Raw genomic sequence first — 115,343 nt, 5'->3', positions numbered from 1 at the left:
AAAAAGAAAATTTAAAAGCAGAATTAGCTGATATTATTAACTTTGTTGAAAATTTAAATGAAATTGATGTTTCAGGAATTGATGCTACATTTAGTACTATTGAAGGTGGAACACCTTTAAGAGAAGATGAATCAAAACAAGATTTAGAATTATCAAATCATATACTAAAACACGCTCCAAAAAGTGAAGATGGATATTTTGTAGTACCTAAAATTATTGAGTAAGGAATAGTATGATTAAAGTTTATGGAATAAAAACTTGTAATTCTGTAAGAAAAGCATTAAAGTTTTTCAAAGATAATGAAATAGAAGTTGATTTTTTTGATTTTAAAAAAGAAACTCCATCATCTCAAACTGTAGATTCTTGGGTAGAAAAAACTGATCTTAATGTGCTTTTTAATTCAAGAGGAACTAAATATAGAACTCTAAAATTAAAAGAATTAAACTTAGATGATGAAGGTAAAATCCAATGGTTAAAAAAAGAGCCAATGCTTTTTAAAAGACCTGTAATAGAATATGATGGAAAAGTTATCTTAGCTTTTGATGAAGAAGTTTATAAAGAAACTTTTTTATAAGATATTTATAATTATTTCGAAATATTAAAGTAAAAAAAAGGGGAAGTTTTAAAACTTCCCCTTTTTTTATATCTAACTTTTTAAAGAAAAAAGATATTTATATAATAATATCTTTTCTAGCTTCTTTTAAAGTATCTGCAATCATAAATGATAATTCAAGTGCTTGATCAGCATTTAATCTTGGATCACATTGTGTATGATATCTTGATGCTAATCCTTCAGTTGTAACTGCTGAACTTGCACTTCCTGTACATTCAGTTACATCTTGTCCAGTCATTTCTAAGTGAATTCCACCTGCGTATGTACCTTCAGCTCTATGGATTTGGAAAAATTGTTTTACTTCTGATAAAATTGCTTCAAAATCTCTAGTTTTGTAACCATTACCAGCTTTGATTGTATTTCCATGCATCGGATCTGATGACCATAATACATTTTTACCCTCTTTTTTAACTCTTTTTAAAAGTCTTGGGAAATGCTCGCCTATTTTATTTGCACCCATTCGTACAATTAAATTAAGACGTCCAGCTTCATTATTTGGATTTAATTTATCAATTAATTGAATAAGTTCATCTTCTTTCATAGAAGGTCCAACTTTACAAGCAATTGGATTTTGAATACCTCTAAAATACTCAATATGTGCATCTTTTAAATCTCTTGTTCTATCACCTATCCATAACATATGTGCAGCACAGTTGAACCAATCACCAGTAATTGAATCTCTTCTTGTAAGTGCTTGTTCATAGTTTAATAAAAGTGCTTCATGAGAAGTAAATAGTGTAGTTTGTGCAAGTGTTGGTGTTGATTTACTTGTAATACCACATGCTTTCATAAAGTTTAATGATTCAGTAATTTTATTTGAAACCTCATCATATTTTTCACCAAGTGCATTATCTTTTACAAAATGTGTATTCCATAAATGAACTTGATTTAAATCAGCCATTCCACCACGTGCAAATGCTCTAAGTAAATTCATAGTAGCAGCACTTTGGTTATATGCTTTTAATAATTTCTTAGGTTTTGGATTTCTAGATTTTTCATTAAATTCAATATCATTAATAATATCTCCTCTATATGAAGGAAGAGAAATACCATTTATTTCTTCAAAATCTGAAGATCTTGGCTTTGCAAATTGCCCAGCAACTCGTCCAACTTTAACAACAGGACAACCACCTGAGAATGTTAAAATAACTGACATTTGCATCATAACTTTAAATAAATTTTTAATATTCTGTGCATCAAATGCAGCAAATGACTCAGCACAATCTCCACCTTGAAGTAAAAACGCTTTTCCATTTACAACATCAGCTAATTGACTTTTTAAACTAAGTGCTTCTCCTGCAAAAATTAAAGGAGGATAAGAACCTAACTCTTTTTCAACTTTTTTTAACTTTTCTAAGTCAGGATAAGTAGGTTGTTGCTTGATTGGAAAATCTCTCCAACTGTCTGGTTTCCAATTATTCATTTTAATTGCCTTTATTATTTTAAATTCATATATTTTATCTAATATTATCTTAATGAAATTAGATATCTTTGTTACTATTTAGTAACTTTTAAATTAGTTAATTAATTTTGCTAATAAATCTTTAAATGATACTTTAAATGCATCTAAGCCTTGAGTTAAAAGATCATCATATATTTTATTCATATTTACATTTTTTAAAGCTATTGTTTTAAAATATTCATCACATTTTTTTTCACACATAATTTCACTTTCTTCTTGTACACCATCTTTTAACCAATCTTCAATAGTAGCTAATGGTGCAGTATTAACAGAGTTTGGAAATATTAAATTATCAATATAATAACTTGGAGCTAACTCTTTACCTTTAACACCAGTACTTGCAAATAATGTTCTTATATTTTTATTCCCAAATTTATTTACTTCATGATAACATTTTGTAGCATTTATAATCCCTAATTTAGAAGTTTCTAAACCTTTATTAATAAAATCCCCATCACACATTCTATCAAATCTAGAAACAAAAACCGAAACTACAGCTTTTATATCTTTATTTGAATCTTTAATTCCTTCATCAAGTGCTTGAGCACATTTAACAGCTTGAATAGGTGAAAAAATCAATGTTGCATTTACATGTATACCTTTTGAAGTTAATTCTCTCATAGCAATATATCCAGCTTCAGTTGCTGGGACCTTAATCATTACATTTTCAGCATTAATTGAAGAATATAATCTTAAACCTTCTTCAATAGTGCCTTGTGCATCGTCACATAATGAAGGATCAACTTCAATTGAAATAAATCCATCATCATTATTGGCTTTATGTAAATCTGATAATAATTGAGCTGCTCTTTTTATATCAGTAAGTGCTAACTCTTCATAAATTGTCTTTTCATTATTTGCTTGTAACATATCAAGTTGTTGTTTATATGCAACAGAATTTGTAATTGATGATTCAAAAATTGCAGGATTTGATGTAGCACCTTGAATTATTTCATCTTTAATTATTTCTTGAAATCTATTTTCTAAAAAATCTCTTTCTATAAAATCACACCATAATGAATAATTAATATCTTCTTTTAAACTCATCTATTTTCCCTTAAATTTTTTCTAATATTTTTGTTAAATCTTTTTCATCTATAATAATATTTGCTTCTTTTTTTAATACATCTCTTGCACAAAAAGCAATTCTTGTATCAGCATGAACAAACATAGATAAATCATTAGCACCATCACCACAAACTAAAGTATCAGCCTTACTGATACCCAAAATTGCTTGTAATCTTTGAATCATATCGCCTTTTGAATGAGAAAACATCATTTCTCCACCTACAAGTCCAGTTAAAATACCATCCTTTTCATGTAGTACATTGGAGAAATCTGCATCTAATCCTAAAATATCTTTAGCTGGACTTGTTCCTATTCTAAATCCACCTGAAAAACACACTACTTTATAGCCTTTTTCTTTTAATGCAGGAATTAACTCTTTTGCACCTGGCATTAATGGTAAATTTTTACAAATATCTACAGCTTTTTGATATTCTAAACCTTTTAATAAAGCTACTCTAGTAGTCAAAGATTCAAAAAAATCAAGTCGTCCAGACATTGCTTCTTCAGTAATATGTGCAACTTCTTCTCCTATTCCTAACTCATTTGCAAGAAAGTCAATAGTCTCTCCATCCATAAGTGTTGAATCAAAATCAAAAACAGCTAATTTCATTAATTTTCCCTAATTTTAGTCTTTTAAGGATATAATATTATCTAAATTAAACTAAATATACTAAAAGGATTGTTTTTCACTATGTTTGAAACACTATTACAAAAACTTCAAGAAGATGACTATTTAACATTAGAAACAACACCTCAGCATGAACCAACAATGCATAATATTATTGAAAGAATTAAAAAATTTAAGTTACAAAATAAAGTTGATGGTTTTTCATGTACAGATAATCCACTTGCAAAACTAAGATACAATGCACTTTTCGCATCTTTAAAATTACAACAAGAGTTTAAAAAACCAGTAATTGCAACAATGACAATGAGAGATAGAAATAAAATCGCTTTACAATCTGATTTATTAGGTGCAAGTGATTTTAACGTACGTGCTATTTTAGCCTTAACAGGTGATCCTGCAAAAATGAGTGATCAACCAAATACAAAAGGTGTTTTTGAAGCAAACTCAATTATGCTTTTGAAAATCATAAAATCATTTAATTATGGAATGGATTATTCAGGTCATCCTTTTAAAATTGAACCAAAACAAATATTTCCTTTTTCAGTTGTAAACTCTTATGCCAAAAGCTTTACTTCACTAGAAAAAAAGATGCATAATAAAATACAAAATGGTTCTTTAGGAATTATTTCACAACCAGTATTTGATATTAAAAATGCAGAAAAATTACTAGAATCATTTGATAGAGCAAAAGAAGATGTTGAAGGTGATAAGAAAAAAGCTCAATTAATATTCGGGTTATTTCCTATTACGAAACTTAGAACTGCCCTATTCCTTTCAGCACAAGTTCCAGGTATTCATGTACCTCAAATGTGGATAGATAAACTAGAATCAGCTCATAAAATCTCTGAAGAAGAAGAGTATAAAGTAGGAATGCAATTAAGCCAAGATATATATAAGGAAATTAGAAAATTTCATCCAAAAGTACATTTAATGACTGCAAATAGATTTGATGTTGCAAATGAGATTATTTCTTGAGTATAGCAAGTATTGATATAGGTCTTAAAAGAATTGGTGTTGCTATTTGTGTTAGTTCAGATATAGTAACTCCAAAAGATGCAATTTTAAGAAAAAATAGAAACCAAGCTGCACGTGATGTAAATATCTTTTTAAAAGAGTGGGATATCAAAAAACTAATAGTAGGATTTCCTAGTTCTAGTGATGATATGCAAAAAAGAATAAAACACTTTGTAAATTTACTTGAGTTAGAAATTCCATATGAATTTCAAGAAGAAAATATGAGTTCAATTGAAGCAGAAGATATGATGAAAGGTCAAATCAAATATAAAAGAGATGGTAGAGTTGACTCAATAGCTGCTAAAATTATACTTGAAAGATATCTAGCTAAAAAACACTAATCTTAAATTTATTCTCACTATGTGAGAGTAAAAGAAATTACTCCATAAAATAAATATTTTCTTAATATAAAATTAACTAAACTTTTTAAAACTAATACTAAGGAAATACTATGTCAAAAAAGATTTTAATATTAGCTGGAGATTTTGTTGAAGATTATGAACTAATGGTTCCTTTTCAATGTTTAAAAATGTTAGGTTATGAAGTTGATGTTGTTTGTCCAAATAAAAAAGCAGATGAACAAATTAAAACTGCAATTCATGACTTTGAAGGTGATCAAACATATACTGAAAAACCTGGCCATAACTTCACATTAAATGCAAACTTTGATGATGTAATTGAAAGTAATTATGATGGTTTATTAATTCCTGGTGGAAGATCTTCTGAATATATTAGATTAGATAAAAGAGTAATTGAAATTGTTCAAGAATTTAATACTAAGAATAAACCAATTGCTTCTGTTTGTCACGGTATTTTAGTACTTGCAGCTGCTGGTATTATTAAAGATAGAACTTGTTCTTGTTATCCAGCTTGTGCTCCTGATGTTACTTTAAATGGTGGAACATGGGCTGATATTGGCTTTGAAGATGCAATTGTAGATAAAAATCTTGTAACTGCTGCTGCTTGGCCTGCTCACCCAGTTTGGTTAGCTAAATTTCATGATATGCTAAAATAACTACTTTAAGAATATACGAAATAATACTTATTTCGTATATTTTGTTATACTAAACAAAAAGAATCTAATATGCCAACTCAAATAAAATCTTTATCAAAAGGCTTGAAAATTTACAAGTATATTGTAGATTATGGTAAACCAATACAAGCAAGAACTTTATGTGAAAAACTTCAAATTGATAAAAGTACAATGTCAAGATTACTTAGAACATTAGAGGATGAAGGCTTTATAAGTTACTTAGAAAACTCACGTGAGATAATAGCCAATGATATTGCAATTAAAACAAATCAAGCAACAAGAATAGAGCTATTAATTCAAAAAACAAAAATATTATTAGAAGAAATAAGTCAAAAGACTGATGAAACAGCTTATCTTGGAATATTTGATGAGTATAAATTATTATATTTAAATCAAATAGATACAACAAATAGAAAACTTACTACAAGAAGTAAAATTGGAGTTCAAACACAATTATATACAAATGCCTTAGGAAAATCTATTTTAGCTTTTGGAAATTATAATTTAGAACAATTAAAATTAAATCAATATACAAATAATACAATTACAGATATTAAGAACTTAGACACTCAACTTAATTTAGTAAGAGATAAAGGATTTTCTATTGATAACAAAGAGTATCAAGATGGAATGTGTTGTGTTGGTGTTCCTTTATTTAATACAGATAATATCTTAATAGGAGCTGTCGGGATTTCAGGTTCTTCTACAAGATTAGATTCAAAGAAACTAGACTCTATTGGAAAAAAGATATCTAATTTAGTTGAAACTTATAAAATAATATATTAATTAAAAATATTTTGAACTACAGCTATGGCAAAACCCGAATCATGTGTTATAGATAAATGTGATTCTTTAATATTAAACTTTTTTCTTATCTTTTTTTTATACTTTATTTTTGGTGCACCTTTATTAGTTTTTGATATCTTGATATCATGAAAGCCACAAACTCCACCAATACCTGTACCTATTGCTTTACTAGCAGCCTCTTTGGCAGCCCAGAAACCAGCTGCTGTTTCTACTCTTTTTATTAATTCAATTTCATTTGAATTTAAAAACTTTTCATACGCTTTAATACCAAATTTTTCGTGCATTCTTTTTATTCTATTAATCGAAACTACATCTATTCCTATCATTTTAAACCTATCTTTTGTATAATCATTTTATGAAACTATTTCTCAATAAACTATTATACTTAATTATCATGCTTTTTATTATTAGCTTGATATCTTTTTTAGCAATAAATCTTGCACCTAATTCTTTTTTTGCAAGTGGTGCTTTAAATCCTAATATTACTGAAGAATCTATTGCTCAGTTAAAGGCTATTTATGGTTTGGATAAGCCCTTATATATGCAATTTTACTCTTGGTTTATAGCTATTTTACAATTTGATTTTGGCATTTCTTTTGCAAGTGGTTCCATGGTAAAAGATGAGATATTAACTAGAATGCCTATTACTTTGATTATTAATATAATATCTATGCTTTTTATTTTTGTATTATCATTATATTTAGGAATAAAAGCTGCTTTAAATAAAAACAGTTTTTTTGATAAGTTTGTTGGTCAGTTATCGCTTATTAGTTTTTCTATGCCTTCATTTTATCTAGCACTTTTAGGAGTTTTAGTATTTTCAATTACTTATGAGGTTTTACCAATTGCTGGACTTCATTCGATTCCTGATGATGGTAGTTTGAACTATTATTTAGATTATGCTTGGCATTTGATTTTGCCTATTACTATTATTGTATTTGGTGGAATTGGTAGTTTAACTTTATATATTCGTTCACTTACAATAGAAATACTTAAATCTGATTATATATTTTTTGCACGTTCTCGTGGATTAAGTAATAAACAAATTCTAAGATATTATATTTTACCAAATTTATACCCACCTGTTATTACTTTACTTGGGCTTTCTCTTCCTGGTATTATTGGAGGATCTGTGATATTAGAAACAATTTTTTCTATCGATGGAATGGGCTTATTATTTTTCCAAAGTGCATTAAGTCACGATTATCCTGTAATTATGGGAATATTAATCATTGGAGCATTTTTAACATTAATTGGAAATATGATTGCTGATTTGGTTTTACTTAACTTAAATCCAAATTATGATGGAAAGTGATATAATTCTTTTTTTTAAATAAGGAAATATATTGAAAATATTAAAAACTGTTGAAGAACTTCAAAACATAAGAAAAACTATATCATCAAATGTAGGTTTTGTACCAACAATGGGTGCTTTACACAATGGTCATATATCATTGATTAAAAAAGCAAGAGAAGAAAATGATATTGTAATTGTATCTATATTCTTAAATCCTACACAGTTTCTTCCAGGTGAAGATCTTGATAATTATCCAAGACGTGATGAAGCTGATAAAAGAATTTGTGAATTATGTAAGGTTGACTATTTATTTATGCCTGAGATTTCTACTATGTATGAAAAAGAAGAAGTCTTAATTAAAGCACCAAATAAAAGTTATATTTTAGAAGGGAAAACAAGACCTGGGCATTTTGATGGTGTCTTACAAGTTGTTTTAAAACTATTTGGTATTGTACAACCAACAAATGCATATTTTGGGAAAAAAGATGCTCAGCAATTAACACTTATAATGCAAATGGTAAAAAACTTATTTCTTTGCGTAAATATTGTACCGTGTGAAATAGTAAGAGAAGAAGATGGACTAGCATTAAGTTCAAGAAATATTTATTTAGATAGCAATCAAAGAAAAGATGCTTTATGTTTATCTCAATCTTTATTTATGGCAGGAGCACTTATTTCAAGAGGGGAAAGAAATTCTCAAATTATAAAAGATAGAATCAATGAAGTTATGAAAGACTTAGATATTGAATATATTGCAATTGTTGATAGAGAATTTAATGAAATAGATACTATTGAAGTTAAAAATACAATTATCTTAATTGTTGTACGATTTGGAAAGACAAGACTACTTGATAATATTTGGCTATAAACACAAGTTTTAAAGCATTTTAAATAAATCACTTAATTTACATATTTTATCTTTTATGATAGAATTGCAAAAAAATTAAGGTTTTAATAAAATATGAAATTTTCAACACAAAACCCTCTTAAATCTTTGCATCTTGTATCTTTAGGTTGTACTAAAAATTTAGTTGACTCAGAGATTATGCTAGGTAAACTAAAAGATTATAAAATTAGTGATGATGCTACAACTGCCGATGTTTTAATAGTAAATACATGTGGATTTATTGACTCTGCTAAAGAAGAAAGTATTAATACTATTTTAGATTTAGATGCCCAAAGAAAAGAAGAATCGGTATTAGTTGTTGCTGGTTGTTTAACACAAAGATACCAAGAAGAACTTCAAAAAGAAATTCCTGAAGTTGATATTTTTACAGGTGTTGGAGATTATGATAGAATCGACGAACTTGTAAATGAAAAAAGAAGTGCTTTTACAAATCAAGTATTTTTAGCATCTGAAGATAATGAAAGAGTTATAACAGGTTCTTCATATCACGCTTATGTAAAATTAAGTGAAGGATGTAATCAAGCCTGTTCATTCTGTGCAATTCCTAGTTTTAAAGGTAAACTGCACTCTAGAACGCTTGAATCACTTGTTAAAGAAGTAAAATCACTTGTATCAAAAGGTTATATTGATTTTTCTTTTGTATCTCAAGATTCATCATCATTTTTAAGAGATCAAGGAATTAAAGATGGTTTAGAACAATTAGTAAATGAAGTTAGTAAAATCGAAGGTATTAAAACTGCTAGAATTTTATATCTTTACCCATCTACTACAACTTTATCTTTAATTGATACAATTGCTGATTCTAAGACTTTTGAAAACTATTTTGATATGCCTTTACAACATATAACTCCTTCTATGCTTAAAATTATGAAAAGAGGAAAAGGTGTTGATAAATTAAATGAATTAATGGATTATATGAAATCAAAACCAAATTCATTTGTAAGAACAACTTTTATAGCTGGACATCCTGGTGAAACACAAGAAGATCACGACGCATTATGTGAATATATTGAAAACTACAAATTCGATCGTGCAAATGTATTTTCTTATTCAACAGAAGAAGGAACAACAGCTGCTAAATCAAAAGATTTAGTTCCTCAAGAAATTATTGACCAAAGAGCAGATGCAATTGGTGAGATAATTGCTCAAACTACACAAGAATCATTAGAAAAAGAAGTTGGTAAAACTTTTGAAGTTTATATTGATGGAGAGAGTGATGAACATGAGTTTTTATTAAGTGCTAGAAAAACTACATGGGCGCCTGATATTGATGGTGAAATTTATATTAATGACAATGAACTTTATGATGAAAACAATCCAGAACAACTAGCATTTGGGAAAATATATACAGTAAAAGTTACTGAACTTTCAGGTGATAAACTATTAGCAACTGTTATTAAATAATCCAAATTATGAACTTAGATTTTAGTGTAATAAAAGAATCAAAAAACTTACTTGCTTTTTCAGCAGGTATTGATTCTTCTGCACTATTTTTTTTACTTTTAAAACAAAATATCCAATTTGATATTATTATTGTTAATTACAATACAAGAGAACAATCAAAAAAAGAACTCCAATACGCAAAAGATTTAGCACATAAATATAAGAAAAATATTTTCTATAAAGAAGTTAATATTTTATCAAAATCAAATTTTGAAAAAACAGCTAGAGATATTAGATACTCATTTTTTAATGAAATAATAAAAAGACATTCATATGATGTATTAATTACCGCTCACCAACTAAATGATAAGTTAGAATGGTTTCTTATGCAACTTAGTAAAGGAGCAGGATTAATAGAGTTAATAGGCTTTAATGAATGTGAACAAAAAGATTCATTTAAAATTTATAAACCCTTACTAAAAATTTCTAAAGAAGAATTAAAAAACTTTTTGGATAAAAATCATATTGAATATTTTATTGATTCAAGTAACTATGAACAAAAATATAAAAGAAATTATTTTAGACATAATTTTTCTGATAAATTTATAAACGAATATAAAAATGGAATAGTAAATTCATTTGATTATTTACAAAAAGATATAAGTTCATTAAATTTTGATAGTTCAGCTTTATTAGAAATAGAAAATTTAGAAATTTTTAAAAACTTAAATGATACAAATCTAAATATTAGAGTTATTGATTTATCACTAAAAAAAAGAGGTGTCTTACTTTCAACTGCTCAAAGAGAAGAGATTTTAAAACAAAAATCGATTATTATCTCAGATAAAATAGCAATTTCAATAGAAAAAGATTATATTTGGATTTGTCCAAAATCTACTGAAATTATGGACAAAAAATTTAAAGAAAGATGTAGAATTGCAAAAATTCCTAAAAACATAAGAGCTTATATTAAAGAAAGAGAGATTAATTTAAAAAGTTTAGTGTTTTAAAAACTTTTTCATTTTTTTCATTTTAATAATTTCTAATCGTGTATCTTCTCTATGTTTTTTAAGAAAATTAATATTTTTAAAAAGCAGTTCTTCCAATTGTTTTAATTCAGATAGTTCTAAATCAAAATCTTCAATTCTACCTTCTACTAAATAATCATCATGCCATTTAACTAGAGCATCTGCTTTACTATTAGCATCTAAAGAATCAATATATATTAGCCTTTCTAAAGCTTTTATAGACCTGTTTCGTCTTTCCATGCGTCAATTAATCCTTGTGTAACTTTCATTACTTGATTTATAGAGTTAATATTATCATTAACACCTGCTGTAAAAAGCGTCTCAATTTGATAAAGATATAAACCATCAAGATAATAAGCTACATCTCCACCATCAAAATCAAGAACATTTCTTAATTCATCAAATATAGCAATTGATTTATTTATATATATAAATTTTGCTTCAATATTCCCATCTTCTATTGAACTTTTTACAAAAGACAAGTATTTAATAACTCCTTCATAAAGTTTTAAAACTAAAACATAAGGATCATCAGATACTGCATTTTGTTGATTATAGGCTTCTATTCCCATATAATATATCTCCATTCAATAATGTATTTTAATATTGTAGTATAGTATATATTTACTTAAATGTATTTAGCATAAGAATAAAATAATTTTTTATTCTTATGCAGAAGTTGATTGTTCAATCATTAATGATAAACCTGAAAATGATGTTTCATATTGAGTAATAATTGCCGAATAAGAAGCAAATTGTGTAGCTAACTGGCTATATTTATCTTCTAAAGCTTCTTCAGCTAATTCTAACTCATCATTTAAGTTATCCTCTCTTGTTTGAAGAGAACTTTCATATAAACCAATAACTCCCTCAGTATAACCCATATTATCAATTAATTCTTTAAGTTGAGTACCAATACCTTTATTTTCAGCAGTTCCAATAAAAATATTTTTCATTCCTTCTGGATCTTCTTCTAAAGCAGCATTAAAAACTGTGGAGTCTAAAGAAAGTACACCTGTTGAACCTAATTCAAACCCATAATTAAATATAGATTTATCAGAATTATCTCCATAAGAACCAAATAACTTATCTTTTACTTGTGATATAATATCCCTTAATGCAGATTTATCTTCAATAACTGAATCACTTGAATATAGTTCATCCTCAATTAAACCAATAAGTTCATTATATTTTGTAACAAAATCATTCATACTTGTTTCAATCGTACTAGTATCTTTTGATATATTAATACTAGATTCACCAGTTTTAGTTGCAGAAATTGTTAGTCCATCTACTTCTAAATTATTAGAAGAGATACTATACGCTACACCATCTACTGTTGCTTGCATATTTTGTGCTTTTAGAATATTATTTTCTTCAAGATCTAATCCTAAAGCTGTTGAAGCATCACCTGATATATTTAGAGCATTATCAACTCCAGTTTCATCACTTTTTAGAACTAATCTGTATGAATTGTTTCCTACTTGTTCAAGTGAAGCATTAATACCTTCTGTTAAATTAATTTCATCTGCTAACTCTTCGTAAGTCTTACCTTCAGTTGTAAAAGTTGTAGAATTAATAGTTAAATTACCAAGACCAGTAATAGCAACATCTTTAATTGTTTCATCAATTGTATTTGATTGATATACATCTTTTTGAGCTAAATCAGTAACATTAACTGTTGTAATCCCTGTATTTAAAGCTGATACATCATCAGCATTAAATACCACAGAATCTCCAGAAGTAGTTGCTGATTTTTGATCAAATGCAGTAGCTCCTCCAGTTACAAACAGGTCAAAAACTTTAACAGTTTCTAATAATTCATCAATTTTCTCATCAATAGTAGCAAATACTTCATTTTCTGTAGCTATATCTTCTATATCTGTTTCAATTGGGGCAACAGTTGATTCACGCTCTGCACTTTTCAACTTGTCAATTAATTCATTATTTAACGATGCAGCTTGTCCTGAACCTAAACCTAAAATACCATCAGCCATAATCTTTACCTCCTACTTAACTTTTTAATCCAAGTAATACTTGCAGCATTTCATCTATTGTAGTTATAATCTTTGCATTAGCAGTATAAGCTGCTTGGAATTTGATTAAATTTATCATTTCTTCATCTGAATCAACTTTAGTCAATAAGTCATATGAACTCTCTAAAGATTGAACAACACTCTCTTGTGTTTCTAATAAAAAATCATTGTTTTCTTTATCTGAAGCAACACTAATTCTTAATTCTTGAAAAAATTCTGATAGTGAAGAAGCAGAACTATTTGATGGATCTTGTTCTTCTCCTGTAAATGAAATATCTTTTTTCCATTGTAAAGTAGAAAGATAATCTAAATCTTTTTGATCTAAATCATTTACCGAATTTTCATTAAATTTAAGAGACATAACATCTGAGCCTGAAAATAAATTAATATTGTTAGATTCACTTGTCAAATATGCACTATCAATAGCAGAATCAACACTAATATCTCCATAAACATATTCTTCACCACTTTTCAAATAATTATCAGTTAAATCACTTAAAGTTTGTGCAAATGAATCTAATTTATCTTTATAACTTTGAATCTTATTATTATATGAAGTTGAATCTAAGTTATCAATTTGTGATTTTAGTATTCCACTATTAACAGGTATTTCTTTTTCATAAATAGCTAAATATACTCTTGATTGTGCTTCATCACTATAATCTTCATTTGCAAAGTAATTAACCTTATTCGTAATAGTTAAAGAATCTGAGTCATCACCTTGTTCAAGTAAAGTAATTCTACCTTCAAAGCTACCTTCTGTTCCTGAAACTTTTGATTTGACTAATAAAAAGTTATCTTGATCAGGATAAAGTAAGTTTTCATTTCCTTCTTCATCTACTTGATAATTACCATTATAAGCTTCAACTAAGTTAGCTAATTCTGTAGTAGTATTAATTTTATGACTTAAAGCTCTTATATAATTTGAAGAATCAACAGTAACACCTATTTCAAGAGTACCATCACCATCAACATCAAAATCCATAACTTCACCATTTTGTACGCTAACTTCAAATTCATTATTAATTTTATATGAAATAATATCATCATTGTCAAAAGTACCAATATTTATATTAGAAGCATCATCTTGCACATACTTATCAATTTGAGGTAATTGTTCTTCTTCAATACTAACTTCATTAACATTTATATTAGACCTAACTACTGTTTCTCCTGAAATCTTTAGTTCATAACTATCATTAATAGTTGAAACATCAATATCTACATATTGAGATAATTCTTTTTCTAAGAGATCTCTTTTATCTAAAAGTGCATTAGAAGAACTATTATATTCTCCTAATTTCTCATTTACATATCCAATTTCTTGAAGAATATCATTTATATTTGATACATTTGAATATAAGTCTTCTTTTTCTAAAGCTTCTTGTTTCTCAATACTTGAATAAATATTTTGTAATGATTTAACTAAGTTATTACCATCATTTTTTAAAGTAGTTTTCGCTATTTCTGAAGTAGGATTTGATCTTAGATTCTCTACTGATTGTAAATAATTATTTAAATCAATTGAGAAACCACTTTGATCTGTTTCATTAAATACAAATTCAACATTTCCAAGAGTAGAAGATAATTTCTCATACTCATTAACTTTAGAGTTTTCAGATATGATATTATCATACATATATTGTGAAGTTATTCTATACGAGCTACTAGCATCAACACCTTGACCTGTTAGACTACTACTTGTTTGTGAAATCTCACTAAGATTAACAACTCTTTTTTTATACCCAGGAGTATTCTCATTAGCAATATTATTTGATACATTTTCTACAGCAACTTGTGCGGCATTTAACCCTGTCTGAGAAACATTTAAAGTACTTAGCATCGAGACTCCTTTAAGTAAAGATTACTGATTATTACATTACAATTCTTAATTTTAGTTTAAAATGGCCAAATTGATCTAATTAATTTAGTTCCCCATGGTGTTTCTAATATATCTGCTTCTTCGCCTTCTTTATCATACAAAACTTTTAAATTTGCCATTTGAGAAGACTCAATTGAATTATCAGAAGTAATATCGTAGGGTCTAATTACACCACTTACAATGATTTTTTGTTTCTGCCCATCTATCAATAACTCTTTTGAACCTTTTATAAAATAATTACCATTTTGATATGTTTCTTCAATTATCGCAGAAATTGTTGTTTCAAAAGTTTCATCAAGTTCTGTCTTTACTTCACCTTTATCTGAAGTAGAACTATTTGTACTAAAACCAACACCTAATGTCCCATTTACTTTATTAGCTAAGCTATTAACTGTTCCATTTAAAGTATTTGTACCAGTTCCAGCTAATAAACCACCACCTAAATTATTATCTCTAGTACTTGTTAATTCTCTCTTGTTATTTGAATCAGAAGATAATGATTCGACAATGTTAATTTTAATAATATCACCAATTTGAAGATCTTTTTTATCAGCAAATAAAGAAGCACCTTGCATTGAATATAAAGATCCTTTATTGTTACGAGGAGCAGGATATTCTTTAGGAATTTGAATTTTTGGTTTAATAAAACTTATTTCTTGCTTAGATGTTACACCACAAGCTGTAAAAAAAACTGTGATAACAATTATAAGTATACTATTTCGCATTTAATCTACTTTCAACTATATATTTAACATCAATGGCAATAATTATTTCATTTAGAGTATTTTTTATTAATGCCATAGACCCATACCTAACTTTTAAAGCATCTAAATTAGTTTTGGGTTCACATATAATTACTACTTTATTTTCAATAATCTTTACATGCTGTATATATTTTTGACCTATTAAATCTACTGCCTTTTCAATTTCAGTAAGTATTGCCATTTCTAAATTTCTTTTATACTCTTTTTGTTTTTCAATTTCTATTTTTTCTGCTTTTTTTGTTTCAAGCTCTATTTTTTGTTTTTGTTCAAATTCTTTACTCATATACACATAGTAAGCAGCAAACATAGCTACCAATATAGCTAAGGAAATAATTTTAATGAATTTTTGTTTTTTATTTCTTTTTACGGCTACTATCATATTTCTATTTTATCACAAAAGTTGTAAATAATATTTTTTTAATATTATTTGCTTTTACATCTTCATTATTTGCTGTCATTTCATTAATAACTGCATTTATATCTTCTAAAAGTTCCTCTTTTAATAAAGCTTTACCACCAACTGTTAATAGTTCTTCTGAACTCCTAGCACTTATTTGCGCAATAACTACATCTATAATCTCAGCTCTATTTTCTTCAACTATTGAAGCTATTGTAGGTTCAACACTTTTTACAGCAAAAGACAACTTCATTAGTTTCTCTTTACCTCTAGAATTAGTAATATTTAATACTAAATCATCAATATTTGCTTTAAACATCTCTTTTGAGTTACCAGCTTGCTCTTTTTTAATCATTTGTTCTTGAGTTTGACCATTTTTAGGAGAGAACAAACCTTGAGAATATAAGAAATAAGCTCCACCTGCAACAGCTAATAATAAGATTACTACTAATGCAATTAATACTATAATCATACCGTTACCACCTGAGTTCTTTTTCCCATTGTTATTTTCTTCTTCAGCCATTATTATCCTTTTTTATTCTCTACTTTAAAATTTTGAAGCATTAATGTTAACTTTGCAGCATTTGGTACACTTAAATATTTCATTAATAATGTTACATTTTTTTCTTTTAATTTTAAAATTATATCAAAAACATCTTCAATTTTTCCATCATTAATCATTTTATTAAAAATTGAAGCTGCGATTTTTGGCTTCATAGAATTATATATTTTGGCTGTTTTACTATTAACTGTTTCTTTCATATCTTGTAAAATAGATAAATTTTTATCATGTAAAGATTGTATTTCTTTTTTTTCTTTTTTTATTTGATTAATAATAAGTTGTAATTCTTTTTTTCTATTCTGATACTCTTTTTCTTTTTGATTATAAAAAGAATTCAGATTTTTCTTTAATTCTTTTATCTCTATTCTTTCTTTTACTAATGCACTACTAGTTTCATTAGCAGAAAATAAATAAATAGGAAGTACCATAAACACAAGTATTTGTCTAATCAAATTGTAAACCTTTATCCAGAAATATATTTACTTTGAATATATTCATTAGCTTCTTCCTCTTCTGCAAGTAACATTTTTCTAATTGCTTCTTGTTTTTGTTCTTCTAAAATATATCCAAACTGTTCAGTCTCTTTTTGTAACTGTATTATATCTTTAATAAGGGATTCTAATTCTTCATTTAAAATATTTCTCTTTGATTCACTTTGTTGAATATGAAGTCTCATTGTATTTTTATGCATTTCAAGAATCGCAAAATCTGAAATTGCACCATACCTCTGAACACTTGTAGTATCAATTTGTGTTTTTGTAATTAAAATCTCTGCTTCTAATCTTTCAATTTTAGATAATAAAAGACCTTTTTGTACAAGTTTTTGATCTGTTTGTGTTTTTTTTAAATTATATAATTGTTCAATCATAACTAATTACCAAAAATCAATATTAAATCCCATAAATCTTTTGTATAAGTTTCAATATTCTCTCCAATCCAAGGTAATGATATCAAAATAAATCCTGATACAAATATAACTTTAGGCACAAAACTCAATGAGGCATCACTTACTTGTGTAACTGCTTGAAAAATTGAGATTATTAGTCCAATTACCATACTTACAAGTAAAGAGGGTAATCCTAATAATAGAATAATTTTTACAGTACTTTCAGAAATGGCAATTAAATCCATACTTAATCTTTTATTTTAACAGTTATTTCTAAAGTTTTATTATTCAATAATTTTGATATTAATTCAGCAATATCTTGGACGTTTGAACTTTTTAATTCAATTTGTTCACTACCTTTTTCTGTAATATCTGAATTATCAACACCCTCTAGTGCTTGTAAAATGTCTTTTTCATTTAATGAGTCAAGTTCTGTAAAATCATTAGGCATAGTATTTCCTTTTGTAAACTCTTTTTCCGTTGTATCATCTATGTCTTCATTCTTTAAGACCGATGTATCTTTTTTTTCTTTAATTGTATTTTCATCAAATGATTTTTCATCATCATAATCAGAAGAAATATTATTTAAACCTACATTCTCATCAAAATTAGTATTTAAACTATCTTCATCTTTTATTAAATTTTCTATTTCATCTAAATTAACATTTTTCTCTTCTTTTTTTTCTGAGCTTGAAAGAAGTTGCGATAATTCATCATCCAATTTAATATCTAAATCATTGTTGTCTTCATATGCTTCATCTACCATATCAATTATTGAATTTTGAATATTGGGTTCTAATTCTTTTTGTTCTTCATATTTTCTTAGAATATATTTAGGTATTTCTTTTAAAGAATCTACTGATAAATCCGCAATTCCATTATCTAATAAAAAAACTTCTTCAATACCATCTTTTGGTGTTAAAAATTTAATTTTTTGAGATAATGCATTTTTTTTAATGATTTTTTCATCATCGATTAAATAAATATCATTAGGATTTGCTTTAATTTTAGACTTTAAAACTTCCAAATCTTCAATGTCTTCAATAATACTATTACTATCTAATTTAAATTTTATATTTGCATGTTCTAAAGTTTTATGTATTTCTTTTTTAAAACTATTATTACCATAAATATAAATATTCAAATCAGCACCCTATAATAAATTTTATTACAATGATTATACCTTTTTTTATTAAATTTACGATAAAATAATTTAAATTAAGTGTAAGGTAACATATTGTGAAGTATTTTTTATTAGTATTGATTTTTTTCTCATCTTTATACTCTCAAACTATAAAGGATATTTCAAATATTATTGGAATAAGAGATAATCAACTTATCGGTTATGGGCTTGTTGTAGGACTTGCTGGGACTGGTGACAAATCAAAATTTACAATGCAATCACTGCAGAATTTACTTAGAAATTCTTATATAAAGATTCCAGCAGGATCAATTAATTCAAAAAATATTGCAGCAGTTATGGTAACAGGGAAGCTACCTCCATTTTCAAGACAAGGTGATAAAATAAAAGTAAAAGTTTCAACAATTGGTGACTCCAAATCAATTGATCATGGGGAGCTATTAATTACTCAATTAAAAGGTGTTGATGGTAAAGTTTATGCACTTTCACAAGGAACAATAGTTGCCAATGAAAATAATAAAACTACAGGTTTTATTTATGATGGCGCAACAGTAGAAAATGAAATTGATTTTAGTCTTCAAAATGAAGATTCTATTGCGCTGAGTTTATACAAAAGTTCAGCAAAAAATGCAGATTTAATTGAAACAAAAATTAATAAAAAATTTGGAAGAAAACTAGCTTATGCAGTTGATACAAGAACAATAAAAGTAAATAAACCTGATGAAATATCAATAATAAAATTCATTTCGATGGTTCAAACTATTCCTTTAAGTTCAAATTTTAAAAAGAAAATAATTATTGATATGAATAGACAATCAGTTATTGCAGGTGCTGATATACCAATATCTCCAGTTACAATTGCAAGAGATTCATTTACAATTAGAATTAAAAAATCTGCTTTAAATGATGCTGAATGGGTTGATAGGAAACTTAATAAAGGTGTTGATATAGGTGATGATGTCAAAATCGCTAACAAGCCAGCTATTAATATAAATAATGCAATGATTAATACAAAAAGAACTCCTACTATTTCTGATTTAGTAAGAGCAATGAAAGTAATGAAATTACCAATGAGTGAAATAATAGATACGCTAAAAATGATAAAAGAAATGGGCGCAATAGATGTTGAATTTGAGATAAGAGGATAATATGGCTGAATTTTTAAGTCAAGATGAAATAGATGCCCTCTTAGATATTGCAGAACAAGGTGAAGATATTGATGATGATTTACCAATTGAAAAAGTAATATCAAAAGAAAAGAATTACTCAATCTATGACTTTAAAAAACCTAATCGTATTTCAAGCGAACAATTTAAAGCTTTTTCTACAATACATGATAAGATGCTTAGAGATTTTATTACAGACCTTTCAGCAATGCTTAGAAAAATTGTAGATGTAAAACTATACTCAATTGAACAAATGACTTATGGAGAGTTTATACTTTCTATTCCACAAATCACTTCCTTAAATACTCTCTCTATTAAACCTATGGAAGGAAGAATTGTAGTAGAGTGTAATCCTGGTATTTCACATAAAATTATCGCAGAACTCTTAGGTTCTGGTGCTGTTAATACTAATGATAATATTGATAGAGAATTAACAGAAATAGAAGTAGAAGTTTTTGATCATTTTTATAATATGTTTATAAAAAATTTATATAAGATATGGGATGATATTAGTACTTTAAACTTTAAAACAGAATCAAGAGATACAAATGCAAATGCTATTCAAATTATTTCAGATCATGAAATAGTATTACTTGTAGTTCTTGAAATTACTATAGATGAAGAATCTGGTTTTTTATCAATTTGCTATCCAATATCATATATTGAACCTCTATTAAATAAAATTGTAGAAAAAGTATTTTCTGAAGGTAAACATAGGAAATCAAGTAGAAAGAAAGATATAACAACATTAATATCAGGTGCAAAAATGAAAATTGAAGCTATGATGGCAGAAACAGAATTAAGTACTGAAGATATTTTAAATTTAAAAGTTGATGATGTTATTGTATTTAATAAAAATGCAACATCTTCTTCAAATAAAATATATATAAATAAAAAAGAAAAGTTTTTATCATTATCTGGAATTTCGAATAATAGAAAAGCTGTTCAAATACAATCGAATTTAGATAAAGAAAAACTAGAAACATTAGAAATATTAAGAGTAATGAGAGAAGAAAGATTAGTAAAAGCTAAAGAGAAGTCTGCTAATATTAAAAGACTTCTCAAGGATAGAATAGTAAATAAAAAGAATTAACTTTTCTCAATACTCCAAGCTAAAGTTTCATTAGCATACATAGGTACTACATTTTCATTTTTATATTCATAAATAGCAGGAACTAAAAAATCCTTTTTTATAAATTTAATTGTTTTCTTTTTTGGAGTTAATTCATAAACTTTTTGTGCTGTTAATGACACAAAATCATTTAGATTATCTAAGCAATTATGTTTTTCAAATAACTCTACTAATACTTGAAGAGCAATTGGTGAAGTAAATACACCAGCAGCACAACCACAACACTCTTTTTTATGTTTTGGATGAGGAGCAGAATCACTTCCAAACATTAGTTTTGGATGAGCTTTAAGAGCTGCATTTAATAATGCTGATCTATCTTCAGGTCTTTTAGCAATTGGTTTACAAAATAAATGAGGTTGTAACATTCCACCTGCAACATCATCTAAAGTTATAAGTAAATGCTGTAATGTTACACTTGCGTGTAAGTTATCATATTTATCAAGTAAATCAATAGCATCTTTTGTTGTGATATGTTCCATAATAATTTTTAATTCAGGAAAAGCTTTTGCAATTGATTCATAAATTGGCATAAACTCTTTTTCTCTATCCATTACAAAACCATTTGTTTCACCATGAATACATAATGGAATTCCAAGTTTACTCATTGATGATAATGTTGGTCTTAAAACTTCAACATCCATTGAAGAGGCACCTGTTTCGGAATTGGTTGTAATTCCTGCTGGATAAAGTTTAATAGCGATAATATCATCTTTAATATCTTCTAAAAACTCATAAGAATAATCAGACTGAAAAAATAAAGTTACATAAGCATCAAAAATATCATCTTTACATGCATCTTTAATTCTTTGTTTGTACGATAATAATGCTTCTTTAGTAGTAATAGGAGGTACTAAGTTTGGCATTATTAAAGCACCAGAAAAAGTTTCTGAAGTAAGTGGCGCCACAAGTTTTAACATATCACCATCACGTAAGTGAAGGTGCATATCTAAAGGCTCGTGAATTTCAAAAGTAGTTAAACTACTCATTAAATAGCCTCCTCATCTTCCTCACCTGTTCTAATTCTAACAATTTTTTCAATAGATGATACAAATATTTTCCCATCACCAATTTTCCCTGTTTTTGCAGATTCAGTAATTAGTTTAATTGTACTATCAACATTTTCATCTGAAACAATTAATTCTAACTTAATTTTTGGAAGGAAATCAACAACATACTCAGCCCCTCTATATAATTCAGAGTGACCTTGTTGTCTACCGTAACCTTTTACATCAGATACTGTCATACCTGTAATTCCAGCTTCTGTTAAAGCATCTTTAACATCCTCTAATTTAAATGGTTTTATTACTGCTTCAATTTTTTTCAAAGTTAATCCTTTTTTTGTTATCTTTATTTTATCAAAATTTATTTAAATTTATATTATTAGAAGGCTCTTTTAAATTCTGGGTAAGCTTCTAAACCACACTCATCAACATCAAGACCTTGTACTTCTTCTTCTTCACCAGCTCTTAATGGCATAATCTTATTGATTATAAATAATACAATATATGAAGACACAAAAGCAAATACAGCTACAAGTAATATACCTTTTAGTTGTCCTAAAAGAGTTATATCAGCTCCATTTGAAGCAAATATACCAACAGCTATTGTTCCCCAAATACCATTTAATAAATGTACAGATAAAGCCCCTACTGGATCATCAATTCTTAATTTGTCAAAGAAAGTTACTCCAAATACAACAATAATTCCACCAATAGCTCCAATCAAAATAGGAGTATATATATCATACAAATCAGGTCCTGCAGTAATAGATACCAATCCACCTAATGCACCATTTAAAATCATGGTAATATCAAGTTTTTTATATCTAAAATACATAAAACATGCAACCATAATCGCACCAGCAAGACCTGCTGTATTTGTATTCATAATTGTAAGTGCAACCGCATCTGCATTCTCTTTAGATGCAATTGAACCTACTGAACCACCATTAAACCCAAACCAACCAATCCATAATAAAAAAGCACCTAAAGTTACTAAGGGAATATTTGATGCAGGAATTACTCTTATTCCACCTGTTTTTACATATCTTCCTTTTCTAGCACCAATTATTAAAATAGCAGCTAATAGTGCCCATCCACCCGTTGAATGAATTACAGTAGATCCAGCTAAATCATACATTGATAAAGAAAGAAAAGTCCCTTCTAAAAAGTTTAATCCCCATGTGATATTTACTATTATAGGATATAAAAAAGCTGCCATAATAACTGTAAATATAGCTAAAGGTACTATTTTTGCCCTTTCACTAACTCCCCCTGACATAATATTTATTGCTTTACCAACAAATGCCATTTGAAACATAAATGCAGCCCATTTACTCATGGAATCACTTCCAAAATCTCCAAAAGCAATAGAGTATCCAACTAATAAAAAAGTAAGTGAAGCGATTGCATATATTAAAGTATTTATTGTTAATACAGCTGTAACATTTTTAGTTCTAACAATCCCTGCTTCTAACATTGCAAAGCCTGGAACCATAAATATAATCAATGTCATTGCAAAAATTGCATATAACGTATCAATTATGTAAGAGATAGATTCTATATCCATAAATAAACCCTTTAAATTGTTTTATTTATATTATATAGATATATAAAATATTTAATTAAGTTAAATTGTATAATATATATACAATTTGAGAAAAAAGTATATTTTCTCAAATTATAAGTATAAATTATATAGCTTCAGAACCTCTTTCTTCAGTTCTAATTCTAACTACTTCATCTAAAGATGATACAAATATTTTACCATCTCCAATTTTCCCTGTTTTTGCAGAATTAACAATTGCACTTATTGCAGTCTCAACCATATCTTCTTGAACTACTAAATCAATTTTAATCTTTGGTAAAAAATCTACCACATATTCAGCCCCTCTATATAATTCAGAGTGACCTTGTTGTCTACCATAACCTTTTACATCATATACACTCATACCAGTAATTCCAACTTCAACAAGTGCGTCTTTTACATCTTCTAATTTAAAAGGTTTAATAATAACTTCTATTTTTTTCATATTTTAATTCCTTTACCTATGATCTTTTAAATTCTGGATATGCTTCTAAACCAGTTTCATGAATATCAAGACCATTGATCTCAGTTTCTTCATCAACTCTTAATCCAACTACCATATCTAATATTTTCCATACTATGAATGAAGATATAAATACAAATGCACCAATAACAACAATACCTTTAAGTTGAGCTAAAAGAGTAACTTCAGGATTAAATATACCAACAGCGATAGTTCCCCAAATACCTGCAACTAAATGAACAGATAAAGCCCCAACAGGATCATCAATTCTTAATTTATCCCATAATGGAACAGCAAATACAACTAATGCACCACCAACAATACCTTCAATAAATGCAACAATCATTCCTAAATCAGGACCTGCAGTACAAGAAACTAAACCAGCTAATGCACCATTTAAAACCATTGTTAAATCAACTTTTTTATATAATAGTTGAGTTAATAAAGCAGCCATAATAGCTCCAGCACAAGCAGCCATATTAGTATTAGCAACAACCATTGCTATACCATCAATATCACTTTTCGAACCAAGAGCTAATTGTGAACCACCATTAAATCCGAACCAACCAAGCCATAAAATAAATGTACCTAATGTAGCTAAAGTAAGATTTGAACCAGGGATTGGTCTAACTTGTCCATTTTTACCATATTTACCTTTTCTTGCGCCTAATATAAGAACACCTGCTAATGCAGCCCATCCACCAACAGAGTGAACAAGTGTTGACCCAGCAAAATCAGAGAAACCAGCAATAACACCACCAAGTTCAGTTCCACCCCATACCCAGTGACCTTGAATTGGATAAATAACACCTGATAAAACAACAACAAATAATAAGAATGGCCATAATTTCATTCTTTCAGCAATAGTTCCTGAAATAACAGAAGCAGCAGTTGCAACAAACATTACTTGGAAGAAGAAATCAGCAGCAGCAGGATATGCAGCATCTGGTGCACTTACCATATCAATTGTTGAAATACTACCCATAAATGAAGAACCTTCTCCATACATTAAGTTGTAACCTACGAAATAATACATAATACAAGAAATAGCAAATAACGCCATATTCTTTGTTAATACAGTCGCATTATTCTTTGTTCTTGTTAACCCAGCTTCTAGCATCGCAAAACCTGCAGCCATCCACATAACTAAGATTCCTGCAAATACGAACAGAAACCCATCTAAAATATATTTTACATCAGCAAAATTTTCCATAAGACCCCTTTGTCAATTTTTATAAGAGTATTATAAACGATATTGAATGATAAGTAAATATACCTTCTGTATATTTTATATACAAAAAACTGTATTCTTTTTAAATACAGCTATATAAATTCTGTTATATAGCTTTTAGCTAAGAAATTATAAAATAAGTAAAATAAAAGATAAAAAGTTGGGATATGTTTAAAAGTTTTATTAAAAAAAAATTTAGTGTTAATGATTTACTAAAAGAGTTATTAAACCCTATATTTGACCAAAAAAAAATTGATTCTATTTATAAAAATAGTAATATTGATCTAAATTCTCAAAATAGTGATAAAGAAACATTTCTACATTTATGTGCAAAAACTAACCGTATTCTCTCTGTAAAATGGCTATTAAGTAAAAATGTAAATACTGAAATAACAAATTTAGAAAATGAAACTGCTTTATTTCATTCATTATATTCAAATAATTTAAATTTAATAAAACTATTAATAGATGCTAAAGCAAATGTAAATCATTTAAATATTCACCATAGATCAATTATCCAAGAAGCTGTTATATCTTGTAACAATAAGCTAGTTAAATATTTAATTCCATATTCAAGTAATTTGTCAAATGAAGACAAATATGGAAATAATCTAATATTTGATGCTGTTTCAAATGGAAATAAAGAAATTATTACATTAATTGCATCATTAAAAGAAGTAAATATAAATCATACAAATCACGAAGGTGATACAATTTTACAACAACATATAGTCTTAAAAGATAATAATTTAGCTATAAAATTAATGAGATTAGGTGCAGACCCTACAATAAGAGATAAAAATGGGAAAAATTTCTTATTTTATACAATTTCAAATGGTTATAAAAATATTGCTATTTTAGAAACTGCAATTAAACTAAGATATAATATAAATATTAGAGCTTCTGATAATACAACAATTTTAATTGAATCAATTAATCATTATTTAAATACTAATGAACACAATCAAAAAGAAAACCATTTATTAATGATAAAAGAATTAATTGCAAAAGGTGTTGATATTCAAGCACTTGATGAAAAAAATGAAAGTGCATTTTATATTGCCACACGAAGTGCTGATGAAAAACTAATTGACTTATTCTTAGATAATGAATATATATCAATAAATCATCAGAATATTTATGGAGAAACTGTTTTATCTATTCTTATTCTGATGGGCGCACAAAATATCGAAATTATAAAAAAGTTTTTAAAACATAATGCTAATCCTAATATAAAAAATAAAAATGGTAAAAATTGTATTGAAATACTTAGTGATGTAATTTTATTTCTTCAAAATCAGAAACCAATAGACCCCAAACTCGAAAAAAATTTAAATATCAATGGTAATTATTTAACAGTACTTAATATACTTATCAAAGATTCCAATATTAACTTTAATCAATTAAATTCAAAAGGAAAACCTTTATTTTTTGATTCTATTTTATATTTTAATATGAACTTATTTAAAATATTTAGAGATTCTCATATAAATATTAATCTAAGAGATAATAAAGAACACAATATTATTTTTGAATTGATGGATTATAATGCTATTTATAAAAGTAAAAAAGATAGAAAACAGTATTTAGAATTAATGCAGAATCTACTTAATTTAGGTGTTGATGTTAATGCTAGAAATCATGAAGGGTTAACTCCTTTACATAAAGCAGTTGTTCAAGAATGTGAATACACTGTTAGACTATTTATTGAAGCAAAAGCCAATTTATATACTCTTGATAATAAAGGAAGAACTGTTATTCATAATTGTATTTGGAAAGATACTACGAGATATTTTAAATTGATAAATTCCTATAATCAAGATATCAAAAATATTCCAGATAAATTTGGATTAACACCAATTAACTATGCTGCATTTATGGATAAGAAACAGTTAGTTATTCAAATGCTTGATGCTGGAGCATTAATAAAAAATTCTTACAGTAAAGATCCTAAAATATTGAAATTTTTTGAGAAATTTCATAAAAATATTATCAATATAGAAGATGATATTGATAATGAGCTTGATAGAAGAAGTCTAAGATTATTAGCAAATGAAATGATTGAAGATTTTAATATGAAGAAGTAAGATAAATAATTAATCCTCCTTCTTTGAAGAAACTTACAATATATATTTCAAACTTAATTTCTCATAATAATTATCAAAAATATTTTAAATACTTTATATTTATCTTATAAATTAATATTTTATTCTTAATATTACATTAAATTTATGATTATTGATCGATGACTTTTCTAATTGATTATTTAATATACATTCAAAATAGTGGATAATTTCAAAAAACAAATACAATAATCTTATACTTACATTAAAGGAATAAAAATGGCAGGATTTAAAGATTTAAAAGGAAAAGGTCACGCTCCAACGTTGTTTATGGCTTTTCTTTATTTCGATATGAGTTTTATGGTTTGGACAATGCTAGGTCCTCTTAGTACAGAAATAGCTGAAGCATTAGCTTTAACTGGACATATTATGACAGCAGGTGAAAAAGCTACTTTACTTTCTCTTCCAATTCTTTCAGGAGCAATATTAAGAATATTACTTGGATTTGGTGTTGATAAAATCGGTGCAAAAACTACTGCACTTATTTCACAAGCAATTGTTATCGCAGCTTTATTAACTGCATTCTTTCAAGGTGAAAGTATTACATATAACGCATTATTAGTTGTAGCACTTGGTCTTGGTTTTGCAGGAGCATCATTCGCAGTTGCACTTCCACAAGCTGGTCAATGGTATCCACCAAAACTTCAAGGTGTTGTTTTAGGTATTGCGGGTGCTGGTAATATTGGTGTTGTTATTGACTTCTTATTTGCTCCAAAAATTGCAGAAATTTGGGGATGGGCTTCAGTATTTGGTGTTGGTGCAGTAATGGCAATTATTGTATTTATCGCTTATTTATTCTTAGCAAAAGATGCTCCAGAAGAAGTATATAAAAAGAATCCAAAGAAATTAAAAGATTATGTTAAACTTTTAAAAGATAAAGATACATGGTGGTTCTGTTTATTCTATGCTGTTTCATTTGGTGGATTTGTAGGATTTGCTGGATATATGAAAGTTTATTTAATGAATACATATCAAGTAGATATGTCAGCATTTGGTCTTGATGTATTAGATGAATCAAATGTTAAAGTAATTGCTGGATACTTTGGTGCTTTATGTATTTTTGCAGGTGCAGTTTTAAGACCAGTTGGTGGAGCAGTAGCTGATAAAATTGGTGGTGTTAAATCACTTTATTTCTTTTATGGAACGGTTGCTTTATTAGCAATTATAAATGCAACAATACAATTACCTTTTGCTCTTGCTATTTTCGTTTTATTCTTAATCATGGCAAATCTTGGTATGGCAAATGGTGCGGTGTTCCAACTTGTTCCTCAAAGATTTGGTAAAGATATTGGTATTATGACTGGTATTGTAGGATGTGCTGGTGGACTTGGTGGTACTGCATTAATCAAAACTCTTGGTTGGTCAAAAGGTGCATTTGATGGATATACAGCTGGATTCTTAATCTTCGCAATTGTTGTAATTGTTGCAATTTCTGGTATTTCATTTGTTAAAACTAGATGGAGAACTACTTGGGGAGTACAAGCAGGTGGTAGAATATAAAAAGAGCTTAGGCTCTTTTTATATTTATATTAAGACTCTTTTTTAGAATCTTAATATAAATATATAAAGGTTATCAATTGAGTAAAGCAACTATAACAACATCAGGGTTTTCACTAGCAAAAAGACAAGAGCTAACAGGTGAGGACTACTATGAAATTAAACAATTTAATGATTTAACAATAGCAGTAGTTTGTGATGGAGTTGGTTCTGCTGATGAAGGAGCATTAGCTGCAAAAAAAGTTACAAATCATCTAATTACAAACTTTAAAAATATTCCAAAAGCTTGGAGTATGGAAAAAGCAATTAAAACTTTTATAAAATCAATTAACTCTATTTTATATGCCCAATCAATTCAAGATTATGAAAGAGCTGAAATAGTAACTACTGTAACAATTTGTGTAATAAAAGGAAATAGATTATACGCTGCAAATGTTGGTGATACTAGAATATATTTATTTAGAGATAATCAATTAACACAACTTTCACATGATCATAATGAAGAAGGAATGCCCAGTGTTCTAAGTGAAGCTATTGGAATTTCTGATGATGTTGAAGTATTTTACTTTGAAAATAATATTCATAAAAATGATAAAATCCTAATGTGTAGTGATGGATTATATTCTTTAATGAGTGAGAACATGTTGTCAAAATATCTAGTTAATGGTGCATATAATATTGTAAAAAAAGCTAGCTCGCTTGTTGAAGAAAATTTGCCAGATGATACAACTGCAGTAATTTTAGAAATAAATGAAATAGATGAAATTCAAAAGTTTAAAGATTTACCTCTTAATATCCCAGAAAAATTACAAAAAGGTGATGTAATTGACGGTTATAAATTAACATTATCATTAATACAAAATGACCGAACTTGGATATGTGAAAAGAATTCTAAAGAATATGTAATAAAATTTGCACCATATGAAGCATTAGAAAATGAAGAAATCCTAGATTTATATATAAAAGAAGTTTGGAATGCAAAAAGGCTAAAAGCTGGATTTTTCCCTAAATCAGTAGTACCCAAACAAAGAACTGCACGATATTATATAATGACAAAACTTGAAGGTATCACACTAAAACAATATCTAAAGAAAAGAACCTTATCAATTGAAGAATCAATTAACCTAGCTAAAACTCTACTTTCAATGAGTCAATATCTTTTAAAATTTAACCTTGTTCATGGTGATATTAAACCTGAAAATATTATTGTAATGCAAAGAGATGGAAAACGAATTTTTAAAGTTATAGATTTTGGTTCAATTACTGAAATTTTTTCACTTACTAATAAAGCTGGAACTCCTTCTTATCTTGCACCAGAAAGATTTCAAGAAAGTGCAATAAATGAAAAAACTGAACTTTATTCAATTGGTGTTACATTATATGAATCATTAACACAAAAATTCCCATATGGAGAAATAGAACCTTTTCAGAACCTTAGTTTTAAAGATGTGAAACTTCCTCAAAAATATAATAAAAATATTCCTCTTTGGTTAGAAAGTATTATATTAAGATCCACTTGTGTAGATCAAGATTTAAGGTATTCAAATTATTCACTAATGAAATTTGAATTTGATAATCCTCAAAAAGTATCAGCTTTTTTTAATAAAAATACTCCATTATTAAAAAGAAATCCATTGATTGTTTATAAAGTTGCATTTGGAATTTCTCTATTAATAAATTTTATTTTATTTTTAAATAATTAGTTGAAGGTGTCTAGTAATTAGATAGATATTACTTAATTTTACATAAAAACTATGTATAATTAATATTAAATTGTAAAGTAAGGCATAAAAAATGATAAAGTCAGTTTGTGGTTATTGTGGTGTTGGTTGTGGAATAGAATTTGAAGAAAATAAACTTTTAGGAGATGTGGCTTATCCCGTAAATGAAGGAAAACTTTGTTCAAAAGGTATTTCAGAACTTATAAGTATACAAACACCAACAAGATTATTACGACCAGTAAAAAGAAGTAATATAAATGATGAATACAAGGTGTCATCATGGGAAGATACAATCAAGCTTATATCTGGAAAAATTAAAACTACATCAAAAGAAAAAATTGGGATTTATTTATCAGGACAGTTACTTACTGAAGATTATTATATAGCCAATAAACTTGGAAAAGGTTTTATAGGTACTAATAATGTAGATACAAATAGTAGAACATGTATGTCAAGTGCAGTAACTGCACATAAAAAAGCTTTTGGAATTGATTATGTTCCTGTTAGAATGGAAGATGTTCATCATGCTGATTTATTGATTTTAGCAGGTGCAAATACTGCTGAAGCTCATGTAGTATTTCATAACCGTATAAAAAAAGCCAAAAAAGCTGGATTAAAAATAATCGTAATTGACCCTAGATTTACAGATACTGCAAAAATTGCTGATTTACATCTTCCTTTAAGACCAAATAGTGATATTGATTTTTTTAATCTTGTTTCAAAAAGAATAATTGATGAAAATCTAGTAGATGAAGAGTTTATTTCAAATTATGTAAATAACTATGAACTTTTAAAAAATAAATTTAAAAGAGTTCCCGTAACAAAACTATTAAAAAGAACAGGTTTATCAAAAGAACAATTTGAAGAATTTTGGACACTTTATAAAAGTTCACCAAATATTATAAGTGCGTGGACAATGGGATTAAATCAATCTTCACAAGGAGTTGATAAGAACCTTGCATTAATTAATACACATTTATTAACTGGAAAAATATTTAAAAAGGGAAATGGACCTTTTTCACTTACAGGACAACCAAATGCAATGGGTGGAAGAGAAGTTGGTGGACTTTCAACTATGCTTGCTGTGCATTTTGGATTTGATAAAGAAGCTATTAAAAAAGTGTCCCAATTTTGGAATACTAAAAATATTGATAATAAACCTGGTTTGACAGCAACGCAAATGATGGAAGCAAAACTTGATGTATTAATAGTATGTCATACAGACCCTGTTTATCACTTACCAAATAGAAATAAAGTAGAAAGACTTATCAAAGAAATTCCATTGGTTATAGAAATAAATGCTTATGAAAATTCTGAAACCGCAAAATTCTCACATATAAGACTTCCTGCTGCTCCATGGGGTGAAAAAGAAGGAACACAAACAAATCTTGATAGAACAATTACAAAACAAGAAAGACTTACAAGAACTTCAATAGACTGTAAACCTGACTGGGAAATTTTTCAGTTAATTGCACAAGAGTTAGGTTTTAAAGAAGAGTTTAATTTTCAAAATCCTCAAGAGATTTTTGAAGAGTATCAAGAAATGACAAAATTAAACCCTCATTTAAATATGAGCGAAATTTCTTATAAAGATTTAGGAAATAAACCTTTTATTTGGGGAGAAGATATTAGAGCAAATAAACAATTCTTTACTGAAAATAAAAAAGCAAATCTACATTTTGTAGAAAATAAACTACTTTCGGAAAAAACAAATTTAGAATATCCACTAATTCTTTTAACAGGAAGAACAAGAGATCAATGGCATAGTGGAACAAAAACAAATTTACCTAAAACTCTTCTAAGATTTAAAGATTTAGACTTTTGTGAAATTCATCCCAAAAATGCAAAAAATTTAAATATAAAAGACGGTGATATTATAAAAATATCTTCAATAAGAGGTGAAATTAATTCAAAGGCACAACTAACAGATAGAATCAGAATAGACACAATCTTTGTGCCAATAAGCAATAGAGAAGTAAACTACCTAACAAGTGATTTATTAGATAAAGATTCCTTACAACCTGATTATAATCATTCAGCTGTGAAAATTGAGAAGGTTTAAAATCAAAATATATCAAGGTTAATATAATAAATTCATCTGTTAATATACCGTTAAGATAAGATTTATAAATGATTAAAGCCTTACTGTTATAATTTCAGTATAAAAAATAAAGGATTTCAAATGAAAACAAAATTATTAATAGCAACAGCTTTAGCAGCAGTATTAAGTACAGGTGTTTATGCAGCAGGTAATGACCAAGGTCAAGGTATGATGAAAAAAGGTATGAACAGTGATAAACAATCTTGTCATAGACATATGAAAAAAGGTCAAATGAAAGGTCAGAAAGGTCCATTGTCATTGATAAGACAATTAAACTTAACAACAGATCAACATAAACAAATTAGACAAATCAAACAAGATTTAATGAAAAAAAGAGTTACTCCAAATGTTGCATTTACAAGTAATTCATTTGACAAAGCAAAATTCATTCAAATTATGAAAGAAAAAAGAGATAACAAAATTGAATTAAAAGCTGAAATGATAGATAGAGTTTATAATGTTTTAACATCAAAACAAAAAGAACAATTTAAAGTTCTTATGGATTTAAAAGCAGAAAAAAGAATGGCTATGATGGAAAAAAGAATGAATCATGGTAAAAATCACAACGGTCAAAAATAGTATAATCTAAAAAATACGAGGAGTTATCTCACTCCTTGTATCTTTAAATCTAAGAATAAATAGCTTGATACAACAACCAAAAAGATATAAAAATCAACATCCCACCAAATATTTTACTTTGTAATTCAACTGCATAAGATGATGCAAATTTTTGTGCCATCCAAGAACCTCCATAAGACCAAGTCATATGAGTAAATAAGTTTAAAAGCAATAGCGAAAAACTAAGAGTAAGTACTTCATATACAATTGAATTTTCAGGATTTAAAAACTGTGAATACATTGTTATTACAATTGTAATTCCCTTTATATTTAAAGCTTGTGAAATAACTCCATCAATAAATCTAAGTTTTGTTTTTCCTTCTTTTCTTTGTATATCTTTACGAAGTAAAAACTTATAACCTAGCCAAAAAATATACGCTACTCCAAGTATTTGAACAAAAATAAACACCCTAGGATAAGCACTAAGAATTGCACTTAGTCCAAAACCTGCTAATAGGGCATACGATGTATATACTAAATTAAGACCTAGTATAAAAGGAATTGATTGTCTAAATCCATTTGTCGCTCCGCAAACTGCACAAAGTACATTTCCAGGACCTGCACTAAATACTAGTGGAAATATTACTGCAAACCATAAGGCTAATTGGGCAAATGAATCCATATTAAGATAATGCTTCAATCCACTCTAAAACTTGAGCTAGACTTTTTTCATCTTTATTTGATATAAAAACATAAGGTTTATTTTTTCTATTTGCTTTTACATCTTCTTCCATTGATTTTAAATCAACTCCAACATATGGAGCTAAATCTGTTTTATTTACAACTAATAAATCAGAAAAAAGTAAACCTGCACCTTTTTTTCTTGGAATATCAGCACCTTGTGCAGTATCAATTATATACATATAATAATCAATTAATTCATAAGAAAAAGTAGCACTCAAATTATCTCCACCACTTTCTACAAAAATAATATCAGGATTAAACTTTTCTTCTAATTCCTGAACAGCTTTTAAATTCATAGAAATATCATCACGAATTGCAGTATGTGGACAACCACCCGTTTCTACTCCAATAATTTGCTCTGATGGTAAATCAAGTGTTTGTTTCAGATAATTTGCATCTTCTGTTGTATAAATATCATTTGTAACAATACCTATTTTGTATTTATCTTTTAATATATTTGTAACAGTTTCAATTAGTGAAGTTTTTCCACTTCCTACAGGTCCTGCTATTCCTATTTTTAAACTCATTTATTGTTTCCTTTTATGTAACGAACATTTTTGGTTCTAGTGTTTTATGTTCAAAAATTATCTCTTCAAATAGTGGATTAAAATTTGTAATTTTACTATCAAAATTAAAATCTATATTTTCTAATATTTCATCAAACTCAAAAAGCATCTTTTGTACTTGAGAGGGTTTGATTCTTGATATCTTAAGTGTAGTTGCTGCAATATTTATAAGATTTTTCTTAGTCCACATAACAATAAAATTTTCAATACTAATATCTAAATCATACGCATATGAAGCTAGTACAACTAATTCATTTACATCACTTTTCTTATTTTCTATAAAAGAAAAATACTCTTTTACTTCATCTTTTAAAAGAGTATCTTTGATTTGAACATAATAATTATGTCCAATATCTCTTGATGCTTTTGCATACTCGTATGTAAGATATGAAGAAATTTCATTATCAAGTTTTTTAAGTAAAGCTAATTTATTTTCATATAAATATTTATATGTTTTTTGAACATAAACAAACTCCATTTTAGAATATTGGTCAATAATCAAGTTTTTAAGATATATTTTTAAACTATCAATATCTTTTACTTTTTCTTTTACAATATGAGGTTCTAGCCCAAAAGAATGTACAAAAACACCTGAGGGAAAAGTTCCATCAAGTATTTGCATAAATCTACTAAGTGATTTTAATTTGATTGAATTAGTGTGAGTGATGTGCTTTTCCATTCGCTTTAAAATATCCTGTAGTTTTAATGATTTTTATATCATCATTTTTATATGCATTTTCAATTATATCAGCTAATGAAATATCATCTAAAACTACAATTTTCATATCATCAATCATTACAGGTTGATGTCTATTACCTATTTCATAAGCTACTTTTGCAAAATTTAAAGCATCAGTAAATTCAAATATATAAATATTATCTTCACTTCTTTTAACTTTAATTGCATAACCATCCTCGTCAACTAAAATATCATTTTCATGAAGATGTGTGAATTTTGCTTTTATAATAAAATTCACACCATTATTTGATACAGCTGTAAGATTTGGCTTTTGCATATCAAACCATGATAATTCTACCTCATCATTAGATTCAATATCTTTTTTTATTTCTATTACTTTTTTAATCAAAAAATATCCTTATATAATATATATACAATTGTATAAAAATTTAACTATTATAATCTATTTTCATTGTTTATAAAACAAACAATTTATCTGAAATATTGTTAATCATTAAGCATATAAATTTATTTTATTATCTTTATACTGATTATTTAGTATTATTATAACTACTTGACTAAGATTAGGAATATTATGCATCATTTAGAAGAAGACTTATTAGAAAGAAAAGATGAGATAGATTTTTTAATATTATATCTAACAAATAGATATGGTAGATCAAAAGATACATCATTTGAAAATAAATCATTTGTTTTAAATATCAATGCAAATTGGGGTTCTGGTAAAACATATTTCTTAAAAAGTTTATCAAATAAATTACAAGAGCAGAATTATTCTGTTGTAGAATTTGATGCATGGAAAAATGATTATACTAAAGAACCTCTTCTTGCATTTGTATCAGAGATAAGTAATTCATTTGATAATAATCCTATTATCGATGAATCGAAAACCAAAAAATTCATAAAATCTTCAACTACATTATTTGCTTCTTTTTTTGTTAAACAATTAACAGGAATGTCCTTAGAGACTTTTTCAGAGAATATTACAAATATATCTGATGATACTCAAGATTCTATTACAGAATTAACAACTAATTTATCAAAAGATTTAATAAAGAATCATATTGAGATAAAAAATAGTATAAAAGTTTTTAAAAATAGTATAAACTCTATTATAGAAGATTTAAAAGATAAAAAACTACCAATGTTTATTTTAATTGATGAACTCGATAGATGTAGACCTAACTATGCAATAGAATTACTTGAAAATATAAAACATCTATTTGATATAGAAGGTTTATATTTTATAATAGCAACAGATTCAACTCAATTATCTTACTCAATAAATGCTGTTTATGGAAATAAATTTGCATCAGAAAAGTACCTAAAAAGATTTTTCGACCAAGAATATAAGCTAAAAACTCCTAGTAATTATGAATATATAAATAGTCTATTTAAAAAGTACAATCTATTAGATGATGAAATACTCTTTTCACCTTTAGAAGAAGGATTTTATGAAAAAGTAAATACAAAAGTAAAACTATTTGAGCTATTCGTAGAATTATTTGATTTAAAACCAAGAGATATAAATCAAGTTATGATTTCTTTACATGCAATAAGAATTACATATAATTCAGAATTTAAAATACATTTACCTTATTTATTATTTTTAATCATGTTAAAACATAGTGATAATAATAGATATAAAGAGTTCTTAGAAATTATAAAAAATAAAAGAACAAGTAATAAACCATTTGAAGAATTAATGTTAGAAATAAATACTAATTATTCAGATATTAAAGTAAAAACACATGTACTTCAATCTAATAAAAATGATATTCCTTTATTTTCAATAATTACATTTTTCGCTGAATTTTACTCTATGGAATACAAAGATTTTAAGAGAAGTAAAACTTCATCTAATATTTTAGGAATAATTAAACAATCAATAAAAGAAGAAGATACTAGCACTTATGAGGATGATAAAATAGTTAATATATCAATTTTTAATTATCCTAATTTAGTTGAACACACTGGACAATTAAGTTAAAGCATAACAATTTAACTATGAAGATTTATAATAGAAAAAAACACTCTAATTATAAATCTTCAAAACTAATCATACTTCCTAAAACATAAAATATTTTTTAGCCATAGGCACAGTTGTAACATAATCAGATTCGATTAATTCACCATCAACGAAAACATCATACGTTTCAGGGTCAACTACAATATCTCCAATAAAGTCATTTAACTTCATATCTTTTTTACCGATATTTCTAGTATTTTTAACAGCTAATACTTGTTTATCAATTCCTAGTTTTTCTTTTAAGTTTGTACTTGCTACTTTTGAAGTAAATATAGCACTAATTTTAGCACTGGCTTTTCCATGTGATCCAAACATTTTTCTATATAAATTTGGTTCTGGTGTTGGAATTGAGGCATTTGCATCACCCATTACAGAAACGGCAATAAATCCACCCTTAATTACTAAACTTGGTTTTACACCAAAAAATGCTCTGTCCCACATAACAAGGTCAGCCATTTTACCAACTTCAACACTTCCTACATGCTCATCAATACCACAAGCAATTGCAGGATTAATAGTATATTTTGCGATATATCTTTTGATTCTAGTATTATCACTTCTTTGCGTATCAGGAGCTAAGGCACCACGTTGTTTTTTCATAGAATCAGCAACTTGCCAAGTTCTTATAAGTACTTCACCTACTCTTCCCATTGCTTGAGAATCTGAACTTGTAATAGAAATTGCACCAATATCATGAAGTACATCTTCAGCAGCAATTGTTTTACCTCGTATTCTTGATTCTGCAAAACTTACATCTTCAGGAATCTTTGGACTTAAATGGTGACAAACCATTAACATATCAAGATGTTCTTCTATTGTATTTTTTGTATAAGGAAGTGTTGGATTTGTAGATGATGGTAATACATTTGCAAGTCCTGCAACTTTCATAATATCAGGAGCATGACCTCCTCCTGCACCTTCAGAATGGAAAGTATGAATAGTTCTATTTTTAAAAGCCCCTACAGTATTTTCTACAAAACCTGATTCGTTTAAAGTATCTGTATGAATTGCAACTTGCACATCAAAATCATCGGCAACTTTTAAACAAGTATCAATTGCATTTGGAGTACTTCCCCAATCTTCATGAAGTTTAAGACCCATTGCGCCTGCTTGGATTTGTGATTGAAGTGCTTCATATGAACTTGAATTCCCTTTACCCATAAAACCAAAGTTTAAAGGATAGTTTTCAACCGATTCAATCATTTTTGAAATATTCCACTCACCTGGAGTACAAGTAGTTGCATTAGTTCCAGTATTTGGTCCAGTTCCACCTCCTACCATTGTAGTAACTCCACTTGATAAGGCTTCATCTATTTGAGTAGGAGAGATAAAGTGAATATGTGAGTCAATTCCACCTGCTGTTATTACTTTTCCTTCAGCTGAAAGTATCTCTGTATTAGCTCCAATTTCTAAACCATCTGTAATTCCATCACATAGATTTGGATTTCCTGCTTTTCCTATTGCTGATATTTTTCCATCTTTGATTCCGATATCTGCTTTATAAATTCCAGTATAATCAATTACTACTGCATTTGTAATAATCAAATCTGCAACATCAACAGCAGTTGGACTTTGAGCCATTCCATCTCGTATTGTTTTACCACCACCAAACTTTACTTCTTCACCGTAAGTTGTATAATCTTTTTCAATTTCTGCTATTAATGAAGTATCTGCAAGTCTAAATCTATCACCAGTTGTTGGTCCAAACATTGAAGCATATTTTTGTTTTGAAATTTTCATATTATTTCTCTCCTAAAAAAACTGCAAGGTTTTGCATTGCTTTTTGTTTTGTTGATTCATCATCTAAGTTACCCTCAACCAAAGCATTAAATCCACTCATATATCTTTTACCTGTAAAGACAACAAGATTAACCTCTTTTTTACTTCCTGGTTCAAACCGTACAGATGTACCTGCTGCTACATCAAGTCTTTTACCATAAGCTAGTTCTCTATCAAAGCTAAGGTTAGAATTTACCTCAAAAAAGTGATAATGAGAACCTACTTGAATAGGTCTATCACCTGTATTCTCAACTTCAATTGTATCAATAGTACAATTTTCATTTAATTGTATTTCACCATCATCAACAATATATTCACCAGGGACCATTGAATCATTTGCTTGGATTGGACTATGAACAGTTACAAGTTTTGTACCATCATCAAAAGTTGCTTCAACTTGAACCATATCCATCATAGAAGCAATTCCGTCCATTACATCAGTTTCATCTAAAACTTTTGTAGCATCAACCATAAGTTGTGCAACACTTTTTCCATCTCTTGCACCTTCAAGTATATATGAAGTAATAATTGCAGTAGCTTCTGGAAAATTAAGCTTACACCCTCTTTCTTTTCGCTCAAGTGCAAGTTTTGCAGCTGTATATATCATCAACTTTTCTTGTTCTCTGTTTGTCAATAACATCTATTCACCTTTTTCAGAATTGTATAAAATATTTATCATTGTAGATATTATATACTTTTTACTAAATATTAACTCTCTACTTCTTTATAAAAACTATACAATATGAGAGAATACTACTCTTTTTATTGATTTAACAAAAAGTCTCTTACTTTTAAAAGTTGTGCAGTAATACTAATAGCTATTTCATTTGGATTATTTGATCCAAACTTTTCACCCATTGGACAAAAAAACTCATTTTTTAGATTTTCTTCTTTTAGTTGTCTATCTAATTTATGTCTTTTATTTTTTGCACCAATTACACCAATATAGGGGAAAATATCTTTTTTTATAACTTCTTTTAAAATTGGATAATCAAATTTATGACCTGGTGTCATAATCAAAACATAAGATTTAGTAGAGATATTTTCAATTTCATCTGTATATTGTGATACTTTGATTAATTCTAATTTTGGTGATTTTGGTAATTTATCCAACCAATCTTGTCTTATATCTATACATTTTATTTTACAATCAAGATTTAAAAGTGTTCGTATCACTGATTGTGAGACATGCCCTGCTCCAAAAACTGTGATTTCCCAAGCTTCTTTTGTCTCTATTTTTTCAAATAAAAGATTTGCTGAACCTCCGCAAGTCATTTTTAAATCTTTATTTAAATTAATTTCTTTATATAAAGTTTTAAGTTCTTCATCTTTTAATAACTCTTGTGCAATTGATATTGCATTTTTTTCAAAAGCTCCACCGCCTACTGTTCCAAAAGCAATACCATCAGGAGTGATAATCATTTTTGAGCCTATATCTTGTGGTACTGAGTTTTTTTTATCTGTTAAGGTTGTGATTACAAAAGAGATATTATTTTCTCTTAGCTTTTGACAAGCTAGGAGAAATTCATCAAATACAAAATTCATTTTTATGCCTTTAACTCTTCTAATTTCATTAAAATTGCTTCATTTGTTGCAGGTGAGTTAAGTTTTACTATTTCTTTTGATTTTGCTCTATATCTTAAAGCATCTTTTGCAGCTGTAAAAACACTAATTCCTAATAAAAATGGCGGTTCACCTACTGCTTTTGAGCGTCTTACATTCATTGTTGTTGTATTATTTTCTATAAAATCAATATTAAATTCTCTTGGCATATCTTGAATACTTGGTATTTTATATGTAGTTGGTGAATGAGATAATAACTCACCTTTAGGAGAATAACAAAGTTTTTCTAAACTTACCCAACCTTGAGCTTGAACAAATGCACCTGCTACTTGTCCTTCATCGATTCCTGGATTTATCATTCGTCCTAAATCCATAATAATATCTGTTTTTAAAAGTTTCATAGAACCTGTAAATTCGTCAATACTAACTTCACTTAAAGCAACACCATTTGTAAAGTAATTAAAAGCTTTTCCTCTTCCTGTATTTTTATCAAAACCTAAATCTTCAGTTTTAAAATGAGCATATTCACATAATGAAACTCTATTTACATATGCAATATTTAAAACCTCTTCAAAAGAGATTTCTTTCTTTTCTATTGGATCAATTATCATTCCTGATTTAAACTCTAATCTTTGGAAATCTTCTTCAATATCAAGTGAGTATTCATCAACTGTATTAAAAACTTTTCCACTAAATTTTTGCCAAGCTACTTTTTGAATTCTTTCTTTTAATACAAGTGCAGCTTTTAATGCAGCTCCACCATTTATATCAGAACCACTCGAAGCTGCTGTTGGAGATGTATTTGCATTTCTTTGTGTTGATGTTGACATTATGATTACTTTTTTAGGCTCCATATCAAAAACCTCAGCAATAATTTGTGCAATTTTTGTATTAACTCCTTGTCCCATTTCTGTAGCACCTGTTGATGCTTGAATTGTTCCATCAAGGTGAATATTGATTAAAGCATTTCCTTGATTTAAATGTCGTGCAGTAAAAGCAATACCAAATTTAACTGCTGTTAAAGATAGTCCTTTTATTGTTCCTGTATTTTTAGCATTAAAAGCATCTATTTCTTTTCTTCTTTCATAATAGTTTGAGCTTTTTTCTATTTTTTCAAATAATTCGGGAAGTTTATTATTGATAACTTTTTGAGCATAAGGAGTTGTACAGTCATCACCTTTATAATAATTTTCTTTTCTAATATCTAAAGAATCAAGATTTAAAAAGTTTGCAATATCTTCAATTAATGTTTCAATTACAAAAGTTCCTTGTGGACCACCAAAACCTCTAAATGCAGTATTCGAAGGATAGTTTGTTTTACAAACTCTTCCAGAAATATATGCATTTTCTAAATCGTAAGCACCATCAAGGTGAAACATAACTCTCTCTAAAATAGAAGGACTTACATCTGTATAAGCTCCACCATCTGAATATGTATGAGCTTCAAGTGCTGTGATTTTTCCATTATTTTCAAAAGCAACCTTATAAAAAGTTTTTACAGGATGACGTTTCCCTGTAATTTTCATATCTTCATCTTTTGTTAAAATTATTCTTGCAGGACGATTAAGTTTTTTTGCAACAATTCCTGCATAAGAAGCAAATGCTGCAGGTTGTGATTCTTTTCCTCCAAAACCTCCACCCATTCTTTTTACTATACAAGATACTTGATTTAAAGGAAGTCCAAGTGCGTGAGCTACTACATGTTGTGTTTCTGTTGAATGTTGAGATGAACTATGAACTTCAACCCCACCATCTTCTAAAGGATAAACAACAGCAGCTTGTGATTCTAAATAAAAGTGTTCTTGTCCACCTGAATAAAAATCACCTTCTAATATATTTGAAGCATTTTCAAAAGCTTTTTTAATATCACCTTTTTCAAAAGGTGTCGCTGTATAGTGAAAATCTTTTTGCTTTATTGCTGTATCAATACTTAAAACTGCTTCAAGTTCTTCTACTTCAACTGCAACTAAAGCTTTTGCTTCTTCAAAAGAAGCTCTGTCTTTACAAGCTAATATTGCAATAGGTTCATCAAAATGTTCAATCTCTTTTGCTAATAATGATTGGTCATGAACAATTGTTCCCCACTTATTACTAACAAAATCTTCTGCGGTATATCCAGCATAAACATCTTCAAGTTCTAAAGCTTTTGTGAAATCTATATTTTTAACAATTCCTTTTGCACACTTTGAGGTAATAAGACCTACAAATACTTCATTTGTCATTGCAACTCTATCATCTATAAAAACACTTTTCCCTGTTACGTGAGTATAAGCTGAATCGTGTGGTATATTTTTTCCATGTGACATTATGCAACCTCTCTTTGTGAAGTTACTTCACTATAAAATTTCATTAATAAATTTTGACAAAGTTTTATTCTAAATTCACTACTTCCTCTATGATCACTAAAAGGTGTTAATAAACTAGGAATTAAAGAAATAGCTTCTTTAAAATACTCCTCTTTTAATTCTTTATTTAAAAGAACTTCTTCTAAGGCTTTAGCTTTATATACAGTTGCTGCAACTCCACCATAAGCTATTGAGATATCAATAATTTTTTCATCTTCTATCTTATACCCAATTGCAAGAGATACTACAGAAATATCTAAATCTTTTCTAGCAGATACTTTATATATTTTAAACTCTTTATCTTTTTTTGGAATTTTCACTTTTGTAATAATTTCATCATCTTTTAAAGCAAACTGTTTATAACCTAAATAAAAATCAGGAATTAAAATATCTCTTTGTCCATTTGCACTTACTAATTCCAAAGAAGCATCACTTACATATAAAAAAGGAATAGTATCACCAATAGGAGAACCATTTGCAATATTCCCTATAAGCGTTCCTTTATTTTTGATTTGTGGAGATGCAAATACTTTTAAAGAGTTTGCAAACTCTTCAAAATATTCTTCACAGCTTTTTTCAACATCTGTTAAACTAACTCTTGAAGAAAATGATACAAAATCATCATTGTCTTGTATTTCATATAATTCATCCACATTTATCAAAGATACAAATTTTTTAGTTTTGTTATAACCTTTATTTACAAATACAGAAATATCAGTACCTCCAGAAATCACACTATAATTTTCTGTTTTTAACTCAACTGCACGTTTTATAGTTTTAGGTAAAATAATACTAATTTCTTTTTCCTTATCATCTAGTACAACTTCATCTTTAAATGCAATTTCAAGTTCTTCTTGAATTTCTTTTGAATCATATCTTTCAAACAGTGGTTTGATTTCACTTAAATCTAAAGACATTCCAGCTTCAACAATACCTTTGTATCCTGTACATCTACACAAGTTTCCAGTAGTATAATTTTTTACTTTTTTCATATCTACATTTTTATTTGCAGCAATTAAATCATCACTCATAGACACTAAAGCATTTACAATTCCAGGAGTACAAAATCCACATTGAGTTCCGTGATGTTTCGCCATTGCTTCTTGAACAGGATGAATTGAATTTGAAGTTTCAATTCCTTCAATAGTAATAATATGACAACAATCAAGTACATATAAAGGTGCAATACATGAATTTATACTAGAAAAAGTTGTTTTCTTTTTATCTATATATCTGTGAAGTAAAACAGTACATGCACCACAATCTCCTTCAGAACAAACAATTTTTGTTCCTTTCATACCTAAGGTATCTCTTAAATATTCAGAAAGGTTCTGCTTAGCATAAATACTTGAAACCTTATGTTTTTTCCCATTAATAAATAATAATATATAATCTCTCATTTTTATTTCCTATTCTTATATTTTCTTCTATATTCATGAAGTATTGGTTCTGTATAACCTGAAGGTTGTTCTTTTCCTTTAAAAACTAAATCACACGCAGCTTTAAAAGCAATTCCATCATAAGAAGGTGCAATATTTATATAACTTGAATCATTTTCATTTTGTTTATCAACAACAATTGCCATAGCTTTTAATGAAGCTAAAACTTCTTCTTTTGTGCAAATTTTATGCTCAATCCAATTTGCTAAAAATTGTGATGAAATTCTTAAAGTTGCTCTATCTTCCATTAAACCAACATTATGAATATCAGGAACCTTTGAACACCCAATTCCAGCATCAATCCACCTTACAACATAACCTAAAATACTTTGGGCATTGTTATCTAGTTCAAATTTAATCTCTTCTTTTGTTAAAACTGTATCTTCTTCTAAAAGAGGAATAGTTAAGATATCATCTAAACTAGCTCTTTTTCTTTTTTTCAATTCATTTTGTTGTTCAAATACATTAATTTGGTGATAATGAATACTATGTATTACTGCACCAATTGGTGAAGGTACCCAAGCTGTATTTGCTCCTGATTTTGGATGTGCAATTTTTTGCTCTAACATAGCTGCCATTTCATCAGGCATTGCCCACATTCCTTTTCCAATTTGAGCAATTCCTTGTAATCCACACTCTAATCCAATATCAACATTATTATCTTCATAAGCTTTTATCCAAGCTTGTTTTTTCATATCAGATTTTGGAACAAAAGCACCCACTAACATTGAAGTATGAATTTCATCACCTGTTCTATCTAAAAATCCTGTATTAATAAAGACTACTCTTTGCTTAGCTGCTCTTATACACTCTTTTAAATTTACAGTTGTTCGTCTTTCTTCATCCATAATTCCAATTTTGATTGTATTTTCTGGTAAATCTAAAGCAAGTTCTACTCTTTTAAATAGTTCAACTGCAAAAGCAACTTCCTCTGGTCCATGCATCTTTGGTTTTACTATATATATGCTACTTGTTCTAGAATTTGATTTTTCATTTGATTTTTTCACATCAGGAATTGCAGCTAAAACTGTAATCATAGCATCCATAATTCCCTCATAAACTTCATTTCCATCTTTATCTAAAATCGCTGGATTAGTCATAAGATGTCCAACATTTCTTATAAAAAGAAGACTTCTTCCATGAAGAATTAATTCTTTTCCATCAAGTGTTTTATAGATTTTGTCTTTGTTTAATTCTCTTGTTAAAGTTTTTCCATTTTTCTCAAATGATTCGCTTAGATTACCTTGCATAAGTCCAAACCAATTTTTATAAACTTCTACTTTATCTTGTGCATCAACAGCAGCAACTGAATCTTCACAATCCATAATAGTAGTAATTGCAGCTTCAACTACAAGATCTTTTATTCCAGCACTATCAAGTTTTCCAATAAAATTATCTTTATCAAATAATACCTCTATATGAAGGTTATTATTTTTAAATATAATTGATTCAGGATTTAAAGCATTACCTTTAAAAGCAATACATTTATCATTATCTTTTAAGCTTGTTGATAAACCATCATTTAATTCAATTTCAAGTTTTCCATCTATAAATTTATATGAAGTGGCTATTAAATGTGTACCATCTTTTAAAGGAGCAACAAGGTCTAAATATTTTTTAGCAAACTCAACAACTTTTGCACCTCTTAATTTATTATATTCTTTTGTAATTGCTAAATCACCATCTTTTGAAATAACATCAGAACCATAAAGGGCATCGTATAAACTTCCCCATCTTGAATTTGCAGCATTTAGTGCAAATCTCGCATTTTTAACAGGAACAACAAGTTGTGGTCCAGCTTGAAGAGTTATTTCTTCATCTACATTTTTTGTAGTAATTTCAAAATCTTCTTTTTCTTCTACTAAGTATCCAATCTCTTTTAAAAAGTTTTTATAATTAGTTAAATCATTTTTATCAAACTTATTATTTTTATGCCAAGCATCAATCTTTGTTTGAAACTCATCTCTTTTTTCTAAAAGAGCTTTATTTATTGGAGTTAAATCTTCTATAATCTGTTCAAAGTTTTTCCAAAAAGTATCACTTGTAATATTAGTACTAGGAATAATTTCATCATTTATTAATCCTAATAATTCTTTATCTACTTCTAAACTTCCTTGTTTTATATAATTTTCCATATATTTTCCTTCAGTTAATTAAATTGAATTTGCTTTTATATATAAATTTTGTGCTTGTTTTGTATGTTCAAACTGTAATTTTTTAATATCTAAATCAAGAATTTCACCATCTTTTACTTTCCAATTTCCTGCTATCATTACTCTGTGCGCTTTTTGAGCTCCACAAAGTAAAAGAGCAGCTAAGGGATCATGAGAACCTGAAAATCTTAATTCATCTAGTTTAAACATTGCAATATCTGCTTCTTTACCAACAGCTATTTCTCCAATATCTTCTCTTCTTAAAACTTGTGCTGAACCTTTTGTAGCCCATTCATATGCTTTTTGATGAGTGATTTTTGATGAACCATATTTTAATCTTTGTAAATACATTGCCATTCTTACTTCTTGAATCATATTTGAACCATCATTTGAAGCTGAACCGTCAACTCCAATACCAATAACTACACCTGCTTTTTCAAGCTCTAATGTTTTACAAATTCCAGAAGCTAACATCATATTTGATGTTGGACAATGACAAATTCCTACATTTGCAGCTCCTAATCTTTGTATTTCTTCATCATTAAAATGAATTCCATGAGCTAGCCAAGTTTTATTATGTAACCAATTTGTATGCTCCAAATAATCAACTGTTCTCATTCCAAATTTTTTAAGACAAAATTCTTCTTCATCTATAGTTTCCGCCAAATGTGTATGTAAACAAACGTCATACTCTTTTGCTAATTTTGCACTTTCAATCATAAGATCAGTGGAAACTGAAAAAGGTGAACAAGGTGCTAAGGCTAATTGAGTCATTGCTCCTTCTTCTTTTTGATGATATTTTTTTATTAATCTAATTGAGTCTTCTAAGATTATTTGCTCATCTTGAACAACACTTTGAGGAGGTAATCCTCCATCTTTTTTTCCAAGGCTCATTGAACCTCTTGTTAAAACAACTCTCATCCCAAGTTCTTTTGCAACATTCATTTGAATATCAATTGCATCTTTTGTAGAATCAGAAAAAACATAATGATGATCACTTGCAGTTGTACATCCTGAAAGAAGTAACTCACTAAGTGCTAGTTTTGTTGATTGATATATCATTTCTGAGTCTAGGTGTTCCCAAACTGTATAAAGTGATGTTAACCAAGGAAATAATTCCTTGTTTAATGCAGTAGGATAAGCACGAGTTAGAGTTTGATAAAAATGATGATGTGTATTTATAAGACCAGGCAACACTACAGAATCTTTTGCATCATAAACTTCATCAACTAAAAGTGTTGGAGTAGCTCCTTTAGGAACTAACTCAACTATTTTTGTACCATTAATAACAATTCCACCATCAGAATTCTTTGCTAAAATTGTTAAAGGGTTTTTTATCCAAATTTTCTTACTCATTTTACTTCCTATTTATTATATTGATGAACTTGCAGGTGTTACAACATCATGTTCAATTGGTGTTCTACTTGGCACTTCTGTAATATCTTCAGGTTGTGCAATAAATAAAGTTGCAAGAATTGCAGTTAATCCACCAGCTGTAACAGGAGAACCTAATACACTATTTATAATTTTTCCAAGATCTCCACCAATATTATTAGAGAATGTTGTAAGAATTTGAGGCACTAATAAAACACCTAAACCAACACCAAAAGAGATTGCTAAAATAAGCATATTTCTTCTATTAAGATTTACTTGAGATATTATTTTAATACCAGCAACTGCAACTGTTGCAAACATAATAATAGTTGCACCACCTAATACAGGAGTTGGTAAAGCTCTAAATATAGCTCCAATATGAGGGAATAATCCAAGAATAATTAATAAAGCTCCAATCCATACTCCAATATATCTACTTGCAATTCCAGTTAATTGAATTACACCATTATTTTGAGAAAATGTTGTATTTGGAAAAGTATTAAAAACTCCTGCGATTAAAGAATTACAACCATCAGCTAAAACACCACCTTTTATTCTTTCAAAATAAGATTTTCCCTTAATTGGCTGATTTGAAATCATACAATTTGCAGTAATATCTCCTGATGATTCTATTGCTGTAATTAAATAAATAATTGCAACAGGTATAAATGCAGCGATATCAAAATTGAAACCATATTTAAAAGGAATAGGCATACTAATAATTGATTCTACTTTATTAAAAGTGGAAAAATCTACTTTTCCCATAAACATAGCAATAATAAAACCAACTGCCATACCAATAATAATAGAAGATAATCTAATCCATTGGTTTGAAGACTTATTAGCAATAATAATAGTAATCATTACAATCACACCTAAAAATAAATTCTCGAAACTAGCAAAGAATTCAGGTTTATTATTCATTAACCATGTACCACCTGCCATATCAGTAAATCCAATTTTAATTAAACTAATACCAATAATAGTAATAACTGTTCCTGTTACAATTGGTGTAATAATTCTTTTTAATTTTCCTAATACTTGACTTAAACCAATTTCAATAAAAGCTCCAAGTACACATACCCCAAAAATCATCGCTAAGATTTCATCAGGACCTCCACCATTAGCTTTGGCAATAAATCCAGCTGCTAAAATAGAACTTAAAAATGCAAAACTTGTACCTTGAACACATATCATCCCTGTACCAATTCCAAGTGGTTTTTTTGCTTGAATAATTGTTCCAACTCCTGAAACCATTAGTGCCATAGATATTAAGTAAGGAATTTCACTTCCTAAACCTAATACTCCACCAATAATTAATGTTGGGGTTATAATACCTATAAAACTTGCTAAAAGATGTTGTAATGCGGCGAAAAATGATTCTTTTGCACCTGGCTTATCATCTAGTTTGTAGATTAATTCTGATTCTTTACTCATAACTTTTCCTTTTGTACTTTTGTACTTTTTTTATTACTCTAATTTAAACTACTACCAACTAAACTTAGCCATTAATTGAACAGAACTTGTTTCTGGATGATTGTTTGTACCATTGTCACTTTTTGTTTCATAGTAATAAAGGTGCTCTATTCCTACTTTAATTTTTCCATTGCCCATTACGTCATAAAGTAATTGATTTTGTGTAGAATATGAATAACCACTTAAATCCATCCAACCTTGGAAAGATATTCCACTACTTCCAAAATGTGTACCATATACAGGCGAAATTTGATAAGTATCTCTTGAATAATCTACTGATGAAATTGTTAAATCAACGTGTTTATAATATGCATTCATCTGAAAGAAATCAAATCCAGGAACATTTAAATCTGTACCTAAACCTACTAACTCTGCTCTAAAATCTGAACCACTTCCTGCATTTAATTGTGTTGCTATAAAAACATCTTTCACAACAGAATTAGATAATTTAGTATTTGTTAAATTACTAAGACTAAATCTTGGCATAAACTCACCATACAAACCAGTTTTATCACTAGAATATAATTTTGTATCATCCGCAACAGTATAATCTACGAAAAAGAAAATATCTCCCCAAGTATCTTTTGTTAAATGTTCAAAAGTAATTGTTGTCTTCTTTCCACCATCATTAGTATCATAAATAGCACTATCTCCGTCAAACTCTCCATTTAAAACTGATATATTTGATGTACTAAACGCGAATAATGATATATTCGCTGCTAAAACTGTACTTAATATTTTTTTCATAATTTTTCCCTTGTTGTGTTTTTAATTTTTAATTTCTTGTTATCTTTTTTCTTTTCCCATTTTTCTAAATAAAGTCATCTAAGGAGGTCCCTTTACTCTTTTTCTAAACATAATCAACTCCCTCTATATGTAGAATAACTATAAGGAGTTATTAATAATGGAACATGATAATTTTCATTTTTATCATCAACGTGAAATCTAATTACTACATCTTGTAAAAAAGTACTTTTTATATATTTAGATTTAAAATATGAATATACATCAAACTCTAATTCATAAGTACCTTCTTGAAGTTCACTATTTTCTAATAATGCTTTATCACATCTACCATCACTATTTGTTTTTGCTGTTTTTATTAACTCAAACTTATCATCAATTTTTTTATATAATTTAATATCAACACTACTAGCTGGTTTTCCAATTGTTGTATCTAAAATATGTGTACTTAATTTTCCCATTTTAAATCCTTACTTTTTTAAAGAGATTAGCCATAAAGCTAAAACATCTCTTTCTTCTTGTGTCATATGAGTTTTATTTCCAAAAGGCATTGAATTACTAGCTATAGTTCTTGTATAAATAATATCTTTTGCATTTATTATTTGTTCCTTAGTATCAAGCATAAAACCAGAAGGAGCAACAGTAAATTGATCATCACTTGGATTCGCAGAATGACAAGTTGAACATCTATTTTCCATAATTAAAGCAATTTGTGAATAAGCAATTGGTTTAGCACCTTCTATAACTTTTGGTTTAGATGGAATTAATAAGTAAAAAGCAATTGCAATTAATACAACAGCAGCACCTAAAGCAGTTTTAGCTCCTCTTTTACCTTCACCTTCAAGGTTAAAATAATGTCTAATTAATACAGTGATTATAAAAATTGCTATCAATACAATTGGAGCATTTTCTCCCGCATAAAAAATTGGATAGTGATTACTTATCATTATAAATAAAACAGGAAGTGTAAAATAGTTGTTATTTCTTGATCTTATATAACCTCTAAAACCAATCTCTTCACCTAGTTCAGATTTTTCAACACACGCTTTTACAAGTTCTCGTTGTGATGGCATAATTACAAAGAATACATTGAATACCATTATCACACCAATCATCGCACCAATTTGAATGAATACAGCTCGTGGAGCAAAAAATTGTTGATAAAAAAATGCTGATACTGCAACAACTACTAACATAATAAGTGCAACAATAGCTTGTTTTTTAACAAGTGCTGATTTTGTAACATTGTCATAAATTAACCAACCTACAACCAATCCTGCTAAACTTAATAATATTCCTGTTGTTGCACTTATATCTGTTCCACTTTTTAAAAGATAAGAGTTTGCATTGTAATAATAAACAACACATAAAAGAGCAAATCCAGTTATTAATGTGAAGTAAGCTTCCCATTTAAACCAATGAAGATGTTTTGGTAATTTATTTGGATAAGATTTAAATTTTTCTAAATAATAAAATCCTCCACCATGAACAGCCCATAAATGTCCAGAGATTCCCTCTTTTTGTTGTCCTTGTCTGTTTAGATTATTTTCTAACCAGTTAAAGTAAAATGATGCTCCAATCCATGCAACCCCTGTAACAAAATGTGCAAAACGAAGCATGGCATTTAGCCAATCCATTATATAAGCTTCCATAAATTAATCCTTTAAAATTTCTATATCTTGATTGAGTTCTAATTCAATACAATCAATTATTTTATTTTCTTCTTTTCCTAGATCATTTCTATCAACTACGATAAACTGTTCATTATCTTCTAAACTTATAAGAGGAAAATGCCAAACATTTTTATTGTAATGGACACCTTGATTTCCATTTGATTTAAACACACTTAAAGTATTCAAATCAGGTTCTTTCGCACCCAAAGCAACAACAATTATAAAAGGTGTTTTGCTTCTAGGTATAAAAGTTTGTGAAAAATGAGGATGCTTTTCCATCATATTTATTTTCAAAGGAAACTCTCTTTTTTTTCCTTCATATAAATGTAAAGTAGCTACTCCACCATTATCATTTGCATCAATATTACAAAGGTTGTAATGCTTAGAAGCAAAACCATTATTTATTACTATTGAATCAGAATTATCAACACTAATAATTTTTCCATATTTAGAAAACTCTTCATCTTCTAAACTTATAGGACTTATTGTTCGCATAATATTTTCTCTGCTTCTTTATATTTAATAAATTTCCCAAATAATCTAAATCTTGAAACTCCACCATCAGGATAGATATTTATTCTTACGTGAGTTATTGGTTTTTGATGTGAAAAACTTGAACTATCAAAATAATGTTTTTGATCCATTTGCAACTTTTGTTTAGGAAGAAGTTCTTCCCAGAATATACTTTGTGTTACAACTGAACTATGTGTTGTATTTGGAATATATGCCGCATTTAATGAGAAATAATCTGGATAATTTCCTTTGAAGAAATTAGTATCAATCATAAGATTATCAATAATTGCAGGATTTGCTAATTCAATAATTCCCCAATCATAACCTGGTTCTCTTCGTCTTCTAGTTTCCCAACCATCACCCATATTTACAGCTTCTGTAATTTTAATAATATTTTTTAATGAACCAAAGAATTCATTATTTGCATATATTGCTCTTGCACCTGTTCTTCTTGAAATTACATTAATATTTTCTTTTTCAAAAAGTTTATGATCAAAAGAAATAAATCCATAAGCTTTAAATCTAGCAATACCACCATCAGGGAAAATATCAATTTTCAAGTGAGTTACACTTTGTTGATATTTAGATTCTAAAGAAAAAATATCATGAGGTCCTAAATCTGTTTGAGCCACTAGCGTAAACCATTCAAAATTATCAGGATTATCAATAATCTCATCATCACTTGCATCAGGAGCATAACATCCTTTAACAGATGCAGAAGGAGGAAAGTTTCCTTTGAAATAACTTGTATCAATTTCAATTTCAATAATTCTAGAAACCTGTCCTAGTCTTAAAATTGCATAATCATTTCCATCATCTCTTCTTCTTCTAGTTTCCCAACCGTCCATCCAATGTCCATTTTCATCATATTCATCTTTAAAAACTGGTTCAGTTGCTTGAAGCATTCTATTTGCATTTGCAAAGAATTCATCTGTTACATAAATAATTTCTGTTCCAAGTTCTAAACTTGCAACATCCATAAGTTCTTTTTGTCTATTTGCCATAAATACCCTTTATTCTAATTAGTGCAATTTGATTGATTTGATCTAACGCCTCTTGTTTTTCATCTTCAAAAGAGTTTTCCAATCTTGATCTAAAGTTTTCAATAATTTCTTTTTTAACTCTTCCTTTTACTGCTAAAATATAAGGAAAATCAAATTTATCAAAATACTTTTTATTTAATTCATCAAATAATTTTATTTCTTCATCTGTACATGAATTTAAACCAGCTGATTTTTGTTCATTTGTTGAAAAGTCTGTTAATTCATTATTTTTAGCTTGTTTCCCTGCTAACATTGGGTGAGCTTTTATTAAACTCATTTGTAAATCAATACTTTCATTAAAAACTGTATTTGAAAGTATTTTGTGAAATTCTTCTAAATCGTTATATTTCAAATCCTTTTTAATACTCTCAAAAGATTTTTCTATAACCCAAGGAGAATGCTCATATAGCTCATCAAATGTTTTTAAAAATTCTGATTTGTTTTCATTAGCTAAGTCATGTGGATAAATCATATTTCGATCCTTTTTTCTCCAAAATTTTTAATCCAATGTTTTGCAATATCTTCTCTTTTGCAAAACCAAACATCATCGAAATTTGATACATATTCTAAAAATCTTCTCATTGCCATTATTCTTCCAGGTCGACCAAGAATCCTACAATGCATTCCAATTGACATCATTTTTGGTGCTGTTTGACCTTCTAAATAAAGAGCGTCAAAACTATCTTTTAAATAAGTAAAAAATTGATCTCCAGAATTAAAACCTTGAGCTGACGCAAATCTCATATCATTTACATCCAATGTATAAGGAATAACTAAATGCTCAACATCTTTTGGTACATCTGTTGCAAAATAAGGTAAATCATCATTATAAGCATCGCTGTCATATAAAAAACCACCTTCTTCAACTATTAATTTTCTTGTATTTTCACTATCTCTTCCTGTATACCATCCAAGAGGTCTCTTCCCAATCATTTTTTCTAAAAGCTCAATACTTTTATATAAGTGATCTCGTTCAATACTTTCTTCAATATTTTGATATGAAAGCCATCTATAACCATGTGAACATATATCGTAATTATGAAGTGCTAAATATTCTGCAAGCTTAGGATTTCGTGCAAGTGCCATTGCAACACCAAAAATAGTAATAGGAATATTAAAACTTTTAAATAATTCTAATATTCTCCAAACACCAACTCTTGAACCATATTCATAAATAGACTCCATACTTTTATGTCTAGAAGTAAAAGCTTGAGCATTGATAATCTCAGATAAAAAAACTTCAGAAGCTTCATCACCATGTAAAACACAGTTTTCAGAACCTTCCTCATAATTTAATACAAATTGAACAGCAAGCTTTGCTTTATTTGGCCACTTGGGATTAATTGGTTCATTTGCATATCCAATCATATCTCTTGGATAGTTATCTAAAAAATCATTCATCTTTTATACTCCTTATAATATAAATGCTAATGCACTTATAAATGTAATAACTAAAATTCCTAAATTTAAATCTTCAGTTTGTTTTTTTACTAGTTTGATTAATGTATACACTATAAAACCTGCTGCAATTCCATTTGTAATTGAGAAAGTTAAAGGCATTAAAAGAACAATAAAAAATGCTCCTGCACTAGTTGCTAAATCGGAATCTTCAAATTTAATTTTTCCAAGTTCTGTAAACATTAGGACACCAACAACTACAAGTACTGGATAAATTGCATTGCCAGGAATTGATTTAAATAGTGGTAACATAAATAAAGTAGTTACAAAAAACATTGCAGTAAAAACTGCTGTTAACCCAGTTCGTCCACCTTCCTCAACTCCTGAAGCACTTTCGATAAATGATGTTGTTGTAGAAACACCCATAAATGCTCCTGCTGTAGTTGCAATTGCATCTGCTTCTAATGTTCTTTGTAGAGATTTGTCATCTTTATTATTCTCTTGGAAAAGGTTAGCTCTTGTTCCTACACCTGTTAAAGTTCCAAGCGTATCAAACATATCAGTAATTAAAAAAGTAATAATTACAGGAAGTAATGAGAATGTTAAAGCACTCATAATATCAAGCTTAAAAAAGATTGGTTCAATTGAAGCTGGTGCACTTAAAATTTCACTTGGAAAAGATCCAATACCAAAACTCCAAGCTACAATTGAAGTAATTGCAATAGAAAGAATAAAAGAACCTTTAATTCTATAAGAGTAAAAAGCAAAAGCTAAAACTAATCCTAGAACTCCTAGTAATACATTCCCATCTGAGAAATCTCCAAGACTAACTAATGTTGCTTTATTTTCGACAATCATTCCCATTTGTTTTAAACCAATAAAAGCAATAAAACAACCAATTCCTGCTGAGATTGCTCGTCTTAAAGACATCGGGATAGAAGTCATAATCCAAATTCTAAAATTTGTTAAAGACAAAATTACGAATAAAATACCCGATAAGAAAACAATTCCTAAGGCAGTTTCCCATGGGATTTTCATACCCAATACTAATCCATATGAGAAATATGCATTTAATCCCATTCCAACTGACATTGCAATTGGAGTATTTCCCCATAATCCACTAAATAATGTTGCCAAAATTGTAATAAGTGCAGTTGCAGTTACAACTGCATCCATTGGAAGTCCAGCATCCGCGAGTATAAATCCATTTACTGGAACTATATACATCATTGTTAAAAAAATTGTAAAACCTGCTGATAATTCAGTTGAAACATTTGTACCATGCTCTTTTAATTTAAACATAATTTTGTCCTTTGTCTTTAATCTGTGAATATAATATCAGATTGTCTACAATATTATAAAGCATCTATGTATATTTATTAGACAAATTATCTGTACTTTTATTTTTTATAAATAAATAAGACAACTCTTTAATGTAGTTAGTTGAGTACCTACAAGTTTTATATTTATCTTAATAAATAGATATTCTTTTATTTTTGTATATTATATGTACATTAAATAGTACTATTTAATACTCTTATTGTATACAATCACAGATATTTACACTTAACAATAAAGGATATAACATCATGATTGATATATATATGGCAGAAATACTATCTTTTAGTAAAGATCCTACAAAAAGCAAATTATCTTCTAATTCAATAAACTATTATAAAAATGGTTTACTTATAATAGAAAATGGATTTATTAAAGATGTTGGTAATTATGAAAATATTAAAAAAAAATATATGATAAATGATAGTGATATAAACAAGATATATAAAGATAAATTAATTATGTCTGGATTTATAGATACACATATTCATTATGCACAAACTGAAATCATAGGTTCTTTTGGTGAAGAATTATTGCCATGGTTAGAAAAATATACTTTTCCTGCTGAGTTAAAATTTAAAGATAAAGAATACGCAAGTAAAATCTCAGACTTCTTTATACATGAGCTTCTAAAAAATGGTACAACTACTGCATTAGTATTAGGAACAGTGCATGAAGAATCTATTGATGCAATCTTTGAAGTTGCAAATAGTATCGATATGAGATTAATTGCAGGAAAAGTAATGATGGATAGAAATGCTCCAAAAGAACTTCTTGATACTCCTAAAGATAGTTATGAAAAAAGTGAAGAATTAATCAAAAAATGGCATGAAAACAATAGACTTTTATATGCAATAACGCCAAGGTTTGCACCAACTTCTTCTAATGAACAGTTAAAACTTGCAGGGGAATTAAAAAAGAAATATCCAACAACATATGTACATACACATTTAAGTGAAAATAAAAAAGAAATAGCTTGGGTTAAATCATTATTCCCTCAATCAAAGAATTATCTAGATGTATACGATAGTTTTGGTTTAGTTGATAAAAGAAGTATCTTTGCACATGCAATTCATTTAGAAGATGAAGAATATCAAACTTTGCATGACAAAGGTGCTGCTATTAGTTTTTGTCCTACTTCTAATTTATTTTTAGGAAGTGGACTTTTTAAAATAAGAGAGATGAAAAAAGAAAATCGTGATATAAAAATTGGATTAGGAACTGATGTTGGAGCTGGAACTAGTTTTAGTATGATTAAAACATTGGCTGAAGCATATAAAGTCATTTCATTAGAACAAAATAATAATACAAAAAGAGAAGCATTTGGATCATTTGAAGCATTTTATCAAGCAACATTAGGTGCAGCACAAAGTTTATATCTTGATGATAAAATTGGAAAAATAGAAAAAGGTTATGAAGCTGATTTTATTGTCATTGATTTTAAACCTGATGCACTACAAAATTTAAGAATTAATAAAATAGAAGAATCAAAAAAAAGTGATTTAGAAAAACTAGAAGAAAAACTCTTTGCATTAATGATTATGGGAGATGATAGAAATATCATATCAACTTTTGTAAATGGAAAAAAAGTTTATTAAAACTTTTTTCTATTTTTTAGTATTAATTCCAAAATTTAATGCTTCAATACAATGATTTAAATGTAAATTCATAATACTTTTTGAATTTTCTACATCATGATTTTCAATAGCTTTTATCAAATTATTATGTTCTTCATAAGAACAAAATGAAGTTTCATTATCATCGAAAATAAGTCCAGCTAATATACTTAATGGAATTAGTGGTTTAAGTGCATTTATTAAAAACTCATTATCACTTAGTAGTGCTAAATTTAGATGAAAATCGCAAGAAGTTTTTACATACTCACCATTTTTAAGAGATATCTTTAAATATTTTTCTGTTTCAATATTTTCATTTAATAAAGATAAATCTAACTCACCTTTTGCATGCTTTTGTGTTAAATTTTGTATTATTCCTATTTCTAAGATTTTACGTGTTGCATAAATATTTCTTGTGTCCTCTTCTGATAACCAAACGATATGGAAACCTTGATTCTTTTTATAAGTTAGAATACCCATACTTTGTAATTGACTAAAAGCCTTTCTTGCAACTTCTCTACTTACATCAAATTCTTTTGCTAATACACTTTCTGAAAGTTTAATACCTGGATGAAGCTTTTTTGTAAAAATAGAATCAAATATATAATTAACAATATTGTCTTCTAAACTTAAATTATTATCTGGGTCAAACACTAAATAACTCCTTTTAATATTTTTTATAATACTTACTATCTAATTTATACCATAGAATTATTTATACTAAATAAAAACTATGTTTAAACCAACTAAAATTGATATAATTCCAGTTAAAATAAATACTCTTTTTATATTTCTTTTACTATTTAAAATATTTTCATTAATAAAATTAATTATAAGACCAAATCCTACAAATACTAGACTAACACCTAAAATAAAAGCTATCACCATATAAAGGTTTACACTAGCTGAACTTATAACACTAAGAGTAATAAGCATTCCTCTAACTCCACCTATTCCCATAAGTGAACCCATCATAAAAGCATTTTTGGTTTCATTACTTTTATGCGTATGATTTTTTTGAAAACTTAAGTGAATATGTTCATGTCCTTTATGTACATGCTTTTCTAAAATGATTCTTTTTGCTGTTACTAAATAAATCATATAAATTCCCATTGCAATAATTACAAAAGTACTGATATAATCTCCATAAGCTAAATACTCTTCAATAGAAGTATATGATTGAAGAATTTTTGCAAAAATAAATAACATTAACCCATGACCTATTGCAAAAGAGATTGTGATTAAAAGAGTTTTACTTTTACTTTTACCAAGTGAAAAATTTACAATTGCCACAATATGATCTGGTCCAAAGGCATGAAGAATTCCATACCAAAAAATAAGTATTAATCCTAATTCCATTTTATTGTTTCCCCATATTAAATTTATTTTTATTTAAAGTATTTCTATAGATATTCCAAACATCTGAGACTTTATTTTTTAAAATAGCCATATTATCGCCACTTAAAACACCTATTATTAACTTTTTAGATTTACTATATGTGAAAGTTGTAAACTCTTCTTTTGATAATACATCTAAAAAGTTTTCATTATCTAAAGTCTTTATATATACTTTTGCAAACAAATTACTTGAGCTACTTTTTCTTTTTATATAATCTTTTAGCTCAGATCCTTGAACATCAAACTTTTCTAAATATTCACATTTTTTATTTTCTAAAAAAGAGTTTTTTATTTTCATTATTGAAAAATCAAAATCTTCAAAAGTTCTTCCATTACTTAAAATATCTGTATAAAAGAAAGTAGAACTTTCATCAAAATTTAGCCTAAATGTTTGAATAAATTTTGCATCTTTATACAAAATTAACTCATCATTTAAAAACTCTAAGTTAGATGAATTTTTAAGCTCTATATCTATACTATTTATACTAAAATATTTGGAATTTGACGGATATATTTTAGTAGCTGATTCTGTTGTAATTATTAGATTTGAGTTATCTAATTTAAAGTTAGTTTTAATTCTATCTTTTGGAAAGATTCCCTCTCCAATATTAAGAAGTTTGATATAATTTTCATCATCATTAAACAAATAATATCGTGAAGGAAGATTTAATCTATCCAGTGAAAACTTATCATTTTTAAAACTAAACTTTAAACTCATATTATTAACCCTTGTAAAAATATTTTAGCAAAAACAATAAGTTTAATATTTCTACAACTGTATATTTTATAACCATTTATACAGATAAATGTTGTTTAACTATTTCATCACTTAATTGTGATATTTCGCCATTTGCAACAACAGCGCCTCTATCAACTACATAGAAATCATCACCATGTTTTCTTGCAAATGGTAGTTTTTGCTCAACTAACATAACTGTCATTTGCTCTTCTTTTGTAAGATAATCAATAACATCACCAATTTGAGCCACAATATTTGGTTGAATTCCTTCACTTGGTTCATCCAAAATCAAGAACTTTGGATCAATACATAAGGCTCTTCCAATAGCTAATTGCTGTTGTTGACCTCCACTTAAATCTCCACCTTTTCTATGTGCCATATCTTTTAAAACTGGAAATAAATCATATATTTTATCTGGAACACTTTTGATTTTATTTCTATTTGATAATACACCAATTTGAAGATTTTCTTCTACTGTTAATTGAGAGAATATTTCTCTACCTTGAGGAACATAACCTATTGCAATTCCTGCTCTATCGTGAGCATTTAGTTTTGAAATATCGTTACCCTCATAAATTAGCTTTCCACTTGAAATAGGAAGTAAACCCATAATAACTTTGGAAAGTGTTGTTTTACCAACACCATTTCTTCCCATAAGACAAGTACATCTACCTTTTTTTAGCTCTAAAGTTAAATCCCACAAAGTATGACTTTGAGCATAAAACTGATTTAATTTATCTATTTGTATCATAATTATTCACCTAAATATACTTTTCGTACTTTCTCATTATTCTGAATACTTTCCATATTCCCTTCTGCTAAAACTGAACCTTCGTGAAGAACAGTTACTTTAGAAGCGATACTTCTAATAAATTCCATATCATGCTCAACTACTACAACAGCTTGTTCTTTTGCTAAATCTCGCAAAATCTCACCTGTTTTATCAACTTCTTGAGGTGTCATTCCAGCAACTGGCTCATCAACTAGTAATAGTTTTGGATTTTGCATAATTAGCATTCCAATTTCTAACCACTGTTTTTGACCATGTGATAAAATTCCTGCTTCTTGGTTAAATAAATCTTTTAAACCAATAAGTCCCATTGTTTCTTCAATTTTATCTTTTTGCTCACCGCTTATTTTTGAAAAAAGTGTTTTGAAAAATCTCTTATCATCTTGCATTGCAAGTTCTAAGTTTTCAAAAACTGTATTATTTTGAAATACTGTTGGCTTTTGAAATTTTCTTCCTATTCCAATTTCTGCTATTGAAGGTTCATCCATTTCTAGTAAATTTACAGCATCACCAAAAGTAACTGTTCCTTCATCGGGTCTTGTTTTTCCTGTTACTACATCCATCATTGTTGATTTACCAGCACCATTTGCACCAATAATACATCTAAGTTCTCCATAGTTAATAGAGAAACTTAAATTGTTCAAAGCTTTAAAACCATCAAAACTAACAGTTACACCATCTACAAGAAGTATTCTTTTACCTTTTTTTAACTCACCAATATTTTGTGAATTTTCAGGATTTAATAAAATCATTACGCCACCTCTTTTCTACTGTTTAGTTTGTCTTTTATCTTAATAACAAGTCCAACCACACCTTGTGGTAAAAATAAAGTAACAAGAACAAACAATCCACCAAGTGCATATAACCAAACTTCAGGAAGAGCAGATGTAAAGTACGAACTAGCAAAGTTAACTATAATAGCTCCAATAATTGCTCCATATAAAGTTCCTCGTCCACCAACTGCTACCCAAATTACAAGCTCAATTGAAAATAATGGTGAAAATACACCAGGATTAATAATTCCTACTTGTGGTACATATAAAGCCCCTGCAATTGCAGCAAGTACAGCTGAAACAATAAAAATAAATAGTTTATATTGCTCAACTTTATAACCAATAAATCGTACACGACTTTCTTGATCTCTAATAGACATAACAACTCTACCTAGTCGTGAATTCATTATAAATCTTGCTATTAAATATCCACCTAAAAGAGCAAAATAAGAAATGATTAATAATGCAATTCTTGTAGAATCTAATGATAAATCAAAACCTAAAATATCTTTAAAATCTGTAAGACCGTTATTTCCACCAAACCCCATATCGTTTCTGAAGAATGCTAACATTAAAGCATACGTTAAAGCTTGAGTAATAATCGAAAGATAAACACCTGTAACTCTTGATTTAAATGCTAACCATCCAAATATAAAAGCTAAAATTCCTGGAACTAACATAACCATTAAGAACATAAATAATGGATTATCAAAACCATACCAAAACCAAGGTATTTCTTTTAAATTCATAAATACCATAAAGTCTGGTAAATCGGGGTTTCCATAAACACCACGGTCTCCAATTTGACGCATTAAATACATGCCCATAGCATAACCACCAAGAGCAAAAAATGCTCCATGACCAAGACTAAGTACTCCTAAATATCCCCAAACTAAATCAAGCGCAAGTGCTAAAAGTGCAAATGCTAAATATTTACCAAGTAATGTAACTGTAAAAGTAGATACATGAAAAATAGAATCAGCAGGAACTGCTAGATTTAAAATAGCTACCAAAGCAACTACAATAAAAAGTGTTCCTAATACAATCTTTCCACCTCTATCATTTTCTAAAATTTTTAATATTATTGATTTTCTCATAATCTAATCCTGTGCATCTCGACCTTTTTGAGGAAATAATCCTCTAGGTCTTTTTTGTATAAATAAAATGATAAATACCAAGATAATTACTTTTGCTAAAACAGCCCCTGCGTATGGTTCTAAGAATTTATTAAACTCTCCTAGTGTAAATGCTGCGATTAATGTACCCCATAAATTACCAACTCCACCAAAAACAACAACCATAAATGAATCAACAATATAAGCTTGTCCTAAATTTGGTCCAACATTTGTAAGTTGAGATAAAGCAACACCAGCAACACCTGCAATACCAGAACCAAGTCCAAATGTAATTGCATCAATCCATGAAGCTTTTATTCCCATTGCTCGAGCTATTTCTCTATTTTGTGAAACAGCTCTAACTTTTAATCCTAAAGATGTTTTATTTAAAATATATAAAACAAATAAAAATACTATTATTGAGAAAATCACAATATATAATCTATTATATGTAAGAGATAATGCACTATTTATTTCCCATGCTCCACTCATCCATTGTGGTGTTTTAACTTCTTGATTTAAAGGAGAAAAAACAGTTCTTACAATTTGTTGTAATACTAATGAAATACCAAATGTAGCCAATAATGTTTCAAGAGGTCTTCCATATAAATGTCTAATTACAAGTCTTTCAATTAAAATACCTACAAGACCACTTACTATAAATGCAGCAGGAATTGCTATGATAATTGAATACTCAATTAGATTTGGCATAATTTGTTGAAGTGCATAAGTAGTATAAGCACCAATCATAATAAGCTCACCATGAGCCATATTAATAACTTTCATAACACCAAATGTAACTGCTAAACCAATAGCTGCAAGAAGTAAAACAGAACCCATACTTAAACCAAAAAATGCAGTTTCTAAAAATGAGTAAAATGATTTACTACTTTCTATTGATGCAATTGATGTATTTGCAAGTTTTACTAATTCTATATCTTCACTATTACTTGAAATTTCTTTTAAAACTTCAAGAGATTTTGGAGATAAAAAAGAGCCTAGTTTTTTAATAGCTTCTTTTTTATCTTCACCATCTTTATATTTTGCAATTAAAACTGTACTAGCTTCATCAAGTACTTCTTTTACTTTTGAACTTGTTTCTTTTTCTAAAACTTGATTGATTAATTCTTCATTTTTAATATCAAGATTTGTTAATAAATTCTTTGCTGATTTAAGTCTAGTATCTTCATTTTTTGAAAATAAGTTTATTTTTGCAAGAGAACTTTTGATAATACTTCTTAATTTATTATTGATTTTAATTTTTGAGAAGTCATATTTTGAACTAGGTTCTAAATCTTCACCTGAAAAAATGTCAGTTGTTAAATAATTGTTTTCTTTTTTATCTTTTAAATAAACTATAACTTTATTTTTTTTAGTATAAAGTAAGTCACCAACTAATAACTTTTGAAATAAAAACTCCAATTTTTCATCTTGGCTATATTTTGAAGTTAAATCAACTATAACTTTTTCTTTTGTTTTAAAACTTTTTGTTAGTAATTTATTAGCATCTTCTTGAAGAGTTTCTCCAAAAGCAATACTAAGTATTAATAAATTAAGTAATATTATTTTAAATATTTTCATGATTACCTTTCTGTCAAAATATGAGAGTTAAACTCTCATATTTTAATTTAGTTAGCACCTATACATTTTTTTGTAACAGTGTTGTAGTTCCCACAATTAAGAGGTTTTGTCCAGTCAGAGATTAAATCTTTAGATCCTGGTAAGAAGTCAGACCATGCATCACCTGCAACTTCACCTTCAGTTTCCCATACAGTTTCAAATTGACCATCTTCTTGAATTTCTCCAATTAAAACAGGTTTAGTTAAATGGTGATTTTTAAGCATTTTCGCAGTACCACCTGTTAAGTTTGGAACAGTAATACCAATCATTGCATCAGCAACTTTATCAACATTTGTAGATCCAGCTTTTTCAACAGCTTTTACCCACATATTAAATCCGATATAAGTAGCTTCCATTGGGTCATTTGTAACTTTTGTATCGTCTTTTTTGTATTCTCTCCAAGTTTTAATAAACTCATCATTCTCTTTTGATTCTGCACTTTGGAAATAATTCCACGCAGCTAAATGTCCAACAAGAGGTTTAGCATCAAGACCTGATAACTCTTCTTCACCTACAGAGAATGCAACAACAGGAATATCAGAAGATGAAATACCTTGGTTACCTAATTCTTTATAGAAAGGAACATTTGCATCACCATTAATTGTTGAAACAACCGCTGTTTTAAGACCAGTAGAACCAAATTTCTTAATATCACTTACAATTGATTGCCAATCTGAGTGACCAAATGGAGTATAATTAACCATAATATTAGAAGCTGGTACACCTTTTGCTTTTAAATATGATTCTAAGATTTTATTTGTAGTTCTTGGATATACATAATCAGTCCCAGCTAGAACCCATTTTTTAACACCCATATCATTCATTAAATAATCAACAGCTGGTATTGCTTGTTGGTTAGGCGCAGCACCCGTATAAAATACATTTTTAGAAGATTCTTCACCTTCATATTGAACAGGATAAAATAATAAACCATTTAACTCTTCAACAACTGGTAAAACAGATTTTCTAGAAACTGATGTCCAACAACCAAATGTTACATCAACTTTATCTTTAGTTAGTAAACCTCTCATTTTTTCAGCAAATAAAGGCCAGTTTGATGCAGGATCAACAACTACAGGTTCTAATTGTTTTCCTAAAACCCCACCTTTTTTATTTTGCTCTTCAATTAACATTAAAACTGTATCTTTTAATGTAGTTTCAGAAATTGCCATTGTTCCTGAGAGTGAGTGAAGAACCCCTACTTTAATTGTTTCAGCAGCAGTTGCAGCTGATATTGTCAGACTAAGTAATGCAGAAGCGGCTAATGCTTTCGTGAATTTTTTCATTTTAATTTTCCTTTCAAAATTAAGTCTCTTGACCTATGTTTGAAAGTATAAGAAAGAAGTGTTGTTTAAGTGTTGCTTTGGAAATAACAATTGAGTTCTTTTGTATAAAAAATATACATTTAATAAATGGAATTAATCATATTTGATTAACTTATCAACTACATATGAACGTTTCTTTGCCATAAACCATAATATTCCGCCTATTGCTCCTACTGCAAACTGAATAATTCCCAAATCTTGAATCAAAGAATCTGGTCTTAAAGAAACTAGTATCATACCAATAGAGCCACAAATCATGGCACAAAATTGGATTATAGCTACAGCTGAACCAGTATCTTCATTTTGTTGATCAAGCATTAAATTAACTCCAGGCACTCGCATAGTTATCATTGCAATTGTTGATAAAGCAGCAATAAAAGCAAATATCCAAGCAGATAAATTGCCAACTGTATAAGTACAAATACCACATAGTAATATCACAGAAAAACAACATGTAATAATACTTTTAATAGAAACTAAGCGTGAAAGTTTCATATAAATAGTAGGACCAAAAGATGCACACAAGGCATTAAATGCAAAAGCATAACCAAATTCTTGCTCTGTCAATCCAAAACCATCAATATAAACATACGAACCTGATGCTAAAAAAGCCATTATTGTCATAGGAGTTATTGAAAATATACAAAGTAATGAAACAAAGTTTGGGTTTTTAACTACTACTATTAAACGTCCCCATGATTTAAATACAGAACCTTTATACCGATTTTCTAATGTTTCTTCATAATAAAAAGCTAAAATGGCTGAAATAATGCCAAAAATAGCAAGAAATACAAATATCATTGACCATGATGAGATTTTTAATAAAAAAGCACCCAATACAGGAGCAACCATTGGTGCAATAATTACTAAGGACATAATTGTAGCCATAATCTTTTCACGTTCACGTCCATCATAAAGATCTTTAACAATAGCAGTTGCCACAACTGTAGCTGCACTTCCACCAAATGCTTCAATAAGTCGAGATACAATCAAAAATTCTATATTAGTAGCTAATGCACATAATAAACTAGAAATTATGTAAATTAATATACCAATCATCATAATTGGTTTGCGACCAAATTTATCACTTAATGGACCCCAAAAAAGTAATCCTGTTGCATAAACAATAAAATACATGCTCAATGTCAAATTAACCATTGATTCACTAGTGTTAAATATACTTACCATTTGAGGTAACGCAGGTAAATATAAATCAGTTGTTAAAGGTGGAAATGCACTCATTACTACTAAAAATATCAGTGTCCCTGTCTTTCCTAATGCATTTTGTACTTTATTCAATTAATTCCTCCAATTTCTTTTTAAAGTCTCTAGAATATTTATCATTCTAAACTATTTCTTCTCTCCAACAGTTTTGTAAATCATCTAAAAGCATTTTTACACAGTTTAATAATCTCATGATATTTAAATTCATCTACTCTTTTATTTATATCCTCACATAAATCTTTTGATATTTGTTTATTCTTTAGAAGGTTTAAAATAGCGGTATTGTCCATATTATTACAAGCTACAATTAGTTTTTCTAGGATTTGTTTATTAATAGTTTTATAATCTATTTCTTTTTTCTCTTGAATATCTTCATCATAAAGTAAACTTGCATCTATATATTTTTTAAGCATTAATAACAATTCACTCTCTTCTATTGGTTTTGATAGAAAATCATTTGCTCCATTGTCTATTGCGTTCTTTTTATCTTCTGTAAATACATTGGCAGATACTACAACAATAGGAAGAGTAGTATTTTCTAATCTTATTGCTTTTATCGTTTCAATTCCATTTAATTTGGGCATTAAAATATCCATAAAAATAATATCTATTTTCTCTTTTTTATAGATGTCTAAAACTTCTAATCCATCTTTTGCTTCAAGTGTTTTAATACCATAAAAACTAAGTATTTGAACGAGTAGTTTTCTATTTTCTTCAATATCATCAACTACTAATGCGGTTTTTGTGAACTCTTTATTTTTCATTCCTACGATTAAGTTTTTATCTTTTATAGTTTTGATTAAATCTTTTGTTGCATTTTTATAAAGAACTGAAAAATAAAATTTACTTCCTTTGTCTCTTTGACTTTTTACAGATATACTCCCACCCATTAAACTTATTAATTCTTTTGTTATTGCTAATCCTAAGCCTGTTCCATTCTTATTGTAACTTTCTTCTTTTATTTGCTCAAATGGTTTAAAAATCTTTTTTAAATCTTCTTTTTCTATTCCTATTCCTGTATCACTTACTTCAAAAAATAGTTTGTTCATACTTTCATAGATATATAGTTTTATTCCACCTTTTCTTGTAAATTTTAAAGAATTACTCAATAAATTGATTAATATTTGTCTTAATCTTTGCTCATCTAATGTTATATATTTTGGCAAATTCGCATCATACTCTATATGAAATTTTAGTCCTTTTGCTTTTGATCTATATAAAAATAAAGCCTCAATTTCTTTTATAGTTTCATATAGATTAAATGTTTTTGATACAACTTCTATTTTCCCTGCTTCTATTTTTGATAGTTCTAATATTTCATTTATTATGTTTAGTAGATAATTTGCACTTTTTCTTATTGTTTGTAGATTATCTTTTTCATTTGTATTTATATTTTTTGATTTTGAAAGTAAATTTGAAAAACCAAGTATTGCATTTAATGGTGTTCTTAGTTCATGGCTCATTCTTGCTAAAAATATTGATTTTGCTTTATTTGCACTTCTTGCATCTGCAATTGCTAGTTTTAGTTGCTCTTCACTTGAAATTAGTCTTTGTGTATTTTCTTTAAAAATCGCAACTGAACCTATCATATCTCCTACCTCATCTTGATACTTATCTTTATCTAAGTCAACATCCATATTATTTGAAGAGAGTTTAAGCATTGAAATTCTTAGTAAATCAATTGGATATACAATTCTAATTAAAATAATAAAAAAGGACATCAGAAAAAAGATAATTGAAAATAAAACTATAACATTTACATAAAATTCTAGCTCTTTTACTTCAAATTGTGATTGTTCTACTTTCATTTTTGTTCTATTTTCAAAAGCTTTATAAAATTTATCCAAAGGTTTCATTATTTTTACTTTTGCTTCGTGATATTCATCAGAATGCATTAAATCTCGAGCATATTTATATCTTCCTTCTTCTACTGCTTTCATCGCTCTTCGCTCTAAATTTGTAAGATAATCTGATTCATATTGTGAGTTTATAAGTAAATCTAATTCATATTGTGAGAAATTTGCTCTTTGCATAAGTTCACGTAAAGATACTTTTTCACCATCAAGTATTGGTTTTTCATTAGTTAATGTATAAAAATCCCAAAATATCCCTTTGTATCGTGAAGGTCTAGGAATTACACCATTTCTAATATCTAATACAGTTTGAAATTGTTCTTTAAACATAGCTTTTCTTGTAACTACATACGTTCTTGCCATTCTTGTTAAATCATCACTACTTTGTCTTAGCTCTTGTGCTAAAACTAGTGAATTATATTGCATTTGGTAAGCATTTTCTAATTGGATTGTAGCTTTTTGATATTTATTGATAACAATAGCAACACAGATAAAAGAAACTGTATTTAAAATAAACAGCAACATAAAAAGTTTCTTTAGATTCAAGAGATTTCCTTATATATATCTAACGTAAGTTCTTCTATAATCTTAACCAAGACAAAAACTCCTAGGTGATTTAAATATGATTAAAAAATATACAATACTAATAATTGATGATAAAGTTGAGAATTTAAAATATTTAAATACTATTTTAAAAGAAGAAAACTATGAAATAAAAGCAACAACAAATGCAAGTTTTGCAATTGATTCTGCTATTAATAATCCTGTTGATTTAATTTTATTAGATATTAAAATGCCTGAACTTAATGGTTTTGAGGTTTGTAAAATATTAAAAGGACACGATAACATAAAAGAGATTCCAATTATCTTCATTAGTGCATTAGATGATGTAAATAGTAAGGTTGAAGCTTTTGAGCATGGCGGAGTTGATTATATTACAAAACCTTTTGAAGAAAAAGAGATAAAAGCTAGAATAAAAACACAACTAGAACTAGCACAAAATAAAAAAACTATAAGTGATTTATATAAGCAGCAAGACTTTTTCTTAAAAAAAATAATACATGAAATGAACACACCTTTAGGTATTATTACTTTAAATATAAATAGTTTAGAATCAAAGATCGGAGACAAAGATGAATTTGAAGCAATAAGAGCTTCTTCAAAATCTCTATCTTCTATATACGAAGATATCTATTATTTAAGTAAAAAAGAAAAAAGAGTTTTAGATGTAGAGAAAATTGATATACTACGTTATTTATCAAAAAGAGTTTCATTTTTTCATGAGTTAGCATCGATAAAAGATATTTTTTTAGAATTACATTTAGAAGATAATTTTTATATAAATATGAATAAATATGAACTTGAAAGAATAATTGATAACACATTATCAAATGCAATTAAACATTCATTTAAAGATACAACAGTTGATGTATTTATAGAAAAAAACAGAATAAAAATTCAAAACTATGGACATAAAATAAAATCAAGTGATAATATATTTAAAGCCTTTCATCAAGATGATAATGAAAAAGGTTTAGGATTGGGGCTAAATATCATAAAAGAAATATGTGAAAAATACAAAATAAAAATTGATTTAAATATAAATAAAAGATATACAGAATTTTCTTATGATTTTTCTCAAATATCAATAGGGTAAAATATGAAAGTTTTTTTACTAGAAGATGATTTTTCATTAAATAAAATAATTACAAATTCATTAAAAAGTAGAGGTTTTTTTGTTGATAATTGTTTCGATGGATATAAAGCTGTTGAAATGGTTATGCAAAATTCATATGATCTTTTTGTACTTGATTTAAATGTTATTGGTTTTGATGGTCATAAAATCTTAGAAATTATTCGAGAATCAAATAAGGATACACCTGTAATAATAATAAGTGCACAAATTGATATGGAAAATATTAGAAAGTCTTATGCTCTTGGATGTAATGATTACATAAAAAAACCTTTTGAATTTGAAGAATTGTTTTTACGAATACAGTACCATATACAAAAATTAAATAATACAGATAAATTTTTAGTTCAATTGGACAACTCTTATAGCTTTGATTTATTAGAACAAACTTTATATCATAAACAAAAAATAGTAGATTTAAGTATCAAAGAAAAACTTCTAATGTCCCTACTTGTTCAAAATATAAATAGTATAACTTCAATAGAAATGATTCACGAATATGTTTGGGATTCAAAAGAGATGGAAGCTGTTAGTATGAGAAGTTTAATTCATAAACTAAAGAAAAAGCTAAAAAGTGGAATGATTGTAAATTTTAGAGGTGAAGGATACAAATTAATTAAATATTAGATATTTAATGTAAAATTAAGCTATAAGACATATTTTACTTGTTATATTTTCTTTAAACTGGTTAATTTAATTTAAAATTAAGTAAATGACTATTTTATATACATTTTTTATTACAATAAATTATTCTTATCTGCCATAATAATTTCATAAGCATAAAAAGGAATATTTATGAAAGAGAAATTAATAGTAATTGGTAATGGTATGAGTGGTTTACGAGTTCTTGAAGACTTGTTTGATATACAAAAAGATAAGTATGATATCACAATCTTTGGGGAAGAACCTCATGTAAATTATAATCGAATAATGCTTTCTTACCTTTTATCAGGTGAAAAAACTTTTGAAGAAACAATTATCAATCATCAAACTTGGTACGATGAACACAATATCACTTTACATAAAGGTGATAAAGCAATTAAAATTGATAAAGAAGCTAAAAAAGTATTATCACAAAATGGAAAAGAACTTTCATACGACAAATTACTAATTGCAACTGGTTCTAACTCTTTTATTCCTAAAACAATTGGTAGTGAACTTGAAAATGTTATTGGTTTTAGAACAAAACTTGATAGTGATACTATTTTAAAACTAATCTCAAAAGACAAAACAGCAGTAGTTGTTGGTGGTGGACTTCTTGGACTTGAAGCAGCTTACGGTATTGCAATGCATGGAATTAAAACTATTTTAGTTCATAGAAGTGGCTCTATTATGAGTCAACAACTTGACTCTACAGGTGGTAGACTTCTTCAAAAAAATCTAGAATCTTACGGAATTGAATTTAAACTAAATACAACTATTGAAAAAATTGAAGGTGACACAAAAGTTGAAAGTGTAACTTTTACTGATGGGCAAACAGTTGAGTCAAATATTGTAGTATTTGCTACGGGAATTATTCCTAATAAATCTCTTGCAATTGAATCTGGACTTGAAACTAAAAAAGGTATTGTAGTAAACGATTACCTTCAAACATCAGATGAAAATATCTTTGCCATTGGTGAATGTGCTGAACATAATGGAAATACTTATGGTTTAGTAGCACCACTTTATGAACAAGCTAAATTTTGTGCTAAAAAACTAGCAGGAAAAGAAAGTGATGGTTATAGTGGTTCTACACTTTCTACTAGACTTAAAATTTCTGGTATTGATTTGTTTTCTGCTGGTGATTATTTAGGTGATGAAACGACTGAAGAGTTAATCTTACTTGATGAAAAAGCAGGTATTTATAAAAAGCTTGTAATTTATCAAGATAAAATTATTGGTATTGTTTTATATGGAGATACTGTTGATGCTTCTTGGTATTTAAAACTATTAAAAGAGCATACAGATATTAGTGATTTAAGAACAAAAATACTATTTGGTAAATCAGCACTAGCAGGTGATTCTGGTCATGGTGGAAATGATATAAAATCGATGAGCGATGATGAAGAGATATGTGGATGTAATGGTATTACAAAAGGTGCTGTTGTATGTGGTATCAAAGAAAATGACTTAAAAACTTTGGGTGAAGTAAAAAGCTGTACAAAAGCAGGAGCTTCATGTGGTTCTTGTCTTGGAATTGTTGAACAAATTTTAGTTGATACTTTAGGTGATGAATACAATAATACAGTAGAGGGAATTTGTGATTGTTGTGATGTTGGACATAAAGATATAAAAGCCTGTATAAATACAAATGAGTTTGATAATGTTTATGATGTTTTCAAAAAACTTGATTGGAAGACGCAAGATGGTTGTATGAAATGTCGTCCTGCTGTAAATTACTATTTACTTGTAAAATACAATGATGATAAATACAAAAATGATAAAAGATCAGCTCTAGTAAACGATAGGGTATTTGCAAATATTCAAAAAGATGGTACCTATTCAGTGGTACCTAGAATTTGGGGTGGATTAACAAGTCCAAAAGAGCTAAAAGATATGGCAGATATTGCTGTTAAATATGATGTTCCAACTGTAAAGTTTACAGGTGGTCAGCGACTTGATATGTTAGGTGTTAAAAAAGAACAATTAGCACCAATGTGGAAAGATTTAAATGATGCAGGTTTTGTATCAGGTCAAGCGTATGCAAAAGGTTTAAGAACTGTAAAAACTTGTGTAGGTAACCAGTGGTGTAGATTTGGAACACAAGATGCAATGCAAACAGGTATAGATATTGAGAAAATGACTTGGGGCTCATGGACTCCACATAAATTCAAGATTGCAGTATCAGGATGTCCAAGAAACTGTGCTGAAGCTACTATAAAAGATATTGGTGTGATTGCTGTTGATTCAGGATGGGAAATTAGTATTGCTGGAAATGGTGGAATCAAAGTTAGAGTAACAGACTTCTTTACAAAAGTTGCTACAAATGAAGAGTTATATCATCATATAAAAGCAATTATGCAATTTTATAGAGAAGATGCATATTATCTTGAGAGAACTGCTCATTGGGTTGAAAGAGTTGGTTTAGAATATGTTAAAGATGTATTATTAAAAGATAAATCAGGAATTGATTTTTATGCTGCAAGATTTGATGAGTCACAAAGAACAGCACAAATTGATCCATGGGAACAATCACGAAAAGATGGTTTTGCAAAAGAGTTTAGCCCAATCGTAATAGCACCAGAAAATTCAGAAAGCTTTGAAGCAAAGGAAACAGTATAATGTCAAAATGGATTAAAATCACTCAAACTGAAAATATACCAGAAATGGGTTCAAGAGTAATACAATATGGTGAACTAGAAATTGCAGTATTCAAAACAAGAGATGGTTCAATTTTCGCAATAAATAATCAATGCCCTCACAAGCAAGGGAAACTAAGTGAAGGTTTAGTTCATGACCATGTGGTAACATGTCCAATGCATAACTGGGATATAGACCTAAAAAGTGGAAAAGCTTTAGGTAATGATAATGGATGTACTAATACTTATGAGAGTAAAATTGAGGATGATATTTTTTATATTAATCTTTAAAATAAAAGAAACTTTAATTTAATAAGATAGGGAATCCCTATCTTACATATGAACCATTGTTAAAGTCTACAGTAGTTCCATTTACATATTCAGGACAAGCAGTTGCTAACCAAAACATAACTTCAGCAGCTTCACTTGCATCTGCAAATCTCCCTGATGGTACCATTTTTTTAAATTCTTCTTTTCTTTCTTCACTATTATCTTTTTGCATATCAGTTTCAACTGGACTTGGAGCTATACAGTTTACTACAATACCTTGACTTCCTAATAACTTAGCAAAGATTTTTGTTGCATTAATTAAACCAGCTTTTGCAATTCCATACCAAATATCAGGATGTCCAATTTGACCAGCTATTGAAGCAGCATTTACGATTCTTCCATATCCTCTTTTTTTCATATCTTTTGAAAATATAGTCATTAATTCAACTGGAGTATGAAGATCAACATTCAGAATCTTTTCTTTTGCTTCTTTAGGATAATTATCATAAGAATATTTAGGCTGCATATATCCTGCATTATTTATTAGTGTATCAATTTCACCAACTTGTTCAGCAAGAAGAGGTAAATCTTCTACGTTTGATAAGTCATATACAATAGTAGTTACTTTTTTATTGTCTTTATATGGGAATTGTGAAAAATCCCTTCCAACTACAACTACGTCATAATCAGCCTCTAAAAACCTTGTTACTAATGCTAATCCTATACCTTTATTTCCACCTGTTACTAATACTCTTTTTAACATCTATATCCTTTTTTATTAATTATCTTTTGTAAATAATTCTAATCTATACTATTAATTACATCTTTTAATGTATTAACAATTTCATCAATTTGTTCTTTTGTAACAATATATGCAGGAGATAAAGCAATAGTATCACCAGTTGCTCTTACAAGAACTCCTTTTTTGAAACATTCTTCAAAAACATCATTTCCTCTTACTCCAGCTTTTCCTGCTTTTGGAGCTAATTGAACTGCTCCAACTAGACCAATATTTCTAATATCAATTACATTCTTTGCATCTTTAATTGTATGTAATTTTTCTTCAAAATAATCAGCTAAAAGTGCAACTCTTTCAAATAGTTTTTCTTCTTTGTAAGCTTTAATAGTCGCAATTCCTGCTGCTGCTGCAATTGGATGACCTGAATATGTATATCCATGGAAAAACTCAATTGGTGTTTTACTATTATTTATAATCCCATCATAAACTTTGTCACTTGCAACTATCGCACCCATTGGAACAGAACCATTTGTAAGACCTTTTGCAGTTGTCATAATATCAGGAGTTATTCCAAATTTAATAGATGCAAATGCTTTTCCTAATCTTCCAAAACCTGTGATTACTTCATCAAAAATTAGTAAAATATCATTATCTTTACAAATTTGAGATATTCTTTCTAAATAACCTTTTGGTGGGATATGAACTCCAGCTGAACCTGCCATTGGTTCCATAATAAGTGCTGCAATGTTTTCTGCACCATATAAATTAATAGTGTCTAATAATGCTTCAGCTTTATAAAGACCATGTTCTGGCATACCTTTTGAGAAAGCATTTTTTTCAATATCTAAAATAGTAGGAATATGAGCTACTTTTAGTAAATTGTTATATTGTCTTTTATTATTAACTAAACCACCAACAGAAATACCACCAAAGTTTACACCATGATAAGAATGTTCTCGTCCAATTATCATCGTTTTAGATGAATTCCCAATAGCTTTTTGATAAGCTAATGCCATTTTTAAAGCACTTTCTACTGATTCAGAACCTGAATTTGTAAAAAAAGCATGATTTAAACCTTCAGGTGTAATTGAAACTAATTGTTTTGCTAATTCTAGTTCTAATTCATTACCAATTTGAAAAGCAGGTGAATAATACATTTTACCTGCTTGTTCTTTTATAGCTTCAACAACTGTAGGGTAATTATTCCCTAAGTTACAACACCAAAGTCCTGATACTGCATCAAGAACTTTCTGACCTTTATCTGTAGTATAATACATCCCATCTGATTCAACGAATATTTTTGGATTTTTATTAAACTCTCTATTTGGCGTGAATGGTTTCCACAATACTTCTCTATTTATCATTTTTCTTTCCTCTTATAATTTAAATTTTATATCAATAACCTCTAAGTTTTTCGTTTCTTCTTTGTAAGTATTGAATACTGACCAGAAGAATAACCGAAAGTATTAACAGTAACGAAGAAGCCGCTAAAATCGTTGGACTAATTTGTTCTCTTAGTCCTGAGAACATCTGCTTAGGAATAGTTCTTTGTTCTGGACTTGCTAAAAATATTATAATTACAACTTCATCAAATGAAGTAATAAAAGCAAATAATCCACCTGAAATAATTCCTGGTTTTATGATTGGAAATGTAATATCAAAAAATGTTGATACTGGATTTGCTCCTAAACTATAAGAAGCTTTAGTCAAATTTTTATCATATGCATTTAATGATGTTAATACATTAATCACAACAAAAGGCACACCTAAAATTGCATGTGCAATAATAAGCCCTGTATATGTACTTAATAATCCTGTATAAGAATAAAAGAAGTACATACCAGCTGCTAAAATAATCAAAGGTACAATCATAGGCGAAATGAAAATAATCATTATTAAACTTCTAAAAGGCATCTTTTCAGAATTTAATCCCATGGCTGCAACCGTACCAAATACAATTGCAAAAAAACTACTAACAATTGCTATAAAAAATGAATTTTTAACAGACATCATCCAATTTGGACTATTTAAAAATTCTTTATACCATCTAAGTGAGAATCCATCAGGATCAAAACTTAGCATTTCAGGTGTAAATGTAAAAAATGCACCTGAATTAAAAGATAAAGGAACTAAAATCAATATAGGAAGAATTAAGAATATAAAAACTCCAATTGAGAAAGTTCTAATTAATCTATAAAAATTTTTATAAAACAGCTTTTCAATTTTTTCTATCATCTTTCTATCCTAATTTTAAACTATTAACACCAACTAATTTGTCGTAAACCCAATACAATGTAATAGTAATTATAAGTAATATACCACCCATTGCAGAAGCTAACTCCCAATTGTTTGATGTTCTCATATGAAACTCAATCATATTACTTATCATTTGTCCATCAATTCCTCCAACTAGTGCAGGAGTTATATAGTAACCAACAGAAATAATAAATACTAGAATTGCTCCAGCACTTAATCCTGGGACAGTTAATGGAAAATAAACCTTAAAAAATGTAGTAAAAGGATTAGCACCAAGTGATGATGAAGCTCTAATATATGTTTGATCAACAGAACGCATAGAACCATATAATGGTAAAACCATAAATGGTAATAAAATATGTGTCATTGTTATTATTGTTGCAAACTGATTAAACATCATGTCTAATGGTTGATTTATAATATTAAAATACATCATTACATCATTTGCAACACCTTTTTGTTGTAAAAGAGTTATCCAAGAAACTATTCTTACTAAAATTGATGTCCAAAATGGTAATAAAACAAAAATCATTAATAGATTTGCTTTACTTTTTGGAAGACTTGCTAAGTAGTATGATGTTGGATATGCCAAGATCATAGTAATTAGAGTAATTAAAAATGCCATATATAATGTTTTTAATAAAATAGGTAGGTATATTCTTAAAGATTCATCTTTTTGAACAATCTTCCCTTCAATATTAAATTCTAAATCTAGTGCAGATAAAACATAAGATAATGTAAATCCATCATTAGCTCTTTTAATTGTCATCCAATATTTTGGATTTTCCCATCTTTTACTGATATTTAGTAAAAAATCTTTATAAGATTCTATATTTTCAATATCAATCTTTTTAATTTTTCTTGAAGTCTTTTTAATAACACTTCCAAAACCAGGTACCATCCTATTTAACTCTTCTGATAAAACACCACTATTTCTTTCTTTTGCCAAAACTTTAAGTTCTGACAAAAGGATTTTTATTGTTTCATCTTTAGGAAACACATTTTGATATTTATAAGTTTGCATAGAAACAACCGTATTTGGAAGTAACGTTTTTATTTTTGGATTATATACCCCTTTTATAAGGATAATACATATTGGCGTAATAAAAAAAACCAAGACAAACAATAATAAAGGCGATACTAAGGCGAACGCTTTTAATTTTTCTTTTCTATCTTTTTGTTTAAAGGAATTATCTTCATTCATTATTCATTTACTCCCAAATAAGTTGCCTTATTTTTTTAATAACCAAGCATTAAATTTTTCATTTAATTCAGTACCATAATCAGACCAAAAACCACTATCAACTTTGAACCCTTCTTCTAAGTGAGCTGTTGGTAATTTATTTTGTTCTTCAGCTGTTAATAACTTAGTTCCTGATTTTCTTGTTGGTCCATAATTTACATCTTTCATTCCTGATAATGGAACAGATGAAGTAGATGATGCAATGAATTTTTTAGCTAATTCTAAATTTTTAGTACCTTTAACAATTGCCCAACCATCTAAATCAAATGCTTGTCCATCCCAAACAACAGTAAACTGTGTTAATCTACCATTTGCTGCTTGTGCTAAAATTACTGAACCATCATTTAATAATTGAGGTGCTTGTGACCATGAGTCAAACCAAATAACTGAGTCTTTAATAGTGTCAAGCTTTGCAAATGCTCTTTTAATACCTTCATCTGTTTCTAAAACATCATAAACATCTTTAGCTGCAACTCCATCTGCTATTAATGCCCATTCTAAGTTAATTTGAGCTCTTTTCTTTAATGCTCTTTTCCCTGGGAATTTCTTAAGATCAAATAAGTCATTCATAGTTGTTGGTTTAACATCTCCTATGAATTTTTCATTGTATGCAAATGCAGTTGCCCAAAAAATATTACCAATTGCACATTCATTAATTGCCATTGGATAAAAGTCATCTTTTGCATCAACTCCATCGTCACCTTTTGGTAAAAATGATGGATCAATTCTTTCTAATAAGTTTTCATTACAAGCTTTTTCTAAATCAACATATTCCATATCAATTACATCCCATTTAACTTGACCTGTAGATACTTGTGCTTTTAACTCTGCTGATCCACCTTTGTAATCATCAAAGAAAACTTTTACTCCTGATTGCTTAACAAAAGGATCAATCATATGTTTTTTCTGTGCTTTTCCATAATCTCCACCAAATGAAATTACTGTTAAAGTCTCTTGGGCAAAACTCGATACTGTTAATGATGCTACTAATGACGCTGCTAATACTATTTTCTTCATGTTATTTCCTTAATTAATTTTTTATTTTATGTAAAATTTTATACACACCTACCACAAAAGTAAAATTAGTTTGAGTCTCCTTTTTTATTAAAATTATTTACTAACATCTAATGCTCTACAATCTTTTCTATGCCATCCAATATCAATTTGATCACCTTTTTTATACGCGTGTGCATCCATTGATACAGTATGTCTAATAACAAAATCTTTTTTTTCAGCTCCAATATTGATTACTAATCTAATATGGTCACCTATATAAAGAATATCTTTGATTGTTGCTTTAAAATTGTTTTTGATTCCTAATTTTTCATCAGGAGATAAAAGAATCTTTTCAGGTCTAATTGAAACTAATGTACTATCACCTGTTTTATAATTGTTTACATTTAAAGCTTTAATAACTCCAAATTTAGTTTCAATATTAATAATTCCCTCTTCTTCTTCGTCATCTCCAATAACTTTTCCTCTAAATTGATTATTTTCACCCATAAAGTTTGCTACAAATGAATTTGCAGGTTCTTCATATAGTTTCATAGGTGCATCTATTTGTTGTGCTATTCCATCATTAAAAATTACAATTCTATCTGACATTGTAAGAGCTTCTGTTTGGTCATGTGTGATATAAATAATTGTTAATTTTAATTCTTCATGTAATTTTTTTATTTCATATTGCATTTGCTCTCTTAGTTGCTTATCTAAAGCACCTAAAGGTTCATCCATCAAAATAATTTCTGGTTCATAAATAAGAACACGAGCTAGAGCAACTCTTTGTTTTTGTCCACCTGATAATTGACCTGGATATCTTTTTTCAAAATCTAGTAATTCAACTAAAGCCAAAGATTTATTTACTTTTTCTTTTATTAGTTCTTTATCCATTTTTCTAATTTTTAAAGGATATGCTAGATTTTCTGCAATTGTCATATGTGGGAAAAGTGCATAGTTTTGGAAAACAACTCCAATATTTCTTTTATGAGGAGCAATATCATTAATTGCAACCCCATTTAAAGATATTTCTCCACTCGTTATACTTTCAAAACCTGCTAACATCATTAAACAAGTTGTTTTACCACTTCCTGATGGTCCTAACATTGTTAGAAATTCACCTTTTTTTACTTTTAAATTAAAATCTTTTACAACAAGTTTCTTATTATCATAACTTTTTTTGACATTTTCAAATACAACATACGAAGAATCCATTTTAAACCTTATTTAAATTATTTGTAATAAAAGTTTATTAGAATTATCTATTTATTATAATAATTTATTGTATATTTTTTAGTCAATTTAATAAAAGTTTATTAGAATTATGTATTTATTATAAAGATTTATTGAATTGTTGGTATATATTTAGATAGTAGTTTTAAAAAATTAATTTTTTTTCTAGTTTAAAAAATCTTTGATCTATACTTTATGAAATAACTGCCCATTTAATATTTATTATAATTGCACTTACAGAACTAATGGCTTATCTGTATTAATGTACTATATTTACTTATTAAATAATATACAAAAGGTTTAGCATTGTATATTATTTATTCATTTAATATACAAAATTATTAGTATAAATTGTATAATAAGAAAAAATATATAGGATTAAGATGAGAGAATTTATAGAAACTTATAATGAACATCAAGATGAAATTGAATTTTTTATACAAGAAAGTATTAAAAACTTAGGTAATTTATTTATACATAAACAAGATAATTTTGAAAAAGTTTTTAATGTTTTCCCTTCATTGGAACTTATTTATTTTACAAATAAAGATACAAAAATTCAGTCAGCATCAAACTATTATAGAAATAAACTAGACCCTGAAGCAAAGGGTAAAAATAGATCACATTTAATATCAAAATTAGAATTTAAAGAAGGTAATATAGCTTTTTCAAAACCTTATATTAGTTCTGCTACTAGAAATACTTGTATTACAGCAACTATTAAAGAAAATGACCAAATAATATTTTTAGATTTTAGACTTGATATTTTACTTGAAAAGTTAAATCTTATTGAGTTAAATCAAACTTTTCATAAGGTAACAAAAGGTTTTTATATTACTGCTGGTTTTTCAATGGTGTTATTATCAATTATGACTATTGGTTACTCTTTGTATGAATTTGTTTATTATATCTTTCTTGAAACTACATTAACTTTAGAAATGATTTTTAAACCTATTATTGCATTAACCTTGAGTATTGCGATATTTGACTTAGCAAAAACAATATTAGAACAAGAAGTATTTTTCAAATCATATTCTAAAAACTCAAAAGTTGAAACAAAAGTTTTAACAAAGTTTTTAAGTACGATTATTATTGCATTATCTATTGAAGCCTTGATTGTAGTATTTAAAATAGCACTTCACGATTATGACAAAATGATAAATGCCTTTTATTTAATTGCTGGTATTTCAGTAATATTATTATCACTTACTGCATTTATTCATTTTTCTAACAAAAAACATAAGTAATACTCGGAGTTTAGGATTCATTGTTTTAATATATATTGAAACAATGAATTCAGCTCCTAAATACTTAACTCTTTTGTAAGTTTTATTCTAGATGCTACACTTGTTATTAAAAAGTTTTTTTAGTTCATTTAAATATAAATAATAAGCGATAATAAAAATTCATTATATAATAATCAAATGCATATTTAATAAACAGTTTTAGAAAAATATCATAAAAATATACTGTATAATTAATTTATTATAATTAATTTCTGTATAATTAATTTATATAAAAGAAGGTTAAAAAATATGCAAGACTTTATAGCACAAGATGAAATCTCGAAAGAGATATTAAATTCAGCAAAATTATTACAAGCGGTTAACGTACATGCCTTAATATTAGGGGCTCCTGGAGTTGGTAAAAAATCACTCGCTCAGTACATTTTACCTAATTCAAAGATTTATAATTCGAAAATATTACAACAAGATATTCAAGATGAAGTAGTTATTTTACAAGATGATGCAATTATCATAGATAAAATTAATGAAATTACAAATGTAGATCTTTTTCTAAATTGGATAAGCACTAATAATATTAGGATTATTGCCATTTCAGATAATAATATGTTAAATCAGAAATTAAAAGATATATTTTCTATAAACCTTGAGATGCCTTCTTTATATAAAAGGGAATTAGATACAAAAGCATTAATTCATAAATTTTCAATTGAAGCTTCTAAAACTTTAGATATGGATATGATTTCAACATCAAAACTAATTACAAATATTACAAATAATAGTCATTCACTTAGAAAATCGATATACTTTTCTTATCTTTTTGAAACTATTGGAGAAGAAGAAATATTAATGTTTTTAGAAAAATACTTAGGAGAAAATTTAGGAGAAGAAAATGCATATAAAAATCTTCTTTACTTATTTGAAGTTCCTTTGATAAAAGCATCTACAAAAAAATATAAATCTCAAGTACAAGTTGCAAAACATTTAGGCTTAAATAGGATAACATTAAGAAAGAAATTAGAAACACATAAAGAATTATTATGATTGAATTAAATATACAAATAGAAGACTTAATATCACAAAAAGCAAGTGATTTTGAAATATCAAAAGTTTTTAAGAACTATTTTAAAAATTATGTAGCATCAATTGACACAACATTAGAAACTACTGGTGGAAAAGATTTTTTTGTAAAACATACAAAACACACTGACAAATTCTTAATCTTACTTTACAAATATATCCTACGAAAAAATTTTGGTTCTTATCAACCAATGAGTTCGTCAATCCCTATTAGTTTAATAGCACTTGGTTCTTATGGTAGACAACAACTTTGTATATATTCAGATATTGATATTATGATTTTATATGAAGAAATCAAGGGTTATAATTTAAAAGAAATTATGGAAGAGTTTATTACTCTAGCATGGGATTGTGGTTTAAAACTAGGTTCAAGAGTTCATGAATTAAAAGAAGTTGCATTAAGTGTTGAAGAGGATATAACTATTAAGAGTTCTATTTTAGAATCAAGAATGATTTTTGGTTCTAAATATCTTTGGTATGGATATGAAAATGTACTGCATCTTATTAGAAAAACAAACCAAAAAGAGTTTATTTTAGAAAAACTTGAAGAACATAAACAACGATTATTAAAATACCCACTAAATATGGAACCAAATATAAAAGATGGTTATGGTGGTATTAGAGAATCAAATATGCTATATTGGATAGCAAATATTCTATATGGAACTTCTGATACAAAAACTTTAATTGGTAGTGAATTTACTGAAGAAGAATATAAAAGGTATAGACAATCTTTAGAATATATTTTTCAAGTTAGAAATGCATTGCATAATATTGCAAGAAAAAAACAAGATCTTGTAACCTTTGATATCCTTCCTGATTTAAGTACAAAACTAGGATTTCAAAATACACCTCGTCATACAAAAGATAGACAATGTATGGCAAAACTTTTAAGATGTTTACATATAATTCATAGTTTCACAGTAACTATGGTCAAAAAATTCACAAGAAAAATAATCTATAACACTGATAATATTCCTAAATTAAAAGCTCATAGATATAAAAAGAATCTTTATATTGTAGATAATACTTTATATACATCTTTTAATGCAAAACCTAAAAGTTTAAATAATTTATTAAAAGAATTAATTGAATTACCTTCAACAGTACAGAGATTTGATAGATCTTATATTTATTATGCAAGTAAAACAAAACTTCCAAGTACACAATCTAAGGAATTAAAGAAAAATATTAAAGCAATGTTATTTAAAAAATCTTTATATCCAGTAATTAAATTAATTTATAATTCTGGCTTATTTCAAGCGATTCTTCCTAGTACAAAAAAAATTATTGATCAGCCACAATTTGATGGATATCATCAACATCCTGTTGATGTTCACTCAATTAAAACATTAAAGTTTGCAGAAAATATTAAAGATCCTTATATTCAAAAGCTTTTCAATTCTTTAACTAAACAACAACAAACTATTACAAAACTTGTAGCATTATTTCATGATATTGGAAAAGGAAGACCTACAGATCATCATATTGTTGGTGAAAAGTTATTTAAGACTATGGGTATATCATTTGGTTTTGATGAAGAACATATAAGAGTTGGATCTACACTTGTAAGATATCATAATATGATGTCCTATGTTGCTACACATGAAGATATATATTCAGAGAAAACTATTCTTAACTTCACAGGATTAGTAAAATCAGAGATTGCATTAAGAATGTTATATGTAGTTACATACTGTGATATTTCAGCTGTAGGAAAAAATATTTATAATAGTTCAATGGCTTCTCTTTTAAAACAGTTATATGCACAGTCACTCCCTGCTTTTGAGAATCAAGATTTATTAAATGAAAGTGCAAGAAGAGTTGCAAAACAAAATACTATTAAGAATTTAAAAAGATATAAAGAACTTCCAAATTTAGTTAAAAAGAAAATAATGTACATTTCTTCAAATCAGATATTCTTAAAATTAAAAGCTGAAGATATTTTAGATATTGCAATTAAAGCAAAAGATGTAGATAATTACATTTATAAAATAATGAATACAACTCAGTTAACAATTAGAATTATTAGAAATGTACCTTTAAACCTTGGTTATCTTTTAGGAAAATTAGAGTTTTTAAATATTGCATCAATGAATATATTTAAACTTTATGATAATAAGAAAGCATTTTATATTTCATTTACTGAAAAAGTAGATGATGAAGATTTACCTTTTATTGAAGAAATTATAAAAAGTTCTTTTGATATGACAAAAACTACTAAATCAATAATTCCTATAATCAAAAAAGAAAATATAAAAGTTAACTGTAATCATACAGCTTATCTAGCAGCTATGAATCTAGTTGTTAAAGATCAAAAAGGTTTATTTGCTTATATTGCAAAGATTTTTGATGATTTTAATATTGAAATTGAAAGTGCAAAACTTCATACAATTAAAGGATATGCAAAAGATTTATTTTTGATTGAAAAGAATGGTAATTTTTGTACTAAACAAGATGAAATTATTGATTTATTATGTATTGAGAATAAAGTAGATAAAAGTTAAAATTTTTATCTACTTTGAGTTTACTTATACTTGCTCTAAAATAGTAGGATTTTAAACAAGTACATAATAAGTCAAGAATATTAATAAACTTAAAATTTTTTTATTTAAGTCTACTTTTTACTTATTATTGGCAATTGCAGTTGCCATATTTATAAGATTTTGTGACCAATCTTTACTAAGTGTTGATTCTTTTATTACTTTTATTTTTAATTCTTTAGCAAGACTTTTTGCACTTTTATCTGAAAATTCACTTTGTGTAAAAATAGCTTTTATATTTTCTTCTTCAGCTTTTTTTATTAATTCTAAAAGTACTTTTGGTTTTGGCTCTTTTCCTTCTATTTCTATTGGAAATTGACTTAATCCGAAATCCCTTGCAAAATATCCCCATGAAGGATGGAAAACCATAAATTTTGAATCACTTGGTACATTTAATAGTAATTCTCTAATTTTTTTATCTGTTGAGTTTATTTCATCTAAAAATGCTAAGAAATTTTTCTTATAAAAATCTTTATTTTTTGAATCAATTTTTATTAATTCATTATAAATATTTTTTGCCATAATCTTTACATTTAAAGTACTTGTCCAAGTATGAGGATCTGGTTTTACATAAGTTTTTTTATCATGACTATGCTCCGCATTTTTACGCTTATGTTTTTTCATAAGAATATACTTTACACCTTTTGTCATAGAAACAATTTTCATATTTTTATTTTGTGTAGCAAATTTTTCTAACCATACATTTTCAAAACCAATATGTATTGGAAAATAAATCTGTACTTTAGAAAGTTCTCTTAATTGTGACGGTTTTGGTTCGTATGAGTGTGGATTACTTCCTGGTTGAACCATTGCAATAACATTAGCTTTATTCCCTGCTATTTTTTCAACAAAAGTTTTTTGAGGTAACAAACTAACTGCGATATTAATTTGAGCAAAAAGATAATTTGCAAAAATTGATATGATTAGTAGATATTTCATTTATTTCCTTTCTATATGCAAGCTAGTTGCAATTAAAGAGATAATATAAAATATTGGATTAAATGCAACTTAGTTGCATTTAACTCCTATTAATAATGAGTATAATTTAAACACTTTGAGCTAAGAGTTTAGCTCCTTTAAAATCTCTTTTACCAGTCCCTAGTTTTGGGATTTCATCAACTATTTTTATAATACTTGGAATCATTAGATTATTATCAAATGCAGAAATAATCTTTTCTTTTAAATCTTCAATAAACTCATCATCAACATTTGATATTAAAAGTATGATTTTTTCACCTTTTTTTTCATCTTCTATTGAAGTTGCTATATAATCTGTTAAGGAATCTTCATCTAGTTTTATAATTTTTGATATTAGATTTTCAATAGCACTTAAACTAACCATTTCTCCGCCTAATTTTGCAAATCTTGAATATCTATCAACAATAGTTAAAAAACCATCACTATCTAGCTTTCCTTTATCTCCTGTTATATAAAAAGTTCGTCCATTTATTTCTTTTAGAACTTCTTTTGTTTTTTTCTCATCTTTTAAATATCCTTTCATTACTTGAATACCAGAGATTAGAACCATTCCTTCTTCCCCTATTTCTAACTCTTCAAAAGTTACTGGATCTGTGATTTTTATTAATGTTCCAGGAAGTGCCATTCCTACTGTTCCTATTTTACTTCCTTTTTGTACAGTAAAATCAGGTGTTAAAACATCAGGTAAATTACAAGAAGTTACAGGTGTTGTTTCTGTTGTTCCAAAACCTTCTAAAATATCTTTTCCAAATTTCTTCTTAAAATCACTTCGTACATCTTCTCTTAATTTCTCTGCACCTGCTACTATTATTCTTAAGCTTTCAAACATTAAAGGATTTACTTTTCTATTTTTTGTATAAAGTCTAAAAAATGTTGATGTTCCTGTTAAAATTGTTGCTTTATATTTATAGATTAATTTACCTAATCCTAAACCATCAGTGGGATCTGGATGTGCAACAGTTTTAATTCCTTCAATTAAAGGGAGAAATGTTGTTACAACTATTCCAAAAGCATGGAAAGTAGGAAGAGAACCTACAAAAACATCATCATCATTTACATTTAAAACATTTGCGATTTGCTGTGAATTACCTAATACATTATCACTACTTAATTCAACACCTTTAGGTGTTCCTTCACTTCCTGAAGAGAATAAAATAAGTACAGTATCATCTTTTTTTATTTTCTTTATGTGTATAGCTTTAAGTAAAAAACTTGGTAAATATTTAACAGATAATAAAGTTAATAATCCACTAACTTTACTTATATCTTTTTTAATATCTTCTAAATATATAACCTCAACTAAATCTAACAATGAAGAAATATCTATACCTTTTGCTTTTAGTTTCTCTACAAATTTTGAAGATGCAATAATAGTTTTTATTTCTGCTTTTTCTACTGCTAGTTTTAGTGAATCTATTTGAGCTGTATAGTTTAAATTTACAGCTGTTTTTCCCATCATTAATACTGAATTATTTATAAAAGCTCCCGCTGCACTTGATGGAATTAGAAGTCCAATATTTTGACCTTTTACTTTTTTTTCTAGTAAATTTTTAAAAAGAATTGATGCTGTTAGAAACTTGTTCCCACTTAATTCTATACCTGTAGAATCTGCTATTATCATTTCATCTGATACTTCTTTTAACTTATCAAAAATAGTCTCACTTAGTGTTCCTAAATTTTTGATATGCTCTCTCCAAGATTTTGTAGATAAGGCAATAACTTCTTGTTTGATACTTGCAACATTTGCATTTTCTTTATTCATAACTTTTGAGAAAGAAACAGTAACGGTATTTGTTCTATAAGTTCTTTTTAGTTTATTACTTGCTCTACTAAACATAGACTCCCATAAACCTCTAATATAAAAAGATACAACACTTACATCATTATTTGTTTGTCTTAATATTAATTCAAAACCTCTTTTAAATTCCCCTAAATGTCCATTTCTTGTGATATTCCCTTCTGGAAATAAAACTACAATATTTCCAGCGTCTAACTCTTTTGCAACTGTTTGCATTGTAGTTTTACTTGAAGCTCCTGAAATTGGAATTGCATTAAACATTTTTAGTAACCATTTTAGATACCATTTATTATAAATAGATTTTTCCATAACAAATTTTACTTCTCTTGGAACAGACATTAAAATAACTGCCCAATCAATCCATGAAACGTGATTTCCTAATAATAAAACACCTTTATTTGAAGGAATGTTTTTAACGCCATTTACTTCTAATTTATACTTTAATCCAACAATAAGTTTTACGAATAATAAAAGCATAGATTGAGGAAATTTTACAACTGTATACATAGAACCTATAAATGTAATTGCAAGGATTATATATATTGTATTTAAAGGATCAAGTGCAAAAAATGATACTATTGTTGTCATACTTAACATTATAAACATTGCTAAAGAATTAAACCAATTATTCCCAGCTAGAATAGTTCCTAAAATCTTTTTATTTGCATTAAATTGTATTAAAGCATTTAGCGGAACTACAAATAATCCTCCAAAAACACCAAATAATAAAAATGACATAATAAGTAAAAAAGGTGTTTGTACAATAGTAGCTATATAAATCATAAGAGCCATTCCAAAAGCAGCAATAGGTATTGTTCCTATTTCAATATAATGCTTTGAAACTTTTGAATATATAATTGCACCAAGAGCTATACCAATTCCTGAAGATGCTAATACACCATTTATAACAAATACATCCGTAATATCTAAATACTGCTTTGCATACGATGGAAATACTGATAATAATGCTTGTGATATTCCCCAAAAAATTGAAAGTCCTATTATTGATAAAAAGATTATATTATTTGAAAAAATCGTATTTATATTTTTTACTAATAATTTTCCTTTTAGTAAATCATTTTTATTTAATTCTAAACGATCATTCTTTTTATATACTGTTCTTATTTTCTTTAGAATAAATAATGAAACAATCATTTCTAAAAAAGCTACAGGTAAAATATAATATGTTAAAGGAAGTATTTGACTAAGTAACTCTTCTTTTGTACTTAATAAATCTAAGTTATTTGAAGTATAAAAACCCTCAAAAATATAAGAAGTAATTCCTATTGCAAATAGTATTGCAAGAATAGAAATTGTTTGTAAAGCGGAATTACCTTTTGCTAGATTTTTTTTACCATAAATATCCAAAATCAAGCCAAATTTTGCAGGAGAATAAATAGCACTTTGTACAGCTAATAAAACTAAAGAAATCATAGCAAAATAAAAGTTTCCACTTAAGTATGCAAGTATCATAAGAACAGATAAACAAAAAGACGAAACTGCACCATAAATTAGTATTGTTTTTTTATTATACTTATCAGATAAATAACCACTTAGCGTAAATAAAAGTAAAAAAGGAATAATTATCATAGAATTTATAACAGAAATCCATATAACTTGTTCACTCCCATCAAATACTTTAAATGCAATATTTTGAAGTAAAACTTTATGTGAAACATCTACAAGAGCATTACAAAACACTACAAATAAAAATGCTAGTTTTATTGTAGATACGTTTTTTATTTTACTTATACTTTCTAATATAGCACTCATTAGTAAGCCTTTTTAAATTCTTCAATTGTATGACGATTGAAAATATATGGTTTAAATGCATTTAAAATATCAAGAACTAAAACCTCAGGTAAAAAGCCAGTTTTTTCTAAAACTTTTGTACTCAATTTTCTTTCTAATATAGCAAGTTTTTTACTTGTAGATACATATTCACTAATCAAATCAGTTGAAATATCATATTCTCTTAATTGTTTATATACATTTAAAACCTCAATTTCTGTCTTAAAATATACTTCTTTATCATCTAATAAATCTAAAGAAATTGCTTCATTTAAAATATCAATATCTAAGTCTTTTTTATTAATTGGATTTTTTATTTCACTTGATAACATTTGAATTGATTGTAATATCAAATCAGCTCTATTTTCAAAATTGATTTGATAATAATCAAAAAGTTCTTTTATATAATCAAGAGAAAAGTTAAGATTGTCTTTAAAATATTTAATCATATTTAAAACAGTGATTGTAATTTCAGGGTAATACTTCATATTCTTTGAAGTACTTAAAGTATTTGGTAATAAACCTTTTTTATAATAAAAAGAGATTGTATGATTACTCAAAGTACTTACCTCAACTAATTCAGACATTTTATAGTAGTTTTTATTTTCTATAACTTTCATTCTTATTCCTTAAAGTGAAGAGCTAAACTCTTTACTTTTGGAAGTATAGATTAATTTTATTTAAAAGTCAAGAGTTCTACTCTTTACTTTTAATTTTTATTTCTTTTTTCTCTTTTCTATATTTTTTTATTGAGTCTATTGAAAATATTACTAAAGCTATCCAAATTAATGAAAAAGTAATCATTTTATCAAAATTAAACTCTTCATCATAAACAAAAACAGCAAGTAAAAAAGCACAAGTAGGTCCGATATATTGTAAAAAACCTAAAGTTGTAAGTTTCATTCTTGTGGCTGCTCCATTAAATAAAAGAAGAGGAATAATAGTCATTAAACCACCAAGAGTTAGCATAATATTTATATAATTACTTGAATTTAGAAATGAAATAGAATCATTTGCATAAAGATAATATATTCCAATAAGTGCAAAAGGCATCATTATTAATGTTTCTACAAATAGTCCAACAATTGAGCCTACATTAACTTTTTTTCTAAGCATTCCATAGAAAGCAAAAGAAAAAGCAAGAGATAAAGAAACAATAGGAATAGAACCTAAGCTAATTAATTGATATAAAACTGCACAAAAAGCAATAAAAATTGCAAAATATTGATTTTTACTCATTCTTTCTTGAAAAAATAAAAAGCCTAACAATACATTTACTAAAGGATTTATATAATAACCAAGAGCAGTTTCCATTAACATATTATTTGTAACTGCCCAAATATAGATTAACCAATTTAAAGAAATAAAAAGTGTTGAAAAAGCTAAATATTTCAACTTCCGCACATCTTTAATAAGTAATTTATAAACATCTACTTGCTTAGTAAGATATAACAATGGAACTAATACAACAAATGACCAAATGATTCTATGAATCAACACTTCTAAAGGTTCAACACTTGAAACTTCTTTAAAATAAATAGGGGCAATTGCACCCCAAAATAAGAATGCAAATATACCATATATTTGACCTAGTTTGCTTTCACTCAAAATAATTACTTTATATTAAATTTTTTCAACTATAGCCAAAAATATTTTAAAATAAAGCTTTTATCTCTTCTGCATTTAAAACTTTACCTGTAGATTTAACTTCACCATTAATTACAAGACTAGGAGTACTCATAACACCATAATCCATAATTTTAACTATATCTTCAACTTTTTCAACTTGTGCAAATATTCCAGCATCAGCAACAGCTTTTTTTGCATTTGCTTCTAAAGCTTTACATTTTGAACAACCTGTTCCTAAAATTTCAATTTTCATAATTTTTCCTTTTTATAACTGTTTTAACACTATTTATAAAATTGCATTAAAAGCATATCCAACTAATAAAATAGCACTTCCTACGATACCAAAGAATATTCCGATTAATTTCATAGATAATACTCTTTTTAAAATCATTGCCTCAGGTAGACTAAGAGCAACTACTGCCATCATAAATGATAAAGCAGTTCCAAGAAGCATTCCTTTTGAAGTTAAAACCTCAATTAATGGAATCATTCCAGCAGCATTTGAATACATTGGTATTCCCATAACTACAGCTATTAAAGGCGTATACCAAGAATCCCCACCTGCATAATAAGCAATAGTCTCAGCTGGAACAAATCCATGTATAAACGCTCCAATTGCAATACCGATAATAACATAAAGATAAATTTTTGTGAATATATCTCTAGTTCCATCCCAAGCTTCATTCATATGATTTTTAAAACTATTTATCTCATTTAAATCATTTCCACTACAACAAGCTGCTGGTTTTATATCTATAAGTACTTCTTTTTCTAAGTTTAAACTTCCAATAATCAAACCTGCAACAATTGCAATTAATAATGCACAAGCTACATATAAAAGTGTGATTTTCCATCCAAATAATGAAAATAAAAGTGCAATAACAACAGCATCACTAAGTGGTGCTGATATTAGATATGAAAATGTAACACCTAAAGGAATCCTAGCTTGTAAGAAACCTAAGAAAAGTGGTATTGCACTACACGAACAAAAAGGTGTTAGCATTCCAAAAAAAGCTGCTAAAATATGTCCCAAAAGTTTATGCTTACCTTGTAGATAATCTCTTACTTTCTCAACTGGGAAATAGCTTCTTAAAAGTGAAACTAAATAAATAATAACAATAAGCAATATAAATATTTTTACTGTATCAAAAATAAAAAAATGAATTGCTTGTCCTAAATGTGTTGTTTTATCTAATCCTATTAAAGCATAAACTAAATAATCAACAAGTTTTTCCCATAATGTAAACATTTTTTACACTCCTAACGTTTCTTTTACCTTTGGAAGTAATTTTTCTTCAATTTCATTGTATGTATCAATAAATGCATCAAAACCTTTTCCATCTGGATCTTCAAAGCTAATATGAATAACTTTCACAGCTTTTGGAAACATTGGGCAAGTTTCATGAGCATTATCACAAACTGTAACTACTAAATCATAGGCATTATCTATAACTTTGTCAATAGTTTTTGAATGATATTCATCTTTCCAAATACCTTTTTCTTCTAATAACTTCTTTGCATTTGGATTAACTTTTCCACTTGCTTTTACACCTGAAGAATCAGCTACTACACCATCTAATTTTGCATTTATTAATGCTTCTGCAACTATACTTCTACAAGAATTTCCTGTACATAAAATTAAAACTTTCTTTTCCATTTTCTAATCCTTTTTATTTAATATATTTTGTTACTTTAAAATCACTCTTATTAATAAATATTATTCAGCCCATTTAAGGAAATCATAATATTCTTTTGCATTTTCAGGGGCTACTTGTTTATAATGTTTATAATATGAAAACTTTTTATCATCTATATATTTATAAATATCCTCTCTTTGAATTTCATCATCATAAGCTTTTGAAACATCATTTTTTAATACTCTTAAATATTCCAATGTTGGTTTATAAGAGTTTTTATCAAACTGCTTTCCATGTCCACCCATTACATATTTAACATTCATAGACTCTAATTTTTCTAAAGCTTTAATCCAATTATCAAGATTTGAATATTTTGCAAACTTAACCATTCTTCCATTAAATACAATATTTCCTGCAAATATGAAATCTTCACTAGGAACGAAAACTGCAATATCCGAAACTGAATTTGATGAATTGCTTAGTTTTAAAACTTCAATATTTATATTTTTACCTTTGATAATATATTTATCATCTGTAAAAATATCTGCTTGTACTATTTTTGAATTTAAATACTCCTCTTCTGTCGTGATTTTTGGTATTCTATTAAACTTTTCTGAATTTTCTTCTAACTCTTTTACTACTGTTTTATGTGCAATAATTGGAATCTTTTTCTCTTTATAAAAAGAAGCACCTGTATATCTATCATCGTGGAAATTTGTCACAATTACATAAGAAATCTTTTTATTATGTTTTTTACTTATAAATTCACTTAACTCTTTTGCAAAATTATATGTAGGACCCGCTTCAATTACTACAATAGAATCTCCAATATCAACAGTACAAACATTTGATACAAAACCTTTATTACTCTTCATAGGTGGATTAAAATCACCTATGAAACAATCAATATTAGAAGTAACTTTTACAGCTTTAAAATCATAACTATTTGCAAATAAACTAAGAATTGGCAAGATACATATCAATATAATTTTTTTCATTTTAAAACCATGCTAATGATAATAATACTATTAATAATACTGGTGGAGTAATGATTAAACCAAATTTACTATATTGAGCAAATGAAATATTTACACCTTTTTTTGCTAAAACGTGTAACCATAAAAGAGTTGCTAATGAACCAAATGGAGTCATTTTAGGTCCTAAATTACAACCGATAATATTCGCATAAGCCAAAGCTTGATTTGGAATATCTTGTAAAGCTATATCCATAATCATAACAGTTGGCATATTATTCATAATTGCTGATAAAATTGCAGCTAAAAAACCTGTTCCTACAATTGCAATAACATCACCTCTGTGACTTAAATCTTGTAAAATCACCGCTAAATAATCAGTTAATCCTGCGTTTTTTAAACCATAAACAACAATATATAATCCAATACTAAACCATACAACTTGCCAAGGTGCATCTTTTATAATTTTTACAGGTTCAACAGTTTTAAATATACTTGCAATAATAAGGAAGATAATTCCTCCACCCAATGCAAATACTGAAACAGGTAAATCATACATATCTCCAATGAAATAGCCTACTAATAAAACAGCTAAAAATATCCATGCAATATAAAAAAGTGTTTTGTTTTTAATCGCACTTTGTGGGTCTTTTAATAAAGAAATATCAACTTGTTTTGGAATATCTTTTCTTAAAATTATCCATAAAAAAACAATTGAAGCAAATACACTTACAATATAAGGTATTAACATATTTGAAATATATTCACTAAATCCAATATTAAAATAGTTTGCAGTTACAATATTTGTAAGGTTTGAAAATACCAAAGGCAAAGACGCACTATCACTAATAAATCCACCTGCTAATAAAAATGCAATAATTGTTTTTAAATTTAATTTTAATATTTTCATTTGAGCCAATAAAATTGGAGTTAAAATAAGTGCTGCTCCATCATTTGCAAATAATGCAGAAACAAAAGCACCTAATAAAATAGAATAAACAAACATTTTCATTCCATTGCCATTTGAAAACTTTGTCATTTTCAAAGCACACCATTCAAAAAATCCAATTTCATCTAAAACAAGTGATAAAATAATGATTCCTATAAACGAAAGTGTTGCATCCCAAACTATATTTGTAACGATTAAAACATCTGAAAAAGAAACAACTCCTAAAACCAATGCAATAAGTGCACCAATTACAGCACTTGTTCCTATTTGTAAATCTTTTGGTTGCCATATTACAAAAATTAATGTAATAATAAAAATAGCACTTGCTAATATCATATTTTTTCCTAAAAAGTATTTTGTGTATTAGTTACATCAATATATTAATATATCTTGATGTAATTTTATAAAAAAAAAGCAACTTTTCAGTTACTTTTCTTCCATTCCTATAATTTCTGGTTTTAACATATAAATATATGTATCAACATCTAATTCATCATATCGCTCAACTGTTACAGAAGTTCTAACAAACTCTTCACCTTCAAACTCATCTAAACTATCCCAATGATTTATTAAATTTGATGAATAAAATAGAAACCCGTGAATAGTATCTCTTTTTTTATCAAGTCTAATTCCAGGGTAACCCATACTAGCAGACCAACCTGCATCTACTAATTTCCCTTGTACAGTTGCTGGAACAAATTTACCAACTATATTTTCTAAAAAATACGCATTTGGACAATTTGGCATCAAAGTACCATATACAAAAAGTGTTTCAGTCATTTTGAATTACAAGCCTTTATTAAATTTGGTAGTTCTATTTCTAATGTCATTATCTCTTTTATAGAACTTTGTCTAAACTCATCAAGTGGAGACCTAAGACTATAATAAGCCCAACGCCCTACTCTCTCAACTTTTAAAAATCCCGCTTCTTTTAATATTTTAAGATGTCTTGAAAGTCTAGATTGAATCATATCAAAAGAGTTTTCTAAATCACATACACAACATTCGCCATGAATATTTATAAATTTAATTAACTTTATTCTAGTTTCATCATTTAACGCTGAAACAGATTTTAAAAATATATCCATGCTTTTCCTTATAATTTATGGAAGTGTATCATAATATTTTTTATATATCAATATATCTTGATGTATATTTATTTTCTTTTAAAAGAAAGAATTATTTTATTATTCTCATTTACACCTTATCCTCTTGATATTTAGTAATTCCAATACTTTTATTCAAGTATCTTTTTTCTAATGTTTTTTTATAAGCACTTGCCAATACTTCTATTTTTAATATATTTCTAATATTTTCTTGGTTTTCTTTGGCATTATAAAAGCATTTATTTATAAACTCTATTGAGATATTTGGATATTTTCTTTCTTGTAAAATAAACTTATCATTTTTAGATATTTCCCCTTCTTTTAGTACTCGAAGTTGAAATCCTGTTTTCCCTTCTTTTACAACTATTGATGTGAGATTTTTAATTTCACTTATAAAAGATATTTTCCAACAGGGGAGTCTTGGTTGGCATACTTCTAAAACTGCATTTGAACAAGTAAAAATATCCCCTAAACAAATATCACTATCATCACAATTTTCTAAGATGATATTTTCACCAAAAGCACATTCTTTTAAATCTAGTTTATATTTGTCTTTAAAAAAATTATATGCACCTTGTGTATAAACACAAAGTGCTCTATCTTTTCCACCGTGAGATATTTTATCTGATTGTGTATCAGCTTTTAATCCTAAAGTAGTTACAAAAATATCATCATTTATCTTTTGTTTTTCATAGCTACTTTTAAAACTTGTATCTCTTTTTTTGAAAGTTTTTTCACTTCCTACATAAATATTCTTTATTCTTAATCTCATTTTACGGATTAATCATTTGAATAATAAGTGGTAAAAAAACTGCGGTTAAAATTCCACTAAGTCCCATGGCAAGCGCTGAAAATGCTGCTGCTTTTTCACCTATTTCAATTGCTCTTGCTGTTCCTATTCCATGTGATACTAAACCTAATGCAAAACCTTGCGAAGTTTCACGTTTTACATTTATTAATTTAAAAATACTTGTACCAAAAATTGCTCCAATCATCCCTGTAATAACCACAAAACCAACTGCTAGTGAAGGTATTGCTCCTATTTGTTCAGAAGTAATTACTGCAATTGGTGCTGTTATTGATTTTGTTGTCATTGATAAAATTGTAGGAAGTTCTGCTCCTAAAGCCCATAATAAACCAACTGCTAGTACGATTGAAAATACACCTGCTATAAAAAGTGTAGCAACAATTGGAATAAAAAGTGCTTTTAAATGCTTTAAATTATTATACAAAGGAAGAGCCAATGCAACCGTTGCTGGTCCTAAAAAGAAGTGAATAATTTCAACACTTTTAAAATACTCTTCAAAAGATGTATTTGTGTAAACAATCAATGATAAAATTATAATATATGAAGTAATAATTGGTTGTAATAAAGTATGTTTATTAAACTTCTCATAAATTATAATTCCTAATTTATATGAAAGCAAAGTTACTACTAACCACGTTAAGGGTGTTTGATTTATATACTCTAATAATGCATTATAATTCATTTTTATCCTCTACTTTTTGTGTTAAATAATCCATAAATTTCGATGCGAAAACTAAAGCTACCAATGTACCAACTACCAAAGAAATTAAAATTGCCCAAAATTCTCTTGTAATAACATCTATTTGTGTGATAATACCCATAGCTGCTGGAATAAATAAAAGAGGTAAATATCTTAAATGCAAGAATACAGCTGAATCTAAACTTGGAAAACTACTTTTCTTAATCATTAAAAAAATAAGTAATAAAACCATTCCAATTACTGGACCAGGAACTAGTAATTCAAAAAGTTTTGAAATACATTCACCCAAGAATTGAAATATTAAAAGTGTAATAATTCCTTTAAGCAAGAGGATCTTCCCCTCTTTCCCATGAACCTAAATACTTCTCAATTAAGTGAAAATCTTCACCACCGTGTTGAGTAAAGGTAATATATTGATTCTTTAAATCAATCTCAAATAAAGTATGAACTATTTCCATATAACGTAAGGCAATCTCACGACGTTGTTCAATAGTTCTTCCTTCTCTAATATCAAGGTTCATTAAACAAATATCATCAAGAGGGTTAGCTCTTCCAATTGTAAGATTATATTTTTCATACTCTCTAATACTAATAGCAATATGATCAGTTCCTGTATCCATAACGCTTGAAAAAACATCTCTTATTTCATCAACAAACTTATTTTTTGTTTCATTTGATATTCTTTTATTTATTTCAAATTGTAAATGTGGCATTTATTCTCCTTTGAATAACTTGTAAATAGAAGAAAAATCCTCTTTACCTTCACCTCTCATTTTCATTTTTGAAAACAACTCTTTTGGAATAGCAGCAGAATATAAAGGTCTTTTAAGTGTATATGCTAAATCTTGTAATAAATGTAAATCTTTATTTATTGCATCATTTGAGAAATGTGCAGAAAAATCTTCGTTGATTAGTTTTTGTTTTTTCCCATTTAAAACAAGTGAAGAACCACCACCAACACCTAAGATATTTAAAGCCTCTTCTTTAGGAATACTACAAGCTTCAGCCAATGATGTACACTCAGCAATAGTTGCCATAAATGAACCTAGACAAAGATTATTGATTAGTTTCATTTTTGTAGCACTTCCTTGTTTTTCTAAAAAGAAAATCTCTTTCCCAAGTTTTTCAAGTAATGGCTCTACTTCTTCAAAAACTTCTGGTTTTCCAGAAGATACCAAAGTTAATGCTCCTGATAATGCAGGGGCAACACTTCCAAATACTGGATTTTCTAAATATTTAGCACCCGCTTTTTCACATAATTCATGAAATTTTAAAACTTCTTCATAATGATGTGTACTTAAATCAATAATAGTTTTACCTTTTAATTCATCACATAAAAGTCCATTTTCCATATTAAAAACATTGTCAACAGCAGGAGAATCAAATAAACACATAAAAATTACATTACAAGTTTTTAGTAACTCTTTTGGAGTATCTACTACATCAAAACCTTTATCTATTGCTGTTTGTTTTGTTCTATTATATGTTAATACATTTTCACCAACTTGCTTTAATCTTGTAGCAATTGCTGTACCTAAATTTCCAAGTCCTATAAATCCAATTTTCATAAAAAGTCTCCAAAATATATTTTCCTATGATTATAATCAAGCATAACTAATTTGTCAAATTATATATTTGTTAATTTGCCGTTAAAATTAATGTCTTATAATCCCAAAAAGGATTTAAAATGAACAAATTTTTCAAAAGAGACTTGGCAACCTCATTTACAACATTTATTTTTATTGTAATGGCAACTACTGGTGTATTTATGTTTTATCATATTTTGGATAACTACACAAAAGAAATGCATAAAATTCTTGGTTTAGCTTTTGTAGCAATTGTATTTTTCCATGTTTTCTTTAATTGGAAGGGAATGAGAAGTTATTTTAGTAAAAAAGTATTTTTATTCTCAGGAATTGTAGTATCAGTAATAGCACTTGGTTTTATTGTAAATGCACCAAAAGGTACAAATGTTAAAAAAACAATAATTATGTCTGTAATTAATGCACCAATAAATGATTCACTTTTAGTATTTAATAGTAATTTAGAAAATGCAAAACAAAAGTTAGAAAAAGCAGGATTAAAAATAGGAACTGCTACAACATTTCAAGAAATAGCAAAAGTAAATAAAACTTCACCTTTTAATATTATAAATATAATAACAGAAAAATAGATGAGCTAACTCATCTATTTTAAAGTGTTATTTTTTTAAGTCAGCTATGATATTAGCTTTTAATTTATCAATTGTAAATCCAAATTGTTCAAATAAATCATTTGCAGGTCCACTTGCTCCAAATGTATCCATTCCATAAACTTTATGCGCGAATCTATAATATTCTAAACCACGTGCTGCTTCAACTGCAAATACTTGAGTATTTTTATCAATTACTTGGTCAATATAAGCTTGATCTTGTTCTAAGAATAAGTCAAAACAAGGAACAGAAACAACATTTGCAATAATTCCTTCTTTTTCTAATGCACAAGATGTTTGTAATGCTAACATTAACTCAGATCCTGAAGCCATAATAGTAATATTTGCATTTTCTCTTTTTTTAAGTAGATAAGCACCATTTGCAACTTCACCAAACTCTTTTTTATCTTTTAATACAGTTAAACCTTGTCTTGAACAAACAAATGCAGTTGGTGCATTCATTGTTAAAGCTTTTTTCCAAGATGCAACATTTTCAGTAGCATCAGCTGGTCTAAATGTATAGAAGTTTGGTAATGCTCTAAATTGAGATAATTGCTCAATTGGTTGGTGTGTTGGTCCATCTTCTCCAACACCAATAGAATCATGAGTCCAAACAAAGTGTTGAGGAATTGATGCTAATGCAGCAATTCTAGCAGCTGGTTTTAAGTAATCTGAGAATACGAAGAAAGTAGCTGAGTAAACTTTGTATAAACCGTAAAGGTTCATTGCATTTGCCATTGCTGCCATTGCGTGTTCTTTAATACCAAAGTGAATATTTCTTCCATTTGGAAAATCACCTTCACCTTTTAATTCAGTTTTATTAGATGGTCCTAAATCTGCTGAACCTCCTAAAAATCCTGGAACTGCTGCTGCAATTGCATTTAATATTTTATGATTTGAATCTCTTGTAGCTACTTTTGTATCAGCTTCAAATGTTGGGTATTCAATCGCATCATAATTTGGATTTTTTAGTTCTTCAATTTTTGCTTTAGTTTCTGCACTTAAAGAATCATTCCATTCATTTTCAGCAACAGAACCTGTGATTAATTTATCAAAAGCACCTTTTACATCAGCAGGAACGATAAATTTTTCATCTGGATTAAAACCAGCTTTTTTCTTAGAAGCTTTTATATCTTCTTCACCTAATGGAGCACCGTGAGCGTGGTGTGAACCTTCCATTGAAACTGAACCTTTTCCAATTAAAGTTTTTGCAATAATCATTACAGGTTTTGTAGCAGCTTTTGCTTGAACAAATGCTTTTTCAATTTGATCAAAATTATGTCCATCAATTTCAATTACTTCAAAATCAATACCTTGGAATCTTTTTTTAACATTTTCACTCCATGATAAAGAAGTACTACCTTCAATTGTAATAGAGTTTGAATCATAAATAATAACAAGATTATCAAGTTTTAAATGTCCTGCAGTTGCTGTTGCTTCATAAGAAATACCTTCTTGTAAATCTCCATCTCCACATAAACAGTAAACTTTATGATTTATAACATCAGAACCTAAAGTATTTTGTGCATATTTTGCAGCCGATGCAAAACCTACAGCATTTGCAATACCTTGTCCTAATGGTCCTGTTGTAATTTCAATACCATGAGTATGTCCATATTCTGGATGTCCTGGAGTTTTTGAGTTAGTTTGTCTAAAATTTTTTAAGTCATTTAATGAGATATCAAATCCCCAAAGGTGTAATAATGAGTATATTAAACCAGTAGCGTGACCACCAGAAAATACTAATCTATCTCTGTTTAACCATTTATCATTTGCTGGGTTTATATTTAAGTGTTGGCTTAAAACTGTAGCAATATCAGCTAATCCCATAGGTGCACCTGGATGTCCTGAGTTTGCTGCTTGAACCATATCTGCTGCTAAAAATCTTATTGTATTTGCTTGTTTTTGTAATAATTCTTTTGACATAATTATCCTATTTATTTGATGGGTTTTCTGTATTTTTGAGATTATATCTAAAATTGATTAAATACAATATGAAGTGTTTTACTTAAGATTTTGGAATAATAACTGTAAAAATGGCACCATCTTTATTATTTTTTACTTCAAGTTTACCATTCATATTATTTTCAATAATTAATCTTGACATAAATAGACCAATTCCTGAACCATTAATTTTTTCATAAGTAAAAAAAGGGTCAAAAACTTTTTCTATTGGAGTGATTTTTATTCCACCTGCATTATCTTCAATTTTTGTAATAATATCATTTTTATTTTCTGATATTGTGATTTTGATTTTTGGATTTTGGATTTTTCTTTGGATTAATACATCTCTTGCATTATTTAAAATATTTATTAAAACTTGTGAATATTCATTTTTATAACCTAGCATATGAGTATTTTTTTGAATTATAATATCAAGTTTAATATCATGTTGTTTTAAACTACTACTTATAATATTTACAGTTGAATTAATTTGTTCTAAAATCTCAAAATTGATTTTTTCTTTTTCTTTTAAAAAAAAGTTTTTAAAATCATCAATAGTATTTGACATATATTTTGTAATATCATTTAGTTTTTGAATTGAATTGAGTAGTTCCTGATTGTCTAAAGGAATATCCATATTTATTTTAGCTTCAATTGGAAGAAATATTGAAGAAATTTCCATTAGAGGTTGACGCCATTGATGTGAAATATTACTTAACATCTCACCCAATGCCGCCATCTTATTTTGTTGAAAAAGTAGCTTATCTTTTTCTCTATTTTTAGCTACTTCTTCTTTGACTCTTTTTTCTAGTTCTTTATTATGGTTTTCTAATTGTAAAAATTCATCTATCTTTGTTTGTCTCATATTTAAAAACCCAACTTTATAAAAAATTAAAAAAGATACAAATAGGAATTTATCCTATTTGTACATTATACAATAGGTGTAGTGTCTATATCATCATCAATTAATAATTTAACTGTTGAATTTGCACCAGTTCCAGTATAAACAGTATAATTTACACCATCTACTTGTTCTGTTCCTGCATTTGACCAATCACTTGGAGTATCAAGTTCTACAATATCTCCATTATCACCTTTTATTACTAATTCTTGATCATCTTGAAGTAATATATCATCTAGTTCAATAATCATTTTATCATCTACTGAATTATTTTCTAAATCAATGATATCTATACTAGAATCTAATTGAAGAGCTGCACTTAAATCAATATCTTCATCATCTGGTGTATTTACAATTGGTTCAGTTGGTTCTGGTCCTTCTGGAATAGGACTACTTTTTAATAATTCTACAACAGCAATATCACTAACTGTTTCACTATCTGTTAATCCTTGAGCATCTGTTACATCTATTGTAATACTTGTTAATAAATCTATATTTGTTCCTAAAAGATCATCTAATAATCCTTCATTATCTAATTCAATATGAGATAACAATTCATTAAAATCACTATTTGTTGCTCCTGCATCTGATGTAATTGTTATTGAACTTGTACCATTACCAATTATTGTAAATCCAGTTGTATCCGCACCTAATCCCATATTAAAATGTAATTCTCCTGTTAAAGATCCTAATCCTAACCCTGCTAATAAACCACTTGATGAAATTGTTACTGTTTTAATCTCATTATTTGGATCAAATACTACAAATGTTTGTTTTGATTCTAGAGTAATTAAATCTAACACATTTGCATCAACAGCTCCTAATAAAGAATTACCATTATCATATATAGCTGCAATTGGTGCATCTTCATTAAAGTTATTAGTATTATTATCATTAGTTGACAATAAATCTAAAACTAATAAGTCCTCTGTTTTTGCACTATGACTTTCACCTTTACTATCTGTAACTGACAATGTTATATTTGTTAATAAATCTAGATTTATTCCTAATAAATCATTTAACAATCCTGTATACTCCATATCAACATTTGATAATAATGCATTAAATGCATTACTTGTTGTCCCATTTGCTTCTGTTGAAGTTATTGTTATTGAATCTGTTCCAGAGCCAGTTATTATAAATCCTGATGTTGTTTGAAGATTAAATACTAATTCTCCTGTTAAAAACCCTAATAAACTTGATACTAATCCTGAAGAATTAATTGTTACACTTTTTATATTATCATCAGCGTCATACACTGCAAACTTTTGATTTGATTCTAATACAATTAAATCTGCAACATTTATATCTATTAATCCTAATAAAGGAGCTCCATCTTTAGCAATAATTGCATAAGGTCCACTATTTGCAACTATTGTAGCTGTATCTTCTCCTTTATCAGAAATATTACCAACAGCATCTGTAATTATTGCAGATACAATTATATCAGTACCAGCTTCTGGAGCTACTCCTGATAGTGATAATCCATTATTAATTATTTCTTGAGTTATTAAATAATCTGTTATTGTTCCATTTGGAGCAGTTACTGATAAAGTATCTCCTACTGCTGCATCAGATGGAACTGTAATTGTTACATTTAATAGTCCTTCTAGCTCATTTACACTTATCAATCCATCATTATTTGTATCTTCTGTAATAATAACAGTAGGTGCACTTGTACCAGCTGTATCTAACGTTACTTTATCTTCACCTGCTAAAGATATATTCCCTGCTATATCTCTAATTTTAGCTGATACTTCCATTGTAGTATTATTTGCAGATGCAGGATAAGCTATTATCAATTTGCCAGAATCATACATATCCTGAGTTATTGTATATTCACTTTCATTATTATTTATTGCATATGGATTTGTTACTATTAAGGTATCTCCAACTACAGCATTATCTGGAAGTGTAATTGTTACATTTACTAGTCCATCTAATCCTATTTCAGATGTACTTAACACTTCATCATTATTTACATCTTCACTAAATTCTACAGTTGGAGCATCACTTGATGAAAGATCTAAAGTAACAGATGCTTCACCTTTATCAGATACATTCCCTACTGCATCAACTATTACAGCAGACACTGTTACATCTTCACCATCTGCTGGGGCAGGATATGTTAAGTTTAATCCATTATCAATAATATCTTGTGTTATTTCATGATCTGTTGTAGTCCCATCTGGGTTTGTTACTATTAATGTATCTCCTACTTTAGTTTCTGTTGGAACTGTAATTGTTACATCTATCAATCCATCTGCACTTAATTCATCTGCATTAATATATCCATCATTATTTGCATCTTCTGTTATTACTACTGTTGGTGCAGTTGGCGATGTTCTATCTAAAGTTATTAAGCCAACACCCTCTTCAGATATATTACCAACTTTATCTGTAATTGTTGCAGATACTTTAACTTCACCATCTTGTGCAGGTGCTGGATAACTTAAGGGTAATCCATTATCAATAATATTTTGTGTTACTGTATATTTACTTATTGTTCCATCTGGGTTTATTACTGTTAATATATCTCCAATCTCAACATCATTTGGCATAGTAATTTTTACATCTATATCTCCTTGTAACTCTTCTGCAGTTACTATACCATCACCATTTGTATCTTCTGTAATAATTACTATTGGTGCTAATGCAATTGTATCAAGCGTCACAGAATCACTTCCTTTTGCAGAAACTGTTCCTAGTGAATCAGTAACTACTGCTGATACAGTTATACTTGTACCTTCTGCTTGTGTTGGATAACTTAATGCTAATCCATTTGTAATCATATTTTGTGTTATTGTGTAATCTGTAGTACTTCCATCTGGGTTTGTTACTGTTAATATATTTCCAGCTATTGCTTTACTTGGAATATCTATTGTTACATCAATATCTCCATCTAATTCATCAGAGCTAATTATTCCATCATTATTTACATCTTCTATTATTGTTACAACTGGTGCATCTGTTAACACTGGTTCTATAACTAATATCTCTGCTACTAGCAAGTCACTTGCTGTTGCACTATCTGTTAATCCCTTACTATCTGTTACTGTTAATGTTATATTTGTTAATAAATCTACATTTATTCCTAATAAATTATCTAATAATCCTGTATATTCCATATCAACATTTGCTAATAATGCGTTAAATGCATCACTTGTTGTTCCATTTGGATTTGTTGAAGTTATTGTTATTAAATCTGTTCCAGATCCTGTTATTGTAAATCCTGTTGAATTTGGAAGATTGAATACTAATTCTCCTGTTATTGATCCTAATAACCCTGATAACAATCCTGATGAACTAATTGTTACTGTTTTTATATTATTATCTGGATCATATACTGCAAATTGTTGAGTATCCGATAATATTATTAGGTCTGCGACATTTGCATCTATTAATCCCAATAATGCATTCCCATGCTCTTCTATTATTGCTATTGGGGCATGATTTAAGTCCCCTATTGTTGCACTATCTTCACCTTTTGCAGAAACAGTCCCTTTTGAATCAGTAACTACTGCTGATACAGTTATACTTGTACCTTCTGCTTGTGTTGGATAACTTAATGCTAATCCATTTGTAATCATATTTTGTGTTATTGTGTAATCTGTAGTACTTCCATCTGGGTTTGTTACTGTTAATATATTTCCAGCTATTGCTTTACTTGGAATATCTATTGTTACATCAATATCTCCATCTAATTCATCAGAGCTAATTATTCCATCATTATTTACATCTTCTATTATTGTTACAACTGGTGCATCTGTTAACACTGGTTCTATAACTAATATCTCTGCTACTAGCAAGTCACTTGCTGTTGCACTATCTGTTAATCCCTTACTATCTGTTACTGTTAATGTTATATTTGTTAATAAATCTACATTTATTCCTAATAAATTATCTAATAATCCTGTATATTCCATATCAACATTTGCTAATAATGCGTTAAATGCATCACTTGTTGTTCCATTTGGATTTGTTGAAGTTATTGTTATTAAATCTGTTCCAGATCCTGTTATTGTAAATCCTGTTGAATTTGGAAGATTGAATACTAATTCTCCTGTTATTGATCCTAATAACCCTGATAACAATCCTGATGAACTAATTGTTACTGTTTTTATATTATTATCTGGATCATATACTGCAAATTGTTGAGTATCCGATAATATTATTAGGTCTGCGACATTTGCATCTATTAATCCCAATAATGCATTCCCATGCTCTTCTATTATTGCTATTGGGGCATGATTAATATATAAAGTCGCTGTATCACTTCCTGTATCTGATACATTCCCTGCTAAGTCTGTAATTACTGCTGATACTGTTATACTTTCACCTTCTGCTGGTGCTTGATATTCTAATGCTAATCCATTTGTAATTATATCTTGTGTTATTGTGTAATCTGTAGTACTTCCATCTGGATTTGTTACTCTTAATATATCATTAACTAATGTTCCATTTGGTACTGTTACTTTTACATCTACTATTCCATCAGTACTTAATTCTGATAAGCTAATTATTCCATCATTATTTGCATCTTCTGTTATTACTACTGTTGGTGCAGTTGATATCATTGTTGTATCTAGAATTGCTGTATCACTTCCTGTATCTGATACATTCCCTGCTAAGTCTGTAATTACTGCTGATACTGTTATACTTTCACCTTCTGCTGGTGCTTGATATTCTAATGCTAATCCATTTGTAATTATATCTTGTGTTATTGTGTAATCTGTAGTACTTCCATCTGGATTTGTTACTCTTAATATATCATTAACTAATGTTCCATTTGGTACTGTTACTTTTACATCTACTATTCCATCAGTACTTAATTCTGATAAGCTAATTATTCCATCATTATTTGCATCTTCTGTTATTACTACTGTTGGTGCAGTTGATATCATTGTTGTATCTAGAATTGCTGTATCACTTCCCACATCAATAGGCTCTAATGGAATTATTGATTCAGAAAGGTTAAACCATCTATCACTATCAGCAATACCTGATAAAGAAGTACTTCCATCTGCTCCTAAAATAGAATCAAAATTAGAACCATTACTAGTTGTACCATTTTCATTCCCAGCTCCAGCAGCACCTAATGAATCAACAAGTGATTGAAAATCAGTAACTAAAATAAGAGAATTATCATCTGTTCCTGTAGAAGATTTTGAAGCTAAAGCTTCTAAACTATCTAAAATTTCACTTCCATTAAAAGCATTATTTTCTAAAATTGTATCAATTTTATCATTGTCAATATTTTTATTAATAATTAATGCCGTAGGATTATCAGTATTATTGTCATTTATTTGTAATAAAGGAACAATATTATTTAATTCTATATTTATTGTTTTACCACCAACATTAAATACTAACGAAATTGATTCTTGACCATCTGAAAAACTTAATTCATAATTTGAAAAACCACTTGAAAAAATATATTGTTGACCTTCTATAACATTGAATTCTAAATCTTCATTTACATCAATAACTTTGCTTGCACCAAATCCATCTTTTATTGTTAGTTTCATTCTATATCCTTTTTTCTATCTTATAATTCAATATTAATATTTTCATTAATTAATAGCTTAACTAAAGAGCTATCACCCACACCTTGATAAACTTTATATGTTACACTATCTAGTATTTCAATTGAGTTTTCAAGCCACTCATTCATATAAATTCTTGTAACATTTTTAGTAATAAGTAAATTATCATCGATAATCATTTACTGACTTTTCCTTCAATAAAATTATTTATATTGTTATATTACAAGAATAAAGTCTCTAAAAAGTTTTATAAATAATTTTTTTTAATTTTTTTGGAAGAAAAGATAACTAAATATTAGTTATCTTTCATGTAAAGAGTTTTCTTTTACTTTTAAAATTGGTTTTAGTAAAAAATCAAGAATAGATTTCTTTCCAGTAATAATATCTACACTTGCAACCATTCCAGGAATAATTGGAAGTTTAATACCATTTCTTTCAAGATAATTTTTATCTGTTTTAACTAAAATTCTATAGTAACTTTTACCCTCTTTAGATTCTTTATCAACAATACTATCTGCTGAAATTTCAATTATCTTTCCATCAAGTCCACCATAAATAGAAAAATCATAAGCTGTAATTTTTATAATAGCTTTTTGACTGGGATTTATAAAAGCAATATCTCTTGGATCTATTTTTGCTTCAACTACTAAAGCATCACTTAATGGTACAATTTCAACTAATTCCATACCAGATTGAACTACTCCACCAATTGTATTTACATTTAATTGTTTGATAATACCATCAACAGGGGAAGTTATAACGGTTTTTGCAACTTTATCTTGATCACCAACAAGTTTTGCTTCAAATTTATTAATTAATCCTGCAGTTTTTTGTAACTCATTGGATGCCTCAGCTTTAAAAGTATTTATTTTTTCACTAATTCTACTTCTAGCTTCAGTAATTGCATAATTAGATCTAGAAATTGATAATCTAGCAGTATCTAAGTCACCTTTAGTTTGAGTATATTCTTTTTCAATATTTAATAAATCATATTTAGATTTAACTCCCCTTGAAACAAGTTTTTTAATAGTTTTTCTTTGCTCAGTAATATAACCTAAACTCTCATTTAATCTATGAATATTACTTCTTATTTCTTTTAATTCTTGTCTCTTTTGGCTAGCTTGATTTTCTAATACACGAACAGATGATTTAAGTTCTCTAAATCTATTTTCTAATAATAAAGTCTCATTAATATCATATCTTGAACTATCTTTTAAAACTTTTTCATTATATTTTATTTTTGGTAATGGTTTATTAACATCAATTCTTGATTCAATTTTAAGTCTTGACATTACTGCTAATAAAGATAAATACTCTTGCTTGCTCTCTTCTAATGTAGCTTTAAATCTAGTTGTATCTATTTTCATTAATGCATCACCGTGTTTAACAGTTTGCCCCTCTTTAATAAAAATTTCAGAAATTATACCACCATCCAAAGATTGAACAGTTTGTATTTTATCAGTAGGAATAACTTTCCCATTTCCTCTTGCTAACTCATCAATTTCAGCAAAAGCTGCCCACAAAATGAGTGAAGAAAAGATTACTGTAACCAATACAAAAATGATATTTGATGTTCTTGATGCTTCTTTATTAGAATTTGCATAACTAGAATAAACAAATTCTAAGTCATCTTCCTCTTCATCATTAACACCATAAAGTTTTTTTATCCAGTTAATAAAACCTTTTTTAGGATTTCTAATTTCTTTTGCAAAATTTTTTTTATTATAGTGTTCTTTAATTTCTTTAGTATTACTAGGCTTTGTATCTTCTTTAGGTTCATTAGTGTATTCAATTACTGTTAAATGATCATCATCAGATTTTTTATTTATATCACTCATAACTAACCTGCCTTCGTTTTAAATACTTCATTTTTAGGACCATCAACAATAACTTGCCCATTTTCAAGAATAATAACACGATCTACTAGTTTTAAAAGAGATGTTTTATGAGTAACAACAATAAGTGTTTTATTTTCAATTATATTCATCATCCTATCAATAAATTGTTTTTCTGTTTGTCTATCCATTGAATTTGTAGGCTCATCTAACATAATAATATTAGGATCAGAGATTAAAGCACGAGCTAGAGTTACAGATTGTCTTTCTCCTCCTGATAACCCCTCACCTCTTTCTCCAACAAGAAGATCATATCCTGCTTCATGCTTACCTAAAAAGTCGTCTAATCCAGCAACTTTTGAAACTCTTAATAACTCTTCATCAGATACAAACTGTTCACCTATTGTAAGGTTATCTTTAATTGAACCCATAAATAAAAATGGTTCTTGTGGAACACTTCCAATTGCATGACGTAAATCTGTAGGGTCAATTTGTCGTGTATCTAATCCATCAATCAAAACAGAACCAGATGTTGGAGAATATAAATTTATAATCATTTTTAATAATGTAGATTTACCAGAACCAATTTTCCCCAGAATTGCTACTTTTTCACCTTTTTTAATTTTTAAATTAATATCTTTTAATGTTTGGTGATTTTGATCTTTATATGAGAATTGGAGATTTTTCAATTCAATATCACCTTTTAAATTAGGTCTACTTATATATGATTTATTCTCTTTCTCAACAGGCATATTCATAACTTCATCTAAATTATCCAAAGATAACATAGTTCTATCAAATTTAATAATCATACCAACTAATTGAGAAACAGGAGCAATAACTCTACCGTTTAAAATCATAGCCGCAATTATTGCACCCATTGTAATTTCACCATCTTTTGCTAAATAAACACCACCTGCAACAATTGCGATATTTGAAAATTGAGAAATAAATGCAGTAAAATATGTAATACTTTGAGATAAAAAATGACCTTTTTCTGCATAATGTACTGTTTTATTAATAGATTTATCCCAATGAGTCTTCATTCTATTTTGTGCTTTTACACTTTTTATGATTTCTAAACCTGCAACAGTTTCAATTAATGTAGTATGTTTAATTTGGTCTTCTTTTACAGTCTTTTCAATAATTGTCTTTAATGGTCGCTGTAAATACCAAGAAAATATTATTGAAATCACGACAGTTGCCAAAGTAATATAGGCAAGAGGTCCTGCAATATAAAAAATTACTAGAATAAAAATTATAATGAAAGGTAAATCTACAACAGCTGCAAGGGTAGCAGATGTAAAAAATTCTCTTACACTTTCAAATGATTGTAATCTACTTACAAATTGCCCAGTTGAAGCAGGTTTTGCATCCATCTTAATATTTAATATATGATTAAATATTTTATTTGACATAATAGTATCAGCTCTTTTACTAGCAATACCTAAAAAATGTGCTCGTAAAATTTTTAATAATAAATCAAAAAACATAACAATTGAGATTCCAATAAATAATGCCCATAAAGTTTCAATTGCATTATTAGGTAAAACTCTATCATATACGTTCATAGTAAAAAGTGGCGTTGCTAAAACAAATATATTTATAAATAAAGAGACTATAATAACCTGCTTATAAATACCCTTATTTCTAAATAATGTTCCCCAAAACCACTCTTTTGGACTATCAACTAAAACTTCTTTTTCAATTCTATTATTAAAATTATATTCAGGTTTAATAATAATTATTTCACCTGTATACTCTAATTCTAACTTAGGAATACTAATCATTGTCTCACCTGAACTTAAACCAGGTAAAATAACATTAGCTGTTCCTTCAGCTAAATCATAATCAAGTAATACGCAAGCTCTATTCTTATCTAAAATTAAAACTGAAGGTAATGCAAGTTTCGTGATATTTTTTAAACTTTTTCTTTTTACAGTTCTTCCAATTAATCCAATTTTAGCGGCAGCTTCATGGAACATTGAAATATTCATTGAGGTATTATGGATAGGTAGACCAAAAGTTAATGACTCAGCTGATGTTTCTCTTTTATGAAATTTAGATAAAAAAAGTAGACAACCTAAAAGGTCATCCACTTTTCTTCTATCTTTTAAATTTGTTAATGTTTCATTTTCTCTTACATTTGAATCATTAGTTTTCATATTTGCCTTTTTTCAAGATTAGTGATATTTTTTATATAGTTTTTGATGTTTACTAATGTTATCAATATAAGGTTTACCAGCTTTTAAATCTTCTGAGAAGTTAGCAATTGCAGCTTTTGCTTCTTTAACAGAATCAAATACACCATAAATAACTTTTGCACTTTTCATACCTGGTCCAAATTCATATGTATACGCTTGACTAGAATCAAGTCCTTTTCTAGCTACAAATTCATTTGCTTTTAATAAACCATTAGTTGTTGCAATATTAATTGTATATTTTCTTGGTGAAGCATCTAAGAATGATAAACTTTTAACTTTTTCAATACTTTGTCCAACAGGTTTATTTGAAGCAATAGGTCTATTTACACTTACACTTTTTACTTCATCATCACCTAATAATACATTTAATTCATCAGATTCAGCATCTCTATTTGGATCAATTTTTGTTTCATTTTCTAACATTTGTGAAACTTTTTTACTTTTAACAACCTTATTTGCTTTAACTGCAAAATTATCAGAATTAATATCAGCTGAAGATAATACTGTTTCACTTAACATTGACGTATTATTCAATAATTCATAATAATTTACATATAAATCAAATTCTCTATTTACTAAACTCTTTTGAGCTTCATATAAATCAAGTTGAGCATCTAATATATCAACAAAAGTTCTAGTACCCGCTTCAAATTCACTTTTATATACATCAACAATATTTTCATTTGCTACCACATATTTTTTAAGTACTTCAATTCTGTCTTTATTTTTCATAAAACTTTGATAATTAACTTTAGCTTTTTCTACAACCTTATTTGTGATTGCATCTAATCTATCTTTTTGTTCTGCTAAGAATAATTCTTCTTGTTTTGAAATAGCATAATCAGATCCACCATTGTAAATATTCCATGATAAATTAATTCTTCCATAAACTTGATCTTCTTTACCTTCTTCATCCAATTCTAAATCACTATCTGTTAAAGCTTTTAATTCTAAATTTAAATTAGGTAAAAAAGTAGCATCAGCTTGTGCTATTTTTTCTCTTTGCGCTTTAATTCTTTCAATTTGTTCTAAAACTTCATTATTTCTTAATACTGATAATTCAACAGCTTTTTGTAAACTAGTAGGAATCTTACCTAAATCAATAAATGGTCTATTTTCATCACCATCAGCTTCCATACCAATATATCTTTTAAATGTACTAAGTCTTGAACTTCTTAAATCTTTTTCTTCTAAATATTTTTCTTTTAAGAAATTTAATTTTGAATCAACTTCATAAGTTTCTAATACTTCACCACTGATTGATTCTTTTTCTTTTGCAATTAATAAGTTTTCTTGATTAGTTCGGATCATATCTTTTGTTAAAGCTAATAATTCATTATATTGAACTAATCCTGTATAAGCTGTAATAGCTTCTAAAACAACATTTTCAATATTCGTTCTAGTTTTATATTTATTTGCAAGTTCATTGTGTTTTGCTTCTCGAACTCTACTTGGAGTCAAATCACCATCATAAAGCATTTGATTTAAAGCAATACCAAAATTATATCCATCTTCTTGATCAGAACCATCAGTTAAACTTGAAGAAGAGTCATAATCTTTTTCAGTATTACTTTTTTCTAGTGTTCCATCAATATCAATACGAGGATAATAGTTACCTCTTCTTTCATCAACATATTTTCTAAATGCTCTTTGATTGTTCTTTTCAGCTATAACTTCAGGATTTGTAGTCAAAACCTTTTCAACACTATCTTTTAAGCTAATAGCATGTAGTGATGTACTTGCAAGCACAGATATACAAGTAAATTTTAGTAGTTTACGAATATTCATATCGTTTTCCTTTTATATAATTAGTGAATGTAAAAATAATTTTCTTCGTAACTTTATTAAAGTTTAACTTAATATTTGATAAATCTATAGTCTTTCTATTATATTTATGAAATACAACATAACAATATTTTAATAAATTCTAGTATTAAATAAGTTATGTTATAATTTATTTAATGCTTTTAAGGTAATATAATGAATTATAATAATAATGAAAACTTAAATTTCAATAATATACTAAGAAATTTAAATGTTTTGTATATAGAAGATGAAGATAATATACGAAAGAATGTTTCTCAAACTTTAGCTTTACTCTGTAAAGAAGTTTTTGATGTAGCAAGAATTGAAAAAGCTAATGAAATATTAAATAACTCACATATTGATATAATAATTTCTGATATTAATCTTGATGGAGATAATGGCTTAGACTTTATTGAAAGAATTAGAATTAAGAATAAGATAATACCTGTAATTTTTATAAGTGCGTATACAGACACTAACTATTTATTACAAGCCACTAAATTAAAATTAATAGATTATTTAATAAAGCCTATTGATTTTAAAATGCTAAAAAATGCTTTAATAAATTGTGTACAAGATATCATTGATAATTCAAGATACATTATAAACTTTCCAAATAATATCAATTATAATGTATTACAAAAAAAATTATTTAATACTTTAGAAAATAAAGAAATCGGATTAACATCAAAAGAAATATTACTATTAGATTATTTAATAAAATTTAATAATAGAGTAATTCCACAAGAAGAATTAAAAATAAATATATGGGAAGATATGTTTGATGCAAGTGATTCAGCTTTAAAGAATTTATTAAATAAAGTAAGAAAAAAAATAGGTAAAGAAAGTATAAAAAATATATCAGGAGTGGGATATAGAATAAAACTATAAAAAATCTGAAATTTGAGCTAATTTATAAATAGAAATCAAGCATAAAACGCGCGCAAAAAAAAAGCTTAGCTTAAAACACTAGAATAAGTGTAAAAAGCTAAGCTAATTTGAATAAATACTCAAGAGCTGGCAGTGACCTACGTTTCCGACAAGGGGACCCTGCAGTATTATCAGCGATGAAGAGCTTGACTTCCAGGTTCGAAATGGGACTGGGTATTTCCTCTTCTCTATAACCACCAGCAAAACTGAGTAATCAATATA

At 27.7% G+C, this 115,343-nt stretch carries 107 protein-coding genes and 1 rRNA gene (1 of these 108 running past the window's edge); 28 read left to right on the top strand and 80 right to left on the bottom strand.

Annotation, left to right across the window (positions count from 1 at the left end; genetic code table 11):
* On the top strand, window positions 1-224 hold the 3' portion of the coding sequence (gatC, locus tag D9T19_RS05525; protein WP_121627227.1) for an Asp-tRNA(Asn)/Glu-tRNA(Gln) amidotransferase subunit GatC. 67 nt of this gene lie to the left of the window's left edge; 224 of the gene's 291 nt are visible here — the last part of the coding sequence; its start codon lies beyond the left edge, outside the window; the stop codon is at window positions 222-224.
* 8 nt (window positions 225-232) lie between these two features.
* Window positions 233-574: an arsenate reductase family protein gene (locus tag D9T19_RS05520; protein WP_121627226.1), complete on the top strand. Its 342-nt coding sequence runs from the start codon at window positions 233-235 to the stop codon at window positions 572-574.
* 97 nt (window positions 575-671) lie between these two features.
* Here D9T19_RS05520 and D9T19_RS05515 read toward each other — a convergent pair whose 3' ends face one another.
* The 3 genes from D9T19_RS05515 to serB all read right to left on the bottom strand — a co-directional run bounded on the left by D9T19_RS05515 (window position 672) and on the right by serB (window position 3,753).
* Window positions 672-2,036: a class II 3-deoxy-7-phosphoheptulonate synthase gene (locus tag D9T19_RS05515; RefSeq protein ID WP_121627225.1), complete on the bottom strand. Its 1,365-nt coding sequence runs from the start codon at window positions 2,034-2,036 to the stop codon at window positions 672-674.
* A 93-nt stretch (window positions 2,037-2,129) separates the two neighbouring features.
* The gene (locus tag D9T19_RS05510) at window positions 2,130-3,122 is read right to left on the bottom strand and encodes a transaldolase (protein ID WP_121627224.1); all 993 of its coding nucleotides are present in this window, start codon (window positions 3,120-3,122) and stop codon (window positions 2,130-2,132) included.
* A 10-nt stretch (window positions 3,123-3,132) separates the two neighbouring features.
* Window positions 3,133-3,753, bottom strand: coding sequence for a phosphoserine phosphatase SerB (gene serB / locus D9T19_RS05505; RefSeq protein WP_121627223.1), 621 nt, complete (start codon window positions 3,751-3,753; stop codon window positions 3,133-3,135).
* Between the two features lie 81 nt (window positions 3,754-3,834).
* Here serB and D9T19_RS05500 point away from each other — a divergent pair, with 81 nt between their 5' ends.
* From D9T19_RS05500 to D9T19_RS05485, 4 genes are all read left to right on the top strand, one after another.
* Window positions 3,835-4,746, top strand: a complete 912-nt coding sequence (locus D9T19_RS05500; protein ID WP_121627222.1) for a methylenetetrahydrofolate reductase — start codon at window positions 3,835-3,837, stop codon at window positions 4,744-4,746.
* Entirely contained in the window at window positions 4,743-5,126 is a 384-nt protein-coding gene (gene ruvX / locus D9T19_RS05495) for a Holliday junction resolvase RuvX (RefSeq protein WP_121627221.1), read from the top strand. Before D9T19_RS05500 ends, ruvX begins: the two co-directional genes overlap by 4 nt.
* A 110-nt stretch (window positions 5,127-5,236) precedes the next feature.
* Window positions 5,237-5,800, top strand: coding sequence for a DJ-1/PfpI family protein (locus D9T19_RS05490; protein ID WP_121627220.1), 564 nt, complete (start codon window positions 5,237-5,239; stop codon window positions 5,798-5,800).
* A gap of 69 nt (window positions 5,801-5,869) precedes the next feature.
* Window positions 5,870-6,604, top strand: a complete 735-nt coding sequence (locus D9T19_RS05485; protein ID WP_121627219.1) for an IclR family transcriptional regulator — start codon at window positions 5,870-5,872, stop codon at window positions 6,602-6,604.
* Here D9T19_RS05485 and acpS read toward each other — a convergent pair.
* Complete coding sequence (gene acpS, locus D9T19_RS05480; protein WP_121627218.1) at window positions 6,601-6,951, bottom strand: holo-ACP synthase; 351 nt, start codon at window positions 6,949-6,951, stop codon at window positions 6,601-6,603. The genes D9T19_RS05485 and acpS overlap by 4 nt on opposite strands.
* Window positions 6,952-6,980: 29 nt before the next feature.
* Between acpS and D9T19_RS05475 the strand changes: the two genes are divergently transcribed.
* The 4 genes from D9T19_RS05475 (at window position 6,981) to tilS (ending at window position 11,222) form a co-directional block, all read left to right on the top strand.
* A complete protein-coding gene (locus D9T19_RS05475; protein WP_121627217.1) occupies window positions 6,981-7,940 on the top strand; it encodes an ABC transporter permease in 960 nt (319 codons plus the stop codon).
* Between the two features lie 31 nt (window positions 7,941-7,971).
* Entirely contained in the window at window positions 7,972-8,790 is an 819-nt protein-coding gene (gene panC, locus D9T19_RS05470) for a pantoate--beta-alanine ligase (RefSeq protein WP_121627216.1), read from the top strand.
* Between the two features lie 93 nt (window positions 8,791-8,883).
* On the top strand, window positions 8,884-10,233 hold the full coding sequence (gene rimO / locus D9T19_RS05465) for a 30S ribosomal protein S12 methylthiotransferase RimO (RefSeq protein WP_121627215.1): 1,350 nt from the start codon (window positions 8,884-8,886) through the stop codon (window positions 10,231-10,233).
* Between the two features lie 8 nt (window positions 10,234-10,241).
* On the top strand, window positions 10,242-11,222 hold the full coding sequence (gene tilS / locus D9T19_RS05460) for a tRNA lysidine(34) synthetase TilS (RefSeq protein ID WP_121627214.1): 981 nt from the start codon (window positions 10,242-10,244) through the stop codon (window positions 11,220-11,222).
* On the opposite strand, the gene D9T19_RS05455 is transcribed toward tilS, so the two are convergent.
* The 11 genes from D9T19_RS05455 to D9T19_RS05405 all read right to left on the bottom strand — a co-directional run bounded on the left by D9T19_RS05455 (window position 11,211) and on the right by D9T19_RS05405 (window position 18,911).
* Entirely contained in the window at window positions 11,211-11,480 is a 270-nt protein-coding gene (locus tag D9T19_RS05455) for a hypothetical protein (RefSeq protein WP_121627213.1), read from the bottom strand. The genes tilS and D9T19_RS05455 overlap by 12 nt on opposite strands.
* Entirely contained in the window at window positions 11,456-11,812 is a 357-nt protein-coding gene (gene fliS / locus D9T19_RS05450) for a flagellar export chaperone FliS (protein ID WP_121627212.1), read from the bottom strand. Before fliS ends, D9T19_RS05455 begins: the two co-directional genes overlap by 25 nt.
* A 96-nt stretch (window positions 11,813-11,908) precedes the next feature.
* Window positions 11,909-13,237, bottom strand: a complete 1,329-nt coding sequence (gene fliD, locus D9T19_RS05445; RefSeq protein WP_121627211.1) for a flagellar filament capping protein FliD — start codon at window positions 13,235-13,237, stop codon at window positions 11,909-11,911.
* 16 nt (window positions 13,238-13,253) lie between these two features.
* Window positions 13,254-15,119 (bottom strand): flagellar hook-associated protein FlgK, encoded by a 1,866-nt coding sequence (locus D9T19_RS05440; RefSeq protein ID WP_121627210.1) that lies wholly within the window; start codon window positions 15,117-15,119, stop codon window positions 13,254-13,256.
* 56 nt (window positions 15,120-15,175) lie between these two features.
* Complete coding sequence (locus D9T19_RS05435) at window positions 15,176-15,883, bottom strand: flagellar basal body L-ring protein FlgH (RefSeq protein WP_121627209.1); 708 nt, start codon at window positions 15,881-15,883, stop codon at window positions 15,176-15,178.
* Window positions 15,873-16,301, bottom strand: coding sequence for a hypothetical protein (locus D9T19_RS05430; RefSeq protein WP_121627208.1), 429 nt, complete (start codon window positions 16,299-16,301; stop codon window positions 15,873-15,875). Before D9T19_RS05430 ends, D9T19_RS05435 begins: the two co-directional genes overlap by 11 nt.
* Before the next feature lie 4 nt (window positions 16,302-16,305).
* On the bottom strand, window positions 16,306-16,842 hold the full coding sequence (locus tag D9T19_RS05425; RefSeq protein WP_121627207.1) for a flagellar basal body-associated FliL family protein: 537 nt from the start codon (window positions 16,840-16,842) through the stop codon (window positions 16,306-16,308).
* A gap of 2 nt (window positions 16,843-16,844) precedes the next feature.
* Window positions 16,845-17,333, bottom strand: a complete 489-nt coding sequence (locus D9T19_RS05420) for a MotE family protein (protein ID WP_205588689.1) — start codon at window positions 17,331-17,333, stop codon at window positions 16,845-16,847.
* An 11-nt stretch (window positions 17,334-17,344) separates the two neighbouring features.
* Window positions 17,345-17,749, bottom strand: coding sequence for a hypothetical protein (locus D9T19_RS05415; RefSeq protein WP_121627206.1), 405 nt, complete (start codon window positions 17,747-17,749; stop codon window positions 17,345-17,347).
* Between the two features lie 2 nt (window positions 17,750-17,751).
* Window positions 17,752-18,012, bottom strand: a complete 261-nt coding sequence (locus tag D9T19_RS05410) for a flagellar biosynthetic protein FliQ (RefSeq protein ID WP_121627205.1) — start codon at window positions 18,010-18,012, stop codon at window positions 17,752-17,754.
* Between the two features lie 2 nt (window positions 18,013-18,014).
* Window positions 18,015-18,911 (bottom strand): hypothetical protein, encoded by an 897-nt coding sequence (locus tag D9T19_RS05405; RefSeq protein WP_121627204.1) that lies wholly within the window; start codon window positions 18,909-18,911, stop codon window positions 18,015-18,017.
* 95 nt (window positions 18,912-19,006) lie between these two features.
* Here D9T19_RS05405 and D9T19_RS05400 point away from each other — a divergent pair, with 95 nt between their 5' ends.
* Window positions 19,007-20,056, top strand: a complete 1,050-nt coding sequence (locus D9T19_RS05400) for a flagellar basal body P-ring protein FlgI (RefSeq protein ID WP_121627203.1) — start codon at window positions 19,007-19,009, stop codon at window positions 20,054-20,056.
* Between the two features lies 1 nt (window position 20,057).
* Complete coding sequence (gene fliM, locus D9T19_RS05395; RefSeq protein WP_121627202.1) at window positions 20,058-21,167, top strand: flagellar motor switch protein FliM; 1,110 nt, start codon at window positions 20,058-20,060, stop codon at window positions 21,165-21,167.
* Here fliM and pyrC read toward each other — a convergent pair.
* The 5 genes from pyrC to amt all read right to left on the bottom strand — a co-directional run bounded on the left by pyrC (window position 21,164) and on the right by amt (window position 25,468).
* Window positions 21,164-22,192: a dihydroorotase gene (gene pyrC / locus D9T19_RS05390; RefSeq protein ID WP_121627201.1), complete on the bottom strand. Its 1,029-nt coding sequence runs from the start codon at window positions 22,190-22,192 to the stop codon at window positions 21,164-21,166. The genes fliM and pyrC overlap by 4 nt on opposite strands.
* Window positions 22,192-22,530 (bottom strand): P-II family nitrogen regulator, encoded by a 339-nt coding sequence (locus D9T19_RS05385; RefSeq protein ID WP_121627200.1) that lies wholly within the window; start codon window positions 22,528-22,530, stop codon window positions 22,192-22,194. The genes pyrC and D9T19_RS05385 overlap by 1 nt, the downstream gene beginning before the upstream one ends.
* 56 nt (window positions 22,531-22,586) lie before the next feature.
* Window positions 22,587-23,774, bottom strand: coding sequence for an ammonium transporter (locus D9T19_RS05380; RefSeq protein ID WP_121627199.1), 1,188 nt, complete (start codon window positions 23,772-23,774; stop codon window positions 22,587-22,589).
* Between the two features lie 124 nt (window positions 23,775-23,898).
* Window positions 23,899-24,237 (bottom strand): P-II family nitrogen regulator, encoded by a 339-nt coding sequence (locus D9T19_RS05375; protein ID WP_121627198.1) that lies wholly within the window; start codon window positions 24,235-24,237, stop codon window positions 23,899-23,901.
* 16 nt (window positions 24,238-24,253) lie between these two features.
* Window positions 24,254-25,468, bottom strand: a complete 1,215-nt coding sequence (gene amt / locus D9T19_RS05370) for an ammonium transporter (protein ID WP_121627197.1) — start codon at window positions 25,466-25,468, stop codon at window positions 24,254-24,256.
* Window positions 25,469-25,653: 185 nt separating this feature from the next.
* On the opposite strand from amt, the gene D9T19_RS05365 reads away from it, so the two are divergent.
* The 5 genes from D9T19_RS05365 to D9T19_RS05345 all read left to right on the top strand — a co-directional run bounded on the left by D9T19_RS05365 (window position 25,654) and on the right by D9T19_RS05345 (window position 33,507).
* Window positions 25,654-27,573: an ankyrin repeat domain-containing protein gene (locus D9T19_RS05365; RefSeq protein ID WP_121627196.1), complete on the top strand. Its 1,920-nt coding sequence runs from the start codon at window positions 25,654-25,656 to the stop codon at window positions 27,571-27,573.
* Between the two features lie 255 nt (window positions 27,574-27,828).
* On the top strand, window positions 27,829-29,109 hold the full coding sequence (locus D9T19_RS05360; RefSeq protein WP_121627195.1) for an MFS transporter: 1,281 nt from the start codon (window positions 27,829-27,831) through the stop codon (window positions 29,107-29,109).
* A 77-nt stretch (window positions 29,110-29,186) separates the two neighbouring features.
* Window positions 29,187-30,809 (top strand): protein kinase domain-containing protein, encoded by a 1,623-nt coding sequence (locus D9T19_RS05355; RefSeq protein WP_121627194.1) that lies wholly within the window; start codon window positions 29,187-29,189, stop codon window positions 30,807-30,809.
* Between the two features lie 91 nt (window positions 30,810-30,900).
* Window positions 30,901-32,889: a molybdopterin oxidoreductase family protein gene (locus D9T19_RS05350; protein WP_121627193.1), complete on the top strand. Its 1,989-nt coding sequence runs from the start codon at window positions 30,901-30,903 to the stop codon at window positions 32,887-32,889.
* Between the two features lie 120 nt (window positions 32,890-33,009).
* Entirely contained in the window at window positions 33,010-33,507 is a 498-nt protein-coding gene (locus D9T19_RS05345; protein WP_121627192.1) for a hypothetical protein, read from the top strand.
* 49 nt (window positions 33,508-33,556) lie between these two features.
* On the opposite strand, the gene D9T19_RS05340 is transcribed toward D9T19_RS05345, so the two are convergent.
* The 4 genes from D9T19_RS05340 to D9T19_RS05325 are packed head-to-tail and all read right to left on the bottom strand — an operon-like array spanning window position 33,557 to window position 35,884.
* Window positions 33,557-34,168: a LysE family translocator gene (locus D9T19_RS05340; RefSeq protein WP_121627191.1), complete on the bottom strand. Its 612-nt coding sequence runs from the start codon at window positions 34,166-34,168 to the stop codon at window positions 33,557-33,559.
* Between the two features lies 1 nt (window position 34,169).
* Complete coding sequence (gene ureG / locus D9T19_RS05335) at window positions 34,170-34,757, bottom strand: urease accessory protein UreG (RefSeq protein WP_121627190.1); 588 nt, start codon at window positions 34,755-34,757, stop codon at window positions 34,170-34,172.
* A 13-nt stretch (window positions 34,758-34,770) separates the two neighbouring features.
* Window positions 34,771-35,475 (bottom strand): urease accessory protein UreF, encoded by a 705-nt coding sequence (locus D9T19_RS05330; RefSeq protein ID WP_121627189.1) that lies wholly within the window; start codon window positions 35,473-35,475, stop codon window positions 34,771-34,773.
* A complete protein-coding gene (locus tag D9T19_RS05325) occupies window positions 35,450-35,884 on the bottom strand; it encodes an urease accessory protein UreE (RefSeq protein WP_228197970.1) in 435 nt (144 codons plus the stop codon). The genes D9T19_RS05330 and D9T19_RS05325 overlap by 26 nt, the downstream gene beginning before the upstream one ends.
* Before the next feature lie 186 nt (window positions 35,885-36,070).
* Here D9T19_RS05325 and D9T19_RS05320 point away from each other — a divergent pair, with 186 nt between their 5' ends.
* A complete protein-coding gene (locus D9T19_RS05320; protein WP_121627188.1) occupies window positions 36,071-37,486 on the top strand; it encodes a KAP family P-loop NTPase fold protein in 1,416 nt (471 codons plus the stop codon).
* A 78-nt stretch (window positions 37,487-37,564) separates the two neighbouring features.
* Here D9T19_RS05320 and ureC read toward each other — a convergent pair whose 3' ends face one another.
* From ureC to D9T19_RS05240, 16 genes are all read right to left on the bottom strand, one after another.
* Window positions 37,565-39,265, bottom strand: coding sequence for an urease subunit alpha (gene ureC, locus D9T19_RS05315; RefSeq protein WP_121627187.1), 1,701 nt, complete (start codon window positions 39,263-39,265; stop codon window positions 37,565-37,567).
* A gap of 1 nt (window position 39,266) precedes the next feature.
* Window positions 39,267-39,944 (bottom strand): urease subunit beta, encoded by a 678-nt coding sequence (locus D9T19_RS05310; RefSeq protein ID WP_121627186.1) that lies wholly within the window; start codon window positions 39,942-39,944, stop codon window positions 39,267-39,269.
* A gap of 122 nt (window positions 39,945-40,066) precedes the next feature.
* Complete coding sequence (locus D9T19_RS05305) at window positions 40,067-40,849, bottom strand: XdhC family protein (RefSeq protein WP_121627185.1); 783 nt, start codon at window positions 40,847-40,849, stop codon at window positions 40,067-40,069.
* A 2-nt stretch (window positions 40,850-40,851) separates the two neighbouring features.
* Complete coding sequence (locus tag D9T19_RS05300) at window positions 40,852-43,173, bottom strand: xanthine dehydrogenase molybdopterin binding subunit (protein ID WP_121627184.1); 2,322 nt, start codon at window positions 43,171-43,173, stop codon at window positions 40,852-40,854.
* Window positions 43,173-44,612 (bottom strand): FAD binding domain-containing protein, encoded by a 1,440-nt coding sequence (locus tag D9T19_RS05295; RefSeq protein WP_121627183.1) that lies wholly within the window; start codon window positions 44,610-44,612, stop codon window positions 43,173-43,175. The genes D9T19_RS05300 and D9T19_RS05295 overlap by 1 nt, the downstream gene beginning before the upstream one ends.
* Before the next feature lie 2 nt (window positions 44,613-44,614).
* Entirely contained in the window at window positions 44,615-46,786 is a 2,172-nt protein-coding gene (locus tag D9T19_RS05290) for a malate synthase G (RefSeq protein WP_121627182.1), read from the bottom strand.
* An 18-nt stretch (window positions 46,787-46,804) separates the two neighbouring features.
* The gene (locus D9T19_RS05285; RefSeq protein WP_121627181.1) at window positions 46,805-48,160 is read right to left on the bottom strand and encodes an 8-oxoguanine deaminase; all 1,356 of its coding nucleotides are present in this window, start codon (window positions 48,158-48,160) and stop codon (window positions 46,805-46,807) included.
* Between the two features lie 15 nt (window positions 48,161-48,175).
* Window positions 48,176-49,615, bottom strand: coding sequence for a uracil-xanthine permease family protein (locus D9T19_RS05280; protein ID WP_121627180.1), 1,440 nt, complete (start codon window positions 49,613-49,615; stop codon window positions 48,176-48,178).
* A gap of 51 nt (window positions 49,616-49,666) precedes the next feature.
* A complete protein-coding gene (locus tag D9T19_RS05275) occupies window positions 49,667-50,401 on the bottom strand; it encodes an outer membrane protein OmpK (RefSeq protein ID WP_121627179.1) in 735 nt (244 codons plus the stop codon).
* Between the two features lie 113 nt (window positions 50,402-50,514).
* Window positions 50,515-50,859 (bottom strand): hydroxyisourate hydrolase, encoded by a 345-nt coding sequence (gene uraH / locus D9T19_RS05270; RefSeq protein WP_121627178.1) that lies wholly within the window; start codon window positions 50,857-50,859, stop codon window positions 50,515-50,517.
* Window positions 50,860-50,868: 9 nt separating this feature from the next.
* Window positions 50,869-52,050 carry a urate hydroxylase PuuD gene (locus D9T19_RS05265; RefSeq protein WP_121627177.1) on the bottom strand — a complete coding sequence of 394 codons (1,182 nt, stop codon included), beginning with the start codon at window positions 52,048-52,050 and terminating at the stop codon, window positions 50,869-50,871.
* A 3-nt stretch (window positions 52,051-52,053) separates the two neighbouring features.
* Complete coding sequence (locus tag D9T19_RS05260; protein ID WP_121627176.1) at window positions 52,054-52,566, bottom strand: ureidoglycolate lyase; 513 nt, start codon at window positions 52,564-52,566, stop codon at window positions 52,054-52,056.
* On the bottom strand, window positions 52,554-53,588 hold the full coding sequence (alc, locus tag D9T19_RS05255; protein WP_121627175.1) for an allantoicase: 1,035 nt from the start codon (window positions 53,586-53,588) through the stop codon (window positions 52,554-52,556). The genes D9T19_RS05260 and alc overlap by 13 nt, the downstream gene beginning before the upstream one ends.
* Complete coding sequence (uraD, locus tag D9T19_RS05250; protein ID WP_121627174.1) at window positions 53,578-54,099, bottom strand: 2-oxo-4-hydroxy-4-carboxy-5-ureidoimidazoline decarboxylase; 522 nt, start codon at window positions 54,097-54,099, stop codon at window positions 53,578-53,580. The genes alc and uraD overlap by 11 nt, the downstream gene beginning before the upstream one ends.
* Window positions 54,096-55,028, bottom strand: coding sequence for an allantoinase PuuE (gene puuE / locus D9T19_RS05245; protein WP_121627173.1), 933 nt, complete (start codon window positions 55,026-55,028; stop codon window positions 54,096-54,098). The genes uraD and puuE overlap by 4 nt, the downstream gene beginning before the upstream one ends.
* Window positions 55,029-55,040: 12 nt before the next feature.
* Window positions 55,041-56,327 (bottom strand): NCS2 family permease, encoded by a 1,287-nt coding sequence (locus tag D9T19_RS05240; RefSeq protein WP_121627172.1) that lies wholly within the window; start codon window positions 56,325-56,327, stop codon window positions 55,041-55,043.
* Between the two features lie 287 nt (window positions 56,328-56,614).
* Here D9T19_RS05240 and guaD point away from each other — a divergent pair, with 287 nt between their 5' ends.
* Window positions 56,615-57,961, top strand: coding sequence for a guanine deaminase (gene guaD, locus D9T19_RS05235; protein WP_121627171.1), 1,347 nt, complete (start codon window positions 56,615-56,617; stop codon window positions 57,959-57,961).
* 9 nt (window positions 57,962-57,970) lie between these two features.
* Here the strand turns inward: guaD and D9T19_RS05230 are convergent, their stop codons facing one another.
* The 10 genes from D9T19_RS05230 to D9T19_RS05185 all read right to left on the bottom strand — a co-directional run bounded on the left by D9T19_RS05230 (window position 57,971) and on the right by D9T19_RS05185 (window position 69,362).
* The gene (locus D9T19_RS05230) at window positions 57,971-58,633 is read right to left on the bottom strand and encodes a GntR family transcriptional regulator (protein ID WP_121627170.1); all 663 of its coding nucleotides are present in this window, start codon (window positions 58,631-58,633) and stop codon (window positions 57,971-57,973) included.
* A 66-nt stretch (window positions 58,634-58,699) separates the two neighbouring features.
* Complete coding sequence (locus D9T19_RS05225; RefSeq protein WP_121627169.1) at window positions 58,700-59,338, bottom strand: hypothetical protein; 639 nt, start codon at window positions 59,336-59,338, stop codon at window positions 58,700-58,702.
* Between the two features lies 1 nt (window position 59,339).
* Window positions 59,340-60,095, bottom strand: a complete 756-nt coding sequence (locus D9T19_RS05220) for an urease accessory protein UreD (RefSeq protein ID WP_121627168.1) — start codon at window positions 60,093-60,095, stop codon at window positions 59,340-59,342.
* 76 nt (window positions 60,096-60,171) lie between these two features.
* Window positions 60,172-60,867: an urea ABC transporter ATP-binding subunit UrtE gene (gene urtE / locus D9T19_RS05215; RefSeq protein ID WP_121627167.1), complete on the bottom strand. Its 696-nt coding sequence runs from the start codon at window positions 60,865-60,867 to the stop codon at window positions 60,172-60,174.
* A 2-nt stretch (window positions 60,868-60,869) separates the two neighbouring features.
* Window positions 60,870-61,658 (bottom strand): urea ABC transporter ATP-binding protein UrtD, encoded by a 789-nt coding sequence (gene urtD / locus D9T19_RS05210; protein ID WP_121627166.1) that lies wholly within the window; start codon window positions 61,656-61,658, stop codon window positions 60,870-60,872.
* Window positions 61,658-62,776, bottom strand: coding sequence for an urea ABC transporter permease subunit UrtC (gene urtC, locus D9T19_RS05205; RefSeq protein WP_121627165.1), 1,119 nt, complete (start codon window positions 62,774-62,776; stop codon window positions 61,658-61,660). Before urtC ends, urtD begins: the two co-directional genes overlap by 1 nt.
* Window positions 62,777-62,779: 3 nt before the next feature.
* The gene (urtB, locus tag D9T19_RS05200) at window positions 62,780-64,375 is read right to left on the bottom strand and encodes an urea ABC transporter permease subunit UrtB (RefSeq protein ID WP_121627164.1); all 1,596 of its coding nucleotides are present in this window, start codon (window positions 64,373-64,375) and stop codon (window positions 62,780-62,782) included.
* 47 nt (window positions 64,376-64,422) lie between these two features.
* Window positions 64,423-65,700: an urea ABC transporter substrate-binding protein gene (urtA, locus tag D9T19_RS05195; protein WP_121627163.1), complete on the bottom strand. Its 1,278-nt coding sequence runs from the start codon at window positions 65,698-65,700 to the stop codon at window positions 64,423-64,425.
* 132 nt (window positions 65,701-65,832) lie between these two features.
* Window positions 65,833-67,038: a multidrug effflux MFS transporter gene (locus tag D9T19_RS05190; RefSeq protein ID WP_121627162.1), complete on the bottom strand. Its 1,206-nt coding sequence runs from the start codon at window positions 67,036-67,038 to the stop codon at window positions 65,833-65,835.
* An 80-nt stretch (window positions 67,039-67,118) separates the two neighbouring features.
* Entirely contained in the window at window positions 67,119-69,362 is a 2,244-nt protein-coding gene (locus D9T19_RS05185) for a response regulator (RefSeq protein WP_121627161.1), read from the bottom strand.
* A 76-nt stretch (window positions 69,363-69,438) separates the two neighbouring features.
* On the opposite strand from D9T19_RS05185, the gene D9T19_RS05180 reads away from it, so the two are divergent.
* From D9T19_RS05180 to nirD, 4 genes are all read left to right on the top strand, one after another.
* Window positions 69,439-70,473 (top strand): hybrid sensor histidine kinase/response regulator, encoded by a 1,035-nt coding sequence (locus D9T19_RS05180; RefSeq protein ID WP_121627160.1) that lies wholly within the window; start codon window positions 69,439-69,441, stop codon window positions 70,471-70,473.
* A gap of 3 nt (window positions 70,474-70,476) precedes the next feature.
* Window positions 70,477-71,136 (top strand): response regulator transcription factor, encoded by a 660-nt coding sequence (locus D9T19_RS05175; RefSeq protein ID WP_121627159.1) that lies wholly within the window; start codon window positions 70,477-70,479, stop codon window positions 71,134-71,136.
* Window positions 71,137-71,304: 168 nt separating this feature from the next.
* Window positions 71,305-73,773, top strand: coding sequence for a nitrite reductase large subunit NirB (gene nirB, locus D9T19_RS05170; protein ID WP_121627158.1), 2,469 nt, complete (start codon window positions 71,305-71,307; stop codon window positions 73,771-73,773).
* A complete protein-coding gene (gene nirD / locus D9T19_RS05165; RefSeq protein ID WP_121627157.1) occupies window positions 73,773-74,081 on the top strand; it encodes a nitrite reductase small subunit NirD in 309 nt (102 codons plus the stop codon). Before nirB ends, nirD begins: the two co-directional genes overlap by 1 nt.
* A gap of 37 nt (window positions 74,082-74,118) precedes the next feature.
* On the opposite strand, the gene D9T19_RS05160 is transcribed toward nirD, so the two are convergent.
* The 6 genes from D9T19_RS05160 to D9T19_RS05135 all read right to left on the bottom strand — a co-directional run bounded on the left by D9T19_RS05160 (window position 74,119) and on the right by D9T19_RS05135 (window position 80,509).
* Window positions 74,119-74,823 (bottom strand): SDR family NAD(P)-dependent oxidoreductase, encoded by a 705-nt coding sequence (locus D9T19_RS05160; protein ID WP_121627156.1) that lies wholly within the window; start codon window positions 74,821-74,823, stop codon window positions 74,119-74,121.
* Between the two features lie 38 nt (window positions 74,824-74,861).
* Window positions 74,862-76,163 carry an omega-aminotransferase AptA gene (aptA, locus tag D9T19_RS05155; protein WP_121627155.1) on the bottom strand — a complete coding sequence of 434 codons (1,302 nt, stop codon included), beginning with the start codon at window positions 76,161-76,163 and terminating at the stop codon, window positions 74,862-74,864.
* Between the two features lie 31 nt (window positions 76,164-76,194).
* Window positions 76,195-77,034, bottom strand: a complete 840-nt coding sequence (locus D9T19_RS05150; protein ID WP_121627154.1) for an ABC transporter permease — start codon at window positions 77,032-77,034, stop codon at window positions 76,195-76,197.
* Between the two features lie 4 nt (window positions 77,035-77,038).
* Complete coding sequence (locus D9T19_RS05145; RefSeq protein WP_205588688.1) at window positions 77,039-78,079, bottom strand: ABC transporter permease; 1,041 nt, start codon at window positions 78,077-78,079, stop codon at window positions 77,039-77,041.
* Between the two features lie 207 nt (window positions 78,080-78,286).
* The gene (locus tag D9T19_RS05140) at window positions 78,287-79,315 is read right to left on the bottom strand and encodes an ABC transporter substrate-binding protein (protein ID WP_121627152.1); all 1,029 of its coding nucleotides are present in this window, start codon (window positions 79,313-79,315) and stop codon (window positions 78,287-78,289) included.
* 93 nt (window positions 79,316-79,408) lie between these two features.
* Window positions 79,409-80,509, bottom strand: a complete 1,101-nt coding sequence (locus D9T19_RS05135; protein ID WP_121627151.1) for an ABC transporter ATP-binding protein — start codon at window positions 80,507-80,509, stop codon at window positions 79,409-79,411.
* A gap of 401 nt (window positions 80,510-80,910) precedes the next feature.
* On the opposite strand from D9T19_RS05135, the gene D9T19_RS05130 reads away from it, so the two are divergent.
* The 3 genes from D9T19_RS05130 to D9T19_RS05120 all read left to right on the top strand — a co-directional run bounded on the left by D9T19_RS05130 (window position 80,911) and on the right by D9T19_RS05120 (window position 85,358).
* On the top strand, window positions 80,911-81,774 hold the full coding sequence (locus D9T19_RS05130; RefSeq protein WP_121627150.1) for a hypothetical protein: 864 nt from the start codon (window positions 80,911-80,913) through the stop codon (window positions 81,772-81,774).
* 288 nt (window positions 81,775-82,062) lie between these two features.
* The gene (locus tag D9T19_RS05125) at window positions 82,063-82,815 is read left to right on the top strand and encodes a P-loop NTPase family protein (RefSeq protein ID WP_121627149.1); all 753 of its coding nucleotides are present in this window, start codon (window positions 82,063-82,065) and stop codon (window positions 82,813-82,815) included.
* Window positions 82,812-85,358, top strand: coding sequence for a [protein-PII] uridylyltransferase family protein (locus tag D9T19_RS05120; RefSeq protein ID WP_121627148.1), 2,547 nt, complete (start codon window positions 82,812-82,814; stop codon window positions 85,356-85,358). The genes D9T19_RS05125 and D9T19_RS05120 overlap by 4 nt, the downstream gene beginning before the upstream one ends.
* 117 nt (window positions 85,359-85,475) lie before the next feature.
* Here D9T19_RS05120 and D9T19_RS05115 read toward each other — a convergent pair whose 3' ends face one another.
* The 16 genes from D9T19_RS05115 to D9T19_RS05040 form a co-directional block, all read right to left on the bottom strand.
* The gene (locus tag D9T19_RS05115; RefSeq protein ID WP_121627147.1) at window positions 85,476-86,333 is read right to left on the bottom strand and encodes a metal ABC transporter solute-binding protein, Zn/Mn family; all 858 of its coding nucleotides are present in this window, start codon (window positions 86,331-86,333) and stop codon (window positions 85,476-85,478) included.
* A gap of 106 nt (window positions 86,334-86,439) precedes the next feature.
* Window positions 86,440-89,943, bottom strand: coding sequence for an acyl-[ACP]--phospholipid O-acyltransferase (locus tag D9T19_RS05110; protein ID WP_228197969.1), 3,504 nt, complete (start codon window positions 89,941-89,943; stop codon window positions 86,440-86,442).
* A complete protein-coding gene (locus tag D9T19_RS05105) occupies window positions 89,943-90,581 on the bottom strand; it encodes a MerR family transcriptional regulator (protein ID WP_121627146.1) in 639 nt (212 codons plus the stop codon). Before D9T19_RS05105 ends, D9T19_RS05110 begins: the two co-directional genes overlap by 1 nt.
* A gap of 76 nt (window positions 90,582-90,657) precedes the next feature.
* Window positions 90,658-91,569, bottom strand: coding sequence for an EamA family transporter RarD (gene rarD, locus D9T19_RS05100; RefSeq protein ID WP_121627145.1), 912 nt, complete (start codon window positions 91,567-91,569; stop codon window positions 90,658-90,660).
* A 46-nt stretch (window positions 91,570-91,615) separates the two neighbouring features.
* Window positions 91,616-91,843, bottom strand: coding sequence for a thioredoxin family protein (locus D9T19_RS05095; RefSeq protein ID WP_121627144.1), 228 nt, complete (start codon window positions 91,841-91,843; stop codon window positions 91,616-91,618).
* A gap of 33 nt (window positions 91,844-91,876) precedes the next feature.
* The gene (locus tag D9T19_RS05090) at window positions 91,877-92,839 is read right to left on the bottom strand and encodes a permease (protein WP_121627143.1); all 963 of its coding nucleotides are present in this window, start codon (window positions 92,837-92,839) and stop codon (window positions 91,877-91,879) included.
* A 3-nt stretch (window positions 92,840-92,842) separates the two neighbouring features.
* Window positions 92,843-93,247 carry an arsenate reductase ArsC gene (locus D9T19_RS05085; RefSeq protein WP_121627142.1) on the bottom strand — a complete coding sequence of 135 codons (405 nt, stop codon included), beginning with the start codon at window positions 93,245-93,247 and terminating at the stop codon, window positions 92,843-92,845.
* Between the two features lie 60 nt (window positions 93,248-93,307).
* Window positions 93,308-94,225, bottom strand: coding sequence for an MBL fold metallo-hydrolase (locus D9T19_RS05080; protein ID WP_121627141.1), 918 nt, complete (start codon window positions 94,223-94,225; stop codon window positions 93,308-93,310).
* A 1-nt stretch (window position 94,226) separates the two neighbouring features.
* Window positions 94,227-95,486, bottom strand: a complete 1,260-nt coding sequence (locus D9T19_RS05075; RefSeq protein WP_121627140.1) for an arsenic transporter — start codon at window positions 95,484-95,486, stop codon at window positions 94,227-94,229.
* Between the two features lie 90 nt (window positions 95,487-95,576).
* Window positions 95,577-95,930, bottom strand: a complete 354-nt coding sequence (locus D9T19_RS05070; RefSeq protein WP_121627139.1) for a gamma-glutamylcyclotransferase family protein — start codon at window positions 95,928-95,930, stop codon at window positions 95,577-95,579.
* A complete protein-coding gene (locus tag D9T19_RS05065; protein WP_121627138.1) occupies window positions 95,927-96,238 on the bottom strand; it encodes an ArsR/SmtB family transcription factor in 312 nt (103 codons plus the stop codon). The genes D9T19_RS05070 and D9T19_RS05065 overlap by 4 nt, the downstream gene beginning before the upstream one ends.
* A gap of 109 nt (window positions 96,239-96,347) precedes the next feature.
* Window positions 96,348-97,028 (bottom strand): MOSC domain-containing protein, encoded by a 681-nt coding sequence (locus D9T19_RS05060; RefSeq protein ID WP_121627137.1) that lies wholly within the window; start codon window positions 97,026-97,028, stop codon window positions 96,348-96,350.
* A gap of 1 nt (window position 97,029) precedes the next feature.
* The gene (locus tag D9T19_RS05055) at window positions 97,030-97,746 is read right to left on the bottom strand and encodes an LrgB family protein (RefSeq protein WP_121627136.1); all 717 of its coding nucleotides are present in this window, start codon (window positions 97,744-97,746) and stop codon (window positions 97,030-97,032) included.
* Entirely contained in the window at window positions 97,736-98,092 is a 357-nt protein-coding gene (locus tag D9T19_RS05050) for a CidA/LrgA family protein (RefSeq protein ID WP_121627135.1), read from the bottom strand. The genes D9T19_RS05055 and D9T19_RS05050 overlap by 11 nt, the downstream gene beginning before the upstream one ends.
* Complete coding sequence (locus D9T19_RS05045) at window positions 98,085-98,477, bottom strand: tautomerase family protein (protein ID WP_121627134.1); 393 nt, start codon at window positions 98,475-98,477, stop codon at window positions 98,085-98,087. Before D9T19_RS05045 ends, D9T19_RS05050 begins: the two co-directional genes overlap by 8 nt.
* Window positions 98,478-99,332, bottom strand: coding sequence for an NAD(P)-dependent oxidoreductase (locus tag D9T19_RS05040; protein WP_121627133.1), 855 nt, complete (start codon window positions 99,330-99,332; stop codon window positions 98,478-98,480). It abuts the gene before it with no gap.
* 119 nt (window positions 99,333-99,451) lie between these two features.
* On the opposite strand from D9T19_RS05040, the gene D9T19_RS05035 reads away from it, so the two are divergent.
* Window positions 99,452-99,937 carry a DUF4405 domain-containing protein gene (locus D9T19_RS05035; protein WP_121627132.1) on the top strand — a complete coding sequence of 162 codons (486 nt, stop codon included), beginning with the start codon at window positions 99,452-99,454 and terminating at the stop codon, window positions 99,935-99,937.
* 27 nt (window positions 99,938-99,964) lie between these two features.
* Here the strand turns inward: D9T19_RS05035 and tkt are convergent, their stop codons facing one another.
* The 7 genes from tkt to D9T19_RS05005 form a co-directional block, all read right to left on the bottom strand.
* Complete coding sequence (tkt, locus tag D9T19_RS05030) at window positions 99,965-101,914, bottom strand: transketolase (RefSeq protein ID WP_228197972.1); 1,950 nt, start codon at window positions 101,912-101,914, stop codon at window positions 99,965-99,967.
* Window positions 101,915-101,963: 49 nt separating this feature from the next.
* Window positions 101,964-102,764 carry a sensor histidine kinase gene (locus D9T19_RS05025; RefSeq protein WP_121627130.1) on the bottom strand — a complete coding sequence of 267 codons (801 nt, stop codon included), beginning with the start codon at window positions 102,762-102,764 and terminating at the stop codon, window positions 101,964-101,966.
* Window positions 102,765-102,829: 65 nt separating this feature from the next.
* Window positions 102,830-108,328, bottom strand: coding sequence for a beta strand repeat-containing protein (locus D9T19_RS05020; protein WP_121627129.1), 5,499 nt, complete (start codon window positions 108,326-108,328; stop codon window positions 102,830-102,832).
* 20 nt (window positions 108,329-108,348) lie between these two features.
* The gene (locus tag D9T19_RS14515; protein ID WP_162984546.1) at window positions 108,349-108,525 is read right to left on the bottom strand and encodes a hypothetical protein; all 177 of its coding nucleotides are present in this window, start codon (window positions 108,523-108,525) and stop codon (window positions 108,349-108,351) included.
* A 120-nt stretch (window positions 108,526-108,645) separates the two neighbouring features.
* Window positions 108,646-110,184 (bottom strand): HlyD family type I secretion periplasmic adaptor subunit, encoded by a 1,539-nt coding sequence (locus D9T19_RS05015; RefSeq protein WP_121627128.1) that lies wholly within the window; start codon window positions 110,182-110,184, stop codon window positions 108,646-108,648.
* A gap of 2 nt (window positions 110,185-110,186) precedes the next feature.
* On the bottom strand, window positions 110,187-112,346 hold the full coding sequence (locus D9T19_RS05010) for a type I secretion system permease/ATPase (RefSeq protein WP_121627127.1): 2,160 nt from the start codon (window positions 112,344-112,346) through the stop codon (window positions 110,187-110,189).
* A gap of 18 nt (window positions 112,347-112,364) precedes the next feature.
* On the bottom strand, window positions 112,365-114,173 hold the full coding sequence (locus D9T19_RS05005) for a TolC family protein (RefSeq protein ID WP_121627126.1): 1,809 nt from the start codon (window positions 114,171-114,173) through the stop codon (window positions 112,365-112,367).
* Between the two features lie 192 nt (window positions 114,174-114,365).
* On the opposite strand from D9T19_RS05005, the gene D9T19_RS05000 reads away from it, so the two are divergent.
* Window positions 114,366-115,082, top strand: coding sequence for a response regulator transcription factor (locus D9T19_RS05000; protein ID WP_121627125.1), 717 nt, complete (start codon window positions 114,366-114,368; stop codon window positions 115,080-115,082).
* Between the two features lie 124 nt (window positions 115,083-115,206).
* Here the strand turns inward: D9T19_RS05000 and rrf are convergent.
* Window positions 115,207-115,323, bottom strand: a 5S ribosomal RNA gene (gene rrf, locus D9T19_RS04995).
* Between the last annotated feature and the right edge of the window lie 20 nt (window positions 115,324-115,343).

This window comes from Poseidonibacter antarcticus (assembly GCF_003667345.1).
Lineage (GTDB): Bacteria > Campylobacterota > Campylobacteria > Campylobacterales > Arcobacteraceae > Poseidonibacter > Poseidonibacter antarcticus.
The sequence above is the reverse complement of the archived record's forward strand: the minus strand, read 5'-3'. Positions and strand labels throughout refer to the sequence as shown.

Coding starts and splice junctions, on each gene's coding strand:
- D9T19_RS05520 (WP_121627226.1), top strand. CDS start 233: ATGATTAAAGTTTATGGAATAAAAACTTGTAATTCTGTAAGAAAAGCA.
- D9T19_RS05515 (WP_121627225.1), bottom strand. CDS start 2,036: ATGAATAATTGGAAACCAGACAGTTGGAGAGATTTTCCAATCAAGCAA.
- D9T19_RS05510 (WP_121627224.1), bottom strand. CDS start 3,122: ATGAGTTTAAAAGAAGATATTAATTATTCATTATGGTGTGATTTTATA.
- serB (WP_121627223.1), bottom strand. CDS start 3,753: ATGAAATTAGCTGTTTTTGATTTTGATTCAACACTTATGGATGGAGAG.
- D9T19_RS05500 (WP_121627222.1), top strand. CDS start 3,835: ATGTTTGAAACACTATTACAAAAACTTCAAGAAGATGACTATTTAACA.
- D9T19_RS05490 (WP_121627220.1), top strand. CDS start 5,237: ATGTCAAAAAAGATTTTAATATTAGCTGGAGATTTTGTTGAAGATTAT.
- D9T19_RS05485 (WP_121627219.1), top strand. CDS start 5,870: ATGCCAACTCAAATAAAATCTTTATCAAAAGGCTTGAAAATTTACAAG.
- acpS (WP_121627218.1), bottom strand. CDS start 6,951: ATGATAGGAATAGATGTAGTTTCGATTAATAGAATAAAAAGAATGCAC.
- D9T19_RS05475 (WP_121627217.1), top strand. CDS start 6,981: ATGAAACTATTTCTCAATAAACTATTATACTTAATTATCATGCTTTTT.
- rimO (WP_121627215.1), top strand. CDS start 8,884: ATGAAATTTTCAACACAAAACCCTCTTAAATCTTTGCATCTTGTATCT.
- tilS (WP_121627214.1), top strand. CDS start 10,242: ATGAACTTAGATTTTAGTGTAATAAAAGAATCAAAAAACTTACTTGCT.
- D9T19_RS05455 (WP_121627213.1), bottom strand. CDS start 11,480: ATGGAAAGACGAAACAGGTCTATAAAAGCTTTAGAAAGGCTAATATAT.
- fliS (WP_121627212.1), bottom strand. CDS start 11,812: ATGGGAATAGAAGCCTATAATCAACAAAATGCAGTATCTGATGATCCT.
- fliD (WP_121627211.1), bottom strand. CDS start 13,237: ATGGCTGATGGTATTTTAGGTTTAGGTTCAGGACAAGCTGCATCGTTA.
- D9T19_RS05440 (WP_121627210.1), bottom strand. CDS start 15,119: ATGCTAAGTACTTTAAATGTTTCTCAGACAGGGTTAAATGCCGCACAA.
- D9T19_RS05435 (WP_121627209.1), bottom strand. CDS start 15,883: ATGCGAAATAGTATACTTATAATTGTTATCACAGTTTTTTTTACAGCT.
- D9T19_RS05430 (WP_121627208.1), bottom strand. CDS start 16,301: ATGATAGTAGCCGTAAAAAGAAATAAAAAACAAAAATTCATTAAAATT.
- D9T19_RS05425 (WP_121627207.1), bottom strand. CDS start 16,842: ATGGCTGAAGAAGAAAATAACAATGGGAAAAAGAACTCAGGTGGTAAC.
- D9T19_RS05415 (WP_121627206.1), bottom strand. CDS start 17,749: ATGATTGAACAATTATATAATTTAAAAAAAACACAAACAGATCAAAAA.
- D9T19_RS05410 (WP_121627205.1), bottom strand. CDS start 18,012: ATGGATTTAATTGCCATTTCTGAAAGTACTGTAAAAATTATTCTATTA.
- fliM (WP_121627202.1), top strand. CDS start 20,058: ATGGCTGAATTTTTAAGTCAAGATGAAATAGATGCCCTCTTAGATATT.
- pyrC (WP_121627201.1), bottom strand. CDS start 22,192: ATGAGTAGTTTAACTACTTTTGAAATTCACGAGCCTTTAGATATGCAC.
- D9T19_RS05380 (WP_121627199.1), bottom strand. CDS start 23,774: ATGGATATAGAATCTATCTCTTACATAATTGATACGTTATATGCAATT.
- D9T19_RS05375 (WP_121627198.1), bottom strand. CDS start 24,237: ATGAAAAAAATAGAAGTTATTATTAAACCTTTTAAATTAGAAGATGTA.
- amt (WP_121627197.1), bottom strand. CDS start 25,468: ATGGAAAATTTTGCTGATGTAAAATATATTTTAGATGGGTTTCTGTTC.
- D9T19_RS05365 (WP_121627196.1), top strand. CDS start 25,654: ATGTTTAAAAGTTTTATTAAAAAAAAATTTAGTGTTAATGATTTACTA.
- D9T19_RS05360 (WP_121627195.1), top strand. CDS start 27,829: ATGGCAGGATTTAAAGATTTAAAAGGAAAAGGTCACGCTCCAACGTTG.
- D9T19_RS05350 (WP_121627193.1), top strand. CDS start 30,901: ATGATAAAGTCAGTTTGTGGTTATTGTGGTGTTGGTTGTGGAATAGAA.
- D9T19_RS05345 (WP_121627192.1), top strand. CDS start 33,010: ATGAAAACAAAATTATTAATAGCAACAGCTTTAGCAGCAGTATTAAGT.
- D9T19_RS05340 (WP_121627191.1), bottom strand. CDS start 34,168: ATGGATTCATTTGCCCAATTAGCCTTATGGTTTGCAGTAATATTTCCA.
- ureG (WP_121627190.1), bottom strand. CDS start 34,757: ATGAGTTTAAAAATAGGAATAGCAGGACCTGTAGGAAGTGGAAAAACT.
- D9T19_RS05330 (WP_121627189.1), bottom strand. CDS start 35,475: ATGGAAAAGCACATCACTCACACTAATTCAATCAAATTAAAATCACTT.
- D9T19_RS05320 (WP_121627188.1), top strand. CDS start 36,071: ATGCATCATTTAGAAGAAGACTTATTAGAAAGAAAAGATGAGATAGAT.
- ureC (WP_121627187.1), bottom strand. CDS start 39,265: ATGAAAATTTCAAAACAAAAATATGCTTCAATGTTTGGACCAACAACT.
- D9T19_RS05310 (WP_121627186.1), bottom strand. CDS start 39,944: ATGTTATTGACAAACAGAGAACAAGAAAAGTTGATGATATATACAGCT.
- D9T19_RS05305 (WP_121627185.1), bottom strand. CDS start 40,849: ATGAATTTTGTATTTGATGAATTTCTCCTAGCTTGTCAAAAGCTAAGA.
- D9T19_RS05300 (WP_121627184.1), bottom strand. CDS start 43,173: ATGTCACATGGAAAAAATATACCACACGATTCAGCTTATACTCACGTA.
- D9T19_RS05295 (WP_121627183.1), bottom strand. CDS start 44,612: ATGAGAGATTATATATTATTATTTATTAATGGGAAAAAACATAAGGTT.
- D9T19_RS05290 (WP_121627182.1), bottom strand. CDS start 46,786: ATGGAAAATTATATAAAACAAGGAAGTTTAGAAGTAGATAAAGAATTA.
- D9T19_RS05285 (WP_121627181.1), bottom strand. CDS start 48,160: ATGAGTAAGAAAATTTGGATAAAAAACCCTTTAACAATTTTAGCAAAG.
- D9T19_RS05280 (WP_121627180.1), bottom strand. CDS start 49,615: ATGAGTAAAGAATCAGAATTAATCTACAAACTAGATGATAAGCCAGGT.
- D9T19_RS05275 (WP_121627179.1), bottom strand. CDS start 50,401: ATGAAAAAAATATTAAGTACAGTTTTAGCAGCGAATATATCATTATTC.
- uraH (WP_121627178.1), bottom strand. CDS start 50,859: ATGGGAAAATTAAGTACACATATTTTAGATACAACAATTGGAAAACCA.
- D9T19_RS05265 (WP_121627177.1), bottom strand. CDS start 52,050: ATGGAAGCTTATATAATGGATTGGCTAAATGCCATGCTTCGTTTTGCA.
- D9T19_RS05260 (WP_121627176.1), bottom strand. CDS start 52,566: ATGCGAACAATAAGTCCTATAAGTTTAGAAGATGAAGAGTTTTCTAAA.
- alc (WP_121627175.1), bottom strand. CDS start 53,588: ATGGCAAATAGACAAAAAGAACTTATGGATGTTGCAAGTTTAGAACTT.
- uraD (WP_121627174.1), bottom strand. CDS start 54,099: ATGATTTATCCACATGACTTAGCTAATGAAAACAAATCAGAATTTTTA.
- puuE (WP_121627173.1), bottom strand. CDS start 55,028: ATGAATGATTTTTTAGATAACTATCCAAGAGATATGATTGGATATGCA.
- D9T19_RS05240 (WP_121627172.1), bottom strand. CDS start 56,327: ATGTTTAAATTAAAAGAGCATGGTACAAATGTTTCAACTGAATTATCA.
- guaD (WP_121627171.1), top strand. CDS start 56,615: ATGATTGATATATATATGGCAGAAATACTATCTTTTAGTAAAGATCCT.
- D9T19_RS05225 (WP_121627169.1), bottom strand. CDS start 59,338: ATGGAATTAGGATTAATACTTATTTTTTGGTATGGAATTCTTCATGCC.
- D9T19_RS05220 (WP_121627168.1), bottom strand. CDS start 60,095: ATGAGTTTAAAGTTTAGTTTTAAAAATGATAAGTTTTCACTGGATAGA.
- urtE (WP_121627167.1), bottom strand. CDS start 60,867: ATGATACAAATAGATAAATTAAATCAGTTTTATGCTCAAAGTCATACT.
- urtD (WP_121627166.1), bottom strand. CDS start 61,658: ATGATTTTATTAAATCCTGAAAATTCACAAAATATTGGTGAGTTAAAA.
- urtC (WP_121627165.1), bottom strand. CDS start 62,776: ATGAGAAAATCAATAATATTAAAAATTTTAGAAAATGATAGAGGTGGA.
- urtB (WP_121627164.1), bottom strand. CDS start 64,375: ATGAAAATATTTAAAATAATATTACTTAATTTATTAATACTTAGTATT.
- urtA (WP_121627163.1), bottom strand. CDS start 65,700: ATGAAAAAATTCACGAAAGCATTAGCCGCTTCTGCATTACTTAGTCTG.
- D9T19_RS05180 (WP_121627160.1), top strand. CDS start 69,439: ATGATTAAAAAATATACAATACTAATAATTGATGATAAAGTTGAGAAT.
- D9T19_RS05175 (WP_121627159.1), top strand. CDS start 70,477: ATGAAAGTTTTTTTACTAGAAGATGATTTTTCATTAAATAAAATAATT.
- nirB (WP_121627158.1), top strand. CDS start 71,305: ATGAAAGAGAAATTAATAGTAATTGGTAATGGTATGAGTGGTTTACGA.
- nirD (WP_121627157.1), top strand. CDS start 73,773: ATGTCAAAATGGATTAAAATCACTCAAACTGAAAATATACCAGAAATG.
- D9T19_RS05160 (WP_121627156.1), bottom strand. CDS start 74,823: ATGTTAAAAAGAGTATTAGTAACAGGTGGAAATAAAGGTATAGGATTA.
- aptA (WP_121627155.1), bottom strand. CDS start 76,163: ATGATAAATAGAGAAGTATTGTGGAAACCATTCACGCCAAATAGAGAG.
- D9T19_RS05150 (WP_121627154.1), bottom strand. CDS start 77,034: ATGATAGAAAAAATTGAAAAGCTGTTTTATAAAAATTTTTATAGATTA.
- D9T19_RS05145 (WP_205588688.1), bottom strand. CDS start 78,079: ATGCAAACTTATAAATATCAAAATGTGTTTCCTAAAGATGAAACAATA.
- D9T19_RS05140 (WP_121627152.1), bottom strand. CDS start 79,315: ATGAAGAAAATAGTATTAGCAGCGTCATTAGTAGCATCATTAACAGTA.
- D9T19_RS05135 (WP_121627151.1), bottom strand. CDS start 80,509: ATGGATTCTTCGTATGTTGTATTTGAAAATGTCAAAAAAAGTTATGAT.
- D9T19_RS05130 (WP_121627150.1), top strand. CDS start 80,911: ATGAGAGAATTTATAGAAACTTATAATGAACATCAAGATGAAATTGAA.
- D9T19_RS05125 (WP_121627149.1), top strand. CDS start 82,063: ATGCAAGACTTTATAGCACAAGATGAAATCTCGAAAGAGATATTAAAT.
- D9T19_RS05120 (WP_121627148.1), top strand. CDS start 82,812: ATGATTGAATTAAATATACAAATAGAAGACTTAATATCACAAAAAGCA.
- D9T19_RS05115 (WP_121627147.1), bottom strand. CDS start 86,333: ATGAAATATCTACTAATCATATCAATTTTTGCAAATTATCTTTTTGCT.
- D9T19_RS05110 (WP_228197969.1), bottom strand. CDS start 89,943: ATGAGTGCTATATTAGAAAGTATAAGTAAAATAAAAAACGTATCTACA.
- D9T19_RS05105 (WP_121627146.1), bottom strand. CDS start 90,581: ATGAAAGTTATAGAAAATAAAAACTACTATAAAATGTCTGAATTAGTT.
- D9T19_RS05095 (WP_121627144.1), bottom strand. CDS start 91,843: ATGAAAATTGAAATTTTAGGAACAGGTTGTTCAAAATGTAAAGCTTTA.
- D9T19_RS05090 (WP_121627143.1), bottom strand. CDS start 92,839: ATGTTTACATTATGGGAAAAACTTGTTGATTATTTAGTTTATGCTTTA.
- D9T19_RS05085 (WP_121627142.1), bottom strand. CDS start 93,247: ATGGAAAAGAAAGTTTTAATTTTATGTACAGGAAATTCTTGTAGAAGT.
- D9T19_RS05080 (WP_121627141.1), bottom strand. CDS start 94,225: ATGAAAAAAATTATATTGATATGTATCTTGCCAATTCTTAGTTTATTT.
- D9T19_RS05075 (WP_121627140.1), bottom strand. CDS start 95,486: ATGATATTAGCAAGTGCTATTTTTATTATTACATTAATTTTTGTAATA.
- D9T19_RS05070 (WP_121627139.1), bottom strand. CDS start 95,930: ATGACTGAAACACTTTTTGTATATGGTACTTTGATGCCAAATTGTCCA.
- D9T19_RS05065 (WP_121627138.1), bottom strand. CDS start 96,238: ATGGATATATTTTTAAAATCTGTTTCAGCGTTAAATGATGAAACTAGA.
- D9T19_RS05060 (WP_121627137.1), bottom strand. CDS start 97,028: ATGAGATTAAGAATAAAGAATATTTATGTAGGAAGTGAAAAAACTTTC.
- D9T19_RS05055 (WP_121627136.1), bottom strand. CDS start 97,746: ATGAATTATAATGCATTATTAGAGTATATAAATCAAACACCCTTAACG.
- D9T19_RS05045 (WP_121627134.1), bottom strand. CDS start 98,477: ATGCCACATTTACAATTTGAAATAAATAAAAGAATATCAAATGAAACA.
- D9T19_RS05040 (WP_121627133.1), bottom strand. CDS start 99,332: ATGAAAATTGGATTTATAGGACTTGGAAATTTAGGTACAGCAATTGCT.
- D9T19_RS05035 (WP_121627132.1), top strand. CDS start 99,452: ATGAACAAATTTTTCAAAAGAGACTTGGCAACCTCATTTACAACATTT.
- D9T19_RS05025 (WP_121627130.1), bottom strand. CDS start 102,764: ATGAGACAAACAAAGATAGATGAATTTTTACAATTAGAAAACCATAAT.
- D9T19_RS05020 (WP_121627129.1), bottom strand. CDS start 108,328: ATGAAACTAACAATAAAAGATGGATTTGGTGCAAGCAAAGTTATTGAT.
- D9T19_RS14515 (WP_162984546.1), bottom strand. CDS start 108,525: ATGATTATCGATGATAATTTACTTATTACTAAAAATGTTACAAGAATT.
- D9T19_RS05015 (WP_121627128.1), bottom strand. CDS start 110,184: ATGAGTGATATAAATAAAAAATCTGATGATGATCATTTAACAGTAATT.
- D9T19_RS05010 (WP_121627127.1), bottom strand. CDS start 112,346: ATGAAAACTAATGATTCAAATGTAAGAGAAAATGAAACATTAACAAAT.
- D9T19_RS05005 (WP_121627126.1), bottom strand. CDS start 114,173: ATGAATATTCGTAAACTACTAAAATTTACTTGTATATCTGTGCTTGCA.
- D9T19_RS05000 (WP_121627125.1), top strand. CDS start 114,366: ATGAATTATAATAATAATGAAAACTTAAATTTCAATAATATACTAAGA.